This is a genomic window from Bacillota bacterium (assembly GCA_040755295.1).
Taxonomy (GTDB): Bacteria; Bacillota; Desulfotomaculia; order Desulfotomaculales; family Ammonificaceae; genus SURF-55.
In genome coordinates this window covers 1-115,343 of the sequence record JBFMBK010000002.1, presented here as the reverse complement: position 1 = coordinate 115,343, position 115,343 = coordinate 1, and the positions used below count along the sequence as shown (strand labels likewise).

Annotated in this window: 101 protein-coding genes, 1 pseudogene and 2 riboswitches (1 of these 104 running past the window's edge); of the genes and pseudogenes, 82 read left to right on the top strand and 20 right to left on the bottom strand. The window is 53.3% G+C overall.

All coding sequences use genetic code 11. The annotated features are described in order from the left end of the window. Window positions 1-2,183 carry the 3' portion of an HD domain-containing phosphohydrolase gene (locus AB1500_02500; GenBank protein ID MEW6182035.1) on the top strand. Its footprint begins 85 nt before the window's first position, so only the last 2,183 of its 2,268 coding nucleotides appear in the window; its start codon lies beyond the left edge, outside the window; the stop codon is at window positions 2,181-2,183. Between the two features lie 163 nt (window positions 2,184-2,346). On the opposite strand, the gene AB1500_02495 is transcribed toward AB1500_02500, so the two are convergent. The 3 genes from AB1500_02495 to AB1500_02485 all read right to left on the bottom strand — a co-directional run bounded on the left by AB1500_02495 (window position 2,347) and on the right by AB1500_02485 (window position 7,753). Continuing rightward, window positions 2,347-3,915: a cation:proton antiporter gene (locus AB1500_02495; protein ID MEW6182034.1), complete on the bottom strand. Its 1,569-nt coding sequence runs from the start codon at window positions 3,913-3,915 to the stop codon at window positions 2,347-2,349. A gap of 294 nt (window positions 3,916-4,209) precedes the next feature. Beyond that, complete coding sequence (locus AB1500_02490) at window positions 4,210-5,604, bottom strand: metallophosphoesterase family protein (GenBank protein MEW6182033.1); 1,395 nt, start codon at window positions 5,602-5,604, stop codon at window positions 4,210-4,212. A 76-nt stretch (window positions 5,605-5,680) separates the two neighbouring features. Continuing rightward, on the bottom strand, window positions 5,681-7,753 hold the full coding sequence (locus tag AB1500_02485) for a putative glycoside hydrolase (protein MEW6182032.1): 2,073 nt from the start codon (window positions 7,751-7,753) through the stop codon (window positions 5,681-5,683). Window positions 7,754-8,030: 277 nt separating this feature from the next. Here AB1500_02485 and AB1500_02480 point away from each other — a divergent pair, with 277 nt between their 5' ends. From AB1500_02480 to AB1500_02470, 3 genes are all read left to right on the top strand, one after another. Further along, entirely contained in the window at window positions 8,031-8,834 is an 804-nt protein-coding gene (locus AB1500_02480; GenBank protein ID MEW6182031.1) for a DUF169 domain-containing protein, read from the top strand. Window positions 8,835-9,186: 352 nt separating this feature from the next. Beyond that, on the top strand, window positions 9,187-9,825 hold the full coding sequence (locus tag AB1500_02475) for a SurA N-terminal domain-containing protein (protein MEW6182030.1): 639 nt from the start codon (window positions 9,187-9,189) through the stop codon (window positions 9,823-9,825). Window positions 9,826-10,213: 388 nt separating this feature from the next. Further along, complete coding sequence (locus AB1500_02470; GenBank protein ID MEW6182029.1) at window positions 10,214-10,564, top strand: hypothetical protein; 351 nt, start codon at window positions 10,214-10,216, stop codon at window positions 10,562-10,564. A 205-nt stretch (window positions 10,565-10,769) separates the two neighbouring features. Here AB1500_02470 and AB1500_02465 read toward each other — a convergent pair whose 3' ends face one another. Beyond that, a complete protein-coding gene (locus AB1500_02465; protein ID MEW6182028.1) occupies window positions 10,770-12,464 on the bottom strand; it encodes an FAD-dependent oxidoreductase in 1,695 nt (564 codons plus the stop codon). A 201-nt stretch (window positions 12,465-12,665) separates the two neighbouring features. Here AB1500_02465 and AB1500_02460 point away from each other — a divergent pair, with 201 nt between their 5' ends. The 6 genes from AB1500_02460 (at window position 12,666) to AB1500_02435 (ending at window position 20,165) form a co-directional block, all read left to right on the top strand. Next, complete coding sequence (locus tag AB1500_02460) at window positions 12,666-14,561, top strand: protein prkA (GenBank protein ID MEW6182027.1); 1,896 nt, start codon at window positions 12,666-12,668, stop codon at window positions 14,559-14,561. Between the two features lie 20 nt (window positions 14,562-14,581). Next, window positions 14,582-15,712: a sporulation protein YhbH gene (gene yhbH / locus AB1500_02455; protein MEW6182026.1), complete on the top strand. Its 1,131-nt coding sequence runs from the start codon at window positions 14,582-14,584 to the stop codon at window positions 15,710-15,712. A 77-nt stretch (window positions 15,713-15,789) separates the two neighbouring features. Further along, entirely contained in the window at window positions 15,790-17,103 is a 1,314-nt protein-coding gene (locus AB1500_02450; GenBank protein MEW6182025.1) for a SpoVR family protein, read from the top strand. Between the two features lie 201 nt (window positions 17,104-17,304). Next, complete coding sequence (locus AB1500_02445; GenBank protein MEW6182024.1) at window positions 17,305-18,069, top strand: DUF4198 domain-containing protein; 765 nt, start codon at window positions 17,305-17,307, stop codon at window positions 18,067-18,069. A gap of 339 nt (window positions 18,070-18,408) precedes the next feature. Next, entirely contained in the window at window positions 18,409-19,275 is an 867-nt protein-coding gene (locus AB1500_02440; GenBank protein MEW6182023.1) for a class I SAM-dependent methyltransferase, read from the top strand. Between the two features lie 104 nt (window positions 19,276-19,379). Further along, window positions 19,380-20,165: a formate dehydrogenase accessory protein FdhE gene (locus AB1500_02435; GenBank protein ID MEW6182022.1), complete on the top strand. Its 786-nt coding sequence runs from the start codon at window positions 19,380-19,382 to the stop codon at window positions 20,163-20,165. Between the two features lie 241 nt (window positions 20,166-20,406). Here AB1500_02435 and AB1500_02430 read toward each other — a convergent pair whose 3' ends face one another. The 5 genes from AB1500_02430 to aprB form a co-directional block, all read right to left on the bottom strand. Further along, complete coding sequence (locus AB1500_02430; protein ID MEW6182021.1) at window positions 20,407-21,597, bottom strand: 4Fe-4S dicluster domain-containing protein; 1,191 nt, start codon at window positions 21,595-21,597, stop codon at window positions 20,407-20,409. A gap of 166 nt (window positions 21,598-21,763) precedes the next feature. Further along, window positions 21,764-23,995, bottom strand: coding sequence for an FAD-dependent oxidoreductase (locus AB1500_02425; GenBank protein MEW6182020.1), 2,232 nt, complete (start codon window positions 23,993-23,995; stop codon window positions 21,764-21,766). A 4-nt stretch (window positions 23,996-23,999) separates the two neighbouring features. Continuing rightward, window positions 24,000-25,241, bottom strand: a complete 1,242-nt coding sequence (locus tag AB1500_02420) for a CoB--CoM heterodisulfide reductase iron-sulfur subunit A family protein (GenBank protein MEW6182019.1) — start codon at window positions 25,239-25,241, stop codon at window positions 24,000-24,002. Between the two features lie 247 nt (window positions 25,242-25,488). Next, entirely contained in the window at window positions 25,489-27,372 is a 1,884-nt protein-coding gene (gene aprA, locus AB1500_02415; GenBank protein ID MEW6182018.1) for an adenylyl-sulfate reductase subunit alpha, read from the bottom strand. A 21-nt stretch (window positions 27,373-27,393) separates the two neighbouring features. Further along, window positions 27,394-27,834, bottom strand: coding sequence for an adenylyl-sulfate reductase subunit beta (aprB, locus tag AB1500_02410; protein ID MEW6182017.1), 441 nt, complete (start codon window positions 27,832-27,834; stop codon window positions 27,394-27,396). 549 nt (window positions 27,835-28,383) lie between these two features. Between aprB and AB1500_02405 the strand changes: the two genes are divergently transcribed. From AB1500_02405 to AB1500_02395, 3 genes are all read left to right on the top strand, one after another. Beyond that, entirely contained in the window at window positions 28,384-29,220 is an 837-nt protein-coding gene (locus tag AB1500_02405) for a GGDEF domain-containing protein (GenBank protein ID MEW6182016.1), read from the top strand. 398 nt (window positions 29,221-29,618) lie between these two features. Beyond that, window positions 29,619-30,458 (top strand): zinc metalloprotease HtpX, encoded by an 840-nt coding sequence (locus tag AB1500_02400; protein ID MEW6182015.1) that lies wholly within the window; start codon window positions 29,619-29,621, stop codon window positions 30,456-30,458. A gap of 211 nt (window positions 30,459-30,669) precedes the next feature. After that, a complete protein-coding gene (locus AB1500_02395) occupies window positions 30,670-30,921 on the top strand; it encodes a hypothetical protein (protein ID MEW6182014.1) in 252 nt (83 codons plus the stop codon). A 19-nt stretch (window positions 30,922-30,940) separates the two neighbouring features. Here the strand turns inward: AB1500_02395 and AB1500_02390 are convergent, their stop codons facing one another. After that, on the bottom strand, window positions 30,941-31,393 hold the full coding sequence (locus AB1500_02390; protein ID MEW6182013.1) for an Hsp20/alpha crystallin family protein: 453 nt from the start codon (window positions 31,391-31,393) through the stop codon (window positions 30,941-30,943). Window positions 31,394-31,513: 120 nt separating this feature from the next. On the opposite strand from AB1500_02390, the gene AB1500_02385 reads away from it, so the two are divergent. Beyond that, window positions 31,514-31,729: a hypothetical protein gene (locus AB1500_02385; GenBank protein ID MEW6182012.1), complete on the top strand. Its 216-nt coding sequence runs from the start codon at window positions 31,514-31,516 to the stop codon at window positions 31,727-31,729. A gap of 146 nt (window positions 31,730-31,875) precedes the next feature. Then, window positions 31,876-32,415, top strand: a complete 540-nt coding sequence (locus AB1500_02380) for an NUDIX hydrolase (protein MEW6182011.1) — start codon at window positions 31,876-31,878, stop codon at window positions 32,413-32,415. Here the strand turns inward: AB1500_02380 and AB1500_02375 are convergent. Further along, a complete protein-coding gene (locus AB1500_02375; GenBank protein MEW6182010.1) occupies window positions 32,412-33,113 on the bottom strand; it encodes a septum site-determining protein MinC in 702 nt (233 codons plus the stop codon). The two genes, AB1500_02380 and AB1500_02375, sit on opposite strands and share 4 nt — an antisense overlap. Before the next feature lie 190 nt (window positions 33,114-33,303). On the opposite strand from AB1500_02375, the gene galT reads away from it, so the two are divergent. Next, window positions 33,304-34,353: a galactose-1-phosphate uridylyltransferase gene (galT, locus tag AB1500_02370; protein ID MEW6182009.1), complete on the top strand. Its 1,050-nt coding sequence runs from the start codon at window positions 33,304-33,306 to the stop codon at window positions 34,351-34,353. Beyond that, window positions 34,346-35,836, top strand: coding sequence for a glycogen/starch synthase (locus AB1500_02365; protein ID MEW6182008.1), 1,491 nt, complete (start codon window positions 34,346-34,348; stop codon window positions 35,834-35,836). Before galT ends, AB1500_02365 begins: the two co-directional genes overlap by 8 nt. 119 nt (window positions 35,837-35,955) lie before the next feature. Here the strand turns inward: AB1500_02365 and AB1500_02360 are convergent, their stop codons facing one another. Then, window positions 35,956-37,776, bottom strand: a complete 1,821-nt coding sequence (locus tag AB1500_02360; GenBank protein ID MEW6182007.1) for a flagellar assembly protein A — start codon at window positions 37,774-37,776, stop codon at window positions 35,956-35,958. A 187-nt stretch (window positions 37,777-37,963) separates the two neighbouring features. Between AB1500_02360 and AB1500_02355 the strand changes: the two genes are divergently transcribed. After that, window positions 37,964-39,145 (top strand): Xaa-Pro peptidase family protein, encoded by a 1,182-nt coding sequence (locus tag AB1500_02355; GenBank protein ID MEW6182006.1) that lies wholly within the window; start codon window positions 37,964-37,966, stop codon window positions 39,143-39,145. A 218-nt stretch (window positions 39,146-39,363) separates the two neighbouring features. Here AB1500_02355 and AB1500_02350 read toward each other — a convergent pair whose 3' ends face one another. Then, the gene (locus AB1500_02350; protein MEW6182005.1) at window positions 39,364-39,759 is read right to left on the bottom strand and encodes a TIGR04086 family membrane protein; all 396 of its coding nucleotides are present in this window, start codon (window positions 39,757-39,759) and stop codon (window positions 39,364-39,366) included. A gap of 228 nt (window positions 39,760-39,987) precedes the next feature. On the opposite strand from AB1500_02350, the gene hisS reads away from it, so the two are divergent. The 3 genes from hisS (at window position 39,988) to AB1500_02335 (ending at window position 45,018) form a co-directional block, all read left to right on the top strand. After that, on the top strand, window positions 39,988-41,280 hold the full coding sequence (gene hisS / locus AB1500_02345) for a histidine--tRNA ligase (GenBank protein MEW6182004.1): 1,293 nt from the start codon (window positions 39,988-39,990) through the stop codon (window positions 41,278-41,280). Between the two features lie 68 nt (window positions 41,281-41,348). Continuing rightward, on the top strand, window positions 41,349-43,133 hold the full coding sequence (aspS, locus tag AB1500_02340) for an aspartate--tRNA ligase (GenBank protein ID MEW6182003.1): 1,785 nt from the start codon (window positions 41,349-41,351) through the stop codon (window positions 43,131-43,133). 178 nt (window positions 43,134-43,311) lie between these two features. Further along, window positions 43,312-45,018 (top strand): Na/Pi cotransporter family protein, encoded by a 1,707-nt coding sequence (locus AB1500_02335; GenBank protein MEW6182002.1) that lies wholly within the window; start codon window positions 43,312-43,314, stop codon window positions 45,016-45,018. 113 nt (window positions 45,019-45,131) lie between these two features. Here the strand turns inward: AB1500_02335 and AB1500_02330 are convergent, their stop codons facing one another. After that, window positions 45,132-45,524: a cyclophilin-like fold protein gene (locus AB1500_02330; protein MEW6182001.1), complete on the bottom strand. Its 393-nt coding sequence runs from the start codon at window positions 45,522-45,524 to the stop codon at window positions 45,132-45,134. Window positions 45,525-45,744: 220 nt separating this feature from the next. Here AB1500_02330 and AB1500_02325 point away from each other — a divergent pair, with 220 nt between their 5' ends. The 3 genes from AB1500_02325 to AB1500_02315 all read left to right on the top strand — a co-directional run bounded on the left by AB1500_02325 (window position 45,745) and on the right by AB1500_02315 (window position 49,295). Further along, window positions 45,745-47,094 carry a nodulation protein NfeD gene (locus tag AB1500_02325; GenBank protein ID MEW6182000.1) on the top strand — a complete coding sequence of 450 codons (1,350 nt, stop codon included), beginning with the start codon at window positions 45,745-45,747 and terminating at the stop codon, window positions 47,092-47,094. 419 nt (window positions 47,095-47,513) lie between these two features. Further along, entirely contained in the window at window positions 47,514-48,290 is a 777-nt protein-coding gene (locus AB1500_02320) for an SPFH domain-containing protein (GenBank protein ID MEW6181999.1), read from the top strand. Between the two features lie 300 nt (window positions 48,291-48,590). After that, the gene (locus tag AB1500_02315) at window positions 48,591-49,295 is read left to right on the top strand and encodes a hypothetical protein (protein ID MEW6181998.1); all 705 of its coding nucleotides are present in this window, start codon (window positions 48,591-48,593) and stop codon (window positions 49,293-49,295) included. A 58-nt stretch (window positions 49,296-49,353) separates the two neighbouring features. Here the strand turns inward: AB1500_02315 and AB1500_02310 are convergent, their stop codons facing one another. Continuing rightward, on the bottom strand, window positions 49,354-49,500 hold the full coding sequence (locus AB1500_02310; GenBank protein MEW6181997.1) for a DUF1540 domain-containing protein: 147 nt from the start codon (window positions 49,498-49,500) through the stop codon (window positions 49,354-49,356). A 315-nt stretch (window positions 49,501-49,815) separates the two neighbouring features. Between AB1500_02310 and nadE the strand changes: the two genes are divergently transcribed. The 10 genes from nadE to AB1500_02260 all read left to right on the top strand — a co-directional run bounded on the left by nadE (window position 49,816) and on the right by AB1500_02260 (window position 59,159). Next, window positions 49,816-50,547, top strand: a complete 732-nt coding sequence (gene nadE, locus AB1500_02305) for an NAD(+) synthase (GenBank protein ID MEW6181996.1) — start codon at window positions 49,816-49,818, stop codon at window positions 50,545-50,547. 50 nt (window positions 50,548-50,597) lie between these two features. Next, entirely contained in the window at window positions 50,598-51,350 is a 753-nt protein-coding gene (locus AB1500_02300) for a YebC/PmpR family DNA-binding transcriptional regulator (GenBank protein MEW6181995.1), read from the top strand. 72 nt (window positions 51,351-51,422) lie between these two features. After that, complete coding sequence (locus AB1500_02295) at window positions 51,423-52,016, top strand: hypothetical protein (protein MEW6181994.1); 594 nt, start codon at window positions 51,423-51,425, stop codon at window positions 52,014-52,016. A 196-nt stretch (window positions 52,017-52,212) separates the two neighbouring features. Next, complete coding sequence (gene ruvC, locus AB1500_02290) at window positions 52,213-52,713, top strand: crossover junction endodeoxyribonuclease RuvC (GenBank protein MEW6181993.1); 501 nt, start codon at window positions 52,213-52,215, stop codon at window positions 52,711-52,713. A gap of 20 nt (window positions 52,714-52,733) precedes the next feature. Continuing rightward, window positions 52,734-53,324: a Holliday junction branch migration protein RuvA gene (gene ruvA, locus AB1500_02285; GenBank protein ID MEW6181992.1), complete on the top strand. Its 591-nt coding sequence runs from the start codon at window positions 52,734-52,736 to the stop codon at window positions 53,322-53,324. Further along, window positions 53,321-54,349 (top strand): Holliday junction branch migration DNA helicase RuvB, encoded by a 1,029-nt coding sequence (gene ruvB / locus AB1500_02280; GenBank protein ID MEW6181991.1) that lies wholly within the window; start codon window positions 53,321-53,323, stop codon window positions 54,347-54,349. Before ruvA ends, ruvB begins: the two co-directional genes overlap by 4 nt. 56 nt (window positions 54,350-54,405) lie before the next feature. Next, on the top strand, window positions 54,406-54,975 hold the full coding sequence (locus tag AB1500_02275; GenBank protein ID MEW6181990.1) for an epoxyqueuosine reductase QueH: 570 nt from the start codon (window positions 54,406-54,408) through the stop codon (window positions 54,973-54,975). An 85-nt stretch (window positions 54,976-55,060) separates the two neighbouring features. Then, window positions 55,061-55,285, top strand: coding sequence for a DUF2905 domain-containing protein (locus tag AB1500_02270; protein MEW6181989.1), 225 nt, complete (start codon window positions 55,061-55,063; stop codon window positions 55,283-55,285). Between the two features lie 218 nt (window positions 55,286-55,503). Beyond that, the gene (locus AB1500_02265; GenBank protein ID MEW6181988.1) at window positions 55,504-57,945 is read left to right on the top strand and encodes an SH3 domain-containing protein; all 2,442 of its coding nucleotides are present in this window, start codon (window positions 55,504-55,506) and stop codon (window positions 57,943-57,945) included. A gap of 48 nt (window positions 57,946-57,993) precedes the next feature. Then, a riboswitch (cyclic di-AMP (ydaO/yuaA leader) is annotated at window positions 57,994-58,211 on the top strand. Further along, window positions 58,212-59,159, top strand: coding sequence for a LysM peptidoglycan-binding domain-containing protein (locus tag AB1500_02260; protein ID MEW6181987.1), 948 nt, complete (start codon window positions 58,212-58,214; stop codon window positions 59,157-59,159). Window positions 59,160-59,291: 132 nt separating this feature from the next. On the opposite strand, the gene AB1500_02255 is transcribed toward AB1500_02260, so the two are convergent. Further along, window positions 59,292-60,065 (bottom strand): carbonic anhydrase, encoded by a 774-nt coding sequence (locus AB1500_02255; GenBank protein MEW6181986.1) that lies wholly within the window; start codon window positions 60,063-60,065, stop codon window positions 59,292-59,294. Window positions 60,066-60,270: 205 nt separating this feature from the next. On the opposite strand from AB1500_02255, the gene dprA reads away from it, so the two are divergent. The 30 genes from dprA (at window position 60,271) to AB1500_02105 (ending at window position 93,603) form a co-directional block, all read left to right on the top strand. Beyond that, window positions 60,271-61,389: a DNA-processing protein DprA gene (gene dprA / locus AB1500_02250; GenBank protein MEW6181985.1), complete on the top strand. Its 1,119-nt coding sequence runs from the start codon at window positions 60,271-60,273 to the stop codon at window positions 61,387-61,389. Between the two features lie 187 nt (window positions 61,390-61,576). Further along, complete coding sequence (topA, locus tag AB1500_02245; GenBank protein ID MEW6181984.1) at window positions 61,577-63,661, top strand: type I DNA topoisomerase; 2,085 nt, start codon at window positions 61,577-61,579, stop codon at window positions 63,659-63,661. Window positions 63,662-63,804: 143 nt separating this feature from the next. Then, window positions 63,805-65,115: a methylenetetrahydrofolate--tRNA-(uracil(54)-C(5))-methyltransferase (FADH(2)-oxidizing) TrmFO gene (trmFO, locus tag AB1500_02240; protein MEW6181983.1), complete on the top strand. Its 1,311-nt coding sequence runs from the start codon at window positions 63,805-63,807 to the stop codon at window positions 65,113-65,115. Window positions 65,116-65,173: 58 nt separating this feature from the next. After that, window positions 65,174-66,085, top strand: a complete 912-nt coding sequence (xerC, locus tag AB1500_02235) for a tyrosine recombinase XerC (GenBank protein ID MEW6181982.1) — start codon at window positions 65,174-65,176, stop codon at window positions 66,083-66,085. Between the two features lie 55 nt (window positions 66,086-66,140). Further along, on the top strand, window positions 66,141-66,671 hold the full coding sequence (gene hslV, locus AB1500_02230) for an ATP-dependent protease subunit HslV (protein MEW6181981.1): 531 nt from the start codon (window positions 66,141-66,143) through the stop codon (window positions 66,669-66,671). 88 nt (window positions 66,672-66,759) lie between these two features. After that, window positions 66,760-68,142 carry an ATP-dependent protease ATPase subunit HslU gene (hslU, locus tag AB1500_02225; protein ID MEW6181980.1) on the top strand — a complete coding sequence of 461 codons (1,383 nt, stop codon included), beginning with the start codon at window positions 66,760-66,762 and terminating at the stop codon, window positions 68,140-68,142. Window positions 68,143-68,458: 316 nt separating this feature from the next. Next, window positions 68,459-69,229 (top strand): GTP-sensing pleiotropic transcriptional regulator CodY, encoded by a 771-nt coding sequence (gene codY / locus AB1500_02220; GenBank protein MEW6181979.1) that lies wholly within the window; start codon window positions 68,459-68,461, stop codon window positions 69,227-69,229. A 374-nt stretch (window positions 69,230-69,603) separates the two neighbouring features. Beyond that, window positions 69,604-70,320 carry a 30S ribosomal protein S2 gene (gene rpsB / locus AB1500_02215; GenBank protein MEW6181978.1) on the top strand — a complete coding sequence of 239 codons (717 nt, stop codon included), beginning with the start codon at window positions 69,604-69,606 and terminating at the stop codon, window positions 70,318-70,320. Between the two features lie 131 nt (window positions 70,321-70,451). After that, complete coding sequence (gene tsf, locus AB1500_02210; protein MEW6181977.1) at window positions 70,452-71,060, top strand: translation elongation factor Ts; 609 nt, start codon at window positions 70,452-70,454, stop codon at window positions 71,058-71,060. A 227-nt stretch (window positions 71,061-71,287) separates the two neighbouring features. Next, window positions 71,288-72,019: a UMP kinase gene (gene pyrH, locus AB1500_02205; protein ID MEW6181976.1), complete on the top strand. Its 732-nt coding sequence runs from the start codon at window positions 71,288-71,290 to the stop codon at window positions 72,017-72,019. A gap of 105 nt (window positions 72,020-72,124) precedes the next feature. Further along, window positions 72,125-72,649 carry a ribosome recycling factor gene (gene frr, locus AB1500_02200; protein MEW6181975.1) on the top strand — a complete coding sequence of 175 codons (525 nt, stop codon included), beginning with the start codon at window positions 72,125-72,127 and terminating at the stop codon, window positions 72,647-72,649. A gap of 4 nt (window positions 72,650-72,653) precedes the next feature. After that, the gene (locus AB1500_02195; GenBank protein ID MEW6181974.1) at window positions 72,654-72,893 is read left to right on the top strand and encodes a hypothetical protein; all 240 of its coding nucleotides are present in this window, start codon (window positions 72,654-72,656) and stop codon (window positions 72,891-72,893) included. A 95-nt stretch (window positions 72,894-72,988) separates the two neighbouring features. Further along, complete coding sequence (locus tag AB1500_02190; protein MEW6181973.1) at window positions 72,989-73,783, top strand: isoprenyl transferase; 795 nt, start codon at window positions 72,989-72,991, stop codon at window positions 73,781-73,783. A gap of 14 nt (window positions 73,784-73,797) precedes the next feature. Beyond that, window positions 73,798-74,613 carry a phosphatidate cytidylyltransferase gene (locus AB1500_02185; protein MEW6181972.1) on the top strand — a complete coding sequence of 272 codons (816 nt, stop codon included), beginning with the start codon at window positions 73,798-73,800 and terminating at the stop codon, window positions 74,611-74,613. Next, the gene (gene ytvI / locus AB1500_02180; protein ID MEW6181971.1) at window positions 74,592-75,689 is read left to right on the top strand and encodes a sporulation integral membrane protein YtvI; all 1,098 of its coding nucleotides are present in this window, start codon (window positions 74,592-74,594) and stop codon (window positions 75,687-75,689) included. Before AB1500_02185 ends, ytvI begins: the two co-directional genes overlap by 22 nt. Window positions 75,690-76,010: 321 nt before the next feature. Continuing rightward, entirely contained in the window at window positions 76,011-77,174 is a 1,164-nt protein-coding gene (locus AB1500_02175) for a 1-deoxy-D-xylulose-5-phosphate reductoisomerase (protein ID MEW6181970.1), read from the top strand. Then, window positions 77,168-78,238, top strand: a complete 1,071-nt coding sequence (gene rseP, locus AB1500_02170) for an RIP metalloprotease RseP (protein ID MEW6181969.1) — start codon at window positions 77,168-77,170, stop codon at window positions 78,236-78,238. The genes AB1500_02175 and rseP overlap by 7 nt, the downstream gene beginning before the upstream one ends. Window positions 78,239-78,617: 379 nt before the next feature. Next, the gene (gene ispG / locus AB1500_02165) at window positions 78,618-79,790 is read left to right on the top strand and encodes a flavodoxin-dependent (E)-4-hydroxy-3-methylbut-2-enyl-diphosphate synthase (GenBank protein ID MEW6181968.1); all 1,173 of its coding nucleotides are present in this window, start codon (window positions 78,618-78,620) and stop codon (window positions 79,788-79,790) included. Window positions 79,791-79,903: 113 nt separating this feature from the next. Next, on the top strand, window positions 79,904-81,604 hold the full coding sequence (locus tag AB1500_02160; protein ID MEW6181967.1) for a proline--tRNA ligase: 1,701 nt from the start codon (window positions 79,904-79,906) through the stop codon (window positions 81,602-81,604). 161 nt (window positions 81,605-81,765) lie between these two features. After that, window positions 81,766-83,148 carry an MFS transporter gene (locus AB1500_02155; GenBank protein MEW6181966.1) on the top strand — a complete coding sequence of 461 codons (1,383 nt, stop codon included), beginning with the start codon at window positions 81,766-81,768 and terminating at the stop codon, window positions 83,146-83,148. Window positions 83,149-83,359: 211 nt separating this feature from the next. After that, window positions 83,360-83,734 carry a 6-carboxytetrahydropterin synthase QueD gene (gene queD, locus AB1500_02150; protein MEW6181965.1) on the top strand — a complete coding sequence of 125 codons (375 nt, stop codon included), beginning with the start codon at window positions 83,360-83,362 and terminating at the stop codon, window positions 83,732-83,734. Window positions 83,735-83,898: 164 nt separating this feature from the next. After that, on the top strand, window positions 83,899-84,630 hold the full coding sequence (gene queC / locus AB1500_02145; GenBank protein ID MEW6181964.1) for a 7-cyano-7-deazaguanine synthase QueC: 732 nt from the start codon (window positions 83,899-83,901) through the stop codon (window positions 84,628-84,630). A 16-nt stretch (window positions 84,631-84,646) separates the two neighbouring features. Continuing rightward, on the top strand, window positions 84,647-84,814 hold the full coding sequence (locus tag AB1500_02140; protein MEW6181963.1) for a GxxExxY protein: 168 nt from the start codon (window positions 84,647-84,649) through the stop codon (window positions 84,812-84,814). 93 nt (window positions 84,815-84,907) lie between these two features. Next, window positions 84,908-85,471 (top strand): DUF366 family protein, encoded by a 564-nt coding sequence (locus tag AB1500_02135; protein MEW6181962.1) that lies wholly within the window; start codon window positions 84,908-84,910, stop codon window positions 85,469-85,471. Then, window positions 85,447-86,199, top strand: a complete 753-nt coding sequence (locus AB1500_02130; protein ID MEW6181961.1) for a 7-carboxy-7-deazaguanine synthase QueE — start codon at window positions 85,447-85,449, stop codon at window positions 86,197-86,199. Before AB1500_02135 ends, AB1500_02130 begins: the two co-directional genes overlap by 25 nt. A 25-nt stretch (window positions 86,200-86,224) precedes the next feature. Then, entirely contained in the window at window positions 86,225-86,800 is a 576-nt protein-coding gene (folE, locus tag AB1500_02125) for a GTP cyclohydrolase I FolE (GenBank protein ID MEW6181960.1), read from the top strand. 120 nt (window positions 86,801-86,920) lie between these two features. Further along, entirely contained in the window at window positions 86,921-87,103 is a 183-nt protein-coding gene (locus AB1500_02120; protein MEW6181959.1) for a YpmA family protein, read from the top strand. Window positions 87,104-87,129: 26 nt separating this feature from the next. Then, entirely contained in the window at window positions 87,130-87,891 is a 762-nt protein-coding gene (gene surE / locus AB1500_02115; protein MEW6181958.1) for a 5'/3'-nucleotidase SurE, read from the top strand. A 42-nt stretch (window positions 87,892-87,933) separates the two neighbouring features. Further along, on the top strand, window positions 87,934-88,989 hold the full coding sequence (gene corA / locus AB1500_02110) for a magnesium/cobalt transporter CorA (GenBank protein MEW6181957.1): 1,056 nt from the start codon (window positions 87,934-87,936) through the stop codon (window positions 88,987-88,989). Between the two features lie 669 nt (window positions 88,990-89,658). Continuing rightward, window positions 89,659-93,603 carry an Ig-like domain-containing protein gene (locus AB1500_02105; GenBank protein MEW6181956.1) on the top strand — a complete coding sequence of 1,315 codons (3,945 nt, stop codon included), beginning with the start codon at window positions 89,659-89,661 and terminating at the stop codon, window positions 93,601-93,603. A 168-nt stretch (window positions 93,604-93,771) separates the two neighbouring features. Here the strand turns inward: AB1500_02105 and AB1500_02100 are convergent, their stop codons facing one another. Together AB1500_02100 and AB1500_02095 are read right to left on the bottom strand one after the other, a co-directional pair. Next, window positions 93,772-95,271: a S8 family peptidase gene (locus tag AB1500_02100; GenBank protein MEW6181955.1), complete on the bottom strand. Its 1,500-nt coding sequence runs from the start codon at window positions 95,269-95,271 to the stop codon at window positions 93,772-93,774. Between the two features lie 266 nt (window positions 95,272-95,537). Next, the gene (locus AB1500_02095) at window positions 95,538-97,550 is read right to left on the bottom strand and encodes a S8 family serine peptidase (protein MEW6181954.1); all 2,013 of its coding nucleotides are present in this window, start codon (window positions 97,548-97,550) and stop codon (window positions 95,538-95,540) included. A gap of 390 nt (window positions 97,551-97,940) precedes the next feature. On the opposite strand from AB1500_02095, the gene AB1500_02090 reads away from it, so the two are divergent. The 5 genes from AB1500_02090 to AB1500_02070 all read left to right on the top strand — a co-directional run bounded on the left by AB1500_02090 (window position 97,941) and on the right by AB1500_02070 (window position 103,479). Beyond that, window positions 97,941-99,668, top strand: a complete 1,728-nt coding sequence (locus AB1500_02090; GenBank protein ID MEW6181953.1) for a stalk domain-containing protein — start codon at window positions 97,941-97,943, stop codon at window positions 99,666-99,668. Window positions 99,669-99,861: 193 nt separating this feature from the next. Then, a complete protein-coding gene (locus AB1500_02085; protein MEW6181952.1) occupies window positions 99,862-100,581 on the top strand; it encodes a hypothetical protein in 720 nt (239 codons plus the stop codon). Window positions 100,582-100,769: 188 nt separating this feature from the next. Beyond that, window positions 100,770-100,981, top strand: a riboswitch (cyclic di-AMP (ydaO/yuaA leader). Window positions 100,982-101,140: 159 nt separating this feature from the next. Beyond that, a complete protein-coding gene (gene ectA, locus AB1500_02080; GenBank protein MEW6181951.1) occupies window positions 101,141-101,758 on the top strand; it encodes a diaminobutyrate acetyltransferase in 618 nt (205 codons plus the stop codon). Next, window positions 101,755-103,059 (top strand): diaminobutyrate--2-oxoglutarate transaminase, encoded by a 1,305-nt coding sequence (gene ectB, locus AB1500_02075; protein ID MEW6181950.1) that lies wholly within the window; start codon window positions 101,755-101,757, stop codon window positions 103,057-103,059. The genes ectA and ectB overlap by 4 nt, the downstream gene beginning before the upstream one ends. Before the next feature lie 33 nt (window positions 103,060-103,092). Further along, window positions 103,093-103,479, top strand: coding sequence for an ectoine synthase (locus tag AB1500_02070; protein ID MEW6181949.1), 387 nt, complete (start codon window positions 103,093-103,095; stop codon window positions 103,477-103,479). Window positions 103,480-103,615: 136 nt separating this feature from the next. On the opposite strand, the gene AB1500_02065 is transcribed toward AB1500_02070, so the two are convergent. Continuing rightward, a complete protein-coding gene (locus AB1500_02065; GenBank protein ID MEW6181948.1) occupies window positions 103,616-103,813 on the bottom strand; it encodes an H-type small acid-soluble spore protein in 198 nt (65 codons plus the stop codon). 215 nt (window positions 103,814-104,028) lie between these two features. Between AB1500_02065 and AB1500_02060 the strand changes: the two genes are divergently transcribed. The 4 genes and pseudogenes from AB1500_02060 (at window position 104,029) to AB1500_02045 (ending at window position 105,894) form a co-directional block, all read left to right on the top strand. Further along, window positions 104,029-104,442 (top strand): hypothetical protein, encoded by a 414-nt coding sequence (locus AB1500_02060; protein MEW6181947.1) that lies wholly within the window; start codon window positions 104,029-104,031, stop codon window positions 104,440-104,442. A 436-nt stretch (window positions 104,443-104,878) separates the two neighbouring features. Then, window positions 104,879-105,259, top strand: coding sequence for a diacylglycerol kinase family protein (locus tag AB1500_02055; protein ID MEW6181946.1), 381 nt, complete (start codon window positions 104,879-104,881; stop codon window positions 105,257-105,259). An 80-nt stretch (window positions 105,260-105,339) separates the two neighbouring features. After that, window positions 105,340-105,489, top strand: a pseudogene (locus AB1500_02050) (hypothetical protein). Window positions 105,490-105,582: 93 nt separating this feature from the next. Next, the gene (locus AB1500_02045; protein ID MEW6181945.1) at window positions 105,583-105,894 is read left to right on the top strand and encodes a hypothetical protein; all 312 of its coding nucleotides are present in this window, start codon (window positions 105,583-105,585) and stop codon (window positions 105,892-105,894) included. A 250-nt stretch (window positions 105,895-106,144) separates the two neighbouring features. On the opposite strand, the gene AB1500_02040 is transcribed toward AB1500_02045, so the two are convergent. Beyond that, window positions 106,145-107,518 carry a hypothetical protein gene (locus tag AB1500_02040; GenBank protein ID MEW6181944.1) on the bottom strand — a complete coding sequence of 458 codons (1,374 nt, stop codon included), beginning with the start codon at window positions 107,516-107,518 and terminating at the stop codon, window positions 106,145-106,147. A 710-nt stretch (window positions 107,519-108,228) separates the two neighbouring features. Here AB1500_02040 and AB1500_02035 point away from each other — a divergent pair. From AB1500_02035 to AB1500_01995, 9 genes are all read left to right on the top strand, one after another. Then, complete coding sequence (locus AB1500_02035) at window positions 108,229-108,579, top strand: DUF3795 domain-containing protein (GenBank protein MEW6181943.1); 351 nt, start codon at window positions 108,229-108,231, stop codon at window positions 108,577-108,579. A 35-nt stretch (window positions 108,580-108,614) separates the two neighbouring features. Next, on the top strand, window positions 108,615-108,968 hold the full coding sequence (locus tag AB1500_02030) for a hypothetical protein (protein ID MEW6181942.1): 354 nt from the start codon (window positions 108,615-108,617) through the stop codon (window positions 108,966-108,968). Continuing rightward, window positions 108,896-109,288 carry a hypothetical protein gene (locus AB1500_02025; protein ID MEW6181941.1) on the top strand — a complete coding sequence of 131 codons (393 nt, stop codon included), beginning with the start codon at window positions 108,896-108,898 and terminating at the stop codon, window positions 109,286-109,288. The genes AB1500_02030 and AB1500_02025 overlap by 73 nt, the downstream gene beginning before the upstream one ends. A gap of 288 nt (window positions 109,289-109,576) precedes the next feature. Then, complete coding sequence (locus AB1500_02020; GenBank protein MEW6181940.1) at window positions 109,577-110,971, top strand: stalk domain-containing protein; 1,395 nt, start codon at window positions 109,577-109,579, stop codon at window positions 110,969-110,971. Between the two features lie 176 nt (window positions 110,972-111,147). Then, window positions 111,148-111,312 (top strand): hypothetical protein, encoded by a 165-nt coding sequence (locus tag AB1500_02015; GenBank protein ID MEW6181939.1) that lies wholly within the window; start codon window positions 111,148-111,150, stop codon window positions 111,310-111,312. A 261-nt stretch (window positions 111,313-111,573) separates the two neighbouring features. Beyond that, window positions 111,574-112,098 carry an NlpC/P60 family protein gene (locus AB1500_02010; GenBank protein MEW6181938.1) on the top strand — a complete coding sequence of 175 codons (525 nt, stop codon included), beginning with the start codon at window positions 111,574-111,576 and terminating at the stop codon, window positions 112,096-112,098. Window positions 112,099-112,121: 23 nt separating this feature from the next. Then, a complete protein-coding gene (locus AB1500_02005) occupies window positions 112,122-112,652 on the top strand; it encodes a hypothetical protein (GenBank protein MEW6181937.1) in 531 nt (176 codons plus the stop codon). Window positions 112,653-113,066: 414 nt separating this feature from the next. Continuing rightward, window positions 113,067-113,510, top strand: a complete 444-nt coding sequence (locus tag AB1500_02000) for a cupin domain-containing protein (GenBank protein ID MEW6181936.1) — start codon at window positions 113,067-113,069, stop codon at window positions 113,508-113,510. Between the two features lie 923 nt (window positions 113,511-114,433). Then, window positions 114,434-115,207, top strand: coding sequence for an AAA family ATPase (locus AB1500_01995; protein MEW6181935.1), 774 nt, complete (start codon window positions 114,434-114,436; stop codon window positions 115,205-115,207). Window positions 115,208-115,343: the final 136 nt, after the last annotated feature.

The following is a 115,343-nucleotide window of genomic DNA, read 5'->3' as shown; positions in this document are numbered from 1 at the left end:
CGGAAAAGGCGCTTACAGAGAACGAGCAAAAGTTTCGGAGCATTGTGCAAAACTCGGGAGATGGCATTGCTCTGGTTAACGAGCTCGGTAATGTAATAGAATGGAACCCCGGATTGGAACAGATTACAGGTTACAGTCGAGCCGAAGTGTACGGCCGACCCATTTACGAGGTCGAGTTTCTCTTGATGGAGGAAGAGAAAAAAACCCCCGCGGTTTATGAGGAACTTAAGGCGTTGACCCTTGAGTTCCATAAAACCGGGTATGCGGCCAAATCAGGAAAGTTTCACGAGCGATACATCCGCAGCCGTTCCGGGAAGCGGGTCGCCATTCAGACACTGGTCACCTCTCTGAAGACCGATAAGGGATACATGAACTGCAGCGTCATCCGCGATATAACCGAACGCAAACTCCTTGAGAAGAGCTTCAGGGAAGCCGGGAGCAGACTCAAGACCATTATGGATTCGATTCAAAGCGGTGTTCTTGTTATTGACGCAGAGACCCATCGTATAACCGGCGTCAACCGAATCGGTCAGGAAATGGTGGGCCTTCCCGAAGAGAATATTATCGGTTCCGTCTGCCAGCAGTTTATATGCCCTTCGGGGGAGGGAGGGTGCCCTATTACGGATCAAGGTCAGAGTGAGGATCATTCCGAACGGGTGTTGATAAGGGCGAACGGGGAGCATGTGCCCATCATAAAGACCGTTGTTCCGGTTCAGCTGGACGGTCGGAGATGTTTGGTCGAAAGCTTCGTCGATATCACGAAGTACAAAATGGTAGAGGACCAGTTAAGAAACGCTAAAGCTCTCCTCGAGGGTGTCCTTGATGCCATACCCGACGCGGTTGGCATTCAGGATCCCGAGCACCGGATCATCAGGCTGAACCAGGCGGGTTTCCGACTGCTCGGGCTGACACCGGAGCAGGTCAAGGGCAAGCGGTGTTACGAACTGATCGGAAGAACGGACCGGTGCCGGCCGTGTGCCACGGAAAGAGCCTGGCGGACGAAGCAGCTGGAGCGCGTGGAGAAATACGTTCCCGAACTTGGTTTATACTTGGACTGCCGGAGCAACCCCATACTGGATGAAAACGGCGAAGTCCAGATGGTGGTCGAGCAGTTTTATGACGTTACGGAGCGCAGAAGGATGGAGGAGCAGCTCAGGAACCTGAGTCTTTATGATCCTCTTACCGGGCTTTATAACCGCACCTATTTTGAGGAGGAGATGCGCCGTGTCGAAGGGAGCCGCGTTATTCCCACGGGCATAATCCTTTGCGACGTCGACGGGCTCAAACTTGTTAATGACACCCTTGGACATGATGCCGGCGACGCCCTGCTCGTGGCCGCGGCCACTGCCATTAAGAAATCCTTCCGGCAGGGGGACATGATAGCCAGGATTGGGGGCGACGAGTTTGCGGTGTTGCTTTTGAATAATAACCGAGCCTCCGTTGAAAGCGCGTGCCAGAGGATCCGTGACAGCGTGGCGGATTATAACGCGGACAACCCTGAGATTGTTTTGAGCATTTCCGTCGGCTTCGCTGTCAGCGGCGATCCCAATAAGAACATGGGCGATCTCTTTAAGGAAGCCGACAACAATATGTACCGCGAAAAGCTGCACCGCAGCCGAAGCGCACGCAGCGCAATCGTGCAGACATTGATGAAGACGCTTGAGGCCAAGGACTTTATCACCGAAGGTCACGTGGAACGTCTGCAGCACTTGGTGGCAAGTCTGGCCGTTGATATCGGTATTCCGGAGTATGCGGTGAGCGATCTGCGGCTTCTCGCACTTTTCCACGATATCGGGAAGGTAGGGGTGTCCGACCGGATTCTTCTGAAGCCCGGTCCCTTAACGTCCGAAGAACGTGCCGAGATGCAGCGGCACTGTGAGATCGGGCACCGTATCGCGCAGTCGATACCCGATCTGCCGCCTATAGCCGACTGGATACTGAAACACCACGAGTGGTGGAACGGCCAGGGATATCCCCTGGGGCTGAAGGAGGAAGAGATTCCTTTGGAGTGCCGTATGCTCTCCATTGCGGACGCCTACGACGCCATGACCAAAGACCGTCCTTACCGTAAAGCGATTTCTCACGAAGAGGCCTTGGCCGAGTTGAAAAGGTGTGCCGGGACTCAATTCGACCCTTGGCTGGTGGAAAGGTTCCTTAAACTGTTTAGACCAAAAGAAGACTGATTATGGTCTTTTGACACTAAGATTGCGGAAGTCGGCAAAGTACAATCACCCGCAGAGACACAGAGAGCACGGATGGGGATGAGTCGCGGGTCACGGATTGGATATCCGAGCCTCCGAGTTCTATCTTCTATTTTTCACCTTCTACCTTCCACCTACTGCCTACTTATAGCTTCGTATTATCCAGTTCCTCCATCCTTTCGATAACAAGGTGTTTCTTTAGGTTGCCTGTTTCGGTGCTTAAGATGCCTTCGCCAAGCAGCTTTTCAATCGCCTGGTGCTCGGCGTACAGGAGCTTCCTTCGGGCATTGAGTAGTTGCTCCTGAAGCAGTCCGGGATGTTGTGCGTACAGTTCGTCCAATTCCCGGTTCACTGTGGAAACACGAGCGGTAAGTTTTGCTTCAAGCTCGCTGAAGACCGGCGGGGAAATCTGCCCCCGGTTTTGTATACGTCTGAGTTCACTGATGGCGGCCAGGGCCTGCTGTAGCTCAAACGACAGGTTTTCATACTCTCTTAAGCCCTTCACGGTCTTCTGCAGTCCAAGCAGACGGATAAACGGCCCTATGGTCAGACCCTGCGCTATAAGTGAAAAAAACACAACGCCGAAGGTCAGGGCGATCAACGTTTCCCTTCCGGAAAAACCGGCAGGAAGGCTCAGAGCGAGTGCAAGGGATAATGACCCTTTCAAACCGCCCCAGTTCAGAATGTGCTTCCACGACCACGGCAGTTTGACTACGGCTGTGGAAAGGTATACGGCGCTGCTGCGCCCGACCAATACAATAAGGATGGAAACCGGGATCAGGTTCATGTGACGGGCCATGTCGATGCGGGCCACTTCCAGCCCCACTAAAATGAATACGAGCGAGTTCGCCACGAGGGTTATCGTGTCCCAGAACACCGATATGCTTAGCCTCGTAGTGGGGGTCATGCCGACTGTCCGGCCGTAGTTGCCCAACACCAGACCGGCGGTCACCACCGCGATCACGCCCGATACTCCCAAATACTCTGCGGCGAAGTAAGAGCCGTAAAAAAGCACGACGGAGAAGGCGTTTTCCAACGGGTAGTCATCGAAGAAACGACCGATCTCGGAGAATATGAAGCCGAGCGATCCTCCTATGACCAACCCTCCCGCTGTTACCTTGATAAACATAGCCGGGCCGGCTGCGGCGCCCCACGGGCCCATGGCGGCAATAGCGGCCAGGGAGAAAACCGACAGTTTGAAGAGGACCACGGCTATGCCGTCGTTCATCAGGCTTTCTCCCTCGATGATAACGGCCAGGCGGCGGTTCACCCCCAGGTTTTTAAACACGGTTATAACGCTGACGGGGTCGGTTGCGGCCATCAACGCCCCAAAAACAAGAGCCGTTTGAAGAGTCATGCCCAGAAACAACATAGACAACAGACCCGTGGCCAGATAGGCGATAAACGTACCTATGACGGCCAGTAAAGCTATCGCGGCGCGGTTTTTATTCACCGAAGTAAAGGAGAGTTTTAACGAGGCTTCACCGAGCAACGCCGGTAGAAAGATGGCTATGATCGCTGTACGGAAAACCTCGTCCGAGACGAAAAAATCTCTTAATTCGTCAAATACGCCTGCTACCGGCGCGAGCCCTATAACTGCGCCTATTAACACCAGGGCTATGGGGTAAGGTTTATCGGCTTTTTTCGCAAGGGCGGTGACGCCGATGGATAAAGCGAGGAGAATTAGGAATAGCTCAAGACTGTGGGTAGTCATTGATAAGAATGCTCCACCCTTTCAAAAATCCTTTCAAAAATTACAGCCTGACGACTTATTGTATTCAAACTAAAAAGTGTTACCGGAGGCCGCTTTCCAATTCCCAGGCGTTTTTACAACGACCTTTGCGGATTCGGCGCCGATCGCGCCGATCCGGCCGCCGATTATCAATCCTCCGCTTAGTTCCCTATTATACCGAAAAAGAACATTTCAGGCATCTTGTCACCACGAAATATAAAAAGCACCCTTTCGAGCGGGGTGCCCCTATGAATGTTTATTCCCGCTCAGGAAGCCTCACCGCGAAGGTATCGGCTCGGGTACGACCCGGCGTTCCACGCGGAAGTTGCCTTCCCGGGGCCCGTACGTGATGATGTCAACGGCGGAAGGACGCTTGGCGGTGTCAAGGTACAGTACCATAGCGGTGTAGGGGACCTCTTTACCGTGTTGCAGACCTCTGATTCCCGCCGCGCCGGTGGTGCCGGGATTAAGAAGCAGCGACGACCTGTCACCCTCCACGTCGGGTACGTGGGTGTGCCCGCAGACAACGAGCGGGACCTGTCCCATAAACCGGCGGGCCATGCTCGGATTGTGGACAAGCAGAAGGTCCACGTGCTGATTGTTCCGGAGGACCTGCACCAGCGCTTCCGCCTGGACGTGGATTTCGGCTTCCTCCGCGTCCGGCGAGGCGGCGTCGGCTGTAGGACGGTAAGCTGAGGGGTCGGGGAAGCCGATTATGGAAAGACCCGCCACGTTGACCAGCCCGCCTTTCAGTACGCTCACCCCCGCCAGGGAGTTCAGGAATTCCGTAACCGCGGGCGAGTCGTGGTTGCCGGATGCAAAGATATAAGGCACCCGGTTTTCACTTAAACCCTTAACGATATTCAGTTCAAGGGGAGAGCCGAAGTCGGTCAAATCCCCGGCGTCAAGCACTGCGTCGACGGCAAACCGGTCCGCGAGTTCGCGGGCAAAGGCCTGGCCTACGGGGTTATTATGGATATCCGATATCAAGAGCAGCCTTTTGCCCCCGCCGACGTCGGAAAGACCGTTCAGCCCGTCGGCACGGTTGAATAACGCCTGCAGATTGGCAACCACCTCCGGGGTGCCGGCCTTGAATTTTTCAAAACCGCTGACGAGGTCTTCACTAAGGGCCATAATACGGGGGGCGGCGCCGATCATGCCGCTGTAAGCCGGGTGTTTGAAGGCGTCGGTGTGAAAGGTGAAGAAGGCAGGCGCCAACCACGACACGGTAATCACAAACCCCGCTGCGGCGGGCTGCCAGATTTTACGCCAGGGCGTGCGGAAAAACAACCGGGTGAAAAACAACGCTCCCAGTATCCCCAGCAATAACTGCCTAACTATAAATGCACGCAACGCCCGGTTTGCGTCATTTTCGATCCGGCTCCAGATCGAACTGAGGTTAAGGTTTTTAAGGTGCGCGATAACCGTTTTTTCCTCGACCCGGAGGAGTGTGACGCGGCACTCAACCGGAGCGGCATGTGTCTTTGCGGAGAACGAACCGAGCGGCGGCAGTTCAACCACCGTCCGCCCGCACATCGCCGGGCGCAACGCTCCCCGCACCTCAAATCCGTTTATCTGGTAGTTTGCCGTTCCCAAAAACCAGATAAAGATTAGGGCTCCGATCGAGGCCGTTATGAGCTGGAAGATTGCGCGCAACAGCTTGTTATGCAAAACTGGTTCCCCTTGTTATCCTGAATTATTCATTCCATTTCTCACTTTTAATTATAAGGTGGCCCTGCGATAAAGCTCAACGTTGCATAGCGTCCTGGTGATAAACACAACCTGCGTTCCAGAGCAGCCAGGTATGGATATCCCGCTTTTCAGTCACTCTTGTCTGCGCTTTTATCTCGGCGGTTCCGTACGGAGGGGACCCCATGGTGAAAGCCTGAAGCCAGGGGCGCAGCCGGCAGCCGCTGGTGTCGATAAGTTTTTCGAAGTCCGCCAGAGTGCCGTTCACCACTTCCGCTGGGTGGGCGTTGGGATTAGAAAAACCGTAGTTTCCCGGGCTGTAATGTGAAGGATAGGCCATCGGCGACATGAAGTCCAGAAAAGGAGCCAGGCGTTCCGGCCGCTGGCCTATGCGCTGATCGTCTTTGGCGTATCCCATGAAGCCGAATATGGCTGCGGAAAGCCACTTATCCCAGCCGATTTCCCGGCGCGCGTGGTTGAGGAAACCGGCGATGACGTCGGTGCGTTCCTGATTTCCCATGCCGGGATAACTTACCGTCTTAACGCCCTGTCCTTCCGGGAAACGGATATAATCGAACTGGACCTCGTCGAAACCAAGTTCGTATGCCTCTTTGGCAAGGGCGATGTTGTAATCCTGAACCGCTTGGGAACAAGGGTTTACCCACAGCCCTCCGGCTAGGGGGTACCCGCTGGCGGTGCGTACCATGTACTCCGGACGTTTTTTAGCGAGTGTCGGGTCTTTCATGACTACGCAGCGTCCTATGCTGTATATACCCTGATCCTTAAGTTCTTTTAACATGTCCTTAATAGGGAGATAGTCGTGGGCCGCCCCGATCTCCCTGCTTAAGGGAACATTGGAAAGGTAGCCTATACTGCCGTCTTCATCCTTGATATCAAGTTCGACGGCATTGTACCCGCTCTTTTTAATAAGATCGATTATACCCTCCCAGCGGGTACGGGAGGACGCCCAAATGGCGGTGACGTGTACGCCTTTAGCGTTAAAGGCCTGCTGCTCACGCGCCGGGGTTTTGTCGGTTTTATTTTCGGGTTCGTAAAGCACCTGCCGGCCCGGCGCACCGGCCTTTAGGGAATCCTTCCAGGATTGAGGCATGGCGATTGTCCCAACGTTGCCGTCGCTGATGAAGCGCGTCGGTTCGATCCGGTCCAGCCACGTGGTGAGCGAACTCAGGCCGTGGTCCTGGAAAACCTGGATCCGCTGAATGCGCAGCGGGTCGAAATCCTTGTGAAACGGCGGCCGGGAGGCGCTCCAGGCCCACAACAGCACTCCTTTATGATGGTAGGTGATCCCGTCATATGTTCCCTGGACAACGGTTTCATAAGGGTTCGGCACGCCGTCCTGGACTATGGCGAAGGAAGCGGGCTTATAACCCGGCACCGCCTGCTGGATCAGTTTCTGCAGACCCGCGATTTCGACCCGCGCCTTTTGCGGCGTGAGGTTCTTTAAGTAAGCGTGGCTCATTGTATGGTTGCCGATTTCGAAGCCCCATTCAACCAGCATCTGAAGCTTTTTCTTCCAGTATTTCCCTTGCCCGGTTTCGCCGCCGAAAGGGTTGGCGTTGATAAAAAAGGTGGCGGCGTTGCCGAAGTCGGGGTGGCGCTGACCGAAATCACGCAGTATCCCTACAGCACAGTTGGGATCCACCGTAAGTTCCTCGCCCTTTTGAATGAGCCGGAACTCTCCCGGGGTGCTATCGTCGAAGGTTATCACCGCCGGTGATTTCCCCGCCGGGATACTGATCTTACCTGATAAAAAATCGCTGAGTGAAATCAAAACATACCCCCGTTCGTACAATTCGGCCAGGTCCTTGCGGAAGTTGTCCGGGGTGCGCGCCCACCGCCCTTCCTGCTTGCTGATCTGATGATAAAGCAGAATGGGTACGTAACCGAGTTCGTTGGCGTTTGCGGCGCGTGCATCGTTCTGAAGCTCCTCCAAGGTTGGTTTCGCGGCGGCTGCGGCGCTTCCCGGAGGCCTTGGTTTGGTGTTATTAGTAATCTGGGATTTTCCCGTGTGCCCTACGAAAAGCTGGCGGCATTGGTCAAACGAAAAGATAACAACAAGGGTCAAAATAATAACGAGTCCGAGGGAATAGAAAACAACAGGTCTGCGCACGGAGTATAACCCCCTTTTTGATATGTACAGGAATTCGCCATACTTCGACGCATTTCCTGTCGTTTTCGCGAGATTTTAACAATGAAAATTATGTTTGGCGTACTATTTTGGCCCAGAAGGCTGTTATTAAACCTGACGACTTAAAACCGTCTGAAATGGTCGCTTATGCTGGTTCAGTGCGATTTTCACATTAAGTAAATAATGTATAAAAAAAGGGTTTGAAATCTCGGCCAGCGAAATCAGGATAAGCAATATCGAAATGAAAGGGTGAAAAATCGTGGAAAGTAAGATTGCCGCCCTTATCCAATTCCGGTACGGCCCGGTGGCCCTGCTTTGGGCTGATGAGAAGCCGGCAGGCGCGCTGCAGTTCAAGGAAGGCGGCTGGGGTTGCATCATGTGGCTGTTTGCCAACGCCGCCAAAGGGCGAACGGTGGTTTTTGACCGCCGGACCTTCGGCTGCCTGGGGGGGGGAACGGGTTTGGGGTTCGGGAACCAGTACCTAAACTGGCCCGGGGGGATCGAACTCTTTTGTTATTTCCTTTCAACGGGGGCCGCACAACTCGGGGTAACCCGGGAGATGATTAAATCACAGAGGGAACAGTCCGTGCAGAACATCCTGTACGGAGAAAGGTACGTCAAATCACCGGAATTAGTTAAGAAATTCATAGAATATATGCCGATTACCGACATCCCGGCGAAGTACGTCGTCATGAAACCGCTCAAAGATGTCGCTCCGGGCAAAGAGACCCCGGTCTCCATAATATTTCTTGCCAATCCCGACCAGATCTCCGCTCTGACCGTGCTGGCGAATTACGCGCGAGAAAGCGTAGAAAGTGTTATAATGCCTTTTGGCGCAGGGTGCCACAGCATAGGTATCTTCGCGTACAGGGAAACAGAATCGGAAAAACCGAGAGCGGTCATGGGACTGATGGACCTGTCGGCGCGCGAAAACGTTAGGAAAAGACTCGGCAAGGACCTGTTCACCTTCACCGTGCCTTTAAAGATGTTTCAGGAAATGGAGAGCAACGTCGAAGAAAGTTTCCTGGGAAAGGAGATGTGGCAGGAGTTTTTGGCGGATTAAACCCTTGCCCCGGTGCCGGATATGATGCAAACGGCAGCGGAGTCACCACTGAATTATGTGTTTTGAAGCCCATTGGTGGTTACGCCCTTGAAGCGACTGCCGTGAAGCGCACAGCGCTTTTACCCGCCTATTAAGGCCTGCGGCGGTATTTTTTTGTGAACCGTTCAGCAGCTTGGTGATTCACTGACGGAACGACCTGATAGATACTTTTACCTTTGACGATATACGGTGGTGAGCAGAAAGGGAAAGTGTGAAAAAGTTGGCTGAAGGGAAAAGGGTTCCGGGGGCGAAAACGGAATAAGTAAGCCTAGTATTTAAGAAGGGTGGTAAAAAGGTGGAGGAGATCCCGGTAATGGAACAAGTTGGCGTGACGAAAGAGATTCCTGTGAGGAATGAAGGCGGCGGCAGAGACAGGTTCCAGATGGTAATCGGTATAGTATGTGGTTTTGTCGCCGCCGCGATCCTTACCTATTTGATGTCGTGGTATACCTACGAGGGGAAAGTGGTGGCGAAGGTTAACGGTAAAGCGATTCGGTACAACGAATTTCATCAGGCCCTGGAAGAGACAAACGGCACCGAAGCACTTGATTTCCTGGTTCAGAAAAGGCTGATCGATGAAGAGGCTGCTAAAAGGGGTGTTACGATTAAGGAAAGCGAAATAAATACCGAACTCAAGAACATGATGGGTACCTCGATGACGGAAAAGGATTTGGATGCTTTTCTGAAAGAAAGACATCTGACCAGAGAGGATTTGAATGAAAGGATTCGGATGCAGCTCCTGATACAAAAGCTGGCGGGAGAGGTGAAGGCGGGGGACAAGGAACTGCGGAGTTTCTACGAGCAGTACAAGGATTCGCAGTACAACAACGAACCCTACGATAAGGTGAAGGACCAGGTTAAAAAGGACTATGAATCCGTTATGAGCTCGCAATTGATTCCCCAAACCGTGCAGAACCTGAAACAAAAGGCGAAGATAACCTACTACTGGTAGAAGATTGCCTGCTCGGAAGCATATTTAACTCGGACAGGCCGGAACCACCCAGTACTCAACGGCAGGTTAAAAGTACTTTGCATCGTTATACACACAACGCGCTTAGAACGCCGCGTCTTAAGATCGGCACGTTGAGGGCCGGGTTACCTACAGAGACATAGAGAACACGGAGGAAACACAATAGCTTAACAGATTGCTCTTAACCTTAAGAAAATCGCTTAATCAGTATTCTTTCCAGACCATCAGTCAGAAATAAACCAAATCGTAAAGGCCTTTTTAAACGGGGTTCTCCCCGTTTTTTTGTTTTATCCGACCGTGCATAAAATCCAAAATTCAGGAAATAATAGGTCTAAATGTTGGAAAAGCCAAGCTGAGGAGGAATTGTTTCATGCAGAAAGAAAGTATCACAGCTCATTTCAGGACACGTGACGAGGCTGAACACGCGGCAAACCGGCTGAAAGCCATGGGTGTTAACGACATTCAGATCGAACGGACGGGAAAAACCGCAAAGGGCGGGCTCGGCGAGGTGATGGGGAGGATTACCGGAAGCATCAGCGGTCTTGGGGATTACGTCATGGGAGCGAACCGTGAGGATGATGACCGGGCGGAGGTAAGAACTGCGCCGGATGCGGCGGACGAAGATCTCGCGCGGCGGGACGTAATCCTGAAGGCGAATGTCGATGAGACCCTTCGCGACAAGGTGCTGCAGATTTTAAAAGAATCCGGGGGCACGGTATAAAGCGCGGTTCGACAGTTTGTAAGTGATATTACAGATACGTTAAAAGCCCATCGGCGAATAACTTGGCCCGACGGGCTTTTTGATTGAATAGCATTATGCTTTTTAATTCTTGTGAATAAGCGTATTTCCTAAAAAATATAATGGTTTTATTGGCGATCTTGGCGTCTTGGCGGTTGAAAACAGAGTTTCGTAGTTTTGATGGCTCTTAGTACGGCCAGGCCGCCAGTCCCCCTTCGAGGAAACGCACGTTCGTAAAACCCTTGGATTCCAAAATCCTTTGCGCCTCCCAGGCGCGCATACTTGCCTGACAGAAAGATATAATGGTTTTTTCAGCGGGGAGGTTGTCCAGGTTCGTCCGCAAACTGCCCAGGGGGATGTGTACCGCACCCTCATACGGAGACGGTCTTTCCCGTCTTTCCGCGGGTGTACGCACGTCCAGTATCATCACACCGTTTCCGTTTGCAAGCTGGCTCTTCAGTTCAGCGGGCGTACAGGTTTTAGCGATACCCGCCAGTTTATTGCGCATTGTGTTGGCGGCGTGGTGCAGGACGTCCATGGCCGTGTTGTACGGGGGGGCGTACGCCAGGTCAAACTCGGCAAGCTGATCCACCGTTGCCTGCATGGAGGTCGCCACGGCCAGAGCGTCGAGGCGCTTGTTTACGTCTCCTTCGCCGACGAGTTGAGCGCCGAGAATCCTTCGCGTGGGTATATGGACGATGAGTTTAATAATAACAGAGCCCGATTCAGGGTAGAAATGGGCATGGTCCGCTCCTGAAACAATGACCGTTGCGGTCTGGTAGCCGGAGTCATAGGCCTGAAACTCGCTAAGTCCGGTCCGCCCTACCGTGAAATCAAAGATCTTGAAAATTACCGTTCCCAGGACCCCGGGAAAATAATCCCGCATGCCGGTAAGGTTATTGCCGATCACCCGGCCGTGACGATTGGCGACGGAACCTTGCGGTGTGTAAACAGGCTTGCCGTTGACCATGTTTATGTTTTCCACGCAATCGCCGCCGGCGTAAATGTCGGGATCGCTTGTTTCAAGATGTTGATTTACCGCGATGGCGCCGGTTCTTCCTATGGCGAGCCCGGCCTCGCGTGCCAGATCGACGTTAGGCCGCACCCCTACGGCCATGATCACCAGGTCGGCGGGATAAGCTCCTCGCGAGGTAATCACCCGACGAACGGAACCGGAATCGTCTCCTTCCAGACTTTCTACCATTTCTCCGGCACGTACGGACAGACCTTTTGTTTCAAGATGCTTTACGACGAGAGCGGCCATTTCTTCGTCCAGAAAGCCGGGGGCGATGTGCGGCATGGCCTCGATCAGGGTCACTTCCGGTTTGCGTTGAGGGAAATCGGCTTCAAGAAGCACCTCGGTGGTCTCAAGGCCGATCAATCCGGCGCCTACAACAACGATGCGGCGTGTTTTCCCGGATGAAGCCGCTTCACGGATGCGCGCCGCGTCCTCGAGGGACCACAGGGTGTGGACGTTTTGAAGCTCAATACCGGGAATTCCGGGGCGTATCGGACGTGACCCGGTGGATAAAACCAGCTTGTCGTAAGGAAGCGTGTCATGTTTCCCTGTCGGTATATGGGTTGTATGGACCAGTCTGTTTTCTCGGTCTATCTTTTCCGCCCGCGTTTGAACCAGCACGCGTATATTTTTAACCGCTTCAAAAAACGCGGGATCCCGTACGACCCCGGCGGGGGTCGAACAAAGCTCCTTTATTTCCCGAACCCTTCCACCGACATAATACGGCAGACCGCATCGCCCTACGGAAACCTGCCCGCCCTGTTCAACGATGGTGATTTCGGCTTCCGGGTCCCTGCGGCGAGAGCGGGCAGCGGCTTTTGGGCCGCAGGCCGCACCGCCGATAACCACTATACGTTTTCCCATTTAATAACCTCCTTGTCCTTCCCAATCACTTATAAGATTCCCTCCGTTCCATTAATTAAGCGAGATGAAAATCGGGAATATACGGTAGTGATAACTCTGTTATTGCGGTGTCCCGGCGGCGTGTTTTTTGTGGCTGCCGGCGCATACATTTAATACAAGCCGATACGTCAGTCGAACATAGCATCGCCAGGAGGGGGAGGTTTGAGCTTTCTAAAGCGGGTAGAAGACTTCCATGCCGCAGAGCAGCGGTTGGTATGGCAGGGATCTTTCTTTGAATACCTTGATCTGGTACGGCACAACCCGCGGATTTGCCAGCTCGCGCACAGTAGAATCTATAATATGATTACCGCAGCCGGCGTTGAGGAGGTTAAGGGGAGAAAGCGGTATCGCTTTTTTTCCCGCGAGCTTTTTGGGCTTGACCGGTCACTGGAAAAGCTAGTTGAAGAATACTTCCGCCCGGCGGCGTGGCGCCTGGATGTCCGAAAGCGCATTCTGTTACTGATGGGACCGGTCAGCGGCGGGAAATCAACCCTGGTTAACATTCTGAAACGGGGGCTTGAGGAATACAGCCGGACTGACGACGGCGCGGTTTTCGGAATTAAGGGATGTCCCATGCACGAGGAACCGCTGCACCTGATTCCGAGGGAACTTCGGGGGGAATTCCACCGGGAGTACGGCATAAGCATCGAAGGTGAGCTTTGCCCGGTTTGCCGTCTGCGGCTGGAAACCGACTTCGGGGGTGCGATAAAGGATGTGCCTGTAGAGCGTATCATTTTTTCTGAAGAGAAAAGGTTAGGAGTCGGCACTTTCACGCCTTCGGATCCGAAATCCCAGGATATCGCGGAATTAACCGGAAGTATTGATTTTTCCGCGATTACGGAATTCGGTTCGGAATCCGATCCCCGCGCTTACCGTTTTGACGGGGAACTCAATATCGCTAACCGCGGCATAATGGAATTCCAGGAACTGCTTAAAATTGACGAGCGTTTTCTGTGGAACCTGCTCTCGCTTTCGCAGGAGGGCAACTTTAAGGCCGGGCGTTTTGCGCTTATTTCCGCCGACGAATTGATAGTGGCTCATTCCAACGAGACGGAGTATAAGGCTTTTGTCAGCAACAGTAAGAACGAGGCGCTTCTTTCGCGCATGATAGTCATTAAAATCCCTTACAACCTTAAGGTTTCGGATGAAATAAGGATATACGAAAAACTGCTAGGTCAAAGCGACCTTAGAGGTATTCATATCGCGCCGCACGCCCTGAAGGTTGCTGCCATGTTTTCGGTGCTTTCGCGCCTTAAGGAATCCATGAGACAGGGCATGAATATTGCCATAAAAATGAGGCATTACGATGACGGGGACGTGGAAGACTTCAGCCAAAAAGAATTGGCGGAACTTCTGTCCGAGCATCCGGATGAAGGAATGAGCGGTGTAGATCCCCGTTATGTAATTAATCGGTTGTGCACGGCGCTGATGCGTGCCGAGACACGTTGTATCAGCGGCCTGGACGTGTTGAGGGCTCTCAGGGAGGGTTTTGACCAGCATCCTTCGATAACGGCGGAGGAGCATGAGCGAATCCTTGATCTAATATCAACCGCACGTTGTGAATACGACGAGATCGCTAAGCGCGAGGTACAGAAGGCACTGGTCGATTCTTTTAAAGAGACCGCGCAGGCCCTTTTCGAGAACTATCTGGACAACGTTGAGGCATATTGTAACGATAACGGGATATTTGATCCGCTGACCGGCGAGGAGATTGCTCCGGATGAACGACTGATGAGTTCCATCGAAGAGCAGATCGGCGTGAGCGACGCCACCAGGAGAAGTTTTCGGGAAGAGATACTTATCAGACTTTCAAGTTACGCCCGCAAAGGGAAAAAGTTCGACTATACAGCACACCACCGGCTCCGGGAAGCCATTGAAAGAAAACTGTTTGCAGACCTGAAAAGCGTTATTAAAACCATTACCTGCGCCAGGACGGCTGACCCGGAACGGACGAAAAGTGTAAGGGCGGTAAGCGACAGGTTGGTATCGGATTATGGTTACTGTCCGGTTTGCGCCGGGGAATTGCTGCGGTATGTCGGGAGCCTACTGAGCCGGTGAAATGGGAGGGTGGAGGCGGGATGGTGGATTTTACGGTGAACCGGGAGGACTGGTCTGCTTACCGAAAAGGAAGCGTTGATGCCGAGAGGCACCGGAAAAAGGTAAGGGAAGCCGTCCGAAGGAGACTCTCAGATATTATCACTGAGGAAAGTGTGGTTCTGACAAACGGGAGGAAAGTCGTTCGAGTTCCCATGCGTTCACTCGAGGAATACCGCTTCCGGTTCAATCCCGGCAAGGTGCAGTATGTAGGCCAGGGGAACCACAAGCTTCGCGTAGGGGACCCGGTGATTTCAAGGCTCCTGAAGGGGGAAGGGAAAGGGGCCGGTGAAGAGCCGGGTGTTGATTATTACGAAGCGGAGGTTGCCGTGGACGAAATCGCCGATATCGTCTTTGAAGAATTATCTCTGCCGAATCTGGAATCAAAAGGTGAGTCCGGACCGACACTTGAAAATCTTGAGTTTTCTGCAATTCGGCGGCATGGGATTTCCGCAAACCTTGATTATAAACGCACCCTGCTTGCGGTGCTTCAGCGCAATGCCCGTGCCGGCCGTTCGGGTTTTTACGGTATGCGTCCTGAGGATCTGCGATACCGTACGTGGGACACCGATAAGTCACACGAGATAGGAGCTGCGGTTGTCGCGATGATGGATACGTCGGGGTCGATGGGACCTTTCGAAAAGTATATAGCGCGCAGTTTTTTCTTCTGGATGATGCGTTTTCTTAAGACCAACTACCGCAATGTTGAAACGGTTTTTCTTGCTCATCATTCCGAAGCCCGGGAAACGTCGGAAGAGGAGTTTTTTCGTAAAGGGGAAAGCGGGGGAACCCGCTGTTCGGCGGTTTACCAATTGGCGCTTGAAATTATTTATGAACGCTTCTTACCACGTAATTATAACGTTTACGCCTTCCATTTTTCAGACGGCGATAACCTGGCCTCGGATAACGATTGTTGTGTCGAACTGGTCGGGAAGCTGTTAAAGGTCACTAACCTGGTGGGATACGGGGAGATTGAGGGTCCTTACTATTATACGAGTACCCTGCGGACCGCCTACCGGGTTATTGACGACCCGGGTTTTATCTCGGTGGCATTGCGGGATAAAGGTGATGTGTATACGGCGCTTAAGGCGTTTTTCTCACGGAATAAAACATAGCGGAAGGGTAAGGAGTATCTTGGGAAAACCGGGCGGTGTAGAATACAAAGGTTTTCCGGGGGAATGGGTTACTGATTATGGGAGAAGTTGAAACCTTGGAGTCGGTTATATTTGAGATCGTTCAACTTGCCCGGTCCCGGGGACTCGATTTTTTCCCGATGCGGTTCGAGATCTGCCCTTCTGAAGTCATTCACACCTTCACCGCCTATGGGATGCCGACACGCTTTTCTCACTGGAGTTTCGGTAAGTCTTATTACCGTGTCAAGATGTGCTACGAGTATGGGCTGAGCCGCATTTACGAAATGGTGATTAACACCGACCCCTGTTATGCCTTCCTGCTCTCGGGCAACTCGCTGATTCAGAATAGGCTTATCGTTGCGCATGTGCTTGCTCACAGTGATTTTTTTAAAAACAATGTGTATTTCAGCTGCACCTCACGCCGGATGATAGACGAAATGGCCCGCTCGGCGGACCGGATCCGACGGTACGAGGCGCTCCACGGACGGGAACGGGTCGAAGAATTCCTCAATGCCGTACTGGCGATTCAGGAGCATATCGACCCGTACGAATTCCACGGACATTCGCGGTTTCCCGCCCGCAACCCTGAAATGACTTTAGATCTTCGAAAGCACACGCAATCTCGTGGTACGGTTTATAAAAAAAAAGTTTCCGGACCGGAAAAGGACATTTTACTTTATATCGCAAAGCATTCCCAGGAGCTTGCCGAGTGGGAAAAAGATGTGATGATGATTGTCCACAGGGAAGCCTTATATTTCTGGCCCCAGTTAGCGACAAAGATACTCAATGAGGGATGGGCCACTTTCTGGCACCTGCGGCTGCTCCGCGAGTTGGAACTCGACACGGCGGACGCGGTGGAGTTCGCCAGGATGCATGCGGAACTTATTCAACCGGGAAAACGTGTTGTAAACCCATACCTTTTGGGCCTGCGAATCATTGAAGACATCGAACGCCGGTTTGGACGAGAGAAGCTTTTTGAGATCCGGGAGGTGGAGAACGACGTTTCACTGATACGGAACTATTTAACGCAGGACCTGGTTAAGGAACTTGGGCTGTATGTCTATCAACAAGTAGGACAGGACTGGCGGATGACGACGACGGATTGGGAAAGGGTGCGGGAGGCGCTGCTTGCAGGTATGAAAAACGGAGGGAATCCTTATATAGTGGTGGTTGACGGCGACTATAACCGCCGGGGGGAATTATACCTTCGTCACGTCTACGAGGGAGTGGAGCTGGATATACGCCATCTGGAGCATGTTTTGAGGTATGTTTTCAGATTGTGGGGACGCCCCGTGCATTTCGAAACCCTGATCGCCGGCCGGCGGGCGGTGTTTTATGCAAACCGCGACCAGGTTTCCAAAAGCATTATCTGAGCGTTAGGTCTGTCCGGCATACGCATTTGGGCTAAGCCTCGATAAAATTTCCCGTGACGATAACGACCCGCTAAGGCGGGTTGTATTGGTTTTCCGAAGTGATTATAATGAATATCAACGATCTTCCGTGAGGACTTTGACTTGCCGAGCTACGTAGCTATGCGAAGCTTATCGCGGTGCCCAGCAAAAGAAGTAATATTTTTGAGGGAGACAATGCTAAGGGTTGTACAAGGACACGAAATATGGGTTTTTCCGGAGAGTTACCACCGGTGTCGGGGAGAAGAGACCCGGTGTCTGGTCTTTTATGGACACGCGATGCGTCCGGAAGGGTCGGTACAGGAGGATAAGCTCAGCGCCTCAGCGTTTGACCCGGGCGGCGAATGCCACGAGTTAAGGATTAGGCGTGATGAGAAGGGTCATCACGTCCTGCGCCTGGAACCGGGACGGGAAGGCTTATGGGCGGTTTCTGTGGAAAACGACGTAGGGCCTATTGTCGTAACCAAAGGGGGACTTTACAAAAACGGTACCCGCTTGGAATATCCGGATGCCCGGGATGCGGGGTACTACTACCAGTACGCCAAAAACTATTTCATTGCAGGTCATTTCTGCGCGGCGTGTGGTGACCTTTTTAAGCAGGCGGATTTAAGTTTCCTTGGGCATGAACTTGAACTGGTTATGGCGCCGCGAAAATATCAGGTGGGGGACGAGGTGGTACTTCAAGTTCGTTACCGCGGCGTGCTCTTGCCCGAGGTAATGGTTGCCGCCACATGGGGCGGATGGGGTAAAAACGACTGGGCGCAGCGGTTTGTTACAAACGGAAAGGGACAGGTCAAGGTGCCGCTTTCAAATTCGGGAGACTGGCTTTTTTACGTGCGCCACGCTGATGAAAACCGGGGCGTGCCAGGGGAGTATGAGCGGCGGATATTCAGCGCCACACTCGGCTTGACCGTTGTTCAGGAAGGTTAATTCTTCGGAGAACGGCGTTTTGGGTACAACACGCTTCTGAGCGTTTTTCAGAGGAGTCCCACATGTCCAGCACTCAGAAGGTATCTGGTACTTATAGTAAGATACCGCGGCTTGGTTCTTCGATGTCATAACAATCACAAATGTTGGACTGAGTGCCGGATAACACGAAATCTGAAAATACCCGTAAGCTTGAAATTTGGAAGCAGTGTTGTAACATACACGGAACGCAGCAATGGGCCGTTATGATGCTGGAAATAACGATTTAATTGTTATCACATATTTATTTTCTTGATTCATGGCGTTCATGGCGTCTTGGCGGTTTTTTTTAGATAGGAGGAAATGGTAATCGCACACCTGACAGACCGGGAGTTTTGGGAAGAGGAATGGCGGAAGACACGAAGACGTTCGGGATCGTGTCATGGTTCCCACGAGAACGACAGGGAGTTCTGGGACGCTCTGGCAGCTAACTATGGGAAACGCCGGAGCCTTCAGGATCGAGACCGTCTTAAACAAGTGACGGAAATTTTGCTCGCGAAAGGTGCGCTTCATTCAGGCGCATCCGTGCTGGACATAGGCTCCGGTCCCGGGGTATACGCTCTTCTTTTCGCGCCGCACGTTCACGAGGTAGTCAGTGTTGACAGTTCGCCGAAAATGTGTGCTGTCTTAGAGGGACAGGCTGCAGAGCACGGAATTACCAATATTACGGTGATTAACGCGGCCTGGGAGGAGATAGAACCGGCGAAGACAGGGTGGGGAAAGAGGTTCGACCTCAGCTTTGCTTCTTTGACCCCGGCGGTTCGAGACCCTGAAAGCTTGATTAAGATGGTTGCCGCGTCGCGACGGTATTGTTGTCTGGTAGAATTCGCACGGGGATACAAGAATCCGGTTCTCGCCGAGCTCTGGCCTGCGGTAACCGGCGAGCCGTACCCAGGTGGGAGCTTCGATGCGACATATCCGTGGAACTACCTTTATGCCTCGGGGTACCTTCCGGATGTTAATTTTATTCCTGATTATTGGGAGGAAGAGAGGCCCCTGGAAGAGGCCGTTAAACGTTACTGCGGTTCTTTCAAACGCTATATGAAGGTTACGCCCGCAGTAGAAGAGAAGGTAAGGCGGTTCTTAGAGGCCCGGAGCATAGAAGGGGTATTCCGCCGAAGCAGGCGGGGGCACCTGGCGGTTCTCTTCTGGGGCGTAACGCGTAATTAAGGCTACGGAACCGGAGGCCCAAAGTCGGAGGCCGGATGAAAGTACACAAATTCCGGCTTCTGACATCTGCTTTTATTTCAAGCGGCTACAGGAGGATTCTTAATATGATTGAGCCGGTTTTTCCCCCGAACCTTGCCGATTGTTACCGTGAGCTCGAAAAGGTATCCCTGCCGGATACGGCGCTGTCCCTGAACGGCGGGCCGTTGGAGAGTACGGGTAACAGCATACCCCTTCTCGAATGCGCTCAACCTGTAATCGATCAGGAGCAGTTCGTGTTGGTGGCGGGGCAGATTTTTGATTTGCTGGCCGGATATCTCCCTCAAATGGCGGGCGATCTGTCTCTTTTAAAGAATAACCTGCCTGAAAACAAGACTGACTGCGGAGCGATGATTCATGCGCTTCTAAAACGCAGCGGCGAAGCGGTAAATTATTTAAAAAATCCGCAGGAGATCCCGCCGGACGTTTTTGGATTCGCTTTCAGTCATGTGCTCCGGCTTTATCTTGCCGCATATTCAAGGAGGCTGCGGGGAAAATATGAGTTCGACACATGGGGGAAAGGGGAATGTCCGGTTTGCGGCAGTAAGCCGAACTTCGCCAAATTAGATAAAGACGGAAGGCGCTATCTATATTGCGGTCTTTGTGATACTGAGTGGCGATTCATGAGGGTCGCCTGTCCTTTCTGTGGAAATATGTCGCCCGAGGAATTGAGTTTCTATGAGTTAAAAGAAGGTCCTTACCGTATTGATGTATGCAGTGTTTGCAGGGGTTATGTGAAGACAATCGATTTGCGGGGGTTGGAGGATATGCCCCCAAGTTTATTCTGGGAGGACATAAAGACCGTTTTTCTGGACATGACGGTTATGCAGCTCGGATTTGTCAATAAAACTTAGGAAAGTGTTATAAAACAAATAAATCGGTAAAAAACTGACTTAAGGATTTTCGGTAGTCAAAAGTACCCGGCACTAAACGAGGAGTTAGGTTCCTTCAATAACTTCGGCTTCCGATATTCCGCATCCGACTTCCGAACAGAAAGGCGCTGTCTTGCAGCAGCTTTTAGGATTACTAAAGGGGAGCTGATAAACGCTCCCCTTTAGCTTGAGAACCAATATAATCCTGCCGTTGACGTTTGTACTACATAATGTCGTCCTGCCGGAGCTTCAGCGCGCTTTCTTTGCACTTAACGAAATACAGCGCAAGGGGTCTGTAAACGGCGTGCGCCCACTTGGCGAGCAAGGCGCCGACCACAAACAGCGTGACGATGAAAGCAAGGTGCAGGGCGAAGGTGATGTAAGTGGCCCATGCCAGGTCAAGATTCCGGAATATGTGTGTGATCAGGCCGGTAAGAATCGTACCGCCTACCAGGAACAGGAACGTCCAGTCCGTGGAGTGGGAATTCTCGTGCAGCGGCTCTTTCTTACCGGATCTGCTGATGAACGATTCAATTACCACATAAAGGACCGCTGCGGTAGCCGCATATTCGAGAAGCCTTATCGGATGGCCCCAAGGGAACAGCGGGTGTGAAGCACCAGTAACAAAAGCGACCTTTAACCCTTCTGCGAGTCCGACATGGATCCATTCCTTGACTATTTCTATAACCACAAAGAAACCCGCATAAAAGGCGAAGACCAGGAATCCGAAAACCAACAGGAAATGCTTGACGTACCTGCCTCTGTTCGTACACTCGCTGAACTTGTTCTGAGAAAGGAAATGGTACAGGAAAGTTCCTAGTTCCTTGGTGTAAACCGAGGTCGGGATTCTGGCATAATGACCTTGGGCGTCGTCGATTATCAGCTTCTTCATTCGAAGAGCATTCTTAACCACCATTGCCGCAATAGCGGCACCAAAGAGCATGCCTCCCACAATAATATAAGACCGGGGGATAAACTTCTGGAGTTCCGCATGCTCGGAAGGAGCGCCTGCCCCTATTATCAGTGCCAGTATAAACGTAATGGCAAACAACCCGACTACGGTCATCATCTCGAAGGATTTGGAGGTGTAAAGCTTTAAGGATAGACCGGTCGAATCGTAAAGCGATGTCAGGTAACGACGCATGGACATCATGACTTCGCCGGGGCTGGCCTGTCTGGGACAGAGCCGGGAACAGTCGCCGCAATAGTAACAAAGCCAAGGCTCAACGGCGTTTTTAAGTTTTTCCTCCATTCCCAACTGAGTGTACCTCATAAACCTTCTCGGAAACTGGTTGTCGTCAGTCGAAAGGGGACAGACGACCGTGCAGTTCCCGCAGTGGAAACAATGGGTAGCAGTTTTGGCCCCAAACTTTTGCAAAGTCCGTGCAAGGTTGGGATTAACTCTGATGGCCACTCCCTTTTCCCCTCCTAAGTTAAAATTTATTCTTTAAAAAGGACTCCTGACACTAGGATAGGGGATGGGGCAGGGCCCGCACGCGGGTTCGGTGACGGGCCTCTGCTCCCGTTAGATCTTGAATTCCTTAGTGTCAATATATTCGCGTCTTAGCGCGACATTCCCTTTAAAAGCCCTTGTACGGGTTGGGACCGACCTCTTCAATATTCGCCGCAAACTCATTAATGATATCGGGAAGGCGATGGTAGTCCATAATCCCGACTGCTTCAAATTTCACCCGGGAGGACTCGAGAGCCAGCCGGTCGAGGGTTTCCTTGATCTTAGAGAGCCGGACGTTACACAGCTCGCTTCCTTTTACGAAGTGGCACTGGTAGTCTTCATCATGGCGGCATCCGAGGAGCAGTACGCCGTCTATGCCCTTGGCCAAAGCGTCCGCCACCCAGATCAGGTTCATGGACCCCATACACCGTAAGGGGATGATCCTGATCCAGGGACTTATGGTCGCCTCATGTTTGATACCCACCATGTCCAATGCCGGATAGGCGTCATTCTCACAACAGAAAACAATGATTCTCGGTTTCTCTTCGTCCTCGTCCGGAACCTCGACGTCCTTAAGCATCTTGCCGAGTTGGTTGACGTTGTAATTCTTGAACGAGATGACCCGCTGCGGGCAGGCACCCATACACGTACCGCACCGGCGGCAGCGCGTCGGATTGGGGAGCGGGTTGGCCTTTTCGTCCTCGTTAATCGCGCCGAACGGGCACTCCACCGTACACCGCTTGCACTGCGTGCACTGCTGCATAAAGAACTCTGTGACGGAGTTGTCCCAGACGCGCGGGCTCACGGCGACCGACTTGGCGGTTAATTCGATGGCCTGGATGGCCTTCAGGGCGGCGCCGGTGGCGTCCCTGATCGTATTCGGCATGTCCATGGGGGCGCGTACGGTGCCCGTAGCGAAAATGCCGGTGCGTCGTGTCTCGTAAGGGAAGCAGATAAAGTGGGAATCGGGGAAACCATATTTGAGCATGGGCAGCTCCGTGCCCTGGCGGTACTCAAGATTCAAAAGGTCTGATACATAGTAAGTATCGGGACGAACTGTTAGTATCTCGACTCCCGGCTTTTTCTCTTCATCTTCCAACGATGACATTATCATTTCCCCAAGGCCCGCTGTAGGTACCATACCAGTAGCAAGAACCACAAGATCGATCCCGGCGGCTTCAATGTTGTCGTTTACCAGTACATCTTTGGCCTTTATTACAAGGCCGCTGCCGTTTTCTTCGATCCTGGCGTTTTCGCTGCGGAAGAATACAACCCCTTCTTCCTGGGCGCGTTTATAAAGATATTCCTGGAATCCCGGCGCCCGCAAGTCCCTGAAAAAGATGTACACGGCCGATTCGGGGTTCTGTCTTTTCACGTAAATCGCCTGTCTCAAAGACTCGACGCAGCACGCGGAAGAACAGTAGGGAAGATGTTCCGGATCACGCGAGCCGGCGCAAAGAATGAAAGCCACGTTTTTCGCTTCTTTACCGTCGGAAGGACGGGCGATCTTACCTTTGACGGCCATTTCCTCAAGCTGGTCCGACGTAACTACATTGGCGAACTTTCCGTAGCCCAGGTGCTCAAGTTTGCCGGCGTCATACGGTACCGCGCCGGTTGCAAGCACAACGGCGCCAACCGGTTCAGTGACTTCCTCGCCGCTATTGCGTAAAATATTGGCGCTGAACATCCCGGGACTGCCGGCGATGCTCTTCATTTTAGAACCCGTGTAAACCTTGATGTTCGGGTTATTCTGGACCTGTTGAATCCGGTCGTTGATATCAGGGTTTTCCAGTTCGTTGTATGGCGGTTTCAGCGTCACCTGCTTGTAAAGCTTTGACGCCCAGCCGCCTAAAGTGTCGTTCTTTTCCACTAGGACGACCTTCCGCCCCGCTTTTGCGGTTTCAAGAGCGGTGGTGATGCCGGCGAGCCCCCCACCGACGACCAGCACGGCCGTGGCAAGCTCTTCAAACTTGTAAGGTTCCACAATTTGAGCCTCTTTTACCTTGACGGCACCCATGCGGAGCTGGTCTTCGGCAAGCATCTGAGTGTCCTCATCATTCGGTGGATGAGACCAGATTCCCTGCTCACGGATGTTTACCCTGTCGACAAATACTTCGGGGCCGAAATCAAAGATGTCTGTATTAACCCGCGGCGAGCAGCCGACGACCACCACCCCGTTGACACCCTCGTTTTGTATGTCTTCTTTAATCAAGGCCAAGCCTTCGGGGCCACAAAGGAATTCATGTGTTTTGCAAATCGGTAGTTTTGAATCCTTGGTGGCTACCTTGGTCAAGGCCTCGATATCAAGGGCGTCGCCAAGCCCGCAACCGGTACAAATATAAGCGCCTACCTTGTCCACGGTATTACCTCCCCACCACAGATTGAATAGCTTTTAATGCCGCCGCTGTTGCGTCCTGTACCGACCCGGACACATCCTGAGGACGGTTGGAACAACCGGCGCCATAGATCCCCGGTACGGTATCGGCCACGAAGCCGTCGGCCGTTCGCGGCAAATCGATAGAAACGTTCTTGGAAGCAGGGTCCATGCCGGTAGCCAGGACAACCAGGTCGAAGGTTTCGGTGATCAGTCTTCCAGCCTCCTGGTCCTCAGCCTGAAGCGTAACGTCCTTGGTCGTCGCATCCTCGGTGATGGTGCCGACCTTACCCTTAACCAGGGTAATGTTTCCAAGGTTCATTACATTGTTGTAAAACTCTTCATAGCGCCCCAGGGCGCGGATGTCGATGAAGAAGATAGAAATCTGAGCGTCCGGGTGTCTTTCACGCACATAGGTGGCCTGCTTTAGTGAAGCCATGCAGCAGATAGCGGAGCAGAAAGCCAGATTGGTCTCGTCGCGCGACCCGGCGCACTGGACAAAAGCTATCTTTTCCACCGGTTTTCCGTCCGAAGGACGGAGAATTTGTCCGTTGGTCGGACCGTTTTTCGCCGCCAGGCGTTCCATCTGAACGTTGGTGACGACGTTTTTATACTGACCGGAGCCGTACTGAGTGAGCTTGGTGACATCATAGGGGTTGTACCCCGTCGCCCAGATGATGGCGCCCACCTGGAGCGTCATAGACCGGGGCTGCATATTCAGGTCGATGGCGCCGTACGGGCAGACCTCCGCGCACTTGTTGCACTTGGTCCCCTGGCAGGCCTGGGCGTCGATCACGAACTTGAAAGGAAAGGCAAACATGCTCGGCAGATAAATGGCCTTAGTTGTTCCGAGGCCGTAATTAAAATCGTCTGATCTTCCCTCCGGGCAGACGTCAAGGCACTTATTACACGCGGTACACTTGTTGGTGACGAAGCGGGGTGCGAGCTTTACTTGAACCGTAAAGTCGCCTTCCTGACCGGTAATCCCTTCCACTTCAGCCTGGGTGAAGTACTTGACGTAGGGGCTGTTCTTGATACGCTTCAAATTCATTTCCAGGCCGCAGTTAGGCGGGCAGAGCTTGGGGAAGTACTGATTGAGTTGTGTTATTCTGCCGCCCAGGAAAGGTCTTTTTTCTAATAGAAAGACTTCATATCCCACCTCTGAAGCTTCAAGGGCGGCCGTAATGCCGCTGATGCCTCCGCCGACCACCAGGATCGACTTGTTACCCATCTAAAACCACCATCCTTCTGTTGTGTCTCAACAACACCTGATAATCCTCCTTTTCTCGTCAAGCTTAACAAGCGACAGACCCCAAAGACTCAAAATATTTTAATTAATTCGACAAAGAAAAAAATCTTCCTTCTTAAAGGCGCCGAAAAATTCTAAAGCACAAGGTGGCCGGCTGCCGTATACACCTTCCGGAAAAGAGAAAATGGCGGGTGAAGCCTTAAAGGGCTTCACCCGCCATATTACGGTTTTATTTGAAAATAGTGATCATGGGTCTGTCGACGACTTCCCAACCACCCGCGGCGCTCCACTTCATGTTGATGAACTTCTGAAGGTCCGGGTTCATGGTCGGTGTGTCCTTGCGGGCGTAGTAACCAGGCCATCTGGTCTCCTCGCGGGCGAGGATGGTCCTGACGTGCGATTCCGCCTGCCAGGTACGCTGCTGGTTCTCAAACAGCCGCATGAGCTCGTGGAGGTTACGGGCGACCATCTTCTCGCCGTCTTCCTTGAGCCAATCGAGAAGCTGCATTGCGATATCGAGTTTGGTCTTATTGGTGGTGAAGGAGGAACTCCAGCCGCCGGCGTACTCGTCCATGAGCTTCTGGAGCCGGAAGAGGTACTGCCGCGGCAGGATGTAGTTCGGGTTGACCTCGTCGGTGGTGCCGTAGTCTTTATGCTGCTCGTAAAGTTCGAAAGGCTTCAGGATTCTGCCCTTGAACTCTTCGACCTGAGCCGCATCGAGATTCGGCAGGGTGTTGTTCTCGAGGGCGAATTTCACCATGGACTTGCCGGCGATACGGCCCTCGGTGAAGGAACCGGAGGAGAACTTGTGCGGAGAGGCGCCGCAGGCGTCACCCGCAACGAATAGGCCCTTCACGGTGGTCATCCGGTTGTAGCCCATCTGGTATTCGGGCGGGGCGATGTCCGCCGGGCCGCTGGCCCACGTGCCGGAAGCGCCGGAATGCGAACCGATGAAGTACGGCTCCGCGCCGGTGATTTCGGACGGAACCTGCTCCGGGCGTACGTTCTGCGCGGCCCAGAGGTTGGCCTGACCGATGGTCATATCAAGGAAGTCTTCCCAGGCTTCGCTTTCAAGGTCTTTCATCTTTTTCTTGAAGGCTTTCGGGTCGTCTTTGTATTTCTCGGCCAGGGCGGCGATCGCGCGGTTGGTCCTCATGAGCAACGGACCCTTGCCGTCGATTTCGTCGAGGATGCCCAGGTAGTTACGGAGGTTGGCCGGCATCGGCTTAAACGTGTCAAAGGGCGCCCACCCCTTGATGTCATCCGCACGGGTCTGCATGTAGCTTTCATCCAGAGCGTTCGTGGCGGTGGACTTGAAGAGGAGGAACCAGGCGCCGACCGGGCCGTACGCGTCCTTGAACCGCACGGGCACGAACCGGATCTCCTGGCAGCACTGTTCCGCGCCTGCTCTTAAGGTAAAGTAGGTGCTGGAACCGGTCTGGAAGGGCGGGTACCAGGTGCGGCCCAGGCCCTCACCGGTGGAGCGCGGCCGGAAGACGTGCACGGCGCCGCCCATGTTGGCGAGTACAACCTTTGCCCGGAAGACGTATATCTTATTCTCACGGGTGCTGAAACCGATAGCGCCGGCGATCCTGTCGCCGTCCATCAAAGGCTCGATGATAAAGACACGCTCATAAAGCTCGCCGCCCGCATCAAAAAGGGCCTTTTTGGAAGCTTCCGCGACGAGGATTTTGTAGGACTCGCCGCTGATCATAACCTGCCATGCGCCGGAGCGGATCGGCTTCCCGTCGGCCTCACGCCAGATCGGGAGACCCCATTTCTCGAAGAGGTGCACGCTCGAGTCGACGTGGCGGGCGATATCGTAAGCAAGGTCCTGGCGGACGATGCCCATCATGTCGCCGTAAACCATTTGGGCGAAAGCTTCCGGCGTGCGCTCGCCGCCGGCGGTATTCATGTACATATTGATAGCCGAGAGACCCTGCGCCACTGCGCCGCTGCGGTCGGTTGCAGCCTTGTCGGCTACAACAATCTTAACGCCGTTTTTCTTGGCCCAGTAAGCGGCTTCAAACATCGCGCCACATCCGGCCATACCTGCGCCACAAATCAATATGTCGGTAGTTATTTCTACGGTTTCAAAAGTCGGGACCGGCATTCTTTTAACCTCCCTCGTTAATTATTTCGCGAAGAAATCCATTCCTGCGGATTCCGGTTCGGTGAACAAATACTGGTCGTTGATATCGTTGGCCTTAGAACCGGGGCCGTAGCCTCCGTCCGGGACTGCGCTGCCTTCCGGTGTGGTCCGGATGGGGAATTTGAAGCGCTTTACTTCGCCGTCGCGGAACTTAATGGTCCACATGATATCCTCGGAACCTCTCAGAGGTATGCAAGCCGATCCCATCGGAACAAAGTCGGCGTATCCTCTTACGTCGATGGCCTGCTGGGGGCAGATTTTCGCGCAGCAAAGGCATTCCCAGCATAACTGGGGATCGCGCTGGTAGGATTTCATCCGCTCTTTATCGAGAATCATCAGGTCGTTGGGGCAGATGTACATGCATGCGGTCTTATCCTGACCCTTGCAACCATCGCACTTCTCGGCGATTACGAACGCGGGCATAACTCAACCTCCTAATAATGATTTTGCTTCCTTAAGGTAGCTACTCTAACCGGGATGCTGTCTTTTGTTTTAACCACCTCCTTAGTAAAGTAGGTATTCGGACGTAATTGTGACCTTTACGAAAAGAATAGTAATTAACACAATGCATGTTAAACATGCAAAAAAGGCTAGTCCTATATGGTTGCATCGGCGTCACAACCACTTAAGCAAATAGGCCTTACCCGTCATGTTTTAAACAGAAGGATTTTGGTTGTTGTTGGTGCGACGCGAAACCGGTACTGCCATCGGCCGAACAAAGAAGCTTCACCCACCACATTGGTTTAAGAGGAATATCTTAGCTACCCTGAGCTTGTTTGTGTTTATTTTAACAAGGTCATTTTGGCTTGTCAAGCAGTTAGATAATTTAAAATTTTTGTTTTCATGTGCTCCCGCAGGGCGTTTTGAAATTTTTCACTGTGGTTCTTGAAGGAAATTTATTGTTTTTGACGAAACTTTTTTAACTAAATACAGGTCAAACAATTTAATAGCTATGACGGATCGTACGATATTATGAATAACGAAAAGGGGTCGATAGGTATTGGGGTGAATTTCGGGATCCGCCAGGCGCTTGTGCTGTTACTCTGCTGGGCGTTGCCGGTCGCGCTCCGGATGCTTGCGGCGCCCTTAGGAAGAGAAGTGTGGATTCTGTATGTGGTTCCGTCGGCGTTGTGTGCCTACACCTGGGGGTTGAGGGGGGCGGTTGCCGCCGCTGTGATACCTGCCGCGCTTATAGGAGCGGTCGGTAAAATAAAGAACGAAAGCGAATTTCCGGCGGTGGTCTTAACGGTGGGAGTATCACTTTTTCTGGGGTTGTTGATTGAGCGCGCGCGAACCAAGGAAACTGAACTTCGTGAGAGCATAAGTAATCTGCAGCAGCTGGTTATTACCGACCCGCTGACCGGTGTATATAACCGCCGATACCTGTTTGAACGTCTCGGCGAGGAGGTCGCCCGGGCGAAACGGTACGCAATACCCGTTTCGGTGATAATGCTTGATATCGACAGTTTTAAGACGTACAATGATAAGCACGGTCATCTTACAGGAGATGTCCTTTTGCAGACAATAGCCCAAACCATCAGAGGGGCTCTGAGACAGGAGGATGTCGTCGTACGTTACGGCGGCGATGAGTTCGCAATTATCCTCACCGGGGCTGATGCCCGTTCGGCTAAGGTGACTGCGGAAAGGCTGCGCAACGCTGTAAGGAGCAGAGGTATGAGTATAAGTCTCGGGGTGGTTACGTACCCGCAAGACGCTGTGGTGGCCGAAGAGTTGTTAAAACGCGCCGACTTTTACCTTCTTGCGGCCAAAGCCGGAGGAAAGAACCAGGTTTACGCGCTTGAGAGTTAGTAGGAATAGAATGCAGAATACAGAATATAGAATGTAGAAGGTGGAAGATAGAAGGAAGAATTCATAATCCAGAAGCCGGAATTCAGCCGGAATTCAGAAGGTAGAATAAAATAAGGTAGGAAGAGAGCCAGTTAAAGAGCCGGGGTCGGCTATTTTTAATTTCAGGGGGTACTAAACGCCTTTTCCGCCAGTACTTTGCTTGAGTCAAATTTATCCTGGTTACTGAATACTTACTTCGGCCGCCTTAATGGTGTATAATCTCAAATAAAGAAAATAGTATCTATTAGGCCGTCATCGGGCGCGGCGGCATTAGAGGTATGTGTTCCCTCAGCGAAACACTAAGCGGCTGTAATGGTTATAATAACTTAAATTAAGACAGCTTTTATGGAGGGATGATTTTGAACAGGATTCGAATTGTTGCGCTTCTCGCAGTCCTGTCGGTAATACTGGTGCTTATCGGTCAGTCCGCTTTCGGAGGGCAGGGAGCGTTAATATTTTTCTTTATCGCTCTTGCCATGAACTTTTTTTCATATTATTACAGCGATAAGATCGTTATCAGGATGACCGGTTCAAGGCCGCTGAGCCGCAGCGAAGCCCCTGAGATATACGACATAGTTGAGCGTTTGGTAAGCCGGGCGGGCCTGCCGATGCCGCGCGTTTATCTCACGCCTTCCATGCAGCCCAACGCATTCGCTACCGGCCGAAATCCGCAGCATGCAGCGGTGGCGGTAACGGAAGGTCTTGTTCGCCTCTTAAATAAGACGGAAATAGAAGGGGTGCTGGCACACGAACTGGCTCATGTTAAAAACCGTGACACGCTTGTTGGTACCATTGCTGCGAGTATCGCCGGCGCTATAACCCTTATCGCGAGCGTAGCCCGATGGGGAATGATTCTGGGCAGTAACCGGGACGATAACGAGGGGGGCAACCCGCTGGCCGCTTTAATTCTGCTGATCGTCGCACCCATCGCTGCCTTGCTGGTACAGATGGCGATCTCGCGCGCGGGAGAGTTTAACGCCGACGCTACGGGAGCAAGGATCGCGGGACACCCCGACGGTCTGGCAAGCGCACTCCTGAAGCTCGAGCAGGGGGCAAGGCGGATCCCGATGGAGGTAAGCCCGGCATCTTCTCATCTTTTTATTGTAAACCCGCTCTCGGCGGGCAGCATGGCGCGCTTGTTCAGCACCCATCCTTCCACAAACGAACGGATAAAAAGACTCCGGCAAATGACCTTGTAAGCCTTGACGCGAGTTACGGGTCACGGGTAAAATCTTAAGTCCTCCGTCCCGAGCCCGAGTAAAAAAAGCCGCGAGTCTCAGATCCGAGAGAAGAAGAAATGTGACTGCTGACCACTTAGGGGATTGATTCGTGGAACAACCTGTTTGGATTTTCGACACGATACCGGCCCGTGAGGATCGTCCCGGATGACCGCCACGCGGTTGTTCGGCCGTGGTGCCGTTAAGCTACCATTTTTACAAGAAAGCGGTTTCGAAGTATTTCGGTGGGGTTGTTCGAGTCATTTACCAGGACGTGGCTTCCCCCGGTGATTACCCCGGCGCGGCTGAACTCGCGGCGCAAATACGCGATAAGGAACTGCCGCTGCCGGTGGTTGCAATAGGGGAGGAAGTCATCGCCTCGGGTGGGCTGCCGACGGTGGAAGAGCTTCTGTCACAAGTGGGAAAGCGGCGGAAGATCGAATAAATCCAGAAGAGTGTTGAAGTTAATGAATCGGCACCCTGACCGTTCGCCGCTTACTTGCCTCGGTTTTAGGCATGCGAATTTCCAAGACGCCGTTTTTGTAGCTTGCTGTGGATTCGTCGGGTTTTACCTCTACCGGTAGACTAAGGGTACGGTTAAAAGCGCCGTAGTATCTCTCACTATGGAATACCCCTTCGCCTTCCTGCTCGTAGCTCCGTTTAATTTCCCCCCGCACGGTTAACGTATTATCAGTTACGATTACCTCAATATCGTCTTTGGATTCAAGGCCCGGTATCTCGACGACCGCCCTGATGTCGTTTTCACTCTGGTGGAGGTCGATCCGGGGTGAAGGGATTTCACCCGGGGTGCCGAGACGAAAACCAAGGCCGGGCCGAAGGACATCCCACAACTTGTTCATCTGGTCACGTATGTTTGACAACTCGCCGTAGGGGTCACGCCGCCGCATCATAGACATGTTTTTGCTCCTTTACAAGGATGATCTGTCTATTTATATATGTCCGTATAAAAAGGTTTATATGCGCTTAAAGGAAGACTCCGGCCGCGGCGCGAAAACGATAGAAGAGAGAGGAATAAGATGCAGAACCTGAGTGCGGTGACCAGCCCGGCGCGCGAGGATTTTCACAGACAAGCGCTGCCCGATGCGGCACGGAAAGCGGGCGTATCCGAAATTAGCGTAATACACAGCTTATCGCCGTGCCCTAAGAAAGAACGCTTATTGTCGATGGAAGACTTCGGAACAGAACCACACCTGCTTGTGACGGCGGGAACAAGGTCGGCGGCAGGTTTGTAAGGTTGGGTAACGCGGCGATAGAGACCATAGCCCTGCCTAAGGGGCAGGTTCCTAGTCGAAAGTCCTAAGTCCGGGATACGGGACTGAGGACTGAGGACTGAGGACTGAGGACCTGAGGACTGAGGACCTGAGAAGGGAGAAATAGTATGCTGCACGAAGAAACCTTAAGCTCGGAGCGCGTTTACAGCGGGAAAATAATTAACGTACGGGTCGACACGGTCCTTCTACCTGACGGGCGTACCGGCACCAGGGAAGTCGTGGAGTACGCCGGGGCAGTGGCAGTGGTGGCGCTTACGGACGACAAGGAGGTGGTGATGGTGCGGCAGTATCGCCACCCCGTAGGAAAGGTGTTGGTGGAAATCCCGGCGGGGAAGATCGAAGAGACCGAGGATCCCGAAACATCCGCGCGTCGTGAACTTATCGAGGAGGCGGGAATCAGAGCCCGGTCGTGGCGGTGCCTTGGCCGGTTCTACTCCACCCCCGGGTTTACCAGCGAGATGATGCACCTTTACCTCGTACGTGACCTTTCTTTCCACCAGCAGGAAACCGACGAGGATGAATTTGTTGAGGTGGTCCGGATTCCGTTCCCGAAGGCGCTGGAAATGGTCTATAAGGGCGAAATTTGTGACGCCAAATCAATATGTGGTCTATTGTGGAGCAGTAAAGTGTTGGAACAGCGCGGCTAATTATTCTTGTGTGATTCGCGGAGGGGCATGATGGTAACCCTGCCGCCCTTAATAAACGCCTTAACGTTAACGAGCGTTTTCGAGGGCGGGCCTGCGGCGATACCGGCGATCGAAAGAGCCGTGGGTCTAAACCTCAGCGCGGTAACGACGGAATCTTTATTGCCGTAAGCGCCGGCGACGGCTTTGCCGCTAAGAGTACCAAGTACGACTATACTTCCGGCTGAAGTCACCGATGTACCCGGATGAACGTCACCCGTTATAACGACGTGTTTATCGGTGATGATCGACTCCCCCGCGCGCAGGCTATGGCGAATCAATTGGGCGGCGCCGGCGCCCGGCGGCAATGCAGTTGTCAGATCGGCTGAGCCGGAGGATTGTGTTTTAGACGGCAAGGTACTTTGGGGTTCGCGGACAGCCTGCGTTGGTTTTGCGGTCCTGTTTGTCGTAGGATAGGCGATGTTTTCGGTGTAAACAAGGCCGTAGCGGGCAACTATGCTGACAAGTTCCTGCTTTTGTTCGACAGGAAGGTTTTTCTTTCCGAGGTGAAAGGTGAAGCGGGCTCCCTTGAAGAAATCGCAGGCGCGTTCCAGTTGACGAAGAAGAGCGTTTTTTAGTTCGTCAAAATCGCAGGTAGGGTTCAAGAAAATGACTAGGCCGTCACGCGTTCCTTTGATTTCGACATTCTGATTTCCCGCCATGATTCTCCCCCCTCGGTCCTTTACGGGTATTTTATTTCGAGAATGTTAGACTTTTTCCTGCTTTATCTTCATGAGGTTTAAATATTTGCGGCTTTTTTTATCCGGTCAAGCTTGTAAGAAGAAAAAAGGGTATATTAATATAAAAACAATTTTCATATGGCTGTGAAACGGTGCGTAGGGGGTTAGCATATTGCCTGAATGGCGTAAGGATCCAGTTATCGACAGGTGGGTGGCGGTAAGTACGGAAAGGGCGAAACGTCCAACCGACTATAAACCTCCGCTCGAGCAAAAAAAGCAGGAAAGGTGTCCGCTCTGCGAGGGACACGAGGGGGATACTCCGCCGGAAGTCCTGGCTTTCCGGCAATTGAGCAGCAAACATGACCGGCCGGGCTGGTGGGTCCGGGTAGTTCCGAATAAATTTCCGGCCTGTCGTGTCGAAGAAGAGAATAGGACGTTTTATGAGGAGGCGCACCTCGTCAAACGGTGCGGCGTCGGAGCACACGAAGTGATTATCGAAACAACGGAACATGAACCGAATCTTGTAAACCAGTCCGATTGGCAGGTGGCGGAAGTGATTTGGGCCTGGCGGGAGCGTTCCCTGGATTTACGCCGGGACGAGCGTCTAAAATATATCAGTATTTTCAAAAACAAAGGTTCTGTCGCCGGATCTTCTTTGGAACATGCGCATTCTCAACTTATCGCCCTGCCCATGGTACCGGTGGACATAAGGGCGGAAATCGCGGGCGTAAGAGAGTTCGAGAGGGAAAAAGGCGGGTGCGTCTACTGCAATATGTGGCGCTATGAGGCCGAGTGTAAGGAGCGCGTGGTTAACGAAGGCGATCACTTTATATCATTTGTACCGTATGCGGCCCGTTTTCCCTTCGAAATGTGGGTTTTGCCGAAAAAACACCAGCGCGACTTTGCGCAGATCGAGGAGGAACAGGTACGCGACCTCGCATGTGTATTAAGGGAAAGCCTGGGCCGCTTGGCGCAGACGGTTTATGACCCGCCGTACAACATGGTGCTGCATACGTCCCCGGTAAACGACGGCGCCGGCGATGACTATCACTGGCATCTCGAGATACTACCCCGTCTGACGATTATCGCCGGTTTCGAACTCGGCACCGGTTATTACATCAACCCTACGCCGCCCGAAATGGCGGCGGCAGCCATGAGGGACGCGGCGGAGTGGTGTCCCGAAGTAATCAGTTCGGTTCAGGAGGTGAGGGCAAGTGTTTGACCGGCCGCTAAAGGTTCTTTTTGTCTCTTCGGAAGTAGTGCCTTTCGCAAAGGTGGGAGGACTGGCCGATGTCGCCGGCTCACTGCCGAAAGCCCTGGCTATCGGACCGGACGAACAGATAAACGATATCCGGGTGGTGCTGCCGCACTACAAACAAATCGAAGGCATGGAGTATGTCCTTGATTTTCCGGTCGAACTGGCGGGAGAGCTCCGTACGTGTATTCTACGGAAAAGCAAGCTGGATTCGCAATACAAGGGCAGAAGCGAAACAGTACCCGTTTACTTTGCGGGCAATTACAATTATTTTTACCGAGACGGTATTTATGCCTTTTCTGATGATGCGGAGCGTTTTGCCTTCTTCTGTTACGCAGTCCTGGAAATGCTCCCGCGGCTCGGCTGGCAGCCCGATATCATTCACTGCAACGACTGGCAGACCGGTCCCATCCCTCTGCTCCTAAAAAATCAATACATGAACAACCCTTTCTACCGTAAAATGGCCACCGTCTTTACGATCCACAACCTTCAGTACCAGGGAAACTTCCCTCCGGAGAAAATGGAGTTGTTTAATATCGGAGAAGATTATTTTGTGCCGGAACTCCTTGAATTCTACGGCACCTTCAGCTTCATGAAGGCCGGAATCCTGTATTCGGACGTGGTCAGTACCGTCAGCAGGACGTATGCCCGGGAAATTCAGACGCCGGCTATGGGTGAAAGACTGGACGGGGTACTCCGGATGAGGTCGAAAGATCTCTACGGTATCGTCAACGGGATTAATTATCATGAGTTCAATCCCGCTACCGACCCGCGGATTCACCGCAACTTCAGTGTCGACACCATTGAGGACAAGAAGGAAAATAAATTCGCTCTTCAAAAAGAGATGGGACTGCCGTTTAAAGATGTTCCCGTTCTGGGTTTAGTCTCGCGTCTCGTCGCCCAGAAAGGTCTTGACCTGATCGACGAAATCGCTGATGAACTGATGCATCTGGATATCCAGATGGTGGTGCTCGGCACCGGAGACCCCTATTATGAAAAGGTTTTTGAACGCCTCAAGCAGCGCTACCCTAAAAAAATCGGGCTGCATATCGGTTTTAATCTCGTTTTGGCGCAGCGAATCTACGCGGGATCGGACATATTTTTGATGCCGTCCAAATTCGAACCGTGCGGTCTGGGACAGTTAATCGCCATGCGCTACGGAACGATTCCCGTCGCGAGAGCAACCGGAGGATTGGCCGATACCGTAAGCGAGTTTAATGCCGCTACCGTATCGGGAAACGGGTTTGTCTTCACGGAATACACCCCGCGAGAGCTATACGCGACCATTGCCCGGGCTTTGAAGCTATACCGCGACAACCCGGAGATGTGGCAGCGCCTGGTTAAGAAAACAATGTCCCTCGATTTTTCATGGGCGCGTTCGGGAGTCGAGTACCTTCAGGTCTACCGGGACGCGATTTCGAAGAAGACCTTGGCTATGAGAACCGCGTGAAGGGATCTTGAAGAGATGGGAACAGCGAGAGTTTCGAGTTACGGCGGATCGTTGTCGCTTTCCAAGTGACGCCGGTCTGCCGATATGGCGGTTAATACATGTGGCTTCCTGCGAGCAGGCTATCTGTCCCCTTCAGTCGGGGTCCAGGAAATTCCGTTCAATTCGATTTGTCCTTCGCTGTTAATGGTCGTGTCGATTTCGCGCATGGGCTTTTCCACCTCAGCCTTTTGTTTTCCTATCTGTAGAAAAACGCCCGGGTGGGATTTCTTGATCATTATATTTTTGCCCGACGGTACCCGGACGGCGGTCTTTACGCCGATGTCCGAGCCCGCTTTACCGATAAAGACATTGCCCTGTGCGTTGAGCTCCCCGGCACGATATATCCCGTCGATTTTCACCTTGCCGCCGCTTTGAATATTTGTATTATAAGCTCCCTGGCCGGTGACAAGAACATCGCCCGTAGCCTCTACGTGACTATTGAGTGCATATTGTATGGTCACTTTGGAGCGCGTGCTTGAGATGAGTTTGAGCAGTTCGCCGTCGATTACGGCAAGTTCTTTGGTAACTTTGGCTATGTCTTCGATGCTCTCAAAAGCGGTGACGCCCAGGCCCACAAACACGTTCTTCAAGAATAAAAAGCTATCATTAAAATTATCCGGTAATACGACCTTAAACTGCGGCGCCTGTTCGGCGAGTTTGGCGAGTTCTTTGACCAGAGCGGGAACCTGCTGGTATTTTTGCTCAATAAGGATAAGAAAAGCCCCTCCCGGGGTGAGCGCCTGATTTCTTGCGGCGGCGTGTTCCAACATAAAAGCGATACCTTTCAGAGCCTGTGCCAGATGCTGCAACAACTCCGCCGTAAGCTTCCTGAGCTTTTCGTAAAAGATCGTCTGGCCGCCGGCGTGTACCGTGCTGGCGATGATGCTCCTGGCGGTAAGCGCGCCCTGGCTTTCAACGGTAGCCCCAGAAACGTCGCCTTCAACGATGACGTCACCCGTTGCGGAAACCTTCATCGCATCCGTTATGCTTCCTTTGATACGTACATTACCGCGGAAATTGATGTTTCCGGTTTCCAGGTCTACGTTCCCTTTTATGACAAGGAGCGGCTCCACCGACACGGTGAAACGACTGCCGGATTGTCTTATAGTCGGAAGGCCGCTGACGGTTGCGGTAACAAACATCCCGCCGTTTGAGAGGGAAGCTCCGTTGCCGGCTATCAGTTCCACGGGTTTAGGCGGGGAGGGCTGTACTTCTTCTCCGTTAACCCGGTAACCTGGTTTTCCGAGCACACCCGGAAGTCTAACGGCAAGGATATCCCCGGGTTCCACGGAAATGAACCGCTGCAGGTCCCTGTAGTCAACCGTTCCATTTTCTGATATCGCCGGCCTGCCTTCCGCTACCTGAGCGAAACGGATGTCTAGTTTTTCGTTGATTCCCGGTTCGGCCGTAACACCTTCCGCAATAAGGTGCCGTCCGGCTTCCGGTTTGTCGTACAGTCCGTCCAGCATCTCGTCATTGAGTCCGTACGTAACATTACTTTCCTTGAGCAGGCTGTTAAGTGCCTCCCGGTCGAGCGGCATCACTTCCAAGGTTTTGGAAACGGTTTCAAGAGAAAGGTTGTTAGCGGGCTCGGAGTCCAAAAGCCGATACGTCGTGCGCCTGGTTAAACGCACGTCGAGGAATGCCTTGAACTTGTTGGGAGCGACCATGACGGCGATGCGCCCGGGTTCTTCTTTGTCTATGGTTTCTGTTACTATAACGTCCTGTTCGCGTACGGGAGTAGGACCTTTCTTTTCTTCACCGTTGACCGTGAGCCGGACCCCTTCTCCCGGCGCGATCGTGGCCGGGGGCGCCTCTTCCTGCGGGTTTCGAACATAAACCTTATTATCTTTAACCCAGGCCATTCCGATAGTTTCTTCTGTCACTGTGTCGACGGCCAAAGCCGACTCCTCCTAAATTAAATGTCGAATAAAAGAATATTTCGCCATATTCTTCTTATTTCCTTCCGTCATCACGAAGATTTACTTTTCAGTGAATTTTTTATAATATCATTCATGCCGGTCTAAAACTTTAGAGAACGGTGTTTTTATTCTATAAAGAAAGCACGGGTAAAGAAAGGGGCATTAAATGGAAAGGGTCAGGGAGGATATCTTCCGCCGGGTGCAGGTTCTTCAGGAGCGACTTTCAGGAGAAGGAGTTGCGGGAGCCCTTATTCTGCAGAGTGCGGATATCGTGTATTATTCGGGCACTTATCAAAGCGGTCATCTTTACGTCCCGGCCGGGGGAAGTCCGGTTTTCATGGTACGCAAGGACTTCGAGCGGGCGCGGGCTGACGCCGCAGTGGATTTTGTCGTGCCTCTAAGAAGCTACCGTGAGGTTCCACAGATTATCGAGGAACACGGTCTGCCGCTTCCGGAGGTGCTGGGCCTCGAGTTTGACGTGCTGCCGGTGAGCGTATATATCCAGTACCAAAAAACTTTTCCGGCGTCGCGATTTAAAGACGTTTCCGCCATTATCCGTGAACAAAGAGCGGTTAAATCGGGATTGGAAATTGAAATCCTTCGTGACAGCGGACTTCTTCTTGACGCTATGATGGAATGCGTGCCGCGCATAGCGGCCGTGGGAAAGACGGAAATCGAAATGGCAGGACGGTTTGAAGGGGAGGCGCGCCGGTTGGGGCACCAGGGGCTTGTTCGCTTCCGGGGAATGAACCCCGACTTTTTCATGGGGCATTTTCTGACGGGACCGAACGCCGCCGAACCCTCTTATTTCGACGGCCCTGTTTCCGGGCCCGGGCTTGATCCGACATTTTCCTTCGGCTCGGGGCGAAGGATGCTGAAGGAAGGCGAGCCGGTTTACGTTGATTACGGCGCAGCTTACCGCAGCTATGTCACCGACGCCACCCGCGTCTTCGTTTTCGGCAGACTGGATGATCGGCTCGAGAAGGCTCACGTGAAAGCGCTGGAAATTCAGTCGGCGGTGTTGGCGGCGGCGCGGCCCGGCGCCGTGCCTGCCGAGTTGTATGAACTGGCGTTTCAGCTTGCACGGCAGGCGGGCTTCGGTGACTATTTCCAGGGATGGCGGCAGCCGGCGAGGTTTATCGGCCACGGTGTCGGGTTGGAACTAAACGAATTGCCGGTGATCGCTCCCGGAGTCAAGGAACCTCTTGCTGCCGGAATGGTTTTTGCCCTTGAGCCGAAATTCGTTTTCCCCGGTGTAGGGGCCGTGGGAATTGAAAATACGGTCCTGCTCACGGATAACGGCGTGGAGCGTCTTACCAACTACCCGGATGAAATCCAGCGGCTTTGAAACAGTAGTCAGTAGAAGGTAGACAGTAGTCAGAATATAGAATATAGAATTCAGAATATAGGACTCCGGAACTCTATTTCTTCTTTTGAATCCCCCGACTCGTGACGCGCGACCCGAGACTCCCGACTTTTGTATACGGACTCAGACTTTCGACTGATGACTGAGGACCGGGGACCTTAAACCCGAAACTAATGACACGCGGCTCGTGACGCGTAATGTTACAGCCCTAGTACTACGCCGATAAAACCACCGGTAGCGCCACCGGCGGACAGAAGGATAAACTTCTGCAAAAGCATGCCGGTTGTGACGGGGCCGGGCAAAACGGTGACCGCGGCAAGCCAGAGGATCATAAAAAGGGATACCCCCACGGCGGTTCCGTGTACCAGCGCTTTCCCGCCTGCATGTTTTGTAGCGAGACAACCGCCGAGCGCCCCGCTTAGAAAGAGAATAAATGAAACGATGAAGGGAAACAGGCCTTCAGAGACACTAGTGAAGTAGAAAAGGCATGCCACTATGATGGTAGCGCAAAACGACGTCAAGGCGCCGACCAGCGTGCCGCACCCGATAGCTGTCAGGCTTAGGCCCTTTTGGACCTCGTCAACATTAAGGGACATTTTATTCCACCTCCCGGTAATATTCTTATGTCTTAGCGACGGGGAAAAGAACCCTTGGTTAAACGCTTGAAAGGCGCCTTTTATTGCGCCGTTTGACGGCCTGTGGTAAAATAACGCTGGATAATTACGGGCGTAAACAATAGAGCGGTAATGACCCTGGCCCGTACTGAAAAAGGGTCATTGTTTTTTTTGAAGCAGCGGGCGACGGTTTATTCGGAGGTCTTGAGTATGCCGATTAAAAAACCCCGGGGTGTAGCGGATATTCTGCCCGGTGAGGTGGAACGCTGGCAGCGGCTTGAGAGCATAGTACGCGAAATAACCCGGATTTATGGTTATCAGGAAATAAGGACGCCTGTCTTCGAGTTTACCGAACTCTTTCAGCGCGGGGTGGGAGAGGAAACCGATATTGTCGCCAAGGAGATGTATACCTTCACGGACCGGCGCGGGAGGAGTCTTTCACTTAGACCGGAAGGGACGGCGGCGGTTGTACGGTCTTTTATCGAAAACAGTCTCTTCAACCGGCCGCAGCCGGTTAAGTTGTATTACACCGGCCCGATGTTCCGGTACGACAGGCCGCAGGCGGGTCGTTTTCGGCAGTTTCACCAGTTCGGCGTGGAGGTCTTCGGCTCCGACGAACCCGCCGTTGACGCGGAGGTTATCGCCCTTCTAACAGATTTTTTTAAAAGAATAGGGCTTAAAGACCTTTTACTGGAAATCAACAGCGTCGGTTGTCCGAAGTGTCGTCAAGAGTTGGTCGCCGCGCTCAGGGAGTATTTTAAGACAGTAATGGAGAAGCTTTGCAGGGACTGCAAGGAGCGTGTGGAACGCAATCCTTTGCGCCTGCTCGATTGTAAGGAAGAAGGGTGCGGAGAGCTTGCGAAGCAGGCGCCGGTTCCTCTGGATTTCCTATGCCCCGGCTGTCGTGCGCATTTTGCGGGGGTCCGCGAGGAGCTTGACGTTCTCGGCATCGCCTACGTCGTAAACCCGCGTCTGGTGCGCGGTCTTGATTACTACACCGGCACCTCCTTCGAGGTGCTGTTGCCCGGAATCGGCGCCCAGAGCGCCATCGGCGCGGGCGGCAGGTACAACAACCTCGTGGTGACATGCGGCGGTCCGCCGACCCCGGGGGTGGGATTCGCCGTCGGCATCGAGCGCACACTCCTCGCACTCGATCAGCAGGGCTTAACCTTGCGCGAAGCTGAGCCGCCGGGGGTTTTTGTGGCCACGGCCGGGGAAGGAGCGGAGCGCATGGTAGCGGGAATCATCCAAAACTTACGGGACGCCGGATTCCCGGCGGACCGGGAATACGCCCGCCGGAGCCTCAAAACGCAGCTGAAACAGGCTAACAGGCGCGGATCAAAATGGGTGGTAATCGCCGGTGAAGAAGAACTGAACAGGGGAAAGTTAGCCCTGCGGGACATGGACACCGGGGAACAGGTGGAGATCGACGTAAAGGATCTGGTTTCGTGGCTGAAACAACACGACGCGGGTCAAACGACGGGATCCAAAAATTCTTTTTAAACATGCAGACCGTATTAAAAGAAAGCAATGCCTTGTCAGCTTACGACGACTCACGGGAGGATTAATTAATGAATCAAACTTCGTACCGCACGCATTCGTGCGGCGCGCTTCGGGATAATAAGACGGGGCAGAACGTTATAATATGCGGTTGGGTCCATAGCCGCCGGGATCACGGCGGTCTGATTTTTGTCGACCTGAGAGACCGCGATGGCGTAGTGCAGGTCGTTTTCAGTCCCGATGTCAGTGGAGAAACCTTTAAGATCGGCGAAACGGTCCGCGGGGAATACGTTTTACAAGTGAAGGGAGAGGTGCGCAGGCGGCCCGCGGGTACGGAAAACCCGCGGCTGGAAACGGGCGGGATCGAGGTTTATGCCGCGTCCTGCGTCATTCTTAACCGGTCTAAGACCCCGCCTTTTTACATTGAAGAGGAGGTCAACGTGGACGAGGACCTCAGGCTGCGCTACCGCTACCTTGACCTGAGACGGCCGGAGATGCGCACCGCGCTTGAGAAGCGGCACCGGGCGGCCAAGGTCGCGCGGGACTTCCTTGATTCGCGGGGCTTCTGGGAAATCGAGACCCCCATGCTGGGGAAGAGCACACCCGAAGGGGCCCGGGACTACCTTGTCCCCAGCAGGGTGAACCCCGGCCGTTTTTATGCCCTGCCTCAATCACCCCAGTTGTTCAAGCAAATACTGATGGTCGCCGGGGCCGAACGGTATTTCCAAATAGTGCGATGCTTTAGGGATGAGGACCTTCGGGCGGATCGGCAACCGGAGTTTACGCAAATAGACATGGAGATGTCTTTTGTGGATGTCGATGACGTCATCGGTCTGAGTGAGGGACTGATCGCCGCTGTCTGCCGTGAGGTAGCTGATATTGAAGTTCCCCTTCCCATTCCCCGTTTGACTTACATCGAGGCGATGTCTCTCTACGGCTCGGACAAGCCGGACATCCGGTACGGCATGAAGCTGACCGATGTTTCCGATATCGCGGCCGGTTCGGAATTCAAGGTTTTTGCGCAGGCGGTCGGCGCCGGGGGTATGGTGAAGGGCATCGCCGTTCCCGGGGCGGCGGGTATGACGCGGCGGGAGATTGATGATCTCACCCGATACGCGGTGACCTTCGGCGCCAAAGGTCTGGCTTACATACAGATTAACCCCGAGGGCCCGAAATCACCGATCCTCAAGTTTTTCAAAAACCAAGAAATGGACGGCCTGATGGCTCGTTTCAATGCGCAATCCGGCGACCTTATTCTTTTTGTCGCCGACCATCGATTCGTAGTGGAGAGGAGCCTCGGCGCCATTCGCACCCGCATTGCCGAACAAATGGACATGATTCCCCCGGGTTTTTCTTTTACCTGGGTGGTCGATTTTCCATTATTGAAATACGATGATGCAGAGCAGCGTTATGTTGCGGTGCACCATCCTTTCACCGCGCCTCTCGACGAGGACCTGCCTTTCCTGGAAACCGAGCCGGAACTGGTGCGGTCGAAGGCTTACGACCTGATCCTGAACGGGGTGGAACTCGGCGGGGGAAGCATTCGTATTCACCGGCGGGATGTCCAGGAGAGAGCGTTTAAGACGATAGGAATCAGCTCTCAGGAAGCGGAAGAGAAGTTCGGCTTCCTGCTAGAGGCGTTTGATTATGGGGCGCCGCCGCACGGCGGGATCGCTTTTGGTTTCGACCGTTTACTGATGCTTTTACTCGCGAGAGGGACCATCCGGGACGTTATTCCGTTCCCGAAAACCCAGAGCGCGCAGGATCCGATGACGCTGGCGCCGGCTCCGGTAACGAACCGGCAGCTTTCCGAACTGCATATCAGACTGGATGTAAAAGAGCAAAAAAGGAAATAACAAGCGACTTATTAAATTTTCTGGATACTCTGTCGAGTACTAAAGGTAGTAAACGTTCAGCAGACCACGTTGGTGTTTTGACGGATTAACCACTTAACTGCGGGATTATCACCGTGGTGAATACTTACTAAAGTAACATGGATGCCGGACCGTTCAACAAATAGGAGTGTTATCCTAGATGCATGACCCGTCATTACCAATAATGGTCCTGGCGTTATTCGGCGGCATGGGGCTCCTTTTATACGGTATCAGTGTCATGAGCGAGGGGCTCCAGAAAATCGCGGGACACAAACTGCGCCGTATTCTTGGAGCGGTGACGAACAGACCCTTCTGGGGTCTTTTTGTCGGAGCGATGATTACGGTCCTCTTCCAGAGCAGTACAGCCACTACGGTTGTACTTGTGGGACTGGCCAGCGCCGGGGTGATAACCCTCCGTCAGAGCCTGCCGGTAATCCTTGGCGCCGACATCGGCACGACCGTCACAGCCCAACTGATCGCCCTGAAAGTGACCGAGATTTCGCTGCCTATTGTGGGTGTTGGCGCTAGTATCGTTTTTTTCGCCAGGAGGGACCGTTACCGGCGGATCGGTCAGGCGATAATCGGATTCGGGCTGCTCTTCCTTGGTCTCAAAATAATGGCGGACGCCATGGTGCCGCTACGCGACTCGCCCGTATTCCAGGAAGCGCTCCTGCGCGTATGTCACAACCCGCTCCTGGCGATCGCGGTCGCCGCCTTTTTCACTTTCTTGGTTCACAGCAGCGCGGCGTCGCTCGGCGTTATCATCATGCTGGCGTCGCAGGGGTTGATCGACACTCTGTCGGCGCTTTATTTTATCCTTGGCGCAAACGTAGGCACATCCTTTACAGCCCTCTTGTCCAGCCTGGGCTCGCGGCGGGAGGCCCAGCGTGTCGCCATGGCGCACTTCTGCGCAAAGATCGGCGGCACCTGCATAGTATTCCCTTTCGCCGTGCCCATCGTCAACTGGTTGAGCGGTGTCACAAGTTCGCCGAGCTTTCAGGTGGCCAACGCGCACACCTTATTCAACGTGATAATCGCCCTCAGCTTTCTCCCTTTCCGCAACCTCGGGGTTGTTGTTCTCGAAAGGTTTCTCCCGGATAAGACGATTCCGGAGTTCGAGCCGAAGTACCTCAACGAAGCCCTCCTTGGCACTCCGTCTATCGCTCTGGGGCTGGCGTACAAAGAGGTGGTCCGGTTATCGGCCGAGGTGCTGCGGATGTTTCGAGACGTAGACCGGGTGCTGCGGACCGGGCAGCATGGAATAATCGAACGGATCATGCATACGGAAAACGTCATCAACGCCCTTTTCAGTAAGGCTACAACCTATCTGACGCTTCTCCTGAGACGGCCGTTGCACCGGGAGGAGTTCGAAAAAGGAATGGGCTTGGTGCAAGTCTTGAACGATCTTGAATTGATAAGCGACATCATGAGTAAAAACGTTGCGCCGCTCTTGCGACACAAAATTCAGGAGAATATCACCTTTTCACCGACCGGATGGGAGGACCTGGTTCTCATGTACCAGGAGGTTTGCCTAATGATGCGGCAGACGCACAAAGCCCTGGTAAAAGCGGACTACTGTCTCGCCGAGCAGGCGATTAACATGCTTCCAAAGATTACGCAGTTGGAAAGGGGCTTACGGAGTACCCACATCTATCGCCTGCGGGAAGGGATAAAGGAGTCGGAACTTTCAAGCAGACTGCACCTGGAACTATTAAACGCCTACCTGAAAATCAGCGAACACCTTCGCAGTATAGCATTCACCACCGCCGGCCAGTTGACGGACTCGCGCGTGTGCCCGGCGCCTCCGCCGCTTGAAACGGATGAAGAGGCGGAAAATGATATCGCCGTCAAAGTAGAGGCGCTGTAGGGAGCGTGTCGGTAAACAGTAGTAAGTAGTCAGTAGAGAGTGGGCCTTCGACTACGGCGACGTGAAAGCCTACGACCCCGATAATAAAAACTTAACTTGCAGCCGGAAACCGGCTACTCCCGCCGCGTCAGCTTTATTGACTCGCCGTCGGCCACCCCTTTTAAAACCCGCGCGTCGCCTTTAACCCGTCCGATTATGTTTACCGGGCTCGCCGGACGTATTTCATTCCCCCTGCTGGCGGGCGTGGGGCCGAAGAAGAGGCAGAGCGCCGGTCCAACCGGCCAGTACCCGAAGTCCCCGGCTTCAACCACCGCCTGCGGGTTTTCTTCGGGCATTTTGAGCGATACATAGAAATAAACCTCGTCACCCCAGGTGTTTACCTGGCCGGTTATCGGAAGCGTTTCCCAAACCGCTTGCGCCGTGGCCGAGGGGTTCAGTTCCGCTTCAACCGTGACACTGCCCGCAGTAACGAGGATTTGCCGCGCAGTTTCTTTCGTCGGACTCACGCGTATTTACCCCCTTATATTGAAAAACGAGAAATGCAACACTTCTAACATCTATTTTTCGCTTTTTTGTTATTATTTCCTCCCGAAAGGCACTTTTTCCGGAAGGGAAAAGGAGCGAATGCGAGAAACCTTATGAGTAATTTCAGGTGTCCCGGATGCGCGTTCCCGTCAGAGAAACATTAAGCGGTTCAATAGTTACCCTTATGATGGGAGGTGTCATATGCGGCGGATTGGTGCGCTTTTTTACTTGGGGTGTTTTGCGGCGGGCTTCTGCCTGATGCTTACCGCGACAATTCTAAACTACCTGCCCGGCGCTTTTGCGACGCCGGTCGCTGCCGAAAACGGACGGAACCGGGTGGTCGTCCTGGAGGTTAACGGACCGATCGTTCCTGTAGTGTCACACTACCTGTCGCGCGGGATAGAACGGGCGGAGGGAGAAGGCGCGGTCTGCCTGATAAATCTAAACACGCCGGGTGGGCTGTATAACGTTACCCAGGAGATCGTGACCATGATCAGCAACGCGAAAACGCCGGTTATAGTCTTCGTCGGTACCTCCGGGGGATGGGCGGCTTCGGCGGGAGCTTTCATCACCATGGGGGCGCATGCGGCTGTTATGGCGCCCGGGACACGTATCGGTGCGGCTCATCCCGTAACCATGGGGGGGCAGCAGGAAGACGGGGTGCCCGCGGAAAAGATAGCCGCCGACGCGTCCGCCTGGATGCGTTCACTGGCCGAACTCCGGGGGCGCGACGCCGGGCTGGCGGAGGAAATGGTGACCAAAAGCCGCTCCTTCTCCGCGGCAGAAGCGGTCAAACTGGAACTGGTCGATTTAATTGCAAGGGACGTGCCGGAGGTCTGCCGGAAGCTCTCGGGGAAGAGAGTGACCCTCGCTGACGGGCATACCGTAACCCTTCAACTGTCCGGAGCCGTTCTGGAGGAGATGAAACCGAACCGCGTTGAAAGTTTCCTCGGCACGCTGTTGAACCCCGACATCGCCTACATCCTTTTGACCATAGGGATGGCCGGGCTGATGGTCGAAATTTACCACCCCGGGCTTATCATTCCCGGAGTTATTGGGGGCATATCGTTACTGTTGGGCCTTTACAGCATGGGTTCCCTGGATGCGTACTGGGGAGGCATAATCCTGATCCTTCTTGCCTTCGGCTTCTTTATAGCGGAAGCCTTTGCGCCGACGCACGGGGTCCTGGGCACGGGCGGCGTGGTCTCCTTCATTTTCGGCTCGCTTCTCCTTTTCAGCATGCGAAAGGCGGGATTCGGCGTGAGTATCGGCCTGATAGCGGCAATGAGCATGGCTCTGGCCGCGCTTACGGCGCTCCTGGTCACCGCTGTGGTCAGGGGTCAAAAAAGGCGCGTGCTCACCGGCTTGGAGGGACTGGTCGGACGGCAGGCGGTGGCGAGGACGGACCTCCGGCCGGACGGGAAGGTATTCTTAGAAGGGGAAATGTGGCAGGCGGTCAGCGAAGAGGGGGATATACGCGCCGGAGAGAAGGTTGAAGTGATGCAGAACGAAGGCATGAGCCTCAAGGTGCGCCGATTCGACAGGCAGTAGGCGGTAGCTGGAAGAAGCGCAGGCTCACAATCGACATTTGGGACCGGGTAGGTTAAATGTTACGCCGGTAGGCCAAAATATACACAGTTTCCACCTTAAACCTTAAAGCCGGAAGCTTAATTTTGACCTCGAACCCAGACCTTAAACTTTGAACCTTGAACTTATTAAGGAGGTGACCATGCCGCGTTGCGGCACAACGAAATCTGAAAAATTGGACCCGTAAGCGTGTTGCTTGGCTGTAGAAATGTAACATAAACGGAACGCGGCGAGAAGTGATGTAGTGCAAGGAAGACCGGCGGAGACGAACCGGAGCGTACTAAGTGCGTACGTGAGGATTCGGCTCCCCCGGCTGACGCAGCAATGCGTTGCTTATCGTCGCGCCCACCGAAAGAAGTACTATTTTCTAAGGAGGTGCCTTTATGTTTAGTTTTGCCATAACCATCGTTATCCTGGCGGTCTTGATATTCGCTTCATCGATCCGGGTGGTCCAGGAGTATGAGCGCGGCGTCATTTTTCGGCTCGGCCGTTGCGTCGGCGCGCGCGGCCCGGGGATTTTCCTGCTGATTCCTATTATTGAAAGGATGCGAAAGGTCGACCTGCGGGTGGTCACCATGGAGGTCCCCACGCAAGAGGTCATTACCCGGGATACCGTTACCGTCAAGGTTAACGCGGTTGTTTACTTCAGGATAATCAATCCGGTGGACGCGGTAATTAAGGTGATCGATCCGGTTCACGCCACGTCCCAGCTAGCCCAGACGACTTTGCGAAGCGTCCTCGGGCAGTCGGAGCTCGACGAACTGCTGTCCCAACGCGAGGCGATCAATCAACGCCTGCAGCAAATCATCGACGAGGGCACAGAGCCCTGGGGCGTAAAGGTAGGCCTTGTCGAGGTCAGGGATGTAGAACTGCCGGGAACGATGCAGCGGGCGATGGCGGCGCAGGCCGAGGCGGAACGGGAACGCCGCGCGAAAATCATTCATGCCGAAGGCGAACTGCAGGCGTCGGAAAAGCTATCGGAAGCGGCCAAGGTTATCGCAAGGGAACCGGTTACGGTCCAACTCCGATACCTTCAGACCCTGCGGGAAATTGCGGCGAACAACTCCAGCACCATCGTCTTCCCACTGCCGCTGGACCTGGTGAAACCGCTGATAAGGATCTTCGGTATAGAAGAGGAAAAAACAGAAGCGAAGAAATAGGGTTATGTACCGAACCCGATCGCTTTCTGCGTGGCGGAAGAGCTTGCGGCGGAAGACTTCATGGGTTCATGGGGGGCGCGAACGAAGTCGTCGCGGTCGTTTCAAGCTGGTATCGTGGTTATATTGCTTGCGTATTCACGGCCTTTCCGCCTGTAAACAGGGTACTTAGAACATGGACCGCTTACATTTCCGAAGATAATAGTATTCTGGCGGGATTCTTTGGACCCGCGGCTACCCCGGCCGCAGGCATATTCGTGGCAATCAGGCGCATATGCTTTCGTTAGCTGGGGGGATTATATAATGAAATGGTTCGTCTTTTCCCGAAAGTGGCTTTATATCGTTCTTTTGGCGGTAGTACTGACGGGTGCGGGTTACTTATTATTACGGGCGCTGTGTTTTCAAACCGCGGTGCAGCCCCAGGAGCTTTTCCTGCAGGCGATGACCCGGACGAAGGGAGCGAAGTGTTACTCTTATAACATTAAGACGCAGCTAGTAACCCGTCAGGGAACACGATGCTTGAGCGAGCTGAATGGAGCGCGGGTTTTGCCCGACAAGGTATGTGCCAAAGGAAAGATATTCAACTCGCCGGTGGAGATCATCCAAGCCAAAGGAATGACTTACATCAAGGACCGTTTCTCGTCCAAGTGGCTAACCATGGAAGGCGACCGATTGGGGGAAACCGGTGTTTTTATCGCCGAGCTTGACCCTCTCGTAGTGCTTGATTTTCAAGAAACACCCGCTGTCGTAAAGGGAAAAAGGGACCGCGAAAAGAAGAACTCGCTCGTGCTGGAGTTTTGCCCGAAGGTCAAGAACCGTTTCCTAGCCGCCCAGTTTACCGACTTTTCCTACCATATTTACGTTGACCCTAAGGAATATTATATAACCGAGATAAGGGTAGAGGCCCGAAGCAAGGAAGCCTCCACCAGACTATTATTGAACATGGGGCTGTATGATTTCGAAAAACCGGTTAAGATTGAACCACCGAGGGATGCGGCCGCGAACTGAAAGGGGAGGAGCGGATCCCGAGAAGTGTCTTGGGCCTGACGAGTAGTCAGGCCCGAAATTATTTCTTTTTAAAGGTCTCGCATTTGGTGTTGTCCGATTTTAGGGCGCTCGCGGTTCCGTTGCGGTCCACCTGAATCATCGGCGCCGCGCACTTGACGGCTTCGTTGTATTCGCACTCGGTGACCGTGCACTTGATATCCGGCATCTCTTTTCACCTCCCGTATGGAATCTTGCTGCTATTCTATCCCATGGAAACCTGTTTATGCATTTCACCTGCACAGGTGTTTAACAAGCCCGATCGACGCGGCAGTATGGCGCCGGACAGTGCATCTGTATTTAATTGGTATTGCAGGAGAGAACAACCTCCGGTAACGTAAGAACGCACCAGGTTAACGAACAGTTGGTTTTAGACAGGCGTTCGAAACCTGTGGTTATCCTGCGTATTTTCAAAGTGTTGCAGTTTACGATCTAAGGCTTGTATGATAAGATTATGCTGGTAAATTGGCATGGAGGGATCGTCTTGCGGACTAAAGAGTTGGTTTCCTCCTTAACCGACTGGCTGGCGCAGCAGCTTAAGGACTCAGGATTGAGCGGTTACGTTGTCGGACTCAGCGGAGGAATCGATTCGGCGGTGGTGGCAGCGCTTTGCAAAAAGGCATGCCCCGGCAACACCCTGGGCATAATTATGCCATGTTTCAGTGAGAAAAGGGACGCGGAAGACGCCGAAACGACCGCGAAACACTTCGGCATAGAATTTAAGACCGTTTCTCTCAACGAGGTCTACCGTTTACTCGCCGAGACTTTGACCGGTAAAACACTTGCTGAGCTTGATAAGAAGGATATATGTCTGGCTAATATGAAACCGCGGCTGAGGATGACCACGCTTTACTTCCATGCAAACCGGCGGCGCGCTCTGGTTGCGGGAACCAGCAACCGGTCCGAACTGGCGATCGGTTATTTTACCAAGTACGGCGACGGGGGAGCGGATGTGCTGCCGATCGGGAACCTGTTGAAATTCCAGGTGCGGGAAGTTGCCGAATATCTCGGGGTACCCAAGCCGATTATACAGCGACCGCCTTCGGCGTGTCTTTGGGAAGGACAGGTTGACGCCGGGGAACTCGGCTTTACATATGACGAATTGGATCAATACCTGCTTACCGGCGAGGCATCTCCGACTTCCCGAAAGAAAATAGAATTTCTTTGTGGAGCAAACCTTCATAAAAAGAAAATACCGCCGATGCCGGAATTCTAAGTTGAGCGGCTTCGCGCGGGGACAATCGTAAAAAGTTAAGGTGACGAAGTTTGTCAGGGCATTCTAAATGGGCGCAAATAAAAAGAAAAAAGGCTAAAACAGATGCTCAGCGGGGAAAGGTGTTTACGCGGCTGTCGCGCGAGATAATAATGGCCGCGCGGCAGGGTGGAGGGGATCCGGAAGCTAATTTTCGTCTTAAGACGGCTATCCAGCGGGCTAAGGAAGCAAATATTCCTTTAGATAACATCCAGAGAGCCGTTCAAAAGGGAGCAGGGGAAACCGGCGGCGGCAATTTTGAAGAGGTTATCTATGAAGGTTACGGACCCGCGGGTGTGGCGGTTCTAATAAAGGTGACTACGGATAACCGGCACCGGACGGCGTCCGAGGTGCGTCATGTTTTGAGCAGAAACGGCGGGAGCCTGGGGGAGTCCGGATGCGTCTCCTGGCTGTTCCAGGAAAAAGGGCTGGTTCTGGTAGGAAAAGGTGATTTGTCGGAGGAAGATCTTTTGCTCCTGGCGCTTGAAAGCGGTGCGGAGGATCTTAGACAGGTGGAAGACGGGTTTGAGATTACCACCGCCCCGCAGGAGTTGGCACGGTTGAAATCGGACCTGGAGGAACAGGGAGTGCCGGTGGAAGAAGCGGAAATTGTCTTGGTTCCCCAGAACACCGTGCCGGTAGCCGGAGAAGAGGCTGCGAGGGTGCTAAGGTTGGTGCAGAGCCTGGAGGAACTCGACGATGTCGAGGAAGTCTGCGCCAACTTCGATATACCGCCGGAGATAATGGAAGGGGCTGCCGAGAGGTAGCCCCTTAGTTTTGTTTAAACTTAGAATAACCGACCTGCTAAACGGGCATAATTCTCCAGAGGAGGAAGATGTATGAAGAAGAGGCTCTGGTGGGTTATTGCTCTTTTTCTCGTTATACTCGGCATTCTATTAGCTTTCATGCTTTCAGCAAGGCCCGTGAGTTCCTTGATCTTCTGGAAAAAGGAGATTGTAAAGTCTTCCACAGTGGTTACCGTAGAGCGAGCGTACATATGCGGTGAACGGGAAAGGCTTGCGGAAGGACCCGTACCCAAAGCGTTGATAAGTCTGGACGTAAAAGGTCTTAAAAAGCGTTATCCGGAAGACGCCGGCTGGAGCATTGACGCACATTTACCTGCTGTATTATACCTGACTTGTAGGACAGAAGATTTCTGCCCGCGGCATAAATTGTACCGCCATATAGGATTGGATTCCGGTCATGTTGCCATTTTTGAGGGACCACTGGGTTTTAACCAAAAGCTTTTAAGACGAGAGAGGCGTCTTGTTCAATCGTCATTAACGCCCACAGTACGCGAGAAGCTCGAAAAGGCCATGAATTTTCAGGCTCAGTCCCCCGCGATCAAGGCCGTGTTGCGGCGTGAGATCGAATTTGAAAATGACTCTCAGCTCAATGCAGCTTTGGAGAACCTCGATGAGCTGCAGGAATAGCAGAATCCGCGTGGAATTCATTAGTTAGGCCCCAGACCGCTTTCGGCGTGGGCGGGTGTCTGTCAAAGCGCCACGAACGGCTGGGTGAACTTTTGCAAAGCCATCTAACGCCGGTTTATTGCGTGTAACGAAGAACCCGCGGCTTCATAAAAAGTCCTGCGGTAAGCCGGGAGCTCAGCTGTGGGGAGGGTGGTGTGTGCTGGTCTTGGGGGTCGATCCAGGCACGGCGATTACCGGATACGGCCTGGTGAAAGAGGGCAAGGGCTCAAAACTCGTACCGGTCTGCTACGGCTACTTCGCCACGGAGTCCGACTGGCCTCTGACACGCAGGCTCCAGACGATTTACCACGATGTGACGCGGGTTATCAGCGAATTCAAGCCCGATGCGGTGGCTGTAGAGGATCTTTTTTTCAATAAAAATGTCCGGACGGCGATGGCTGTGGCATACGCCAGGGGGATGACCCTTTTGGCTGCGGCCGAGGCCGATTGTCCGGTGTTCGAGTATTCTCCGCCGGCGGTGAAACGAGCCGTAACCGGGATGGGAAGAGCGACCAAAGAACAGGTCAAATATATGGTGCAGCGGTTGTGCGGGCTCGAATCCCCCCTTTCCCCGGATGACGTCGCGGATGCCCTGGCGGTTGCCGTCTGTCATCTGCACAACGCCTTGACACAGGAAGCGTTTACTTTAAGGCTCTAATTCATGCGGAAGGTTTGTCAATGATCAGCTTTTTACGTGGAAAACTTGTGCGGGCCGCCGCGGGGGTGGCGGTGATTGAGGCCGGCGGCATCGGCTACCGGATAAATATCCCGGTTTCTTTGGCGGCGCGCCTGCCTCAAACCGGGGCGGAATGTGTTCTGCATACACATTTTATACTGCGGGAGGAACGCGCCGAGCTTTATGGTTTCGAGTTCGAAAAGGAACGTGACCTTTTCTTATTGCTGCTGGCAGTGAGCGGGGTAGGACCCAAAGCGGCGCTTGCTCTCCTGGCGTGTCTGTCTCCGTCGGAGATAGAACGGGCCGTTGCAGAGGGTGATGAGGCGGCACTGCAGAGGGTTCCAGGGATTGGCCGAAAAACCGCTCAAAGGTTGTTGTTGGAGCTCAAGGACAAGCTGGGCGGGAAAGAGTCGTTCGCGCAGGGTCCGGTTACTGACGCGGTTGAAGCGCTGGTTGCCCTGGGGTACCGCCGCGCCGAGGCCCAGGAGGCGGTCAGACGCGCGGCAGGCGGCGAGGGCGCTGATGACCTGGAAACGGTGCTGCGGGCGTCTCTGGCACTGCTTTTGAAACGGGGGGATAAGAGCGGGCAATGACCGATGTGAGGATTGTCTCGAACGATGCTTTACCGGAGGAGGTAGGGGTCGAAGCCGCGCTGCGCCCCGGGAACCTTAAAGAGTTCGTGGGTCAGGAGAAGGTCAAGGAAACCCTTCGGATAACGATTGAGGCTGCTAAAAACCGGGGTGAGGCGCTCGACCATGTGCTGCTGTACGGGCCGCCGGGCCTTGGCAAAACGACGCTTGCGCGGATTATCGCGACTGAAATGGGTGTCGGCGTGCGGATTACCTCGGGACCGGCTATCGAACGCCCGGGAGACCTGGCGGCGATACTAACAAACCTTGCACCCGGCGACGTACTTTTTATTGATGAGATCCACCGCCTAAGCCGTCTGGTCGAAGAGATACTGTACCCGGCTATGGAAGAACGTGCGCTGGATATCATCATCGGTAAAGGACCCGCGGCACGCTCCATACGCCTCGGTCTGTCGTCCTTTACGCTCGTAGGGGCGACCACAAGGGCAGGGCTTCTTTCTTCCCCGCTCAGAGACCGCTTCGGTTTGATCACCCATCTCGATTATTACTCTGCCGAGGAATTGGAAGTGGTAGTGGCGCGCGCGGCAAGACTTCTCGATATTACGATTACGGGAGACGGCGCCGCGGAGATTGCAAGGCGCTCGCGCGGCACACCGCGGGTGGCCAACCGTTTGCTGAGAAGGGCAAGGGATTACGTGGAGGTGCTTGCGGACGGCGTTATCAGCGAGAGTTCAGCCCGGAAGGCGCTCGATTTTCTCGGGGTAGACGCTCTGGGGCTTGATGCGGCCGACCGCCGGCTTTTGTCTACGCTTATTGATAGGTTCGGCGGGGGACCCGCCGGGGTAGAGACTCTTGCCGCCTCTACCAGCGAAGAGGTGGTGACGATCGAGGATGTGGTTGAGCCCTACCTTATGCAGATAGGGCTTTTAGCCAGAACGCCGCGAGGAAGGGTGGCCACTCTACTGGCTTACAAGCACCTCGGAGTTGACCCGCCCGACAGGGAGGGCGCCCAGGGAACGCTGTGGTGAAAATTCAGTAGTCGGTAGTAAGTAGTAAGTAGGTAGTAGGTAATCAAGGGGACTGAATTTTGAAGTTATTGATGCATGTATGTTGCGGACCATGCGCTTTATACCCACTGAAGGTTCTTCTTGAAGAGGGACACGGAGTTCAGGGATATTTTTTTAATCCCAACATTCATCCATATACTGAATACGGGCGCCGACGCGATACACTGGCCGCGTACGCGGAAAGACAAAAGTGGCCGGTTGTCTATGACCAGGAATACCCTATGGAAGAGTACCTCCGTATGGTTGCCTACAGGGAAACGGAACGCTGCCGTTTTTGTTACATGATTCGCTTGAAGCGGGCGGCGGGAGTAGCGAAGCGAGGTGGTTTTGAGGCGTTTACGACCACGCTCCTGGTAAGCCCTTTTCAGAAGCATGAATTGATAAGGGAGGTCGCGGGAGCTGTTGCCGCGGAGTACGCCGTACCCTTTCTATACCGTGATTTCCGGGTCGGATTCGAAGAAGGGGTTCGGCGGTCAAAGGAAATCGGCATGTACCGGCAGCAATACTGCGGCTGCGTTTACAGTGAGAAAGAACGGTATTTCAGCGGCCGCAGGCGCGGAGTCGAAAAACAAGGGTTAGGAAAATAAATGTTGAAGTAAGCGCATACGGCCCTGCGACCGGGAATGGCGGCGTGGGTTTTACGGCGGAAAAAACTAACCGACAGGGGGTTTAATGGAAATAATCCAAAATTTCGGCAAACTCCTTCTTGTAAGCGGCGCGCTAATTTTTATGATCGGTGCGGTGGTGCTTATTATCGGTAAAATACCGGGAATCGGGAGGCTGCCGGGGGATATCTACTACCAGCGCGGTCATTTTTCTTTCTATTTCCCCTTGGTTACCTGTATTCTCTGCAGTATTATCCTTACTATAATAATTAACCTGTTTCGCAGTCGCTGACCCGCAGAATTCGTGGTAATCCCGCTGAGATACCCAACTTCTCACCTCCCACCTATATCTCCCATCTCCAAATTCTAAGGTTACATCAATTTATTTGTTTGGTATTACCTTCCTAGACGATTTGGAAAAATTCATAAAATTTATTAGGTAGCTGGCAGGAAAAGCCCTTTCTATGTCGAAATTTGGCCGGTAAAGACAACTTTCAGGGGGCTGTTTATATGAAACCGGCCAAAGTATTCACTAAAAATTCTTTGATTATATGTTTTTTTATGATGATAACCGTGGTGTCGGCCTTATTCACCGGGGCAGCCGGTGCGGCAGCCATGTTTGTGATAAGCGGCACCAGCGGGAGCGTCAACATCCGAGAAGGGCCCGGAACCAATTACCCGATACTTGAAACGGTGGCGCGGGGGAGCAGGTTGGGCCTGACAGAACAGCAGTCGGGATGGTATAAGGTTTCACTGTCCTCGGGTAAGACCGGCTGGATCGCTTCCTGGTTGGGGAAACGGGTGGAGGAAAACAGTGTTCAACCCACTGGTTCGGGTAGTACGTCAACCCAGACGGTACTGATCGCTCAGGGCGTTATCAACCTGAGGAGCGGCCCAGGGACTAATTACGCAATTGTCGGTAGAACAAGCACTGGACAGAAACTAACCGGTTTAGGGAAACAGAGTGAATGGTACAAGGTGAAACTGACGGGGGGCAAATCCGCCTGGATCGCGGGGTGGTTGGTAAAGGCACAGACGACGTCACCCGCTCCTACCCCTGGTCCCAATCCTGATCCTTCAGGTAGCGGGGGAAGCTCAGCCGATGGTACGGTCCTGGTTTCCCAAACCGTCGTTAACCTGAGGAGCGGCCCCGGGACTAATTATGCAATTGTCGGTAGAACAAGTACGGGACAGAAGCTGACCGGTCTCGGGAAACAGGGCGACTGGTACAAGGTGAGTCTGTCGGGCGGTAAATCCGTCTGGATCGCGGGATGGCTGGTAAAGCCGCAGACAGGGTCGACTCCGACTTCTCCTCCCGATAGAGGGGGGAGTTCCGAAAGCGGTCAGATTCTGATCGCCCGGGAGGTTATCAACCTGAGGAGCGGCCCCGGAACGAATTACGCAATAGTCGGTAAAACGAGCGCGGGACAGAAGCTGACCGGTCTAGGGAAACAGGGTGAATGGTATAAGGTGAGCCTGTCGGGCGGTAAAACCGCCTGGATCGCCGGCTGGCTGGTAAAGCCGGAAGCCCCGGCGGAAGCGTCGGCGGGGGAGGACGTGATCGCTCAACAGGTGTTAATCTTGCGGAGCGGCCCCGGCTTGGACTACGGCGCTTCAGGCAGCATTGAGAAGGGTCAGATGCTTCGGGTTCTCGATAAAAGGGGTGAATGGTACCGTATCAGCCACTCTTCCGGGCAGACCGGCTGGATCGCCGTGTCGTTGGTTTCACGGGCGCCGGGACAGTCGACGACGCCGCCGGTCCAGCAGACGGATTTCGTCCCGCGTGTCTTCAGCACTCAAATCCGGGTGGCGCTGAGTACGGACGCACTTGCGGCCGCAGTAAGCGCCGGCGGGGATTATTTGATAACCAACGGACAGACGGGTGAGACGATATCACGTCCGCTGCCGGGAAATGTGTTTACCATAACAGCGGCGCGGTTACCCGTTGGTCAGACCGTTTATGCGATTCAGGTTGAAAAAGACAGGGTAACGCTCGGGACTTTTACAGGTCCCGTTTTTCTCGTGGAAGGGCAGGGCGCGACGGGCAACTGGTTTGAATTAAACGTCAACGGCGCTTCCAGACGTTACCGCGGCAACCTGAGTGTCAGACTGCAGAACGGGAATCTCTTACTGGTCAACGAACTGCCTTTGGAAGAATACCTTTACGGGGTTGTGTCGTGCGAAATGCCGTACTCCTGGGCTCCGGAGGCTTTAAAGGCGCAGGCGGTTGCGGCCCGTTCCTATGCCTTCTATGCCATGAAATACGGCAAAGGGGAGTTTTATGATGTTTTCGCCACTCAGTCCAGCCAGGTTTACCGCGGATTGGCTGCGGAGCATCCGGCTACGACTGCCGCGGTAGACGCGACAAAGAACCTCGTTCTGACCAGCGGCGGGTATATCGTTCCGGCATATTTCTGCAGTTCGAACGGCGGCTTGAGTGAAAACAGCGAGGATGTATGGAAGAACTATGCAGGGCCGATACGGGGGAAATCGGACCCGTATGATCGCCATCCGGAAAATCCCCACTACGGGTGGAGCGTGACGTACACCGTCTACGAACTGCCCCGGTACCTGATGGAAAAAGGGTATGATTTCAGTGTTGTTCAGGAGGTTTACGTCACCGGAAGGACCGTCGCGGGAGGGCGGATACAGCAGTTGCAGGTGTTGGGCAGCGGATCTGACGGTATTCAGCGCTCCCAGGATCTTTCCAACGCGGATTGGGTGCGGTCCGTCTTAGGTTGCAAGGCGCCGGTCACGGATATGTTGAAGGAATACGACCCCTTGACCGGGGCCCTTGTTAAGGTAACCTTTAGCGGAAGCGGCTGGGGACACTGTCTCGGGATGTCTCAATGGGGAGCGCGCACCATGGCCGAACAAGGCAAGACCTTTAAAGAAATACTGGACTTCTACTATACGGGATCGATGCTTGATTTTACTGCAAATACGCACTAATAAAATACCAATATTTAATAGCTTGTCTTATTATCTTCCTGATTTTATAATCAGTGTAAGCCGAATTCCCAGTAACGTGGGACATGGGGGAAATCTTTCAGGGGTGAATCCCAGCACTTAATGTTATTAGAATCTTTCTATACTTTACTTATAAAAGAAAATGGGGGTGAGAGCGCGTAGAATAGGAAATTAGCGTATTAAGTGCTGGGTAGGGTTCCCTCGACCCGAATCCGTCAACTAACCCCAGAGGCTCAAGGAGGGTTTGAATGTTCTACCGGTCGTTGCTTGTACTTGCAGCAGTACTAGTACCATTGTCTCCGGCTTGGGCCGCTTCGTACACTGTTCTTCCCGGGGATTCCCTTTACACCATCAGTCAGAAATTCAATACAACCACCAGCGCAATCCAGCAGGCTAACCGATTACAAAGCACCGTAATTTATCCGGGTCAGGTTCTCGATATTCCCGAAAAAGCAGGCGGAGGATCTAGCACCGACGCCGAGAGTTACACCGTGGCGCCGGGAGATACTCTTTATCTGATCGGTCAGCGCTACGGGCTCAGTTCCGCGGAAATCATGGCCTATAACGGCCTTGCAGGCGCGGACATTTATCCGGGTCAGGTTTTGAGAATACCGGAAGGGTCCGACGGCGATTCCTCCGGTGGTTCCACGGGCTCGGAGAGTTACACCGTGGTTCGGGGAGATACGCTTTATCTGATCGGCCAGCGCTATGGGCTCGGTTCTGCGCAAATCATGGCTTATAACGGCCTCGCAGGCGCGGACATTTATCCGGGTCAGGTTTTGAGAATACCACAATCTCCCCCGCCGGTTTCCCGCGGCGATATAAGCCGGGAGGATTTCGACCTTCTCGCCCGGTTAGTTACCGCGGAATCGGACGGCGAGCCGCACCTGGCAAAGGTGGCTGTCGGCGCGGTGATTTTAAACCGTGTCCGGAGTCGGCATTTCCCGAACAACATTCCGGGGGTTATCTATCAGGTGGAGAACGGTTTGTACCAGTTCGAACCAGTAGCGAACGGCTGGATAAACCATCCGGCCACACCCGACAGCACCCGGGCGGCGGAAGAGGCGCTTGGAGGACAAGACCCGACCGGCGGCGCCCTGTATTTTTATGACACGTCGGCAACAAGCCGTTTTCTCCTCTCTTTGCCGGTAGCCTGCCGAATAGGCAACATGATCTTTGCATTCAGCGCCGTGTAAATTTGCAGGAAAAGATATGTTTCAGAAAGTATGAGAGGTTGGACTTAAATTTGCCGTGATTTAAAGGCAAGAAAACGCCAACCTCTCGGGCAACGCTGACAAAGAAGAACGGGGGTTTACGCCCCCGTTCTTCTAATGTTGTGTAGGTTCCTCCGTCGAGGTTTCATAGCCGGCCGCGCTTTCCCCGCCGCCGCCCAGATAGCCTTCCGCTAACTGCTCGTTCACGTGCAGGACGCCCTTATTAAGGTCTTTCATCGGGTAGGAGTCGGTTATCACCGGCAGTTTATCCGCCTGCGCTTGGGTGGTAACAACGGTTCCGGCGGGAACGTAATGTCCGTCGGCCACCTTGACCCCGTTAAGAAGTCTCGCGCCGGGTTCTACAACACAGTTCTTCCCCACCTGGGCCTTGAAAACCAGGGCCTGCATACCGATAAAGGTCCCATCGCCTACCGAAGCCGGTCCGTGGATCTGGCACTGGTGAGCCAGGGATACATTCTTACCCACGTACACAGAGTATTTCTTTCCGGAGATATCTACGATATTCTTTTCGACGGGCTCACCCTCATCCTCGGTCTCGAGACCGTGCAGCACAACGCCGTCCTGAACGTTGGAGCCCTCGCCGATATATACCGGCTGGCCTTCGTCACCGCGTACGGAGGCGCAGGGTGCAACGTAGACCTTGCCGGCGATCTCAACGTTCCCAATTATAGAGGCCATGGGGTCTATATAGGAAGTCTTATCAATTGTCGGGCTGTCGACTGTGGGATTAAAGGTGGTTTCAACATTGGCCTTAATATTACCCGATTCGGCGGGCTCGGTAGCTGTAGGCGCCGTTTGCGAACAACCGGCACAGACACAGACGGCGGCACCGATAATGGTGGCCGCAAGAGTTTTTAGAAAGCGCACGTTGTACTCCTCCTTAAATATGGTGCTGGTTAATCCAAAGAAAAAAGCAGTTTCCAAAATTGAGATTTATCACCTCCCTGGACAAGTCATATTCACCCGATAAAAGTAAAATCCTGCTTTGTTTAGCGTTGAAATGAAATTCTTTTTCAAGGAGCAGGAGAAACAACCTGCGTCTGCGAAAGGTTAAAATCTGGAGGAACATTCTTTGCCGGAAGATGAGCGCAGCTACTATCTCGCCTGGCAACTGCTTATTCCCGGACAGTCCAGGAGGTTTCGTGATCTCCTGGCTGTTTTCGGCTCCGCACAAGAGGCGTTTACAGCAGGGTGCGGGCAACTGGCCCAGGTTGTGGGCAAAACCCAGGCCGAGGAGATTACGAAGAAACGGGGCGCCCTGGACCTTAATTTGGAATTGGACAGGCTGGAACGGTTGGGTGTCGGCTTTGTCACGCCGGTGGACGATACCTATCCGGATTTACTCAGAGAGATATACGATCCGCCGGCCGCGCTCTTCCATCGCGGCGACATAACGCTGGAGGAAACAACGGTGGCGGTCGTCGGAACGCGGCGCTGCTCGGATTACGGGCGGTGGGTGGCGGAGGATCTCGGCAAACAACTCGCACAGGCGGGCATAACTGTGGTGAGCGGCCTGGCCCGAGGCGTCGATACGGCCGCGCACCGCGGGGCGCTGGCGGGGAAAGGACGGACGGTCGCTGTTTTGGGAAACGGGCTTGACGGTTGTTACCCGAGGGAGAACTCGAGACTGATGGAGGATATCGCGGTAAAAGGAACGGTGGTAAGCGAATTCCCTTGCGGAATGCCCTGTCAGGCGTGGCATTTTCCGGTGCGGAACCGGGTTATTGCCGGATTATCCCGTGCGGTGGTGGTGGTTGAAGCCAAGGAGCGGAGCGGTGCGCTGATTACCGCCGATCTGGCCCTTGAACAGGGACGGGAGGTAATGGCTGTTCCCGGTAACGTCACCAGCCCGGTCAGTTGCGGGCCCAACAATCTTCTGAGACAGGGAGCCCGGCCGGTGACCTGTGCCGCCGACGTGATGGATGCCTTGGGTATGGGCTTTTCCCCTGAGGCGGACCCGGGGATGCACGCGCTTAACCGGCTCGAATCGCTGATTCTCACCCTTTTAAGCGATGAGTCGCTTTCCCGGGAAGATGTTATCCAGCGGGCCGGAGAGGCGGCTTCTAACGTGCTGGCCGGTCTGGTTTATCTGGAGATGAAAGGTTTAATCCGCTCTCTTCCCGGGGGTGTTTACGCCGCGGTGCGAAAGAGCCGGGAAACCTCTTGTAGAAACAAACCCGTCCGTTTATAACAACGTTAATCAAGATGAAGTTTATTTGACCGACGAACATTTTAGGTTATAAAAGCCGGATTTTACGGTAATCTTTTAGAAAACAGGCAGATGGGCCGCATAACCCAATCGTTGGACGGTATAAAGCATAATACCTGACAGTAGTGTAAAGAAGAAGATTTTATGTTTGGAGTGAAGTTTACTGGCAATGAAAACACTGGTTATCGTTGAATCTCCCGCCAAAGCGAGGACGCTTTCAAAGTTTTTGGGCAAGCATTACATGGTTAAGGCATCGATGGGGCACGTCCGCGACCTTCCAAAGAGCCAGCTCGGGGTGGATGTGGCCGATGAGTTCGCGCCGAAGTACATTACCATCCGGGGTAAGGGCGAGGCGATAAAGGACCTTAAAGCCTCACTGGTCAAAAGCGATGCCGTCCTGGTCGCTTCGGATCCCGACCGGGAAGGTGAGGCCATCGCCTGGCATATCTGCGAACTGCTGCGGATCCCGTCCGAATCACCCTGCCGGGTCGAATTTAATGAAATAACAAAGACCGCGGTGACCGGCGCGCTGAAGGCCCCGCGGCCTATAGACGTTAACAGGGTAAACGCCCAACAAGCCCGGCGTGTACTCGATAGGCTTGTGGGTTACAACCTGAGCCCCCTGTTGTGGCGGAAGGTCAGAAGGGGTCTTTCCGCGGGAAGGGTGCAGTCCGTCGCGGTTCGGATTTTGTGCGACCGGGAAAAAGAAATCGAGGCTTTTGTTCAGGAGGAGTACTGGACGCTGACGGCCCGTGTGAAAAAGACGGGCTCGCCTGTTTTCGAAGCGCGCCTGATAAAAGTGTACGGCGAAAAGGCTTCCCTGCCTTCCAGGGAAAATGTCGACGAGGCGCTCGAGGCGCTTGACGGTAAAACGTTCGTGGTTTCCGGGATCAGTAAACAGGAGAAGCAAAAGAGACCACCGCTGCCTTTTACCACAAGCACCCTGCAGCAGGAAGCGCACCGGCGTTTGAGGTTCACCACGCAGCGAACAATGCTGATCGCCCAACAGCTTTATGAGGGGGTTGATTTGGGCAAAGAGGGTCCGACCGGCTTAATCTCCTATATACGCACCGACTCCGTGCGTATTTCCGATCTGGCGCGGGACGATGCCCGGGACTACATCAAATCGGAGTTCGGGCCCGAATACGCGGGTGCAGGCAAGGGACAAAGGCCTGCAGGCGCGAAAAACGTCCGGGTTCAGGACGCTCACGAAGCTATAAGACCTACATCGGTGCTGAGGACGCCGGAGAAGATAAAGAAACATCTGAACGAAGACCAGTTCAAACTGTACAACCTTATCTGGCAACGATTTGCGGCAAGCCAGATGTCGGCGGCTGTCCTGGATATCACAAACGTCGACGTAACCGCGGGAGGTTATCTCTTCCGAGCTACGGGCACGGTGTTGCGGTTTCCGGGCTTCCTTCGGCTTACCGGGGAAGGTATTGAAGACGAGGACGAATCGGGAAATGTACTACCGGTCTTGTCGGAAGGAGAGCGGCTGGCCTTGAAGGAGCTTGTCCCCGCGCAGCACTTTACGCAGCCCCCGCCCCGTTATACGGAGGCAACCCTGGTTCGGGCGCTGGAGGAAAACGGGATAGGCCGTCCCAGCACCTACGCTCCCATTATCGAAACCATTATCAAAAGGGGATACGTCGTTCGTAAGAACAAGTGTCTCAACCCCACCGAACTGGGCAAGACGGTGGTTGATCTTTTAAAGGCCTATTTCGCCGAGGTAATCGATGTGGAGTTTACCGCCGCCATGGAGGATAAGCTTGACGCGGTGGAAGAGGGCAAGGGTGACTGGGTTAAGTTGGTTAAGGGCTTTTATGAACCATTTAAGGCTGAGCTTTCTAAAGCAGACAGTGAACTTGACAGGATAAAAGTAGCCGATGAGGTGTCCGACGAGACCTGCGAGAAATGCGGACAAAGAATGGTTATTAAGACCGGTCGATTCGGAAAGTTTTTGGCCTGTCCGGGGTTTCCACAGTGCCGGAACACGCGCCGCATAAGTACGGGAACCGGAGTTCCCTGCCCGAAGTGCAACGAAGAACTTGTGGTAAGGAGGACCAAAAAAGGCCGGTCTTTCTACGGATGCAAGCGATACCCCGAATGTGACTTCACCACCTGGTATGAACCGGTTAAAGAAAAATGCCCCAGCTGCGGCGCCCTGATGGTACGCCGGAAGTCACGGAAGCAGGAGGTTATCGCCTGCACGAATAAGGAATGCGGTTACAAAACGGGAACAAAACATTAGTCACATGAACCATGGATAAACACGGATTAATACGGATTAACACACGTGGGAACGTATAAATCAATCTTGCTCCGAGTATTAACTTGTCTATTTGAGTATGTCGACATAAGGTTGAGCGTCTATTTTCTGAGGAGGGTGGCGACATGAAGCCGGTTTTGATTGTCGGTGCAGGGCTGGCCGGGGCGGAAGCGGCCTGGCAGATTTCGCGGCGCGGGGTGCCGGTGGTTTTGTGCGAGATGCGGCCGAAAAAGCTTACCCCGGCGCATCATACCGGTGATTTTGCGGAACTCGTCTGCTCGAATTCCCTGCGCGCCCAGGCCCTGGAAAACGCGGTAGGGCTTTTGAAGGAAGAGATGCGGCGGCTCGGTTCACTGATCATGCTTTCGGCGGATGCCACCCGTGTCCCTGCCGGGGGTGCTTTGGCGGTGGACAGAAAAGAGTTTGCGACCTTCATAAGCAAGACCCTCTCCGAGCAAACCGCGGTTGAGATAAGGCGCGAAGAAATCACAGCCGTTCCTGTTGAGACGCCGTGCATCATAGCCACCGGACCGCTTACCTCGGAGGCGCTGGCCGGGGCGATCCAGGGGTTAACCGGCCAGGAACAGCTTTATTTCTACGATGCGGTGGCGCCTATTGTGACCCTCGAATCGATCAATTCTGAAAAAGTCTTCTGGTCTTCGCGTTATGAAAAAGGAGAGGGAGCATACCTTAACTGTCCTATGAACGAAGAGGAATACCGGCGGTTTTACGAGTCCCTGATAGCAGCCGAGCGCTCGCCGTTGAAGAGCTTTGAGAGGGAAACGCATTTTGAGGGGTGTATGCCTGTTGAGGCGCTCGCGCATCGGGGCCGGGAGACGCTGATCTTCGGGCCGCTGAAGCCGGTGGGCCTTGTTGATCCGCGAACGGGTAAGCGCCCGTACGCCGTCGTCCAACTCCGGCAGGATAATCGCGAGGGCTCTCTGCTCAACATGGTGGGGTTTCAGACCAACCTCAAGTGGGGCGAGCAGCAGAGGGTATTTAAATTGATCCCCGGTCTGGAAGAGGCGGAGTTCGTTCGTTACGGAGTTATGCACCGCAATACCTATCTGAACGCACCGCTTCTTCTCAATCCCACGCTGGAGTGCAAAAACCGGCCCGGTCTTTTCTTTGCGGGTCAGATAACCGGGGTTGAGGGGTATGTGGAATCAGCGGCGGCGGGATTGATTGCCGGGGTTAACGCCGCCAGGCAGTCATCGGGAAAGGCGCCTCTTATTTTCCCACCGGAAACAGCCCACGGGGCGCTGATGCATTACATCACCACCGCTAATCCGAAGAACTTCCAACCAATGAACGTCAACTACGGTCTTTTCCCCCCGCTTTCCGTACGAATCAAAGACCGGCGGGAGCGCAACATGGCCCTTGCCGAACGAGCTCTCGAGGCCCTGGACGGTTGGCGGGTGAATTTGGACGAATAACGGGACTGACTTCCGACGACATCCTGCATCAGACTTCTGAAACGGGGAAGTGAATCCGGTGTACGCCTATCTGGACCGGTTTGTCATCTATCTTCAGACAGAAAGAAGGTCTTCCGCCAGAACGGTGGAGGAATACCAGAAGGACATCTTCGGCGGGGTTGATTATTTTGTCAAAGTTACGGGCATACAGGACGAGTCTTTGAAACCGGAACAGATCACACCGGTTCTGATGCGGCGTTATATGTCCCACCTCTCGGGCCGCGGTTTGTCGCGGAACTCACTGCTTAGAAAACTTGCCGCCTGGCGGAGCTTTTTTCGTTTTCTGTGCCGCGAGGGTGTCATTAAAGAAAATCCCCTGCGAAAGATAGCTTCACCCAGACGGCAGGCGCGGCTTCCCCGCGTGCTGTATCCAACCGAGATAAAGAAGCTGGTCGAAGCCCCCCGGTCATCGGATCCCCTACGGATGCGGGACCGGGCGATGCTCGAGATCCTTTACGCCGCGGGAATACGAATCTCTGAGATGGTGGGTTTGAATATCGGCGATGTGGACCTTTCGGGCGGATATATCCAGGTTCTGGGAAAGGGTTCGAAGGAGAGGATGGTTCCGGTGGGTGAGTATGCGGTGCGGGCGATGCGGGCTTACATGCGTTCCGCCAGACCGTTGTTGCTCAGGAAACATGCCAAACAATTCGAAGAAGCCTTATTTTTAAATAAAAGCGGCGGGAGAATATCCACGAGGGGCGTGCGTAACATTATCAGGGCTTATGCGGAAGTTGTCGGTATAGAAGGTCGGGTCAGCCCGCACACACTGCGGCATTCGTTTGCCACACATCTCCTTGACGGGGGGGCGGACCTGAGGGTGGTCCAAGACCTTTTGGGTCACGCGCGGCTTTCTACCACGCAGATATATACCCACCTCAGCAAGGAAAGACTAAAAAAGGTATACGACAAGACGCACCCGCGGGCGTAGAGGGTGCTCTCTAATGCCTCCGTGGTGAGGTGTGGCGGTTCTTAAGGAGGATTGAATAATGCACGGAACAACAATTGTTGCGGTGTCACGCAACGGAAAGACCGCTGTCGCGGGTGACGGCCAGATTACGTTGGCCGCGAATACCGTAATCAAGCACGGCGCCAAAAAGGTTCGCCGCCTTTATCAGGGGAAGGTGCTGGCGGGTTTTGCGGGGGGCGTGGCGGACGCACTGGCGCTTTTCGAACGCTTCGAGAGCAAACTTGAAGAAACTCAGGGTAATCTTATGCGGGCGGCGATCAACCTGGCGAAGGAATGGCGCACCGACAAGCATCTGCGGCGTTTGGAGGCGATTCTGGTGGTGGCGGATCCAGAGCACCTCCTGGTGGTTGCCGGCAGCGGCGAGGTTATCGAACCCGACGACGGCATCGCCGCGGTCGGCTCGGGGGGGCCTTACGCCCTTGCGGCGGCGCGGGCGCTTTTAAAGCATACCGAATACGACGCCGCCGCCATTGTAAAGGAGTCCCTGCATATCGCGGCCTCGATCTGTGTTTATACTAACGAAAATATTACCCTGGAAGAGTTGTAACTAAGAAGTCAAAAGTCGAAAGTCCTATGTCCTAAAGTCAAAGGACTGAGGACTGAGGACTGAGGACTGAAACGGAGGCTTGTTATAAGTGGAGGATCTCACACCGCGCCAGATTGTAGTGAAACTGAATGAATATATTGTAGGACAGGAGGAAGCGAAGCGTGCTGTTGCCGTCGCCCTGCGAAACCGGTATCGACGGAGTAAGCTGCCACCGGAACTGCGGGACGAGGTCATGCCTAAAAACATACTGATGATCGGGCCGACCGGTGTTGGGAAGACGGAGATAGCCAGAAGGCTGGCACGTCTCGTTAATGCGCCCTTTGTAAAGGTAGAGGCTACGAAATTCACGGAGATCGGTTATGTGGGCCGCGACGTAGAAGGAATGGTGCGTGACCTGTTGGAGACCGCGGTAAGGATGGTCCGGCAGGAGGAATACGCCGCGGTCGAGGAAAGATCGCAGGAGCTTGCCGCCGAGCGGATTATTGAATTGCTCGCACCCTATCCCGAGAAGTCGCGCAACCCCCTGGAGGCTATTTTCGGCGGCGCCCGGTCCGGCGATAACTTACAGACGGACGACCGAGTGCGGGAAATCGACAGTCAGCGGTATTTACTGAAACAAAAGCTTTCGGCGGGCGAACTGGAAAACGAACACCTTGAGATTGAGGTTGAAGATAAGGCGCTTCCTTTCCTTGAGATATTTTCGGGCGCCGGCGTCGAGGAAATGGGTTTCAACTTTCAAGATTTGATGGGGAACGTATTTCCGGCGAAGAAGAAAAAGCGGCGTGTGACGGTTCGCGACGCCAGGCGCATCCTGGCGCAGCAGGAGGCCGCTAAGCTGATCGATATGGAAGAGGTAACGGCGGAAGCCATCCGGCGGGCGGAGGAACAGGGGATTATCTTTATCGACGAGATTGATAAGGTTGCCGGGCGTGAGGGATCGGCGGGTCCTGACGTTTCGCGGGGCGGGGTGCAGCGGGATATCCTTCCGATTGTGGAGGGTTCAACGGTAACCAGTAAATATGGACCGGTTAAAACGGATCATATTCTTTTTATCGCAGCGGGGGCATTCCATGCCGTCAAGCCTTCGGATCTTATACCTGAACTTCAGGGGCGTTTTCCCATCCGCGTTGAGCTGAGCGCCTTGACCCGCGAGGATTTCCTTCAGATTCTGACCGAACCCTCCAACGCCATTGTAAGACAGTATACGGCACTGTTAGACACGGAAGGGGTTAAGCTGGTCTTTAAGGAAAACTCCCTTGTCGAAATCGCAAGAATAGCTTATACTATTAACGAACAGACGGAAAATATTGGGGCACGGCGTTTGCACACCGTATTAGAAAAACTTCTCGAAGAAGTCTCATTTCATGCCTCGGAGCTTCGGGGTCAGATCGTAAATATTGACGAAGCCTTTGTAACGTCGAAATTAGGTCCGATTGTCGAGCAGGAGGATCTTAGCCGTTATATTCTCTGATTAGCGTAATACCAAGAGGATCGCTTCCAGATTTTCAAAATAAAACAAGCCTGGAAGAGTGGTTCAAAACGAATCGACTAGTCAAGACAACTAAACGTCTTTCGCCTCAAACTTAGTAAAGGTCCCGAAGGCCGCGAAAAACAAGCATAGCGACGCCGGAAGTCGGAGGCAAGAGGTCGGGTTACCAGAAGTGTAGCTAAGAATTTCATACTTTTTTTGGACATCTGACTTCTGATATCCTGCATCTTGCTTCTAAAAATAGCTAGGCGTTAGTTTTGCAGCAGCTTCCGAGGGGTCTGCATAGGGGGAAGAAGTTGTGGAGCGTCTTTTAAAAAAGGCTCGCACCTTGAACGGAATACTGCAAAATACTTCCGATCATGTTGATTTTGCTGCGGTAGCGGCAACGCTTAACGAGTTGATTCGCGCCAACGTTTATTTAATCGATTATACGGGGAAGGTTTTAGGTTACTCCTTCATGACCGGCTTTTCCTGCAAGAGGATGCTTCGCGTGGTCGGGAAATCCGGTTTCCCTTCGGATTATCATGAAAGCCTGCTCGGGATCACCGAGACCAGGGCCAACTTTCACCAGGAGCACAACGCCTGCATATTCAATAACCGTGCGCCCTGCCGTTTCGAAGACGCAACTGTTACCGTCGTGCCCATTGTGGGTGCGGGCACGCGCTTGGGAACGGCGGTACTGACAAAATTCGCGCGTAATTTTGCGGTAAGTGATCTTATTCTTGCTGAACACGGCGGGACGGTCGTAGGGATGGAGATTTTTCGATCCCGTATGGAAAAGATGGCGGAAGAAACCCGCAAAAAAGCAGCGGTGCAGGTCGCCATGGGGTCGCTGTCATACTCCGAACTTGATGCCGCCCGACATGTGTTCGCGGAACTCGGCAAGGGGGAGGGGCTGCTGGTTGCCAGTAAGGTGGCCGATAAGGCGGGTATTACGCGTTCGGTTATCGTCAACGCCCTGCGCAAGTTCGAGAGTGCCGGCGTTATCGAAGCGCGTTCGCTCGGAATGAAAGGGACTTACATCCGCGTACTTAATGACCAGCTTATGGAGGAACTGAAACGGGCGTAATAAGGTCGTTGAACCCTGCCTTCCCGAAACCAACCGTCTTCCCAACTGGATTTCGAAATATGTTATATACATGTTTTACATCGGCCTTGGAGAACGAATCTATTGCGCGTCCCGGCGCGGCATGGTAAAATAAGCTTTGGCGTTGGCCAGAGGTGGAGGTGCAATGTACCAGACGGGTTTTTGTTACCCGCTTGGCCGGAAAGACATGCCAATGGGTATACCGTAGCGGTATGAATTAGGGAAACCTGTCCAAAAAGTGTTTTGCATCGATACTCAAATACTCACGCTGCCGGATTTCCGAAAGGGGTGCCTGCGGGTCTTTCGGGAAGGTGATGGCTGCGGCGGTAAAAACCCCGGCGGAAGGAGGTGGAGAAGTGGCGGTTGTTTCAATGAAGCAATTGCTTGAAGCAGGTGTGCATTTTGGGCATCAGACCAGACGTTGGAACCCCAAAATGGCGCCTTATATTTTTATGGACCGGAATGGGATCTATATTATTGATCTCCAGAAAACCGTTAGAAAAATTGATATCGCATACAACTTCATAAAGCAATTGGCGGCAGAGGGCGGAAGCGTTCTTTTCGTCGGGACGAAAAAGCAGGCCCAGCAGTCCATTCTTGAAGAGGCGCAGCGGAGCGGTATGTTTTTCGTAAACCAGCGCTGGCTCGGCGGTATGCTTACCAATTTTCAGACAATCAGACGCCGAGTTGAGCGGCTTCACGAACTGGAGCGGTTGGTCACAAACGGGCAACTGGAGCTGAGGCCCAAGAAAGAGGCCGCAGAGTTAATGCGTGAGATGGGCAAACTCCAGAAGTACCTCGGCGGCATAAAGAATATGCGTAACTTACCGGGCGCGTTGTATGTTGTGGACCCGCGCAAGGAAAGAATCGCGGTTGCCGAGGCCCGCAAGATAGGCATCCCTGTGGTGGCGATTGTCGATACCAACTGTGACCCGGACGAGATAGACTACGTGATTCCGGGCAACGATGATGCGATCAGGGCGGTACGCCTGATAACAAGTAAGATGGCCGATGCGGTGATCGAGGGTCGCGAAGGGGCTGCAGCTCCTCAGGCAGAAGAAGCGGCGGAATAGAAAAAAGGGGGGATTGCCCCCCTTTTTTATGAATCCGGATGGAATTCGGCCTTTTAAGGTCGGAGCTTTTTGGTTATAATCGCCTTACGGAAGAATTTAGCGATGAAAGGTGAAACGGAGGTTAAGGTTGGGTGGAGATTTCGGCAAAAATGGTAAAAGAGCTTAGAGAAAGAACCGGTGTGGGCATGATGGACTGCAAGAAAGCGCTTTCCGAAGCGGGAGGCGACCTTGAAAAGGCGGTCGTTATTCTTCGTGAAAAGGGGCTGGCGGAGGCGGCGAAGCGTTCGGGGCGCGCTGCGTCGGAAGGGTTGGTATCGGCGTATATTCACCCGGGCAGCCGTGTCGGCGTGATGGTCGAAGTCAACTGCGAGACGGATTTTGTAGCCAAGACGGAGGACTTCCAAAACCTTGTGCACGACTTAGCCTTGCAAATTGCTGCGTCGCGTCCGGAATACGTGTCACGCGAGGATGTTCCCGCGGAAACCGTCTCACAGGAAAAAGAAATTTTCAGGGCGCAGGCCGTAAACGAGGGGAAGCCGGAAAAGGTGATCGAAAAAATGGTGGAAGGACGCATCGATAAGTTTTTTAAGGAAATGTGCCTTCTTGATCAGCACTTTATTAAAAATCCGGATATTACCGTCCAAAGCCTGCTGCACGAAGTGGTCGCCCGGGTAGGGGAAAACATTGTTGTCAGGCGCTTTGTGCGGTACGAGCTGGGTGAAGGAATCAGGAACGGTTAATTGGTGGATTATCGAATAAGATTTATGAGCGATCTGACCGTCCAAAATTCTATACCAGGAGTTACCCGCGCATAGCGCACTGTGATGAATGGAAATGAGGACCCTTTAGCTGGCTGCTTAGAAGCAGTAACGTAACAAAGGCGGAACGCGGCGAGAAGTGACCCAGCAATGCATTACTTATCGCGGCGCCCAGCGAAAGAACGCTTATTTTAGAGGGAGATATGCAGATGCTTACACCCAAGTACCGCCGGGTTGTTGTGAAGATCAGCGGGGAGGCTCTCGCCGGCGAACAGGGATACGGTATCGATCCGGAAATGGCGTCCTTTGTAGCGAACGAGATAAAAGACGTGGTGCTGCAATACAGGATACAGATAGCGGTGGTGGTCGGCGGGGGCAACATCTGGCGGGGTATAGCCGGAAGCGCGAAAGGGATGGATCGTGCTACTGCAGACTATATGGGGATGCTAGCCACCACCGTCAATTCTCTGGCACTGCAGGATGCGCTGGAGAAGGCTAAAGTGGATACCCGGGTCCAGACAGCGATAGAAATGCGGGCGATCGCAGAACCCTACATCAGGCGCAGGGCGCTCCGCCACCTTGAAAAAGGCAGGGTAGTTATTTTTGCTGCCGGAACAGGCAACCCTTATTTTTCTACGGATACAACCGCCGCTCTGCGGGCGGCGGAGATCGAAGCGGACATAATCCTGATGGCCAAACGCGGTGTGGACGGCGTTTATGACGACGACCCGAAAAAGAATTCGAATGCTTGCAAGATAGACTCACTGAGCTATATTGAAATGCTCAACCGGGGATTGGGCGTGATGGATGCAACCGCGGCTTCCCTCTGTATGGACAACGGGATTCCTGTAATAGTCTTCAACGTCAGGGAGAAGGGTAACATCAGGAAGGCGATCCTGGGCGAGAGAATAGGCACGTTTATCGGAAACGGCGGGAATTAGGTCTGCAGGGTTTCTGTGCATCCTATTAAGAGCGGGAGATCGTAATATGGAAACCGACAGGGGTGGTTTAGTGTGCATGAACTGGTAAATCGTGCGGAAGAGTCGATGGAAAAAGCGGTCGAGCATTTGGCGAAAGATCTGGCCTCAATCAGGACGGGGCGGGCGACACCGGCGCTTCTGGAAAGAATTACGGTTGAATACTACGGAACCCAAACCCCTATCAACCAGCTTGCAACAATCAGCGTGCCGGAACCAAGGGTTCTGCTGATTCAGCCGTGGGATAAGACTGCGGTTGCCGGAATTGAACGGGCGATAATGAAATCGGATCTCGGTATCACTCCTGCGAGTGACGGCACGGTCATCCGTCTGGTGATGCCGCAGCCTACCCAGGAGCGCCGTCTGGAATTGGTCAGGATGGTGCGCAAAAAGGCTGAGGAAGGAAGGGTTGCCGTCAGGAATATTCGCCGGGACGCGAATGACGGATTAAAGGCGCAACAAAAAAAGGATTCCGTCATTACGGAAGACGAACTAAAAAGACTCCAGGGTGAGGTTCAGAAATTGACCGACAAGTACATAAAAGAGGTCGACGGTATACTGGCGATAAAAGAGAAAGAGATCATGGAAGTGTAAGCCGGTGTTCGAGGAGTTATTGGGCTGGGACCTCGAATCGGCTATATCCGTGATCAGCGAAGCCGGATATGCCTTTAAGGTTTGTTCTACGGGAGCATCCCGGTTGGAACCGGTCGGGAACCCCAGAGTGGCACGTATAACGGAAATTGAGGCAAATGTTGTCGAACTGATTGTGGTATACAATGATGAACCCGAGTCCATCTCATACTGCGATGAATTACCCCCGGGACCGGTCTGTTCCTAAGGGCGGTGTAAGTTGCCGCAAAGAGGGAAGAGTGGTGTGTTGTTTGCTGAGTCCGGTGGCATCCGATTGACGACCGTTTTGGGGAGGCATTGTTGTTGCTGAAGGGTATAGGCGGCCGGCGCAAAGCCGAAAAAGGTATGCCGCGCGATGAAAAATCGTTAAAGGCCCGGCTTGACGTCTCACGCCTGCCCCGGCACGTGGCGGTGATTATGGACGGAAACGGTCGTTGGGCGATAAAACGCGGTTTACCCAGGACACTGGGTCACCGTACCGGTGTAAACGCCTTGCGCCAGACAGTGCGTATTTGCGCCGAAGTCGGCGTGCCTGTGCTTTCGGCGTATGCCTTTTCTACGGAGAACTGGCGTCGTCCTCCCGACGAAGTGTCGTTTCTTATGGACCTTTTCGTGGAGTTCGCGGGAAATGAGATAGAGGAGCTAAAACGCAACGGGGTGCGGGTGAGGGTAATGGGCCGCGCCGAAGACCTCTCCAGGAAGGTTTCCGATGCTATTCACAGTCTTCAGCGGGAGACCTCCAGCGGAAGCCGGTTGACCCTGAACCTTGCCGTGAATTACGGCGCGCGCTGGGAAATAGTCGACGCCGTCAAGGCGATAGCCGGTAAGGTCGAGAACGGGAACCTGAAACCGCACGATATTGATGAAAAGATTGTCAGCGACCATCTCTATACGGCCGGGATGCCTGATCCGGATCTTCTCATCAGACCTGCGGGAGAGTTCCGGCTCAGCAATTTTCTGCTCTGGCAGCTTGCCTATACGGAGTTTTACGTTACACCGGTATTATGGCCCGATTTCGGGCGGGTTGACTTTCTTCAGGCCTTGATACATTACCAACAGCGCGAGCGCCGTTTTGGCGGCCTTAACCGGAAATTGTAGGGAAGGCGAGTCCTTTGCGGGAGACGGTTGTTAAAAATTGTGATGGCTTGTTGGTAAGGGTTGCAAGCGCCCTGGTTGGAATCCCGGTGTTTATTATGGCAGCCTGGTGGGGTCAATGGCCGCTTTTTTTATTGGTTGCGGCCCTTTACTTCACCGGCATACGGGAGATGCTGCGGCTCGCCGCCGGCACGGGCTTGAAACCCAGTTTTTCTCTGGCGTATGCAGGCGGATTCGTTTTACTGGCGGCCGCATATTATGATAGTGCCAGTTACCCGGCTGCGCTGGTCTGTTTTCTACTGATCTGTGCGGTAGCCCTGGTCTTTTTGTTTCCCCGCTATACGCTGCCGGAAGCGGGGGTTACCTTCTTCACCACCGCCTACCTGTCATTTTTCTTATACCTTTATCTGCTGAGGCTGTTGCCGCACGGGGGACAATGGTTACTTCTGGCGCTTGTCGCCACCTGGGCTTTTGACATCGTGGCCTATTTCGGCGGGCGCTTTTTGGGAAAGCGGCGCCTGGCGCCGGTTCTGAGCCCGGGAAAAACATTAGTGGGTTTCATTTCCGGTTTGCTCGGGAGCGCTGTAGCGTCGAGCCTTTTTTCATTCTGGCTGCCGTTCGACCGGGTATTTCTGTTCGGCCTGGGGCTGGTCGTAGGGGTTGCGGGACAGGTAGGCGACCTGGTGTTTTCGGCGGTAAAACGTACAACCGGGAATAAGGACACCGGTTGCTTGATTCCGGGACACGGCGGTGTTCTGGACCGGTTCGACAGCATGCTGCTTACCGCGCCGGTGGTTTACATGGCGGCGCGGTGGCTGATGAGTGTGGGGTGATAAGAAGCGTGCCGGATTGGTTGCGGCGGTTGCTAATCGCAACAGCGGGAATCGTAGCGGTTTCCTTTATAATCGTGTTTACGCTTTGGGTTTTGCGATACGTACTGATCGTGCTGATGCCTTTCATTATCGCCGGTATCTTTACGCTCTTTATGGAGCCGCTGGTCAGATTCTTCAGCCGGCGTTTACCGCGAGGTCTTGCCGTTCTCATTACGATGTTCATTTTCTTTGCGGGCGCCGGGCTTATAGTGACGCTGCTGGTGGCGCACCTGATCACAGAACTGGGCGACCTTTCACGCCGCCTCCCGTTATACATCAGCGAGTTTCAACAAATTCTTAACGTTTCCATCGCCTGGGTGCGGAAAGGGTATGGTTCTCTTCCCCCGGAAGCGGTGCAGTACCTTGAAAACACAATCAGCGCGGTTACTAACAGCGCCGGCAATACCGTCAGCCTGTTTATAAGTTCTTTCTTGAATTTTCTAGGTTCACTTCCCAACGCGGCGCTGGTTTTTGTGGTGAGCTTTATCGCGACCTATTTTATCAGCAGGGACCGGAAGGCCATGGGCAGGTTCTGGACCCGGGTGGTGCCGGCGCCGTGGGACCAGCAGGTACTCCTCCTCGGGCAGAAAGCGTTTAGCGCCTTTCTCGCCTACCTTAGGGCACAACTCATACTGGTGACGTTGACGATGTTCCTTTCGACCGTCGGCCTTTACATCCTTCATGTAAAGTACGCGCTGACGATGGGTCTTGTCATCGGGTTTTTCGATCTTTTACCGGTGCTTGGACCAAGCGCGGTATTCGTACCATGGATAATAATCGCGTTTTTAACCGGGACGCAGTCTTTCGGCCTAAAACTGCTGGTGCTGTATATTGTGGTTTTCGCAATAAGACAAATTTTTGAAGCGCGGATCGTCGCCATGAGCCTCGGACTTCATCCGTTGGTGGTTATGGTAGGGATGTATGCCGGGCTGAAGTTAATCGGTGTCGCAGGGCTTATCCTGGGACCGATAGTTGTGATTATCATTCAGGCGGCGTATAAGGCGGCGCGGGCCTCCATGAAAGGGAAGAAGATATAACCTTGCAAGTTAAAACCACGGATTTTTTTCGGCCGCCGGACTCTTGACGAAAAAATCTGAAAATGTAGACCAGTAAGCGTGTTGCTATAATACGGAAGAAAAACATGAACGGAACGTGGCGGGAAGTAATGCAGTGCAAGGAAGACCGGAGGATTCAGATGTCGGAAGCCGGAAACCAGAGGTCGGATTCAAAGTGGGAATTCGCAAAAGCGAATTTTTTCAAGATATCCGACTCCTTACCTCCTGCATCTGACTTCTGAAACAATGCGTTGCTTATCGCCGCGCCCTGCGAATAAACGCCTATTTTAAGGGAGGAAGAAGTTGGCGCGGGACATCGCTATCTTGGGAAGTACAGGATCGATCGGGAGGCAGACGCTGCAGTTGGCCGAGGAGTTTCCTGAACGGTTCAGAGTACGGGCGCTTGCGGGAGGCAGGAACTGGCGCCTGTTGCTGGAGCAGGCGATGTCTTTCCAACCGGAGGCGGTTGCGCTTCTACGGGAGGAAGATGCAGAAAGCCTCAGGGCCGCTTTGCCTTCCGGGATTGAGACAACTGTATTTTCCGGATCGGAAGGGCTTTCGCGTGTCGCCACCTGGCAGGGCGTTGATACCGTGCTTGCGGCGGTTTCGGGGTCCGCCGGCCTCGTGCCGGCCATAGCGGCGATTGAAGCCGGGAAGGATATAGCCCTGGCAAACAAGGAAACCCTGGTGGTCGCCGGTGAGGTGGTTACCCAGCTTGCGCGTGAAAAGGGCGTACGTCTTCTGACGGTAGACAGTGAACACTCGGCTGTATGGCAGTGCCTTGACGGGCGCCGCGGGATACGAAAGATTATCCTTACGGCGTCGGGGGGGCCTTTTCGGGAATACAGCCTTGAAGAGTTGTCGCGGGTTACGGCGGAAACGGCGCTTAAACATCCGACATGGCGTATGGGACCTAAAATCACCATAGACTCGGCTACCCTGATGAATAAGGGTTTGGAGGTTATCGAGGCGCACTGGCTGTTTGGGTCTGATTATGATAACATAATGGTACTGGTGCACCCGCAGAGTATCGTGCACGGGATGGTTGAGTTCGATGACGGCACGGTCATCGCGGCGTTGAGCACGGCGGATATGCGACTTCCCATCCTGTATGCCCTCACTTACCCGGAGAGGACGGGGAACAGTGTCACGCCGCTTAACCTTGCGGCGGTGGGAAGTCTTACTTTCGAGGAACCGGATACGGCCCGCTTTCCGTGCCTTGAATTAGCGGTTACCGCCGGACGGATAGGCGGGACCATGCCCGCGGTTTTAAACGCGGCGAACGAGGTAGCAGTGTCCGATTTTCTGGCGGGGAATATCCCTTTTACCCGGATTCCGGAGGTGGTGGAAAAAACGGTTTCCGCCCACTCCGTAAAAAAGGCGCCCGATCTGGCGCAGGTTCTGGCGGCCGATAAATGGGCAAGGGATAAGGCACAAGAGGTTATCAGGGAGTTGAAAAGATGCTGACTATTGTTTTATCTAATGTTCCGACTATTATTGCGGTAGTCGTGGTGCTGGGTGTACTGGTTTTTATTCATGAGGCCGGTCATTTCTTGATGGCCCGCGCTGTGGGAATAGGTGTCCACGAGTTCAGTCTCGGATTTGGGCCCCGGTTGTGGGGCATTAAAAGAGGGAAAAGCGCCTACAACCTCAGGGCGGTACCGCTGGGAGGGTTTGTCCGGCTTATCGGTATGGACCCTGATGATCCCGAGCGGGACCAGCCTTACAGCTTCGCGCGCAAACCGGTTCTCAGCCGGCTGGCCGTAATTACGGCGGGGCCAGCGATGAATTTCGTCCTTGCGGTGGTGGCGATAGCGGTTATCGCTTTCTCTCAGGGAATTCCCGAGGTCATCGTCCCTCAGGTGGCCAAAGTGCTTCCCGGATATCCCGCCGTTGCCGCAGGAATAAAGGAAGGGGACCGGATCCTGGCCGTCGACGGACAACGGGTGACCAGATCCGAGGAAGTGTCTACCCGGCTTGGGGAGAACCCCGGCCGCGAGAAGGTTTTAACCGTCGAACGAAAAGGACGGCAGTTGAAGGTGGCGGTGTTACCGCGTGTGGAGGCGGACGGGAAAGGCAAGGTAGGGATCGAAATCGGGGACAAGGTTCTCGCGTACAGGAAGATTAACGGTGTCGAAGCATTAGGCCAGGGGGTTCAGTACACCGGAATGGTTACGGGGCTAATCGCCGGCTTTATCCGAGACGTGTTTATCGGTGCCGCACCGACGGATGAAATAAGCGGGCCTGTTCGGGTGATCGCCTATATCGGGCAGGCAGCGAAACACGGCCTGTTATACCTTGTGGAGATGGTGGCTTTTCTGAGTATAAACGTTGGGTTTTTTAACCTCCTGCCCATTCCGGCACTCGACGGCGCCCGGATCGGTTTTCTGGCGTGGGAGGGTGTTACCAGACACCCGATCGACCCGGCCAAGGAAAACATGGTCCACCTGTTCGGTTTCGGAATTTTAATACTATTGATGGTCGCGGTTACTTATCACGACATCCTTCAGCTGTCGGCAGGCGTTAAGTAGGATTCCGGGCAAAGCGGCGGAGTGCGCCGTACACCTGCCGCGGCAAGGAATGCCCCGACCTTTGACTGAGAAGAATAGCTCCATAAAATTACAGGCGGGAAACGGCCTGTAATTTTTAAGCGGAATTAAAGAAGAGTCCCACATGCCGCATTCAGCGGCACAACGAAATCTGAAAATGGACTAAGAATATGGAAATAAATCAACCGCCAAGACGCCAAGGGAACCAAAATGAGTAATGCGTAAATCTGGACAATTTCATAATGTTTTGTGCCTGAGCACAGCGAAAAGGCGTGTTTATAAGGATGAAAATATAGACCCGTAAGCGTGTTGCTTAACTGCATTGTGTAACACAAAAAGCCATACGAGGAAGCTTTTAAACATGAAGGATGAACACTTGACGGAATGTAACACGGCTGCTCAAGCGGATGTGTGTCCCACACAGGGGGAGGACCGGTCCGCGGGGCGGTCGCGCCAGGTTGATGCGGTAACGCACAAACGGTTGACGCGCCCGGTAAAAATCGGCGGCGTGACGGTCGGCGGCGGGGCGCCCGTTGTTATACAGTCTATGACCAACACCGATACGCGCGATCCGGACGGCACCCTGGCGCAGATCATGGAGTGCGCGGCCTGCGGCTGCGAAGTGATCAGGGTGGCTGTTCCCGACGCGGAAGCGGCGGCTGCGTTGCCGAAAATAAAGGCGGGGTCTCCGATACCCGTAATCGCCGATATTCATTTTGACTACCGTCTGGCGTTACGGGCGCTTGAGGCGGGGATTGACGGTTTGCGGCTGAACCCCGGGAACATCGGCAGCCGCGAGAAGGTGCGCACGGTGGTGTGCGAGGCCCGGGAGCGCGGCGTTCCTATCCGCATCGGGGTCAACGCCGGCTCTTTGGAGAAGCGGCTGTTGAAAAAATACGGCGGCGTTACCGCGGAGGCGCTGGTGGAAAGCGCCGCGGATAACATCCGGCTGCTAGAAGACATGGATTTCAACGCGATTAAGGTCTCGGTCAAAGCGGCGGATGTTTCTATGATGATTAACGCTTACCGTCTGCTTGCCGGTGCGGTGGATTATCCCCTCCACGTAGGGGTGACCGAAGCGGGAACCATCCGCTCGGGGTTGATAAAATCAGCCATAGGCATCGGTGTATTGCTTTCCGAAGGGATAGGAGACACCATGCGGGTATCGCTTACCGCCGCGCCGCGGCACGAGGTTTGGGCGGCATGGGAAATACTCAAAGCCCTCGGCTTGCGGCGGCGCGGGGTGGAGCTTATCTCCTGTCCTACCTGCGGGCGCTGCGAAATAGATCTGATTAATCTGGCAACCTATATCGAGGAAAGGCTTCAGGGCGTAACGACGCCGCTGAAGGTAGCGGTGATGGGTTGTGTGGTAAACGGTCCGGGAGAAGCGCGGGAAGCGGACGTGGGAATCGCCGGCGGTAAGGGTGTGGGTTTGCTCTTCCGCAAGGGAGAGCCGGTGCGGACGATCCCCGAGACGGAGCTTGCCGAAAGCCTTCTCAAAGAAATAATAGCGATGGGCATAGCGGGAGTTTGAGGTTCTACGTTCTACGTTAAGGGCAAAAGCGGTTCTGACGCGTAAACATTTTCTTAATTCATACATTTTCTTGGCGTCTTGGCGGTTGATCGTTTTTAGGGGAGGTAAGAATTTTGCGTGTTTCCGAACTGCTGATTCCAACGCTGCGCGAGATCCCGGCCGAGGCCGAGGTTATAAGCCACCAGCTGTTGCTGCGGGCGGGGTTTATCCGTAAGGTGGCATCGGGGGTCTACACATATTTGCCCCTTGCCCAGCGCGTTTTACTGAAAATCATCGGCATTATCAGGGAAGAGATGAACCGGGCCGGCGGTCTGGAGATAATGATGCCCATCGTGCAGCCGGCTGAATTGTGGCACCGTTCGGGACGATGGAACGTGTACGGTTCGGAACTATTCCGGCTTAACGACAGGCATGAACGCGACTTCTGCCTGGGTCCGACACACGAAGAGATGGTGACATCCCTGGTCGCCGCTGAGGTACGCTCTTACAAACAACTGCCGCTTATGCTTTATCAGATCCAGAACAAGTACCGTGACGAACGCCGGCCGCGTTTCGGCCTCCTGCGCGGTCGAGAGTTCATCATGAAAGACCTCTACTCCTTCCACCGGAATGAGAAGGAACTTGACGACACTTACAGGGTGATGTACGACGCTTACAGCCGGGTTTTTACACGGATGGGGTTGAGGTTCCGGGCGGTGGAGGCGGATTCCGGCGCCATCGGCGGCAGCGGCAGTCACGAGTTTATGGTGCTGGCGGATTCGGGCGAGGCGGAAGTCGTATACTGCACGGATGGGGCCTGCGGGTACGCCGCCAACGTGGAAAAGGCCGAAAGCCTGTTTAATCCTTTGACCGGCGGCGAAGAAAGGCCGCTGGAACTTGTGGCTACACCGGGAATGCGCACCGTGGAAGAGGTTACCGGGTTTCTGGGGGTAAAACCGAACCAACTGGTCAAAACACTCATTTACCGTACGGAACGCGGATTGGCGGCCGCCCTGATCAGGGGGGACCGGGAGGTCAACGAGGTGAAACTGCAAAATCATCTCGACGTTTTGAACCTCGAGCTTGCGGACGCCGTGACGGTGGAGGCCGCGACCGGATCGCCGGTCGGATTTGCGGGGCCGGTGGGCCTTGACCTTCCGATGGTTATAGATCTTGAGGTTGCGGCGCTTAAATCGGGGGTGGCGGGCGCCAATAAAAACGACGCTCATTACCGTAACGTTTGTCTGGGACGGGATTTCGAGGTTCAAAACGTGGCCGATATAAGACTGGTCGCGGCGGGCGACCCTTGTCCCCGTTGCGGCCGACCGATGCTTGCGGTCCGGGGGATCGAGGTGGGGCAGGTATTCAAACTGGGGGAAAAGTACAGCCGGTTGATGGAAGCGAATTTTCTCGACGAGCAGGGAGAAAAGCATCCGATGGTGATGGGCACCTACGGGATCGGAGTGAGCCGGTCGATGGCCGCGGCGGTCGAACAGAACCATGACGCCCAAGGGATTGTCTGGCCCGCATCCATTGCGCCGTTCCAAGTTGCGGTCCTGCCGGTAAACAACCAGGACGCGCAGCAGAATGCGGCAGCCGGGAAGGTGTATGAAACATTGACGGCGTCCGGATTGGAAGCTGTTCTGGACGACCGCGACGAACGGCCCGGGGTTAAATTCAAGGATGCTGATCTGATAGGCTATCCGGTGCGGGTTACGGCGGGCCGCAACGTTTCAGAGGGTTTGGTGGAGGTGCGTAGCCGGAAAACCGGTGACAGCATACTAGTAAATGAAAACGATGCGGTGCCCGCGGTGTCCCGGTTGCTCCGCGAGTAATAGACTGTACCGTCCAAGGATGTCTCAATTACGGAAAGTAGAGTCACTTTATTGAATCCGGCTGCCGATATCCAGATCTGATTTCCGAATTACATTATCTGTGAGCCGCTTCTTGCCACGCCCTGCGGGGTTCATGGAATACTTACACGGGGAGACACGGATTGGCACAGGGAAGCAGCAGCAAATGGGCGGTTCTGGCGGCGGTTCAGGCCGGGACCGTAATGGGCCCGCTGGATGCCAGTATCGTTTATATAGCGCTTCCACGGATCGCCCAGGACTTCAAAGCAGATGCCGCAGCCGTCAGTTGGGTTTCCATGGCCTACCTGTTGTTTATCGGCTGCTTCATATTGATTTACGGACGCCTCGGGGACCTTTTCGGTAAGCGCGGCGTGTACCTTGCGGGGGTAGGGATTTTCACGTTGGGTTCGGTTGGTTGCGGTATGGCGCCGAACCTTTATATACTGATAGCGTGCCGGGCGCTGCAGGCTATCGGGGCCGGCATGAGCGTGGCCATAGCGCCAGGGATCATCACCGCCGTATTCCCCAGGGGAGAGCGGGGGCGCGCCCTGGGGCTCAATGCCATGGTGGCGGCGGCGGGGCTCAGCGCGGGGCCGGCTTTGGGAGGTTTCATCACCCAGCACTTTGACTGGCGGCTGGTGTTTTATGTAAACGTGCCCATAGGGTTGATAGCACTTCTTTGGGGTCTTTGGGTCATCCCGTTTGACGAGAAAAGAAAAAAAGAACCGTTCGACTGGGCGGGAGCGGTCCTCATATTTATATCACTGACCAGCGGGTTGTTGCTGCTCACTCAGGGCAGGCAGTTGTATTTTCCGGGGAACGTGTTCCTGCTGTTGTTCTTATGCATCGCCGGTATATACGGATTCTGGATGCAGGAAAGGCGCAGCCCTTACCCGATGTTGGACCTTGGAATATTTACGGAACGGATTTTTACCGCCGGCAATCTGGCTGCATTTTTTAACTACATGGCGCAGTACGTTGTCGTTTTCACCACTACCTTTTTCCTGCAGCAGCGGTTGGGTTTCGGAGCCGACAAGGCCGGTATGGTCATGACGGCCTTTCCGCTTTCGGTGCTTGCGGTGGCGCCCGTGGCGGGTACCGTATCCGACTATATCGGGTCCCGTTGGCTTGCGGTTGTGGGTTCTTTGTGCTGCGCGGCCGGCGCTGGTTTCCTCGGGTTGATCAGCACCAGCACGCACGCGACGGACATCGCGTGGCGGCTTGCCGTTTTCGGGGTCGGCACAGGTCTGTTTCAATCGCCGAATAACAGCGCCGTTATGGGTTCGGTCCCCCGGGAACGGCTGGGTATCGCCGGCGGGGTGATGGCCATGTCGCGGAGTGTTGGTATGACTTTCGGGATCGCGGTGGCCGCCGTGTTTACGGAGCGGCAGGCGGGTGCTGTTATCGGCGGATTGACGGGAACGGCCTGCCGGGAGGCTTATTTGACCGCCGCGGCGGTGGCGGCTGTGGGCGCAATGGTTTCCGCAACGGTGTACGGCCGGCCGCGCAAGCCGGATATGATATAGTAGCCGGTAGGCAGTAGACAGTAGACAGTAGGCAGTAGGCAGTAGGCAGTAGCTAGAAGGTAGAAGGCGGACTGTAGAATAGATAATACTTTTTCAATTCTATATTCTTTATTCTGACTGCCTCAGCCTTTGGAAAAGGTTATTCTGTGTTTCAAACCTTGAACTTTGAACCTTGAACTTTAAACTTTGAACTTATTAACGGAGGATTGAATTGTACGAGCTTACGGTCGAGACGTCTTTTGCCGCGGCGCATTGTCTGGAAGGGCATGATTCGCCCTGCGGGCGACTGCACGGGCACAACTGGACGGTTGCGGTAACCGTTGCCGGGAAAGAATTGAACTCGTCGGGGATGCTGCTCGATTTCACCATACTAAAGCAATTGGCACGAGACGCCGTGGCGGTATTCGACCACCGTTACCTGAACGAGACGCCGCCGTTCAGCGCCGGTCGGCAGCCGACAGCGGAAAACATCGCGCGCAGCATCTTGGAGGCAGTTGTCGCGGGGCTCTCGGCCTACCCGAACGTAAAGGTAAAAGAGGTAAAAGTGGCCGAGTCTCCCGGTGCATGGGTGGTGTACAAACCGTGAAAGATGGCGCCGCTTGGAAAAGGCCTGAAGGCCGTGGACTGAAAGATGTGATATTTGGAAGTGGGCCGTTGAGCGAATTCGGCAGGCAGGTTCCTAAAAGTAATCACACTTCACACCTCCCGCTTCGCACGTCCCGATCGACCGGCGCTGACGTGCAGCGGCCCCTGAAAAGCGTGGTTTTGCTTTCCGGAGGTCTCGATTCGGCGGTTTCACTTGCCCATGCTTTGCAGGACGGCGCGGTTCAACTGTGTCTGACGTTCGATTACGGACAGCAGGCAGCGGTGCGGGAGATCGAGGCGGCGCAAGCGCTTTCGTCGCACTACGGGGTCGCGCAGCAAACCATAGGACTTCCTTTCTTAGGTTCAATAACAGACTCGGCCCTGATTTCGGGGAAAGAACTGCCGGAACCGGGGAACTTTGAACTCGACGATCCCGGGCAGGCTGCAGAAAATGCGCTGCGGGTGTGGGTGCCGAACCGGAACGGGATATTTATCAGCATTGCGGCGGCTTTCGCGGAGCAGTTGGACGCTTCGACGGTGATAGCCGGTTTTAACCGGGAGGAGGCGGCGACTTTTCCCGACAACAGCATGGCTTTCGCCGCGGCGGCGACAGCGGCGCTTCGCTATTCGACCCAAAACCGGGTCCGGGTGGTAAGCTACACCCAGCACCTTGACAAGACCGGGATCGTGGAACTGGGGAAAAGACTGGGTGTGCCTTTCGAGCTTATCTGGAGCTGCTACCGGGGGGAAAAGGAGATGTGCGGGCGCTGCGAGAGCTGCCGGCGGTTTTACCGGGCGCTGGGGCCTTTAACGCCAGATCTAAGAAAAACGGCAAGAAAAACTAACCAAAGAGACACAGAGCGCACAGAGAGGGAACTAAACAGGATAACAGAATAGATAATTAGAGCAGCAATTGAGGTGCATAGGGCACTTGGGCCGGATAAAGACAATCACATCCATTGAACCCATCCACGAGGCTCAATTGCTTACGTACCTGAAGTTGGGAGGATGGAAGCTCGGGTTACTGATCAACTTCAACGTTGCCGTTTTTAAGGAAGGCATCCGGAGAAGAAAACCATGAAGATATTGTGTTTCCTCCGTGTTCTCTGTGCCTCTGTGGTAAAAATCTTTAGTTCCGGTTTATCCGGGTTAGGAACAGGAGGGACGTGGGAAAATGCATACCTTTTTTGCGGAGGAGACGATTAGTTACGACGGCAGTCAGCTTTCTTCCTTATGGGCGTTCAAACGTTTTTGCCTGCAGGGGGACAGCATCGTGGCCTTTAGAGGTCCCTGTAGAGTAAAGGGAAACTCGCTGGTGGACATCGCCGACCGTCTTCAGGGTTTTTATATCTACAGCCCCGATATGCTGCATTTTATTATAGAGCATTTCGAAAGCGACCTGGAAAGGGCGGTACTCAGGCAGCGGCTTTTATCGGCGCTGGTCAAAGATATACTCGAAGAGGCATCGCCGGAGCGCTTAAAAAGGCGGGGAGACGACCTCTATGCGAACGAAAGGAAGCTGTCTGTTTCCATAGCGACGATAACACCCGTCTCCACCATGGTTCATTTCGGCATTAACGTGAGGACCGAGGGCGTACCTGTACCGGCGGCAGGGCTTCTCGAACTCAGCTGGCCGGAAGGCAGGATCCCGGAACTGACGGGACGGGTGCTTTCCGCCTATTCCGGTGAGATGAAAGGGGTGGATCTGGCGCGATGCAAGGTAAGGGGAGTGACATAAAGCCCGTTCCCTTGAGGGAGATATTCTCCTCAATTCAGGGAGAAGGTCCGTATATCGGATGCCGCCACCTCTTTATCCGTTTTGCCGGCTGCAACCTGACGTGCCGTTACTGCGACACGCCGCGGGACGTGCCGGCAAAATGCAGGGTTGAGGTGGAACCGGGCAGCCGGAAATTCACCAGCATCCCAAACCCGCTTACGCCCGAGGAGATCGCGGTGCTACTTTCCGGATGGCGAACACGTGATTATCACGCCGTAAGCCTGACGGGCGGCGAACCGCTGCTCTACCCGGGGTTCCTGAAAGCGCTCATTCCCTTGCTGGCGGGCTCGCGTAAAGGGATTTACCTGGAAACGAACGGTTCTCTTGCGGAAGAGCTTGCCGCGGTAATTGACCGGGTCGATATAATCAGTATGGACGTAAAACTCCCGAGCGCCACGGGGATGGGGCCGTTATGGGAGGCGCACCGGCGGTTTATTTCGGCGGTCGGGGGTAAGGAGATCTTTCTTAAAGCTGTTGTGTCAAAGGAAACGGCGGCCGAAGAGGTACTTATGGCGGCTGAAATGGCCGAGTCTGCGGGCGCGCCTCTCATACTACAGCCGTTGACGACGCATGACCGCGCCAAGAAAACGACGCCGCTGCTGCTGCTGCGGTTCCAGGCACTGGCGTCGGAGGTTGCGAGCGACGTTCGCGTGATACCGCAGATACACCGTTGGTGCGGCATGCTGTAAAGGAATGTTTTAAGGGGGGGGACGGATGTTTGACAAAGAAAAGATTGAACGGGCGGTCTTGATGATAATCGAGGCCATCGGCGAGAACCCGGACAGGGAAGGGTTGAAGGAGACTCCTGAGCGGGTTGCGCGGATGTACCAGGAGATTTTTTCCGGATTGGAAGAAGACCCGGCGTCCCATCTGGAGAAGTATTTCACCGAAAACCATGAAGAAATGGTATTGGTGCGCGACATCCCTATCTATTCGGTTTGCGAACACCACCTGCTGCCCTTCGTCGGCGTGGCGCATGTCGCTTACGTTCCGCGCGCAGGTAACATCACGGGGCTCAGTAAAATGGCGCGGGTGGCGGACGGATTCGCCCGGCGTCCCCAACTGCAGGAGCGGTTGACCACCCAGATAGCGAATGCTATAATGAGGAGGCTCGAACCACGGGGGGTTCTGGTAGTAATAGAGGCCGAACACATGTGTATGACGATGCGCGGGGTAAGGAAGCCCGGGACAAAAACCGTGACCTCGGCGGTGCGTGGAATCTTCCAACAGAACCCCGCGACGCGGGCCGAGGCATTCGCACTGATCCGGGGCAGAGAACTTCGATTGTAAATCAACAGCGACGCTTGAAAAATGAAACCGAGTCTTAATTGATTAATGCCGGGGTTTATCTGCCGCTAATCAAACCTTCTTTCATGTTTAGCGCAATCCTGTTAAAACGGGGAAAAAATAATGACGAAGCCAGAAGAATCACCGAAGCTTCAGATTATTGCCACACGCTCTTTTGAGGCATGGGAAGAGCTATATAAGGTCATAGATTTTTTTAATAAAACGCTCAAACAGAAGAAAGTCATCTTTGGGCTTACCAAAGACAAGGAAACGGGTAAAATGACGATTACCATATACGAGACATGATGTTTATGTAAAGGGGAGCTGGAGGTTTGCGGGTACTGCTGACAAATGACGACGGGATATTTGCCATGGGGATAACGGTTCTACGTGACGCCTTTAAGGAATCCTCAGAGCTTTACGTTATCGCTCCCGACAGGGAAAGAAGCGCCGCCGGGCACTCAATTACGGTTCACCGCCCGCTCCGGGTGCGGGAGGCGGGTTTCCGGAGGGAGGGTTTGCGGGGATGGGTGGTCGACGGCACCCCCACCGACTGCGTTAAACTCGGGATGGAGGCGCTGCTGCCGGAAAAACCCGATTTTCTAATTTCCGGGATCAACCTGGGCCCCAATGTAGGCACCGATGTCCTTTATTCCGGAACGGTTTCCGCCGCTGTGGAAGGCGTGATTAACGGCATTCCTTCAATCGCCGTTTCACTGGCCACACATGATGAGCCGGATTACGCTTATGCGGTGCGTTTTGTCGAGGATCTCGTGAAGGAGGTCGTCCGGCACACACTCCCTCCGGGGACGCTGCTAAACGTCAACGTTCCGCCGGGCAAGCCCAGGGGTGTGAAGGTGACCAAGCTCGGGGATATCAGGTATGTTAACGTTATCGACCGGAGGACCGATCCGCGGGGGCGCGTGTATTTCTGGATGGCGGGCGAGCCGCTTGATCTGAACGGCGACGATACGGATACCGACGTCTGGGCCGTGAAGCAGGGCTATATTTCGATTTCTCCGGTACAAATTGATCTAACTAACCATTCATTTTTACAGGAATTGAATAACTGGTCCCTCCCCTCGATACGATAGAAAAAGCCTGATTAGCCTGCCGCTCGGTCACGGGAGAAAACAATGCAAAAGCTGTATAAAATAAGGTCGATCAAGGCCGGTCTCCCGCCGGGGACCCTGGTCCACATCGGGGAGAAAAGAAGCGGAGAGCCAAAGGTCACGCTGCTTGAATACAGCGAGTCGCATACCCGGGAGGAAGAGGTTGCGTCCGTCGACTCTCTTACCGCTGTGAAACCCGGTGTAACCTGGATAAGCGTTACCGGCCTGCAAAAGGTTGAGGTTTTGGAAGAACTCGGCGCGCGTTTCGGAATCCACCCGCTCACCATGGAGGATATACTCAACACCGACCAGCGTCCGAAAATCGAGTATTTTGATAATTACATCTATATTGTCTTTAAAATACTTCACTTTGACGAGAAAAGCCAACAGACATTGGCCGAGCAGGTAAGTTTGATCCTTGAGGAAAACCGCGTTATATCCATACAAGAAGGGCAGGACGTATTCGGGCCGCTCAGGGAGCGCATACGGTCGGCAAAGGGACGGATTAGAAAACTCGGTGCGGACTACCTGGCTTACTCATTACTGGATATGGTGGTGGACAACTACTTCGCCATACTCGAAAAGCTCGGCGAGCGGGTGGAATTCCTTGAAGAAAAGCTTGTGACCAACCCCGGTACCGACACGCTGCACGCGATACACGCGATGAAAAGAGAGATGATTTTCCTGCGCCGGTCCGTCTGGCCGCTAAGGGAAGTCATAAGCGGGCTGGAGCGGGAAAAACCTTCGCTGTTTAAGGAATCGACGGAAGTATTCCTGAGGGATGTTTACGACCATACCATTCAGGTCATCGATACCATTGAAACATTCCGGGACATACTTTCCGGGATGCTCGACATCTATCTGTCAAGCGTCAGCAACCGGATGAACGAAATTATGAAGGTTTTGACGATAATCGCCACCCTTTTCATTCCCCTTACCTTCATCGTGGGGGTTTACGGCATGAACTTCAGATATATGCCGGAACTCGAATGGCGTTGGGGCTACCCCGCGCTCTGGCTTTTGATGATATCGGTCGCAGTTTTGATGCTGGTCTGTTTCAGGAAGAAGAAGTGGCTGTGAGACGAGGTTATGGGTTTATAATTATTAATTAAATTTACCAGAGCAAGGTAAATTAGGCGAACAAAAAAAGCGGCCTTATGTGTATGCACTAACATAAGGCTTTTTTCGTTCGTAGCGGTTTAAATCTTTAGATTGTCAAAAAATATAGAAATTTATAATAAATCATAGTAATTCATCGAAACCGATAATATGTTGTCATATACACCGTCTGCCATTGATTACCTTGTGCCAACATTATGTTGCTTATCGGCATACATACATGTTAATATTTATCATTAATCAGAAGGAATTATGATTATTTCATGGAAATAACCAATGGAAGAGCGGAAGTGACAATACCTGAGTAACAGGCGTTGTTAATGTCACAAATATAGGTAAAAAGGGGTGTTTAGTGTGTCGGGGCGGGTCCGTTACTTTTTGGCTGCATTTTTAATGTTCTTATTGTTCTGTACCGGCGCTGAAGCTCAGACTAAGGAATTCTCCGAGCTTCGCCAGGATCAAGTATCAATGGATGCTGTGATTAGACAGAGAACTGAATTATTACGAATATTAGAAAACAGAAAGGCGGTTATTAAGCCCGGACAGAAAAAGCTTAGTACTGATCTTCTTCAATTAGTTGACAGCAGTTTTTTACCTCCAACCCAAACAAGGTACGATATCAAGAAAAAAATGAGCGAGTTGAAACAAATCCGTCCGGCTCTCGCGGCTGAAAACGCTCTATACAAAGAAGACAGGGACCTGGTATATGTTTATGTTTTTCTTGATTCGCGGGCGGGAACGGATGTAATTGATTCCTATGCTCAGGAGGTCACCGACCGCGACGAGGAAAATCACCTCGCGGTGGCATGGGTGGAAGTGTGTCAGTTGGAAAAGCTGGCCGAAATTGAAGCCGTACGCGCCGTTCGGACCGTGATGCCGCCGGTAATTGAAACCGGATCGGTAAATACGGAAGGAGACGTCGTCCACCGCGCCGACCAAGTGCGATCGCTTTACGGTCAGTATGGTTCGGGCATTAAAATAGGTGTTATTTCTGACGGCGTAGACCACTGGACGAATGCCAGAGACTCAGGTGACCTGCCGGCGAATTTAACTGTTTTAAGTAACTCTCAGGGTGGCGACGAAGGCACCGCAATACTCGAAATCGTTTACGACCTTGCTCCCGGGGCCCAGCTCTATTTTCATGATTATGGAACAAACGAACTTGCGTTTAACAGCGCCATTGATGACCTGGTATCAGCCGGATGCAAGGTGATTATCGACGACATAGCCTGGATCTTGGAACCCTTTTTCGAAGACGGCGTGATTGCCCAACATGTGAGTGAAGTTATTAGCAACGAAATAGTTTACGTTTCTTCGGCGGGAAACTGGGTAAAAAGACACTATCAAGGTGAGTATTATAGCTACGCCGGTGGCTGGCATGACTTCAGTCACGGAACCGATCCGTTATTTAAGACCTTACGTATCAATATTCCTGCCAATGGCCAATTCCGTATTGTTATGCAGTGGAACGATAAGTTCGGCGCATCTGCCAATGATTATGGTCTATATCTCTGGGAATACGGTACGGATAATTTGCTTGCGTACAGCGATGAAGACCAGAATGGCAATGACGATCCTCTCGAAGGGCTTATTTGTTATAACAATGGTTCTACCGCGGTTGATATCGAAATTACCGCATTTCGGAATTGGGGGAGTTCTAAAACTCTCGAGGTTTTTGTATACCCTGACGCAGCAACACTATATTCAGATAACCTTACCGAAGGGGATTCAATCTTCGGACACCCGGCCGTACCGGGTGCCATTGCGGTCGGGGCCATTGATTACCCGAACAATGACCTGATTGCCTACTACTCCTCGCATGGCCCGGTTACCATCAGCTACCCGTCGAGTGAGTTAAGAAGTAAACCGGATGTATGCGGGATGTCCGGTGTTGAGGTAACCGGCGCAGGAGATTTCCCAAGCAGCTTTTTCGGCACGAGCGCAGCGGCGCCTCACGTGGCGGCAATTGCGGCCTTGACCTGGGCGCAATACCCCGGTAAAACCGCCGCCGAAATACGCAATATTGTAACGTCAGAGGCGGTGGACCTGGGTGATTCGGGTTTCGACAATATTTACGGCAACGGCAGGGCGGACGCCCTTAACAGCGTGCAACCGCCGGTCGTGGTTAGCACCGACCCAATAGACAATACTACCTGCGTACCGGTTAATCAAGTGATTACTCTCAACTTTAACGAACCCGTACTGTTAGGTGATAACGCCGGTGGTATCGCGCTGAGGAAAGGCGACAGTGTGATAGCTGAGACTTACAACGTCAGTAATAACGTACTGACCATCGTCCCGAGTAACCTTGATCATCGTACCAACTATACCGTCTACGTCCCGGCCGGTTCAGTGACGGATCTGGCAGGTAAAGCACTTGCGAATGATTATACCTTCGGATTCACGACTGAACCGATACGTGGCAGTATAATTTTGGCCCTTACCACACCTCCTGTTCCGGCTGACGGTGATCGTTATCAACTTGGGTCTGTGAGAATAAGCACAATCGCCGGCTCGGTTTATTCGGGAGCTGCCGGTGAGATGGATTTATACTTACCCGACGGCTTTGAGTTTGATTGGGACACGCTGCAGACAGATGCAAATGGTATCATTGAAGCAGTTTACAATCTGATATCTCCGGTAGATGGCGGTTGTTTTGAAGATAACGGTTTTGACGGTGCTGTCTTTAAAGCCAAAAGGTTGTCAAATAACGGGATAAAGATATGGCTGGATCAGGTGACAGATAGGGGATTGCTTGAAAGTAACGACGGGTGCATATTTATAACCCTTAATAACATTTTGGTGCCCGTCGGCGCTTCGGGTGACATCACTTTGTCCCTTTCGGCTCCATGCACATCCGGCTTTCCAAATGCTTCTGTAGTGGTCGGGCGCTGCGTAGTTGGTCAAGTATCTGTTTCGGTTCCGGAGATTCACACTTTTTCTAATGAGGTTAATGTATACATGCGATTTCATGAAAACTCTCCAAAAGCCTTCAAGACCAGCACGGAGAGCCTGAAACTTAGGTTGCCATCTGGCTTTGAGTGGAAGTCCATAGGTATTCCATATATAGAGGCCGGTGATAATACCTGGCTCGAAAAGGTAAACTTCCGAATTGATGAAAGGGACCTTTTTATCGACACTGTTACAAATGCGGCATACCAGACAGAAAGAAGAACTATGTTTACAGTCACGGCCACGATTAAGATTGCAGATATTAACGAGGCGGAATATGGCAACGTTGTGGCAAGTATCGGAGGACTCACTCCCGCGACCCCGCAGGAACTCATCATTGCGCGCTATGTGGACAAAACACCTCCAACCGTCGTGGTCACGGACCCACTTCCATGGACAACGGATGTCCCTGTTGATTCACTAGTCGCCATCACCTTCAGTGAACCGGTAGTGTTAGGTGACAATGTCAGCGGTATCAAGCTACAGAAAGGCGACACGGTGGTGACGATCACTTATGGTGTTAACAATAACGTACTCACCATTGACCCGGTCGGCAACCTCGATTACAGTGTGAGTTACACTGTATACATCCCAGCCGGTGCAGTGAAGGACCTGGCGGGCAACGCCCTTACGAATGGTTATGGCTTCGGCTTCGCCACAGCATCCCCACCTTCACCCGGAGGCGGCGGTGGCGGCGGCGGTGGAGGTGGAGCGGTTGTTGATACTACCCCGCCTGTGGTTACGGGTACGCAGCCGGCAGACGGCGCAACGGGAATACCGGTTGATACGTCGATAACGCTCACTTTTAGCGAGGAGATTAAAGAGGGAAGCGCTTATAACAACATTTCAGTAAAAGACGACAAAGGTAAAACTGTAAATCTGAGCAGAAAGATCGACGTCAAAACGCTCATTTTAAAGCCGGACACCAGGCTTGGTTTTGGTACTAAATATACGGTCACCGTACCGGCCGGCGCGGTCAAGGATACTAAAGGCAACGATTTGGCAAAGGACTTTACCTTAAGCTTCACGACCGAAAAGGCTCAGGTCAAACCTGCGCCGGTACCGGTAGGCTTTAGTGACATGAGCGGCCACTGGGCGGCCGAAAGTGTTTCCAGGCTGGCCGGTATGGATATCTTCGGCGGCTATCCGGATGGCACGTTCGAACCGGACAAAAACATCACCCGCGCCGAAGTGACGGCGATTCTGGTTAGGGTTTTGAACCTGGCCCCCGGTGACGAGGATTATCTCATGTTCGGAGACAGTGACAAAATAGCGGCCTGGGTAAGAAGCGCGGTAGCGGCGGCGGTGTATGACGGTCTGGTCAAAGGATATCCGCAACCGGACGGCAGCATTAATTTTGAGCCTGAGCGTCTTGTCAGCAGGGCGGAGCTTGCGGCGATGCTGGCGCGGGTCATAGAGAAGAAGCTGGGCGCCGTGACACCGGCGGCTCTGGATTTCGCGGATACGGCACAGATTCCGGTCTGGGCTGAACGCGCCGTAGGAGTAGCATACGGGAAAGGCGTAATCGGCGGATACCCGGATAACACATTCAGGCCGCAAAACACGGCTACACGCGCGGAAACGGCTTCAATGGTTGAAAGGTTGATTGATTTGATAAAGTAAATTATTAGACTGGAATGCCTCCTGCGAAAATGGGAAGCTTTTCAATTAAAAGTGTTTTAAAACGGCAGATTTATTAAAGCGTGCGCATGTCGGAAGAAAGGTAAGAGGATGGCACTGGCCATCCTCTTATGTTTCCGAATTTTTCGCGGCGTAATTAGGCGCTCAATACTACTTCGTATACGAGTTATAAGGTGTGTTTCCGTCCCAGGTCAGACCGGGCGCGTTGACGGCTGTCGCCGTCGTTGTATAGACGCCTCCCGGGGCGTTTCTGATCTTAAACGCCGTTTTCCCGTCGGAGCCCGTTATCCCGGTCCCGGAATAGTAATCGGCGCCGTCGAGTGAGACCTTGACCGATACGGAAGCTAAGGGAACCGGATGAGCAAGGTTGTCTAAAAGGGCGACGGTGATGATAAGGTCTTTATCTTTCCTGCCGGCAGTGGAATAAGAAACGTCGGATACCATGACGGTATCGGGTAAAAACACCGCTTCGTCGGCGTCAACCAGTCCGAACCCATATTGGATGTCCCAACCGGGTCGTCCCAGGTCGTCGGCGGTTTGACGCAAACGCATCCGTACATCGACGTTGTTGACGACACCGTCGCCGTTCAAATCCGCAAGAGAGCTGTCGGCCAGAAAAAGGGCGGCGGTACCGGTAACATGGGGCGAAGCCATGGAGGTACCGGAAGCGGCAATGTAGTCACCGCCCGGAATGCAGGAAAGAATGTCCATACCCGGAGCGGAAAGCTCCAATTGTGGCCCGGTGCTGGAAAAGAAGGCGCGGGTATCCGTGTTGTCCGTTGCCGCGACGGCGATTACCTCTTCATAGCGGGCGGGGTACTCTATACTGTCCCCGGCGCCCGCGCGATTCCCCGAGTTACCCGCGGCTGCCACCAGCACCGCTCCGGCTTCGTATGCCGCCTTAACGGCATCATGAACGCCGGGGGCATCCTTTTTAGCCGACACGCTCATGTTAACCACGACCTTTTGGCCGCCGGCGCACAAGTCACAAGCCGCTTCCAAAGCCCTGATAAGGTCGCTCCATTCCCCCGAGCCGTCGGCGCCGAGCACCTTGTATGCATACAAAGACGCCTCCGGGGCAACGCCGACAACTCCCGCATCATTATCCTCGGCGGCGACAATTCCCGCCACGTGCGTGCCGTGACCGAGATCGTCCATAGGATCATTGTCGTTGTTAACGAAATCATAACCGCCCGCGTAATTCGTATCAAGGTCCGGGTGATTGTAATCAATACCGCTGTCAATGACGGCTATCTTTATACCCTGTCCTTTATTGCCGGCGTCATGAACGGCGCCTGCGCCGATCCGTTTCACGCCCCAGGAGTCGTCCAGTTCGGCATCGGCGGCGTAGATCTTTCCGTCGAGCCCTATCTCCTTGACACCTTTCAGCGCTTTCAAGCCGGGAAGCTTGTCCTGACCCATGCGCACGGACATTCCCGGCACAATACTGAACTCCGAAAGGACGTCCCCGCCTTTTTCTCTTACGAAATTTTTAACAGCATTCTTCGACGAGTCGTTGTCAAGGATGACGATGAACTTGTCTGCGGGCGCATCTTGTCCGGCTATGGAAGAAACGGCGGTTCCGAGCGCCAAAACAAGAAGTGCCATAAAAATAACCGCGGTTAAAACAGTCGGCCCTTTCTTTCTCAAAATTCTCCCTCCCCCGTAATTTATAAAGGTACTAACCTCCTTTTTATGTAAATATTACTACCTCAGTAAATATTACTACCTTTGCAGGTATCGGGTCAACTTGAATCCGCCGTTTGAGAAGTTTTGCTCAAATGTAATTCTAAGCGCATTCAACTTTCAGCATTTTTTTGCTGATAAGGGCGGAATGCAAGGAGGAGCGGATGCTGCAACCCGCTCCTCCTCGGCGCCTTGGATTCAAAGCGAAAGCTTTTTAAGAATAATCCTCATCATTTAACCCACGAATTATCCGGTGTGCCGCCGTCCCAGACGCAGCCTTCCGCTTCAACGGCGTTAACCGTGGTGGTGTAAGCGCCTTTAGGGGCGTGTCCCGGGTCGAAAACGGCGTTTCCGTCCGTTCCGGTAACGGCTGTTCCCCTATAAAACTGTTTGTCTCTGCGGAACACCGTTATGTCTACCGACGCGCCAGTAACGGGTTGTCCAAGGCTGTCGACGATGTTGGCGGTAACGACCAGGTCCCGGTCTTTACGGCCTTCGGTGGAATACGTGATCGACAACACCTTGACCGTTTGCACAGGCGGCAGCGGGTTCAGAATAAAATCGGCCACAGTGCTTTGGCCCTCGGTTACCGTCACAATCGTTGAAGCTTCCTGGAAATCGTCCGCCGAGGCGGTAACATTGTATTCACCGGGAGGCAGGTCGGAAATGCTGTAGTTGCCGTTTTCATCAGTAACGGCGCTGCGGGTGTACGGGATGGCGCCGGTAGCCGTGAGGTCGATGGCGGCGCCCGCGATGGGACCGGTGCCGTCCGTTACCGTGCCTGTTAGGGCGCCGTTTTGAACCGGAGAAAGCCGAAAGTCGAGTACGAAGGTTTCGCCGGCGGAAACCGCCGCCGTATAAGAGGCGCTGTGATAACCGGTTGCCGAGGCGGTTACGGTATAATCGCCGGGGGGAACGTCCGTGATCAAGTATGTTCCGTCAATACCGGAAACAACGGTTCGGGTGCCGTCGCTGACGTTAGCGCCGGCAATGGGGTTGTCGGCGGTATCGGTTACCGTTCCGCTTATGGCGCCGTTGGGAATCACCACGGGCGGCGCGGCTTCGTCGGCGTCGACCAGACCGTATCCGTAGAGGGTGTCCCTTCCGGCGACGCCGAGATCGTCCGCGGTCTGAGTGAGCAGCAACCGCAAGTCCTTACCGCCGGTAGAACCGTCGCCGTCAAGGTCGGTCAAGGTGCCGTTGGCCAGCGCCAGCGCCGCCGTCCCGGCCACGTGCGGCGCGGCCATCGATGTTCCGCTGCCGTACGCGTAGCCCCCGCCGGGATAGCATGATATGACATCCACACCCGGCGCCGAAAGCTCGAGCTGCACGCCGGTGCCGGAGAAGGAAGCGCGAACATCTGCCTTGTCGGTGGCGCCGACGGCGATTACCTCAGGGTAACGGGCCGGGTATGCGACGTTATCGCCGGTTCCCTCGGAATTCCCCGTGTTACCCGCCGCAGCCGCCAACACCGCGCCGGCTTCGTAAAGCGCCTGAACGGCCTCGTGAATGCCGGGCGCGTCGCTGTCGCTCGCAAAACTCATATTGACCACGATTTTTTCACCGCTGATAACATCGCCGTAAATACGGTCCAGAGCACTGAGAACGCTGCTCCATGAACCTCCGTTGCCGGCGTCCATCACCTTGAAGGCATATATGGAAGACGCGGGAGCGACGCCGACAACTCCGGAACCGTTGTCCTCCGCGGCGATGATGCCCGCGACGTGAGTGCCGTGGCCGTTGTCGTCCATCGGATCGGCGTCATCGTTGACAAAATCGTATCCGCCGGCGTAGTTGTCGTTCAGGTCGGGATGGTTATAGTCCATGCCTGTATCGAGAATAAACACCTTTACTCCCTGTCCCTTGTTATAGTCGTGAACGGCGCCTGCGCCGATATGGGCCACTCCCCAGGAGTTGGTCAACTCGTTGTCGGCGGCATGGATCCTTCCGTCTATTCCGACCGCCTTAACCCCTTTGAGTCCTTTAAGGCCGTGGATCTTGTCCGATTCGAGCCGCACGGTCATGGCCGGAATGATGTTGTACTCGGAAAGCACGTCCCCTCCTTTTTCGCGGACGTATTCTTTTGCGGTCTGTTTGTCCACGTTGCTATCCATGACGACAATAAACCTTTCACCTGTACCCGCCGCCTGCTGCGCCGTCGCAGCGATTACCGCCGAGCCGGACACTAAAACGAGAGCAGCCGCAAGAACCATCGCTGCCATCAGAACAAGGCCTTTTTTCAAAGATAACCCTCCTCTACTAAATAAAGAAAATCCTTCTCCTGAATTTTACATTATTGCTTGCGATTGCTACAATCGGACAACTTGCCCATTTATTCTCGGGACTATTGGAGGAGGGTTTTGGGTCGGAAGGGAGTATCGGAACATGAAAAAGTACTTCATAGACCGGTAAATCAATGAGTGAAAGAAAACGCAGGCCGTGAAATTAACGCGTTAAATCGTTTTAACGGCCTTTGTATATAGTCCCGGGATTGTTCCCGGGCTTTTTATTTTATTAGTGAAGCTGTTTTTATTCTTATCTTTATTAAAGTTTCGCCGATAAATTAAATAATTGACGGCAGAGGGGCGAAGCCTCCGGCCGGAACACGACAATAAGAAATGGGGTGTGATAATGTGAAAGGGTTGAAACGATTCCCGGCGGTGTTATTCGCGGCGGTTATGATTATCGGGCTGTGGAGCGCCGCGGCGTGGGCGGCCCCGGCGGCGCCGACGAACCTGGAGGGGTGCGGAGAATCTACAGTCGCAATCGGTATTTGTTGGACGGACAATTCTTCCGACGAACTGGGCTTCAGAATCGAACGCTCTACCGACGGAACGACCTTTACGGAAATAGCGACGGTCGGCCCCGGCGCTTGGGCATTTGAAGATGTTCCTCTCCCGGAATGCACCACTTACTGGTACAGGATAAGAGCTTATAACGCCAGCGGCGACTCTGGTTACTCCAATGTAGCCAACGCCCACACCATTGGCGCGTGCCGCCCTGCGCCACCGTCGGAGTTGACAATGACGGGCTCCACGGCCGGCACGATCAGCCTGGCGTGGCGTGACAATTCCTCCAATGAAAACGCTTTCTGCATATACAGGTCTGGAGACGGTATATTGTTCACGGAAGTGGGCTCCGTCGGCGCCAACGTCACCGCTTATACCGATTCCGGGCTGTCTCCTGCAACCATGTACTGGTATAAGATAATAGGACGAAACGACTGGGGTGACGGGAATTATTCAAACGTCGTTAACGTAACCACGCTGGCCGGAGCGCCTCCCGCGGGCGGGATTCCCGCAGCGCCGACAGGCCTGGCGGCAACCTCTCTCTCAAGTTCGTCAATAAGAGTCACCTGGTTCGACGGCTCGACGGACGAGACCGGGTTCCGGGTAAAACGCGCCGGAGCGGCGGCCCACGGCAGCTATGCGGATTTCGCTACAATCACCACGCTGGCGGCCGATACAACCAGTTATACCGATACCGGTCTGGCCGCGGCAACGGAATACTGGTATATAGTTGAGGCGTTCAACGCCGGCGGGTATGCGTATGGTTCGGCTGCAAGCGCTACGACCCTGAGCGGCACGAGTCCTCCTCCCGAAGCCCCGCCCGGGGAGGTTCCGCCCGCATCCACCCCCGTCGGCGGCATCCCCGCACCGACGTCCCTGACCGCCCAGGCGCTTTCGGGCAAGCTTGTCAGACTCACGTGGGTTGATAACGCCTCCAGCGAAACAGGTATTATTATCGAGAGAAAGACGGGAAGCGGCGCTTATGCGCTTGTCACCAAAGTGGGGGCGAACACCACCAGCTATGAGGACAACGGCGTATCGTCGAACACTGCTTACTGTTACAAACTGAAAGCTTATAACGCCGAAGCTTTTTCCACGTATTCCAACGAATCGTGCGTGACGACGCCCGCCGCCGGCGAGGTTGTCGTTCCACCCTCCTCGGGTACGGTCGCGGTAATATCTTTCTATGTAGGCAAAACGTCTTATTGCAACCGCGATAACTGGCGTGATATGGACACAGCCCCGACTATCAGGGACGGAAGGACCTTTTTGCCGATAAGATACGTAACGGACGCGCTCGGCGCATCCTTGGATTGGAACAGCAAAGAGAACAAGGTTACGATAAAACTTTCGGGCAAGGTCATTGAACTGTGGATCGGCAAAAACCAGGCTACGGTTAACGGTGAGAAAAAGCTGATCGATTCCGGCAACAAAAACGTTATGCCGTTTATCCAGCCCCCCGGGCGGACCATGCTGCCGCTGCGCTTTATTTCGGAAAACCTGGGGTGTAGCGTGGACTGGAATGCAGCGTCGCACGAAGCGAGGGTGACATATACGCCGGCTACCGGTTAAAACGGCGGGTTGTTTGCACCGTCTATAGCACACCAATTGTACCGAATCACGCGGGTCTCGGCGGAATCCAGCACCGGGGCCCGTTTGATTTAATTTCTATTGTACCGGTTAATTAACGGCTGTTGTATTGAGAAAATCCATGCTAACATTTATAAAAATGGGTAATACGGGTTAAGGAAAGGAGACAAGACTCATGCGCTTAAGGCGATCGATGCCGGTTATCCTGACGGTGTTTCTACTCACCCTGTGCCTTGCGGGCTGCGGGGGTTCCAAAACCGGGAATCCTCCAGCCGAGACCGGGACGACCGGCACGGAGCAGTCGAAACCGCCGGACGCGGCAGCAAAGCCCGAGGAAAATGCCTCGGATGATTTGACGGCAAGGGATGCCTGGGCAAAAATAGGACCCTACGGTAAACAGGTGGCGGGCGCAGACGCGGTGCTGATAGAGTTCGATACGAATAAGACGTACAGTTCCACCCCGATAGCCGAGGGGGAAGCGTCGTACTGGCACGCCAATTTCTACTCGCCGGGCGCAAAAGAAGTCTGCGGGGTAAACTACCGCACCTTCGAAGGGGCCGCCGTCAAGAAAGGTCTTACCAATCCGGGGAAACCGCTGTACCGGAACGTGACGCTGCCGGTGTCCGACTGGAGCGGCGACTGGAAGGTTGACAGCCCGCAGGCCGTGGAAATCGCCGCGGAGAACGGGGCCGGCGGGGTTACCTCACTGAAGCTACAGGTGAGGGGACTGGAGGCGCTGAACAAAGACTTCTCGACTTATAACACCCCGGACTTCATACCCGAAGGCTGCAACCTGTTCTGGGTGGTTAACGGAAAGGGAGGATACAACCATTACATAGACGCTTCCACGGGCTCATATCTCGGACGCAAACATATACTTGTGCCCGGGGCATGATCCTGGGGTCGGTTATTGGCGATAAGTCGCACTTGAATGCGGTTGATCCGGTGGTAAATTAATGTATATTTTAATTACATGCTTGCAAGGAAAATGGACCATTCGGGCGCAATGCGGAGGAAATCAAGAAAACGGCCTGGATATGCCTGCCTTGACAATTCCCGGATTCGCTGTTACAATTACCTAAACTGAATAGGACGCTGAGTTTTCTTCGGAGAAAAGCGGGGGAACCAATTTTTTTGGGGTGAGTCCGGCACTCAGACACCAGGTGTTTGCGATATTCAGACAACCACACCGGGTGACGGAGCGTAGGCAAGACGGTAGATAACTGAGTGCCAGGTAGGGTTAACTTTCAACCCGAACCCGACAGCTAACCTCGTAAGCGTAGGAAGGCGGCTTTACGAATAAGTAGGGCATATGTTGCTTTGTGGCGCTCCGGAGAGACTCCGGAGCGTTTCTATTTGGTGAACAAAAGGCGGCGGAACATTTTGGAGCGGTTATGGTTTGTTTTTACGACAGACGCTGATCGGCCGAGTAAGTCCAGAAAGGAGTGTTTTTTATGATTGAAGAACAGACCAGCCAAACGGACCCTATACACGATCGGAATTACAGCGGCAAAAGCGGTCCTTCACGCGGGGAGCAGAGGCTGTCGGTTCTCTCGGGACAAATCCGGTTCCGCCAGCCCCGGGAGGAAGACGGACCGGGAATTTGGCAACTGGTGAGGAGCACGGGCGTACTTGATTTAAACTCTGCCTACAGCTACATGATGCTGTGCAAGTATTTCTCAGGCACATGTGTTGCGGCGGAGCATGATAATGAGATAATTGGGTTTTTATCCGCCTTTAAGCCGCCGGGCCGTCCTGATGAGATATTTGTCTGGCAGGTGGGGGTTGCCCCGTCTCAACACCGGAAGGGCATGGGAAGCACCATGCTGCAGGTTCTGCTGAAAAGGAAGGAATGTGCGGGCGTTCGTTTCCTTGTAACCACCATCACCCCGTCGAACATACCCTCCCAGTCATTGTTCCGTAAGCTGGCCCGTAACGTCGGCGCGCGTTGCGAGGTGGAAGAGTGCTTTCCCGCCGACCTATTCCCCGGGAGCAACCACGAAGCAGAGCTAATGTACCGCATCGGCCCCATTACAAGTGCATCAATATACGAAAGAGAGGCGATTCGATGAAGATATTCGAGCAACTGGAATCTCAAGTTCGAAGTTACTGTAGAAGCTTTCCCACCGTTTTTAACAAAGCCATGGGTTACAAGCTTTGGGACGTGGAAGGACGGGAGTATATCGATTTCTTTGCCGGCGCCGGGGCGCTGAATTACGGACACAATAACCCCCGGATGAAGGAAAAAGTCCTGGAGTATATAGCGAATGACGGTATTGTTCACGGTCTTGACATGGCAACCAAAGCGAAGGAAAGGCTTATCAAACGTTTCAATGAAGTAATTCTCGAACCGCGTAAAATGAGTTATAAACTCATGTTTCCGGGCCCGACGGGCACCAACGCCGTGGAAAGCGCTCTTAAACTGGCGCGCAAATTCACCGGCAGGGAATTGGTTTTCAGCTTCACCAACGCCTTCCACGGCATGACGCTCGGTTCTCTGGCGGTTACCGGGAATTCGTTCAAGCGGCGGGGCGCGGGGCTGCCCCTGCATGACAGCGTGTTTATGCCGTTCGATAATTACTTCGGTCCGGATGTAGACACGGCGGGTTACATCGAAAATTTCTTAGAAAACAACGGCAGCGGAGTCTCTCTTCCCGCCGCGATAATTTTGGAGACCGTGCAGGGAGAGGGAGGCCTTAATACGGCCGGTTCCGAGTGGCTCAGGAGAATTGAGCGGATCTGCCGCGACAGGAACATCCTGCTGATCGTTGACGATATACAGGCCGGTTGCGGGCGCACCGGTACCTTTTTCAGTTTTGAGCCTGCCGGTATCATGCCGGATATAATCTGCCTCTCAAAGTCGCTAAGCGGTTTCGGGCTTCCCCTATCGATCAACCTCATAAAACCGGAAATCGACATATGGGATCCCGGCGAACATAACGGCACCTTCCGCGGCAACAACCTTGCTTTTATTACCGCGACGGAGGCGTTGAAATTCTGGGAGAATGATTCCTTCAGCCAGGATATACTGGGAAAGGGAACGAAAATCCGGCGGTTCCTTGAGGAAATCGTGAAGGACCATCCCGAAATCCAGGGGGAGGTTCGCGGCAGAGGCCTGATGCAGGGGATCGCATGCGGTGTTCCCGGTCTTGCGGATGAAATCTGCGCCGCTTCTTTTAAGCGCAACCTGATTATGGAGACTTCGGGTCCGGACAGTGAAGTCATGAAGCTTATGCCTCCCCTTATCATTGATGAAACAGGACTGGAAGATGGGTTTAATATCATTGAACACAGCATCCGGGAACTTACACGGGTGGATGTGGGCAATACGTACAAGGATTCCGCGGCTCAGAGCGAAGAAGTCCGGGCGTAAGCCCAGATGGAAACGAACAAGAGGAGGATCGGCATGATTGTCAAGCATTTGGAAGAGATCACCGGCACGGAGAATGACGTTATCGCTGAAAACTGGAGAAGCCGCCGGATTCTTTTAAAACAGGACGGGATGGGGTTCTCTTTTCACGACACCATAATCCGCACCGGCACTGAAACGATGATATGGTACAAGAACCATCTGGAAGCGGTATACTGTATTTCGGGCCGGGGGGAGGTGGAGGTTATTTCTGACGGGCGCGTCTACCCGATTACACCGGGTACCCTTTACGCGCTGAACGGACACGAAAAACATTATCTGCGCGCACAAACCGATCTTCGTCTGGTTTGTGTGTTTAATCCGCCATGCACGGGCGGGGAGAAACACGACGAAGACGGGTCTTATCCTCTATTGAAGAATTAACGGGATTAAAGCGATACTCCGGCGGGTGTCGCCCGACAGCCCGAATCAGATTTTTTAAATATACCTCACCGTTACTCAATTAAGCCTTGCAGCTTAGCGCTACGAGGTTTTTTTCTGTCACCAGAGAGTGTATTTTTTACATTTGCAGGGGGGAAGGGGACTCCACAAGCTTGACCAAAGGCACCTGCACGTGACTCCGCGAGCCGTCGAGCGGGCTTACCGTCGCCTCGTTGTTCGCGGCGTCCAGGCTTTCTATCCAAACGGGCGACCCGTTAAACAGAACGTTGATAATGCCTTTGGACTCAACAATTTGTTGGGCTCTGTCAAAGTCCATTCGATCCAACCTCTTTCGCTGAAGTAGTCTGCTAATATCCTTCCCGGTTGGATAAGCAAAGATGAGCTTCTCCGGCAGGAGCAGATTATTAAAGTCGTTTTCAGGTATAATCTTACTTGCGCAGGCCATTCCCTCCGGCTTGACACCATTCCCTGCCAAGGATAATATAACAGGACAAGCAAGGGCATGCTTCTTTGTTGAAAGGTACCGTGATTATGATGACGCCTGAAACGTTCGTAAGGACTAATTTGGAGAGAATCACCGGGTCGTTGCAGATCTACGGCCAGTGGTTTGGGAGGCCGTATGACAACGTTCACCGCGCGGCTGAAGTCAAATGGGAGAATGACGTCCTTGCAATCCACTTTAGCGACGGGGAAGAATTGCAGGTGTGGAATCCCTCGCCGCCGCTGATTAAAGGCCGCGACTTCCTCATCGAGAAGGCCGTCCGCGTCAGATGGTCCTGGAACTTGTATGGTCTGGAAAGAACACCCGACAACCGCCGTTATTATGATTACGTTGTTGAGAAAGAATCCGTGCGGGTGAGCACGGATTATGATTATCACCAGTCCACTCAGGCCGATAGGAACCAGCCGGCCGTTGTACTGCACGCCTCGGTTTTCGTGGTATAGTTACGTTAAACTACCGCTGGAGCCAGGGAAGGGAAAATATGCCGAGAAAGATTAGAGATCACAAAGACGCCATGGGAGAAGACAGAATGATATTTAATTCTTTATGATGGATTATAAAAAAAGAAAAATAGTTTATTGGACGGCTATAATCTTTTTAGCTCTATTCTGGTATGTATTAACCGGGATTGAGTCCCGGCAGATGGGGCTTCACCCGTTAAGCAGGCGCCCTTTTTCGACGTTTGATTATATTCTTTTTGTTTTTATAATTGCGGGCTATGTTTTAATCCATATGTGGCACAAGAAATGCCCTGTATGTAAGAAGAAGATGTCGGGAAGCGCGTATTCTCCCCGGTGTATAAACTGCGGGTACGGAAAACCGCCGGAACACCCGGAGCGTTGATGTTTAGAGCATCAAAAGGAACGTTGGATCAAATACATGAAAAACAAGCCGTTTGAGTTCACCGCCAGGATGAGAAGTGTCAGATACGCATTGCGCGGGATATGGACGATGGTCCGGACCCAGCAAAACGCGTGGCTTCATGCCCTTGCCACGGCGGTTGTGGTAACGGCGGGCATCTTCTTTAATATCACAAGAGAAGAATGGAACTGGGTCATCCTTGCGATCATGGCCGTATGGACCGCCGAAGCCTTGAATACAGCCTTTGAATTCCTTGCCGATGCGACAAACCCGACGTTTCACCCGCTGATCGGAAAAGCCAAGGATGTGGCCGCCGGGGCCGTGCTGATTGCCGTGATCGGCTCGGTGGCTATCGGGTGCATTATCTTTGGGCCGCATATAATTGGATTGGTAAGATGAAACCTGAGCGAAACAAATCGAAAAAGAAAAAGAATTCTAGGCCGTCTGTCGGAGGGGATAAAGGGAAGAATGAACCGGTATGGTCGGTTTGGCGGAAAGACGATAACGGCAACGTTTTCCTGATTGAGAGCGGGCTGACCGAGGCGGATGCTCTGAAACTTGTGAAGGACTATGAAAGAAGAGGACATAAACAAACATACTGGGCCAAAGAAAAACAGCCGAATATCTGACCATCCGGATGTATTTATAATAAAAGGACATCAGGGCGATTTCCATAATAAGCTGATTAGTAAGAAAGTCCCTATTCCAGAGGTGAAAAAGCGATGATACAAACGCTCTCTCCAGCAGAAACCGAACTCTACCGGAGGGTGGACGAAGTACTGCACTATCTCTGGGACCCCCTTGGGGTGTCCGAAATCCCGCCGGTCCGCGACGAGTACTACTCCCATCTTTCTAACGTCTATAACCTGGTTCAAAACACCGTCGACGGGAAAGACATTGTGGATTATCTCTTATTTATAGAATGCGAATCGATGGGTATCAAAATCAGCGATAGGTCCCGGGACCGCGCGTCGGAGATAGCGCAGATTTTAATTGAGTACCGGGAACTGCTTAAGGAAAAACCGGCCCGCTAGGCCGTTACCGCGATAAATCATCCTAATATCACGCATACACGATACTCCAATGCGATTTAACTCCCCGAGCTTTTCCCTCGGGTTGACGCCATTCATTACAAATCATAACGGCATGTCACGTTAGCGCAAAGAAAAAGGGGCTGTCCCGAGCGACTTTCAGGACAGCCCCCAGGATATTCTCGTCCGTATATACTGCTTTTAGACGCCAACCGTTTATCGACCTGAATTGCAGGATGTGACCACAGCTATTCTAATGGATCGCTATCCAGCCGTAAATCATTGGCCAGACGAGGGATTTCGCGTTGTTAGCCCATACGGGATCGGCATGCCCGTAATCCAGACTTGGGTCCGACGGGTACAGCTTGACCACGTATGAGTTCTTGTCGGTGCTTCCGAGGAGCGATAAGGTGTGCACCCCGTACTCGCCGAATCCGCCGGCCGCGCCGATATAAAGCGCCGGGATCTTTATCTGACTCAAATAGTCGTCGTAAGGCACTGCAACCTTATCGGACCATAGCGCCTCCCCGTCGATGTCTTCGCCGATGCTCATGTAACCCGGCGTCGCGGCGGCGAGGTCAAGAGCATACCCGAAGGTTGTGTATGTCAGGTCGGTCGGGATTCCGGCGGAGTCGAATTTCCCGGCCAGGTAGTGATAGTAGGGGACAGGCGGCAGCGGCGTTGTAAGGTATGTCGCCGATAGGAGGAACAGGGCCGCCTGTTTGTTCGTAAACCCGGGAATAACCGGTGACGGGTCGTCAGGGGCCGTAGCCGCCAAATAGGTTATGATCTTTAATTGCGCCGGTTCGTCGCTGTAGTAGATTCCCTGATCGTACTTTTCCTTTGCTTCCAGGTACCTCTGGTACGCGGCGTCTTTCAGGTCCTGGTTTTGGGGTGAGAACTTGTAGACCATTTCCATCGGAATGATGCCCTTGAGGTCGCGGGACGAGTCCGGCAACTGCGTCTCGGCGTTGGCGTACGCGTAAGTAAACTGCGCGCCCCGGCTGATCCCCAGCATAAGCAGCTTGCCGGCGCCGCTCCCGGTCGAACCCCTTATCAGCCTGGCGAGTTTAACGCCGACTCTGATATCTCTTACGTGCAAAGCGGTGTTCCAGTTTTTCATGAACGAGAAATCTGTAGTTCCGTCCGGTACAAACGTCCACCGGCGGTCCACGCCCCAGACATCAATATATTTTTTCGCCAGGTAGATGCCGAGGGACTGGTCCTTGGGGACCTTGTTTGACAGTGTGCTGCATAAAAACAAGGTGTCGAAGTTGCTTGCGTCGCCGTGATTCATCATTACCGCTTTCGGCGCTGCTATGGGAACCCCCGGTGATTTTTCTTTAACCACCCGGTAAACGCCTATCTTGTCAAACTGACCGGGGCCCACCTTGAGTATCCAGGTGTATTTGTAGATGTCTTCAAAAAGTTGTTTTCTGGTGTACGAGACTAATGCGACATCGGTTCCGGTCGCCTGCGCCAAAGAATCAACCGCTTCTGTAACCTGCTTTCCTTCTTCGGACAGGTCCCCGTCTGCTGAAGCCAAGGAGAGTCCGGTGGCTGCAAACAAGCTTAGAACCCAAACCAGTATTGTTACCATCCCGAGGCGAAACAGTTTCCTTTTCATTATCTTATCTTCCTCCTTTTTGTTATGTCGCTTATTCGCTGACATTTCATGCTTACGGGTCATGGCATCATGCCTCGTCAAATATTATTTTGATATATTCGTATCGCATCCCCTCCTTGAAAGATGGATATATATACTATATACTACATAAATGTACATTTACTACCATTATAAAAATGTAAATACCTTATGTTGACAGCACTAAGTTTTTATCAATTATAAGCCAACGCCGATAATCAACCAACAGGCCGAAAGTCTTAAAAAATTTCTTCAGACGACCCTTGGGAAATAGGACTAAAGGTTGATGCTGATTTAAAACCCATAAAATTAAAGGGAAGCTGAAACGGATTAAGCGCCTGGAAAGGGGGTGCTACCGGCGTAAGCCGCCTTATCGCAAAAGGCAAAGAACAACCTGGAAAGGGAGGTTTACTAAGAGGTTACAACCACATCTAAAAGCAAATTTGTCGGTAGATGGAGAAAACCGCGTCCGGTCAATCAACCACTTTAAAAAAATACTCCGATGTCGTGATTTGTTTACGCTGAGTCCTCGGTTCGGCATGTTGATTATCCCGCGCTTTTCCCAGCGGGTTGACGCCATTCTTTACCAAAATGTATAATAACGGTTAAGAATTTGACAGGAAGCTCACATTATCGGGAATAAGTTCCGTTCCCAATATGATTAAAGAGGACAACTTAGGAGGTAACACGCCATGCCGTTGACCAAGATCGGGTGCTGCGCCGCGTATTGCGGCACGTGCCGCGAGCTTACGGAGGGCAGGTGCAGGGGCTGCAAGTCGGGTTACGACACCGGCGTAAGGGACCTCGCCAAGGCCAGGTGCAGAATGAAGGTCTGCTGTATCGGAAAACTCGGCGCCCAACGCACTTGCGCCGACTGTCCCGACTATCTCTCGTGCGGCATCATCCAGGGTTTTTACGGCAAGAAAGGTCACAAATATAAAAAGTACAGGGAATCCGCGGAGTTTATCAGAAGCCGCGGGTACGGGCCTTTTCTGCAGATCGCGGCCCAGTGGAAAAGGCCGTATGGAAAGTTTCACGGCTGAAAAAAGTGTGCTTAACGACAAAGGGGGAGAGCGGCATGCCGCCGGTTTTCTGGACGGGTAAGCTTTCGCCGGCGACGAAGATTATGGCCGACTTCAGCAATGCGCTTGCCTGGATTACCGGTGGCGCAAGAGACACGGCGGCCATGAAGCGGCGCATCAAGATGGGATACGACGGGGTAGTGACGGACGATGTCGCTCGCTACGACGCCGTCGGCCGCGAACATTTCACTGAGATAGCCCGGGTACTTCTGGAGCGCACACAGCTTGACGGGAAAACGGTCCTGGATGTGGGATGCGGCACGGGGAAATGGTCCGGGTGCTCAAACCGGGGGGCACTCTCGCCGTTGCGGCACACGGGCCTGAGTTTGTCCGCGAAGCTTTTGAGATAACCTTCAGGGCCATGCCCAAGAGTCTCACCCTAGGCTACCGGGTGGAATTCTGGCCGCGGCGGGAAAAAGACCTTTCGCGCATGTTCGGCATGGCCGGCCTGGCTGACGTCTCTACCCGGCGGCTGACTTGGAAAGAAAGCTTTGCGGATGGGGGCAAGGCATACGAATTTTTTGCCGCCACCTCATCGGCATGGTGGTACGCAAAAGTCCCTTCAGACAAGGTCCCCTCGGTTGCGAAAAAGCTTAGAAACGCTTTTGAGCGCAAAGCGGTAAAAGAAATCACCACAGATATCATCCTGGCCTATGGGCGCAAGCCATAAAACAGAATAATGCAATCATCTGCACTTTCCCCCTCGATTTGTACTATTGTATTTCGGAACTCTCCTGCAGCAAACCACTGGAAAAAAACCTGCCGGCGCGTCGCACATGATAGCAGTGCCCCGGGCCGACGCGACATCGGCTTGCCTGGAAGGAAAGATTATACGCTCAGGGAGCCCTGCTCTAAGAAAACGCCGGTTGTTCCGAATATGCGGTTTATCGTTTGGCAGAATTATGCTATTATTAACGTACTCGGCAACTCTTTAAGTAATGGAGGGGTAGATGTGAAAATGTTGCAACGGTACGTTTTATTGGTGGCGTTCGGCGTCTTTCTGGCGGGATTTGTTATGCCGGGACGGGCGTACGCCGATTGGATTGAGCTTCTTTATCCGGACGGAGGAGAAATCTTAGCCAAAGGCCGTACGTATAACATTACCTGGAACACTTTGTCCCCCGAAAAGGAGCATCATATCAATTTATCTACAACCGGGGGAGACATTTATCCGATCTCAATCGGCAGCACTACCGGCGGAAGTTTCTCATGGACTATCGGAGACGAAATACCTTTAACAACGCAGGCTAGAATCCGCATCACGGTGATCGCTTACGAAATCAGTGGCGTGCCTATTGCTGAGGCTGATACCAGCAATACATGCTTCACAATTGCACATGTCCCTGCTGCCCCCTCGAACCTCACGGCTACCGCCGAATCTTCCACTTCCATATCCCTCAGTTGGACCGATCGGTCTTCGGATGAGCAGGGATTCAGGATTCTAACTAAAAAGGCGGGTGGACCATGGGTATCTCTGCCTCCGGTAGGAGCTAACGTTACGTCTTATCTTAATACGGGCCTTTCCCCTTCAACCCAGTATTACTATAAGGTCTGCGCCTATAATGCCGCCGGTAATTCCGATTATTCCAATGAAGCAAACGCCACGACCTCTATTCCCAGCATTCTGTATCCGGGACTGCATACTTTTACCACCGCTCCGGCGGCCCCTTCGGACCTTACAGCTGCCGCCGAGTCTTCCTCTTCGATCTCGCTTGCGTGGACGGACAATTCCTCAGTTGAAACGGGATTTAAAATAATGAGGAAGACGGAAGGCGAAGCCTGGACAACGCTGCCCTTGCTTGAGGCTAACCAGACGTCCTATCTTGACGTGGGGCTATCCCCCTCGACCAGATATTACTACAAAGTACGCGCTTATAACACCGTCGGCGAGTCCGCTGATTCCAACGAAGCCGGCGCCACAACGCAGACGCCGCCTCCGTCCCCGCCGCCGACATCCACTGTGATCCGCCTTTACATCGGCAGCACCGAGTACTACGTGAACGGTACGCTGAACACGATGGATACCGTCCCGATGATCCGCGAAGGCCGTACCCTGCTGCCCATCCGCTATGTGGCCGAACCGCTGGGGGCCGGGGTTACCTGGAACGCGGCCGCGCAGAGGGCTGCCATCGTGCTGGGGGATAAAACCATAGAGCTTTCCATCGGCCGGAACCGGGCCGGCGTCAACGGGACCGAACAGTACATCGATCCGCTGAACCACAATGTCGCGCCCTTAATCGTTCCTCCGGGGAGGACGATGCTGCCGCTGAGGTTTATCGCCGAGACCCTGGGTTGCCGGGTGGAATGGAACGCGTCCACCCAGGAGGTGACCGTCACCTACCCGGCACCGTAAACCTTGATTTATCGTATCCTGCCCCTTTAGGAAAAGAGATTAAGGTCCGTATGCTGGCCACGAATTACCAATCCGGGGCTTTTACGAACCTTTTCTACGGATCGCGGCCAAGTGGCAGGGGCCGTACGGCAAGTTCCACGGCTGACGCGGGAGAAGCGGAAGGTTTAAGATGAATTATGATGAAGTTCACTGATTCCGGATCCGTGACTCAGGCTAACAGGCCGATGTGGTCGGTCTGGCGCAAAGACGATAACGGCAACGTTTTCCTGATTGAGAGCGGGCTGACCGAGGCGGATGCTCTGAAACTTGCGAGGGAGTATGAAAGAAAAGGACACAAATAAACATACTGGGCTGAAAAAGCCGGGAATGCGTAGCTAAGCGCCTCAAAACAATCGGGCGCTCTCCGGTTCGGACTAGTGTAATCTGAGTTCTTAACCTACGTTTTCTTCTGCCTGGTTTGACACCCCTCTTTCCTCAAAAAAGATGTGTCTAGTCTCTATCATGTCTTTTAAGAAGGGTTGCACTTCAAGGCGGAGGTTTTTGCTTTTTAGTGTAGAATCATCTCATCTAAGCTACTGAAAACTTACCAGGGATGGTGTGTAATGGGAGAAAGTTACTGTATCGAGTGCGGTGTGGCTGGAGTCGAAGTCAGGCCGGTTCCGAGCGGGGCGTTTGTCTGCCTCGGGTGTCTCAGCACGTATTCTAAGCAGTGGATAAGCCGGCATTTCCCCAAAGGTTCCGAAAAGGCCGAAGCAGCCGTTGACATCGCGCTCACCAAAATGGGCATGAGCCACAATGAAATGCCGTGTTCGACCCTGGTGGTCACCAGTTTTCCGGAAGCGAAGCTCCCGGAAGGCGTGGCTACCCAATGGAAATCGAAAAAGATCGATAGAATAGACCGGGACAAGGTGACGAAAGGGGACCTGATTTTCTTCATAAGCGACGACGGACAGGGTCGGATCAACCATGTCGGGATCGTGGTAGGTGTAAAGGAAGACGGCACGATATACTTCGTCCACGCCTCTCTTTCCAAGGGGGTCATTATATCCACGACCAAGCAGATAGGGGGCTACGGAAAATCTACGTGGGGGCAGCTTATCCACGGCTTTGGACGGGTAAAGGAATAATACAGATGTGAGAGGTAGTACGTTTGAAACCGACGAAGAATTACGAGAACTTTCCGATATGGATACCCCTGCTGGCCAACCTGGTTTCAATGTCAATCTATGCCCTCGGGGCCGCCATCCTGGTCGGGTTCAGCGTCTGGGCGGCCGCGGCGTACCTGCTGTACTGCCTCTGGGTAGAGGCGACAGTCCTTAAACGAAGCTGCGTAAACTGCTATTATTACGGCAAGGTCTGCGGACTGGGCAAAGGCAAGCTGTGTTTTCTGCTGCGCCGCAGGGGCGACCCGCAGAAATTCGCGGACAGGGACGTTACGTGGCTTTCCATGCTGCCGGATTTCCTGGTTTTTCTCGTTCCGGCCGTAAGTGGAATCATCCTTCTGGTAAAAAGCTTCGACTGGCTGCTCCTGGCGTTGGTGGCGGCCCTGTTCATACTCTCCTTCACCGGCAACGCTCTCATCAGGGGCGCCTTTGCATGCAAGTACTGCAAACAGAGAGAAATCGGCTGCCCTGCCGAAAAACTGTTCGGAGGGAAACAAACGTCCGGAAACCGGGCATAGATTGGATGCCTCTAACCAGAGAACCTCCTTATGGAATCCCATGGAAATTGCGCTGGCATTATCCCCCATGAGAGCTGTGCTACATGTCGACGGCGGCATCGGCTTGCCTAAATAGAGGTCGGATGTCACTTTTCCTTAAGCATGATCGACTTGAAAATGTGGTGCGCCAAGCCTGTCACTTTTTCGCATCCCTGATCAAGTTTCTTTGGCACCTCCACCACGGCGAATGGTATTGGTGCTGATTCGACATCGGGGATGTAGATCTTCTTAAACGGTAATTTTCGTATTGCGATTTACGGTAATTCTAAACCGGCGTTAACATTTCCTGTGTTGATCAAAACGGGGTAGGCTCACAGTTCCTAAACATAGAGCATATGATATTTATATAATGAAATATATGGAAGGAAGAGTAATATGGATAATGATTATAAGAACTATCCAAATTATAATCCATTAAGGGATTATGGGTCAGAACCCTTTGTGGTTAACATTGAGGAGGCTACTTTACGAAATAATAATTTCCGTACGGCTTTATGGACAGGAAGCTATTTGCAGCTTACCCTGATGTGCATTAATGTTGGAGATGATATAGGTTTGGAGATGCATCCCTACGTCGATCAGTTTATACGTATTGAACAGGGTCAAGGTCTTGTTATGATGGGAGACAGAAAAGATAATCTGTATTATCAGCAAAGAGTGTATGATAATTATGCAATATTAATACCCGCTGGTAAATGGCACAATCTGATCAATATAGGTCATACACCAATTAAATTGTATTCTATATATGCGCCACCTGAACATCCATATGGTACGGTTCATAGAACTAAAAAAGATGCTGAAGAGTACTACGGCTAAATAAATATATTAGCCAAGTCATGAGAGAAGGGGTGCCATGAGAGAAGGAGAGGCCTGTAAATAATATTTTGCTTTTGCCCTTGTACTACCACTCCTAACGCAGATAAGATTTCACCTTTTCCGGGAAGAAAATCGACAACTGTAACAGAATCTGTCCTCAGTTTTGAATTCGGCCGGTTCATTTTCGCAAGACGAAATCTCGGGGATACCATATTCAATTAACCAATTTCAGGCCAAAGTGATTCCTCTGAGTTGCGAAACTTCGTCTGGCGTTGTCAGGCTTGCTGCCTAATGATGTGGCTCCTTGAGGAAAATGTCCCAAAAAACTCCGCTGGCGTTATCCCACCGGAGAGCAGTGCTACGGGCCGACGCGACATCGGCTTGCCTCGGAGCGAACGACGGCGCTCTTATAGAGCCTTGCTTTACCTTTCCGATGTTTTCCGGTTAGGCTGTAGACACCGCTATTCCATCCAATCAAACAAATAACGTAATTATCGGCACGATGCGAGCGCCTGTTCGCTTAGCCGAGTCTTCGCCGTGTCCGCGTAACCGGCCCTCCGCAGAGCTCTCGTTGTGGGACAAACGCCAGCGAGCATAGGGGAAAAGGGGTTGTCATTAGGAGAATTGCTCTTATAACAAGAGTTGACTCCTGCAATGTCCTCCGCGCTTTTCCCCTCAGGTTGACACCATTGTATTCCAGTTATATAATAACGGCAATAATTGACAGGACATTTTATAGCGGGTGGGGTTCCCGTTAAAGTTGTGGGATCGAAGATAGGCATGTCTACCAATCAACTAAGCATGATTGGACTTCGAACTAGGATGTGTCAAAGAACCGCCCCTGTCACGCTCAGTCCTCTGTCACGCTCAAAAACCTGTAAAACCAGACAGGAAACATTATAGAGACTTTGTGAGATGAACCAATGTATATTTCAAAAGTAAGCATTCGCAATTTCAGAGTATTTGACAGCGAAGGCATTACAGCTTCTTTTAAAAAGGGAGTCAATGCGGTTATTGGCGAAAACAATTGCGGCAAATCTGCCCTTGTAGACGCATTAAGGCTTGTTTTTTCGGCTACATCATATCGGAAGGAAATATACTTCAACCTCTCGGATTTCCATATGGACAGCCGTGGGATACGAAGCAATGAGGCTTTTATTGATATTTATCTAGATGAAGTAACTCCAGATTTATTCGAGATTTGGAACCCTGAGGACACAACAAAAGGCGAATTTCATGTTCGTTATTACACCGTTCAAACAACGGACAGCAAAGAAAAAATACGTTACCAAATATGGGGTGGCCCTGTTGAGGGGAATGCTATCTCACCAGAAACCCTTGAGGCTATTCAAGTTGCATATTTGGGTGCACTCAGAGACGCGGAAAATGAATTAAAACCTGCACGAGCTGGCAAGCTGGCAACTTTGTTTGGTTCCATCGTAAACACAGATGAAGCAAAGGAACAAGTGATGTCGGCAGTAAAACTCGCAAATTCCAACATTGAAGGACAAGAATCCGTAAATCAGCTTCGGAAGGTCATTAATGACAACCTTTCCGTGCTTGAACAGGACTTGCTTCGGCAAAAAGTTGGCATTGGTTTAGTAGAACCGAAATTCGAGTCAGTTGCAGCATCTTTGAGGGCTTGGCTTAAACCTCGTTGGATTTATATAAAAAATGACAACCCTATACAGCACTAAGTCAGAGGAATTTATACCACTGATGAATGGACTAAATCTACTGATGCCGAAAGCGACGGTATTTATATTGATGTGTGGACATTAGAAAGTAAGGTGCTCAGCGAAAGAATAAAAGAAGCTCTCTCGTCTGAATTAA

Excerpts from the sequence above, each read along its gene's own strand:
- AB1500_02495 (MEW6182034.1), bottom strand. The coding sequence starts at position 3,915 with ATGACTACCCACAGTCTTGAGCTATTCCTAATTCTCCTCGCTTTATCC.
- AB1500_02475 (MEW6182030.1), top strand. The coding sequence starts at position 9,187 with ATGGAACAAGTTGGCGTGACGAAAGAGATTCCTGTGAGGAATGAAGGC.
- AB1500_02470 (MEW6182029.1), top strand. The coding sequence starts at position 10,214 with ATGCAGAAAGAAAGTATCACAGCTCATTTCAGGACACGTGACGAGGCT.
- AB1500_02465 (MEW6182028.1), bottom strand. The coding sequence starts at position 12,464 with ATGGGAAAACGTATAGTGGTTATCGGCGGTGCGGCCTGCGGCCCAAAA.
- yhbH (MEW6182026.1), top strand. The coding sequence starts at position 14,582 with ATGGTGGATTTTACGGTGAACCGGGAGGACTGGTCTGCTTACCGAAAA.
- AB1500_02450 (MEW6182025.1), top strand. The coding sequence starts at position 15,790 with ATGGGAGAAGTTGAAACCTTGGAGTCGGTTATATTTGAGATCGTTCAA.
- AB1500_02440 (MEW6182023.1), top strand. The coding sequence starts at position 18,409 with ATGGTAATCGCACACCTGACAGACCGGGAGTTTTGGGAAGAGGAATGG.
- AB1500_02435 (MEW6182022.1), top strand. The coding sequence starts at position 19,380 with ATGATTGAGCCGGTTTTTCCCCCGAACCTTGCCGATTGTTACCGTGAG.
- AB1500_02420 (MEW6182019.1), bottom strand. The coding sequence starts at position 25,241 with ATGGGTAACAAGTCGATCCTGGTGGTCGGCGGAGGCATCAGCGGCATT.
- aprA (MEW6182018.1), bottom strand. The coding sequence starts at position 27,372 with ATGCCGGTCCCGACTTTTGAAACCGTAGAAATAACTACCGACATATTG.
- aprB (MEW6182017.1), bottom strand. The coding sequence starts at position 27,834 with ATGCCCGCGTTCGTAATCGCCGAGAAGTGCGATGGTTGCAAGGGTCAG.
- AB1500_02405 (MEW6182016.1), top strand. The coding sequence starts at position 28,384 with ATGAATAACGAAAAGGGGTCGATAGGTATTGGGGTGAATTTCGGGATC.
- AB1500_02390 (MEW6182013.1), bottom strand. The coding sequence starts at position 31,393 with ATGTCTATGATGCGGCGGCGTGACCCCTACGGCGAGTTGTCAAACATA.
- AB1500_02385 (MEW6182012.1), top strand. The coding sequence starts at position 31,514 with ATGCAGAACCTGAGTGCGGTGACCAGCCCGGCGCGCGAGGATTTTCAC.
- AB1500_02380 (MEW6182011.1), top strand. The coding sequence starts at position 31,876 with ATGCTGCACGAAGAAACCTTAAGCTCGGAGCGCGTTTACAGCGGGAAA.
- AB1500_02375 (MEW6182010.1), bottom strand. The coding sequence starts at position 33,113 with ATGGCGGGAAATCAGAATGTCGAAATCAAAGGAACGCGTGACGGCCTA.
- AB1500_02355 (MEW6182006.1), top strand. The coding sequence starts at position 37,964 with ATGGAAAGGGTCAGGGAGGATATCTTCCGCCGGGTGCAGGTTCTTCAG.
- AB1500_02350 (MEW6182005.1), bottom strand. The coding sequence starts at position 39,759 with ATGTCCCTTAATGTTGACGAGGTCCAAAAGGGCCTAAGCCTGACAGCT.
- hisS (MEW6182004.1), top strand. The coding sequence starts at position 39,988 with ATGCCGATTAAAAAACCCCGGGGTGTAGCGGATATTCTGCCCGGTGAG.
- aspS (MEW6182003.1), top strand. The coding sequence starts at position 41,349 with ATGAATCAAACTTCGTACCGCACGCATTCGTGCGGCGCGCTTCGGGAT.
- AB1500_02335 (MEW6182002.1), top strand. The coding sequence starts at position 43,312 with ATGCATGACCCGTCATTACCAATAATGGTCCTGGCGTTATTCGGCGGC.
- AB1500_02325 (MEW6182000.1), top strand. The coding sequence starts at position 45,745 with ATGCGGCGGATTGGTGCGCTTTTTTACTTGGGGTGTTTTGCGGCGGGC.
- AB1500_02320 (MEW6181999.1), top strand. The coding sequence starts at position 47,514 with ATGTTTAGTTTTGCCATAACCATCGTTATCCTGGCGGTCTTGATATTC.
- AB1500_02315 (MEW6181998.1), top strand. The coding sequence starts at position 48,591 with ATGAAATGGTTCGTCTTTTCCCGAAAGTGGCTTTATATCGTTCTTTTG.
- AB1500_02310 (MEW6181997.1), bottom strand. The coding sequence starts at position 49,500 with ATGCCGGATATCAAGTGCACGGTCACCGAGTGCGAATACAACGAAGCC.
- AB1500_02295 (MEW6181994.1), top strand. The coding sequence starts at position 51,423 with ATGAAGAAGAGGCTCTGGTGGGTTATTGCTCTTTTTCTCGTTATACTC.
- ruvA (MEW6181992.1), top strand. The coding sequence starts at position 52,734 with ATGATCAGCTTTTTACGTGGAAAACTTGTGCGGGCCGCCGCGGGGGTG.
- ruvB (MEW6181991.1), top strand. The coding sequence starts at position 53,321 with ATGACCGATGTGAGGATTGTCTCGAACGATGCTTTACCGGAGGAGGTA.
- AB1500_02270 (MEW6181989.1), top strand. The coding sequence starts at position 55,061 with ATGGAAATAATCCAAAATTTCGGCAAACTCCTTCTTGTAAGCGGCGCG.
- AB1500_02265 (MEW6181988.1), top strand. The coding sequence starts at position 55,504 with ATGAAACCGGCCAAAGTATTCACTAAAAATTCTTTGATTATATGTTTT.
- AB1500_02260 (MEW6181987.1), top strand. The coding sequence starts at position 58,212 with ATGTTCTACCGGTCGTTGCTTGTACTTGCAGCAGTACTAGTACCATTG.
- topA (MEW6181984.1), top strand. The coding sequence starts at position 61,577 with ATGAAAACACTGGTTATCGTTGAATCTCCCGCCAAAGCGAGGACGCTT.
- trmFO (MEW6181983.1), top strand. The coding sequence starts at position 63,805 with ATGAAGCCGGTTTTGATTGTCGGTGCAGGGCTGGCCGGGGCGGAAGCG.
- pyrH (MEW6181976.1), top strand. The coding sequence starts at position 71,288 with ATGCTTACACCCAAGTACCGCCGGGTTGTTGTGAAGATCAGCGGGGAG.
- frr (MEW6181975.1), top strand. The coding sequence starts at position 72,125 with ATGGAAAAAGCGGTCGAGCATTTGGCGAAAGATCTGGCCTCAATCAGG.
- rseP (MEW6181969.1), top strand. The coding sequence starts at position 77,168 with ATGCTGACTATTGTTTTATCTAATGTTCCGACTATTATTGCGGTAGTC.
- ispG (MEW6181968.1), top strand. The coding sequence starts at position 78,618 with ATGAAGGATGAACACTTGACGGAATGTAACACGGCTGCTCAAGCGGAT.
- AB1500_02135 (MEW6181962.1), top strand. The coding sequence starts at position 84,908 with ATGCATACCTTTTTTGCGGAGGAGACGATTAGTTACGACGGCAGTCAG.
- AB1500_02130 (MEW6181961.1), top strand. The coding sequence starts at position 85,447 with ATGCAAGGTAAGGGGAGTGACATAAAGCCCGTTCCCTTGAGGGAGATA.
- folE (MEW6181960.1), top strand. The coding sequence starts at position 86,225 with ATGTTTGACAAAGAAAAGATTGAACGGGCGGTCTTGATGATAATCGAG.
- AB1500_02120 (MEW6181959.1), top strand. The coding sequence starts at position 86,921 with ATGACGAAGCCAGAAGAATCACCGAAGCTTCAGATTATTGCCACACGC.
- corA (MEW6181957.1), top strand. The coding sequence starts at position 87,934 with ATGCAAAAGCTGTATAAAATAAGGTCGATCAAGGCCGGTCTCCCGCCG.
- AB1500_02105 (MEW6181956.1), top strand. The coding sequence starts at position 89,659 with ATGAGCGAGTTGAAACAAATCCGTCCGGCTCTCGCGGCTGAAAACGCT.
- AB1500_02085 (MEW6181952.1), top strand. The coding sequence starts at position 99,862 with ATGCGCTTAAGGCGATCGATGCCGGTTATCCTGACGGTGTTTCTACTC.
- ectA (MEW6181951.1), top strand. The coding sequence starts at position 101,141 with ATGATTGAAGAACAGACCAGCCAAACGGACCCTATACACGATCGGAAT.
- ectB (MEW6181950.1), top strand. The coding sequence starts at position 101,755 with ATGAAGATATTCGAGCAACTGGAATCTCAAGTTCGAAGTTACTGTAGA.
- AB1500_02070 (MEW6181949.1), top strand. The coding sequence starts at position 103,093 with ATGATTGTCAAGCATTTGGAAGAGATCACCGGCACGGAGAATGACGTT.
- AB1500_02065 (MEW6181948.1), bottom strand. The coding sequence starts at position 103,813 with ATGGACTTTGACAGAGCCCAACAAATTGTTGAGTCCAAAGGCATTATC.
- AB1500_02060 (MEW6181947.1), top strand. The coding sequence starts at position 104,029 with ATGATGACGCCTGAAACGTTCGTAAGGACTAATTTGGAGAGAATCACC.
- AB1500_02055 (MEW6181946.1), top strand. The coding sequence starts at position 104,879 with ATGAAAAACAAGCCGTTTGAGTTCACCGCCAGGATGAGAAGTGTCAGA.
- AB1500_02045 (MEW6181945.1), top strand. The coding sequence starts at position 105,583 with ATGATACAAACGCTCTCTCCAGCAGAAACCGAACTCTACCGGAGGGTG.
- AB1500_02040 (MEW6181944.1), bottom strand. The coding sequence starts at position 107,518 with ATGAAAAGGAAACTGTTTCGCCTCGGGATGGTAACAATACTGGTTTGG.
- AB1500_02035 (MEW6181943.1), top strand. The coding sequence starts at position 108,229 with ATGCCGTTGACCAAGATCGGGTGCTGCGCCGCGTATTGCGGCACGTGC.
- AB1500_02030 (MEW6181942.1), top strand. The coding sequence starts at position 108,615 with ATGCCGCCGGTTTTCTGGACGGGTAAGCTTTCGCCGGCGACGAAGATT.
- AB1500_02020 (MEW6181940.1), top strand. The coding sequence starts at position 109,577 with ATGTTGCAACGGTACGTTTTATTGGTGGCGTTCGGCGTCTTTCTGGCG.
- AB1500_02015 (MEW6181939.1), top strand. The coding sequence starts at position 111,148 with ATGATGAAGTTCACTGATTCCGGATCCGTGACTCAGGCTAACAGGCCG.
- AB1500_02010 (MEW6181938.1), top strand. The coding sequence starts at position 111,574 with ATGGGAGAAAGTTACTGTATCGAGTGCGGTGTGGCTGGAGTCGAAGTC.
- AB1500_02000 (MEW6181936.1), top strand. The coding sequence starts at position 113,067 with ATGGATAATGATTATAAGAACTATCCAAATTATAATCCATTAAGGGAT.
- AB1500_01995 (MEW6181935.1), top strand. The coding sequence starts at position 114,434 with ATGTATATTTCAAAAGTAAGCATTCGCAATTTCAGAGTATTTGACAGC.